The sequence below is a fragment of the Paractinoplanes tereljensis genome (assembly GCF_016862435.1).
Lineage (GTDB): Bacteria > Actinomycetota > Actinomycetes > Mycobacteriales > Micromonosporaceae > Actinoplanes > Actinoplanes tereljensis.
Genome location: NZ_BOMY01000051.1, coordinates 1 through 112,232 on the forward strand (window position 1 = coordinate 1; position 112,232 = coordinate 112,232).

108 protein-coding genes and 1 pseudogene are annotated in these 112,232 nt (G+C 70.0%); 55 read left to right on the plus strand and 54 right to left on the minus strand.

The window, feature by feature from the left end:
- Positions 1-368 precede the first annotated feature (368 nt).
- Positions 369-1,127, plus strand: a complete 759-nt coding sequence (ppgK, locus tag Ate02nite_RS39930) for a polyphosphate--glucose phosphotransferase (protein WP_203813128.1) — start codon at positions 369-371, stop codon at positions 1,125-1,127.
- A 1-nt stretch (position 1,128) separates the two neighbouring features.
- Positions 1,129-1,593 carry a PPOX class F420-dependent oxidoreductase gene (locus Ate02nite_RS39935; protein ID WP_203813129.1) on the plus strand — a complete coding sequence of 155 codons (465 nt, stop codon included), beginning with the start codon at positions 1,129-1,131 and terminating at the stop codon, positions 1,591-1,593.
- A 54-nt stretch (positions 1,594-1,647) separates the two neighbouring features.
- Here Ate02nite_RS39935 and Ate02nite_RS39940 read toward each other — a convergent pair whose 3' ends face one another.
- Positions 1,648-2,226 carry a hypothetical protein gene (locus tag Ate02nite_RS39940; protein ID WP_203813130.1) on the minus strand — a complete coding sequence of 193 codons (579 nt, stop codon included), beginning with the start codon at positions 2,224-2,226 and terminating at the stop codon, positions 1,648-1,650.
- Between the two features lie 440 nt (positions 2,227-2,666).
- Between Ate02nite_RS39940 and Ate02nite_RS39945 the strand changes: the two genes are divergently transcribed.
- The 4 genes from Ate02nite_RS39945 to glgB are packed head-to-tail and all read left to right on the plus strand — an operon-like array spanning position 2,667 to position 9,925.
- Complete coding sequence (locus Ate02nite_RS39945; protein WP_203813131.1) at positions 2,667-4,631, plus strand: alpha-1,4-glucan--maltose-1-phosphate maltosyltransferase; 1,965 nt, start codon at positions 2,667-2,669, stop codon at positions 4,629-4,631.
- Between the two features lie 34 nt (positions 4,632-4,665).
- Positions 4,666-6,435 carry a maltose alpha-D-glucosyltransferase gene (gene treS / locus Ate02nite_RS39950; protein WP_203813132.1) on the plus strand — a complete coding sequence of 590 codons (1,770 nt, stop codon included), beginning with the start codon at positions 4,666-4,668 and terminating at the stop codon, positions 6,433-6,435.
- Positions 6,432-7,760 (plus strand): maltokinase N-terminal cap-like domain-containing protein, encoded by a 1,329-nt coding sequence (locus Ate02nite_RS39955; RefSeq protein ID WP_203813133.1) that lies wholly within the window; start codon positions 6,432-6,434, stop codon positions 7,758-7,760. Before treS ends, Ate02nite_RS39955 begins: the two co-directional genes overlap by 4 nt.
- A 59-nt stretch (positions 7,761-7,819) precedes the next feature.
- Positions 7,820-9,925 (plus strand): 1,4-alpha-glucan branching protein GlgB, encoded by a 2,106-nt coding sequence (glgB, locus tag Ate02nite_RS39960; RefSeq protein ID WP_203813352.1) that lies wholly within the window; start codon positions 7,820-7,822, stop codon positions 9,923-9,925.
- Here the strand turns inward: glgB and Ate02nite_RS39965 are convergent.
- On the minus strand, positions 9,922-10,902 hold the full coding sequence (locus tag Ate02nite_RS39965; RefSeq protein WP_239148060.1) for a zinc-dependent alcohol dehydrogenase family protein: 981 nt from the start codon (positions 10,900-10,902) through the stop codon (positions 9,922-9,924). The genes glgB and Ate02nite_RS39965 overlap by 4 nt on opposite strands.
- Positions 10,903-10,952: 50 nt before the next feature.
- Between Ate02nite_RS39965 and Ate02nite_RS39970 the strand changes: the two genes are divergently transcribed.
- Positions 10,953-11,315, plus strand: coding sequence for a winged helix-turn-helix transcriptional regulator (locus Ate02nite_RS39970; protein ID WP_203813134.1), 363 nt, complete (start codon positions 10,953-10,955; stop codon positions 11,313-11,315).
- Here Ate02nite_RS39970 and Ate02nite_RS39975 read toward each other — a convergent pair.
- From Ate02nite_RS39975 to Ate02nite_RS39995, 5 genes are read right to left on the minus strand one after another with little or no spacing between them, the layout of a single operon-like run.
- Positions 11,298-12,005, minus strand: coding sequence for a hypothetical protein (locus Ate02nite_RS39975; protein WP_203813135.1), 708 nt, complete (start codon positions 12,003-12,005; stop codon positions 11,298-11,300). The genes Ate02nite_RS39970 and Ate02nite_RS39975 overlap by 18 nt on opposite strands.
- Positions 12,005-12,556: an RNA polymerase sigma factor gene (locus Ate02nite_RS39980; protein WP_438871323.1), complete on the minus strand. Its 552-nt coding sequence runs from the start codon at positions 12,554-12,556 to the stop codon at positions 12,005-12,007. The genes Ate02nite_RS39975 and Ate02nite_RS39980 overlap by 1 nt, the downstream gene beginning before the upstream one ends.
- A 37-nt stretch (positions 12,557-12,593) precedes the next feature.
- Positions 12,594-13,340, minus strand: coding sequence for a hypothetical protein (locus Ate02nite_RS39985; protein ID WP_203813136.1), 747 nt, complete (start codon positions 13,338-13,340; stop codon positions 12,594-12,596).
- A 27-nt stretch (positions 13,341-13,367) separates the two neighbouring features.
- On the minus strand, positions 13,368-13,907 hold the full coding sequence (locus tag Ate02nite_RS39990; RefSeq protein ID WP_203813137.1) for a GNAT family N-acetyltransferase: 540 nt from the start codon (positions 13,905-13,907) through the stop codon (positions 13,368-13,370).
- A gap of 13 nt (positions 13,908-13,920) precedes the next feature.
- On the minus strand, positions 13,921-14,649 hold the full coding sequence (locus Ate02nite_RS39995; protein ID WP_203813138.1) for a nucleotidyltransferase domain-containing protein: 729 nt from the start codon (positions 14,647-14,649) through the stop codon (positions 13,921-13,923).
- A 102-nt stretch (positions 14,650-14,751) separates the two neighbouring features.
- Between Ate02nite_RS39995 and Ate02nite_RS40000 the strand changes: the two genes are divergently transcribed.
- Complete coding sequence (locus Ate02nite_RS40000) at positions 14,752-16,512, plus strand: serine/threonine-protein kinase (RefSeq protein WP_203813139.1); 1,761 nt, start codon at positions 14,752-14,754, stop codon at positions 16,510-16,512.
- Between the two features lie 15 nt (positions 16,513-16,527).
- On the opposite strand, the gene Ate02nite_RS40005 is transcribed toward Ate02nite_RS40000, so the two are convergent.
- The gene (locus tag Ate02nite_RS40005; RefSeq protein ID WP_203813140.1) at positions 16,528-19,008 is read right to left on the minus strand and encodes a Tex family protein; all 2,481 of its coding nucleotides are present in this window, start codon (positions 19,006-19,008) and stop codon (positions 16,528-16,530) included.
- Positions 19,005-20,006 (minus strand): helix-turn-helix domain-containing protein, encoded by a 1,002-nt coding sequence (locus Ate02nite_RS40010; protein ID WP_203813141.1) that lies wholly within the window; start codon positions 20,004-20,006, stop codon positions 19,005-19,007. Before Ate02nite_RS40010 ends, Ate02nite_RS40005 begins: the two co-directional genes overlap by 4 nt.
- 95 nt (positions 20,007-20,101) lie before the next feature.
- Between Ate02nite_RS40010 and Ate02nite_RS40015 the strand changes: the two genes are divergently transcribed.
- Positions 20,102-20,821, plus strand: coding sequence for a PP2C family protein-serine/threonine phosphatase (locus tag Ate02nite_RS40015; RefSeq protein ID WP_203813142.1), 720 nt, complete (start codon positions 20,102-20,104; stop codon positions 20,819-20,821).
- Here the strand turns inward: Ate02nite_RS40015 and Ate02nite_RS40020 are convergent.
- The 5 genes from Ate02nite_RS40020 to Ate02nite_RS49760 all read right to left on the minus strand — a co-directional run bounded on the left by Ate02nite_RS40020 (position 20,808) and on the right by Ate02nite_RS49760 (position 23,677).
- Positions 20,808-21,404, minus strand: coding sequence for a class I SAM-dependent methyltransferase (locus Ate02nite_RS40020; protein WP_203813143.1), 597 nt, complete (start codon positions 21,402-21,404; stop codon positions 20,808-20,810). The genes Ate02nite_RS40015 and Ate02nite_RS40020 overlap by 14 nt on opposite strands.
- A gap of 9 nt (positions 21,405-21,413) precedes the next feature.
- Positions 21,414-21,761, minus strand: a complete 348-nt coding sequence (locus tag Ate02nite_RS40025) for a hypothetical protein (protein WP_203813144.1) — start codon at positions 21,759-21,761, stop codon at positions 21,414-21,416.
- 207 nt (positions 21,762-21,968) lie between these two features.
- Positions 21,969-22,286: a type II toxin-antitoxin system PemK/MazF family toxin gene (locus Ate02nite_RS40035; RefSeq protein ID WP_203813145.1), complete on the minus strand. Its 318-nt coding sequence runs from the start codon at positions 22,284-22,286 to the stop codon at positions 21,969-21,971.
- Positions 22,280-22,504: a hypothetical protein gene (locus Ate02nite_RS40040; protein ID WP_203813146.1), complete on the minus strand. Its 225-nt coding sequence runs from the start codon at positions 22,502-22,504 to the stop codon at positions 22,280-22,282. The genes Ate02nite_RS40035 and Ate02nite_RS40040 overlap by 7 nt, the downstream gene beginning before the upstream one ends.
- A gap of 69 nt (positions 22,505-22,573) precedes the next feature.
- Complete coding sequence (locus Ate02nite_RS49760) at positions 22,574-23,677, minus strand: glycoside hydrolase family 12 protein (protein WP_307873300.1); 1,104 nt, start codon at positions 23,675-23,677, stop codon at positions 22,574-22,576.
- A 152-nt stretch (positions 23,678-23,829) separates the two neighbouring features.
- On the opposite strand from Ate02nite_RS49760, the gene Ate02nite_RS40050 reads away from it, so the two are divergent.
- Together Ate02nite_RS40050 and Ate02nite_RS40055 are read left to right on the plus strand one after the other, a co-directional pair.
- Positions 23,830-24,255, plus strand: coding sequence for a hypothetical protein (locus Ate02nite_RS40050; protein ID WP_203813147.1), 426 nt, complete (start codon positions 23,830-23,832; stop codon positions 24,253-24,255).
- Between the two features lie 97 nt (positions 24,256-24,352).
- Complete coding sequence (locus tag Ate02nite_RS40055) at positions 24,353-24,598, plus strand: PspC domain-containing protein (RefSeq protein WP_203813148.1); 246 nt, start codon at positions 24,353-24,355, stop codon at positions 24,596-24,598.
- Here Ate02nite_RS40055 and Ate02nite_RS40060 read toward each other — a convergent pair.
- From Ate02nite_RS40060 to Ate02nite_RS40075, 4 genes are read right to left on the minus strand one after another with little or no spacing between them, the layout of a single operon-like run.
- Positions 24,573-25,469, minus strand: coding sequence for a cytochrome c biogenesis CcdA family protein (locus tag Ate02nite_RS40060; protein ID WP_203813356.1), 897 nt, complete (start codon positions 25,467-25,469; stop codon positions 24,573-24,575). The genes Ate02nite_RS40055 and Ate02nite_RS40060 overlap by 26 nt on opposite strands.
- 25 nt (positions 25,470-25,494) lie before the next feature.
- Positions 25,495-26,052, minus strand: a complete 558-nt coding sequence (locus Ate02nite_RS40065) for a redoxin domain-containing protein (RefSeq protein ID WP_203813149.1) — start codon at positions 26,050-26,052, stop codon at positions 25,495-25,497.
- Positions 26,049-27,524, minus strand: coding sequence for an NADH-quinone oxidoreductase subunit NuoF family protein (locus tag Ate02nite_RS40070; RefSeq protein ID WP_203813150.1), 1,476 nt, complete (start codon positions 27,522-27,524; stop codon positions 26,049-26,051). The genes Ate02nite_RS40065 and Ate02nite_RS40070 overlap by 4 nt, the downstream gene beginning before the upstream one ends.
- Positions 27,521-29,125: a translation initiation factor III gene (locus Ate02nite_RS40075; RefSeq protein WP_239148062.1), complete on the minus strand. Its 1,605-nt coding sequence runs from the start codon at positions 29,123-29,125 to the stop codon at positions 27,521-27,523. The genes Ate02nite_RS40070 and Ate02nite_RS40075 overlap by 4 nt, the downstream gene beginning before the upstream one ends.
- A 516-nt stretch (positions 29,126-29,641) precedes the next feature.
- Between Ate02nite_RS40075 and Ate02nite_RS40080 the strand changes: the two genes are divergently transcribed.
- The 4 genes from Ate02nite_RS40080 (at position 29,642) to Ate02nite_RS40095 (ending at position 32,355) form a co-directional block, all read left to right on the plus strand.
- Complete coding sequence (locus Ate02nite_RS40080) at positions 29,642-30,451, plus strand: hypothetical protein (protein ID WP_203813152.1); 810 nt, start codon at positions 29,642-29,644, stop codon at positions 30,449-30,451.
- A gap of 74 nt (positions 30,452-30,525) precedes the next feature.
- A complete protein-coding gene (locus tag Ate02nite_RS40085) occupies positions 30,526-31,026 on the plus strand; it encodes a DUF305 domain-containing protein (protein WP_203813153.1) in 501 nt (166 codons plus the stop codon).
- 36 nt (positions 31,027-31,062) lie between these two features.
- Positions 31,063-31,473, plus strand: a complete 411-nt coding sequence (locus Ate02nite_RS40090; protein ID WP_275422994.1) for an ester cyclase — start codon at positions 31,063-31,065, stop codon at positions 31,471-31,473.
- A 72-nt stretch (positions 31,474-31,545) separates the two neighbouring features.
- On the plus strand, positions 31,546-32,355 hold the full coding sequence (locus Ate02nite_RS40095) for a rhamnogalacturonan acetylesterase (protein WP_203813155.1): 810 nt from the start codon (positions 31,546-31,548) through the stop codon (positions 32,353-32,355).
- A 1-nt stretch (position 32,356) separates the two neighbouring features.
- On the opposite strand, the gene Ate02nite_RS40100 is transcribed toward Ate02nite_RS40095, so the two are convergent.
- On the minus strand, positions 32,357-33,184 hold the full coding sequence (locus Ate02nite_RS40100; protein WP_203813156.1) for an alpha/beta hydrolase: 828 nt from the start codon (positions 33,182-33,184) through the stop codon (positions 32,357-32,359).
- 26 nt (positions 33,185-33,210) lie between these two features.
- On the opposite strand from Ate02nite_RS40100, the gene Ate02nite_RS40105 reads away from it, so the two are divergent.
- A complete protein-coding gene (locus tag Ate02nite_RS40105) occupies positions 33,211-33,921 on the plus strand; it encodes a TetR/AcrR family transcriptional regulator (protein WP_203813157.1) in 711 nt (236 codons plus the stop codon).
- Here Ate02nite_RS40105 and Ate02nite_RS40110 read toward each other — a convergent pair.
- The 5 genes and pseudogenes from Ate02nite_RS40110 to Ate02nite_RS40135 form a co-directional block, all read right to left on the minus strand.
- Positions 33,912-37,130, minus strand: coding sequence for an NACHT domain-containing protein (locus tag Ate02nite_RS40110; RefSeq protein WP_203813158.1), 3,219 nt, complete (start codon positions 37,128-37,130; stop codon positions 33,912-33,914). The genes Ate02nite_RS40105 and Ate02nite_RS40110 overlap by 10 nt on opposite strands.
- A 96-nt stretch (positions 37,131-37,226) precedes the next feature.
- Positions 37,227-39,497, minus strand: a complete 2,271-nt coding sequence (locus Ate02nite_RS40115) for an FdhF/YdeP family oxidoreductase (RefSeq protein ID WP_239148063.1) — start codon at positions 39,495-39,497, stop codon at positions 37,227-37,229.
- Between the two features lie 8 nt (positions 39,498-39,505).
- Complete coding sequence (locus tag Ate02nite_RS40120) at positions 39,506-40,420, minus strand: sugar ABC transporter substrate-binding protein (protein ID WP_203813159.1); 915 nt, start codon at positions 40,418-40,420, stop codon at positions 39,506-39,508.
- 123 nt (positions 40,421-40,543) lie between these two features.
- Positions 40,544-40,762 (minus strand): annotated as a pseudogene (locus Ate02nite_RS40125) (hypothetical protein); the annotation flags it as partial.
- Positions 40,763-41,038: 276 nt separating this feature from the next.
- Positions 41,039-41,644, minus strand: a complete 606-nt coding sequence (locus Ate02nite_RS40135) for a class I SAM-dependent methyltransferase (RefSeq protein ID WP_203813160.1) — start codon at positions 41,642-41,644, stop codon at positions 41,039-41,041.
- Between the two features lie 68 nt (positions 41,645-41,712).
- On the opposite strand from Ate02nite_RS40135, the gene Ate02nite_RS40140 reads away from it, so the two are divergent.
- Complete coding sequence (locus Ate02nite_RS40140; RefSeq protein WP_203813161.1) at positions 41,713-43,554, plus strand: substrate-binding and GGDEF domain-containing protein; 1,842 nt, start codon at positions 41,713-41,715, stop codon at positions 43,552-43,554.
- Here the strand turns inward: Ate02nite_RS40140 and Ate02nite_RS40145 are convergent.
- The 4 genes from Ate02nite_RS40145 to Ate02nite_RS40160 are packed head-to-tail and all read right to left on the minus strand — an operon-like array spanning position 43,541 to position 48,026.
- The gene (locus Ate02nite_RS40145) at positions 43,541-45,049 is read right to left on the minus strand and encodes an RICIN domain-containing protein (RefSeq protein WP_203813162.1); all 1,509 of its coding nucleotides are present in this window, start codon (positions 45,047-45,049) and stop codon (positions 43,541-43,543) included. The two genes, Ate02nite_RS40140 and Ate02nite_RS40145, sit on opposite strands and share 14 nt — an antisense overlap.
- The gene (locus Ate02nite_RS40150) at positions 45,046-45,654 is read right to left on the minus strand and encodes a prepilin-type N-terminal cleavage/methylation domain-containing protein (protein WP_203813163.1); all 609 of its coding nucleotides are present in this window, start codon (positions 45,652-45,654) and stop codon (positions 45,046-45,048) included. The genes Ate02nite_RS40145 and Ate02nite_RS40150 overlap by 4 nt, the downstream gene beginning before the upstream one ends.
- Positions 45,651-47,318 (minus strand): type II secretion system protein, encoded by a 1,668-nt coding sequence (locus tag Ate02nite_RS40155; RefSeq protein WP_203813164.1) that lies wholly within the window; start codon positions 47,316-47,318, stop codon positions 45,651-45,653. Before Ate02nite_RS40155 ends, Ate02nite_RS40150 begins: the two co-directional genes overlap by 4 nt.
- Positions 47,319-47,375: 57 nt before the next feature.
- Complete coding sequence (locus tag Ate02nite_RS40160; RefSeq protein ID WP_203813165.1) at positions 47,376-48,026, minus strand: NADPH-dependent FMN reductase; 651 nt, start codon at positions 48,024-48,026, stop codon at positions 47,376-47,378.
- A gap of 50 nt (positions 48,027-48,076) precedes the next feature.
- Here Ate02nite_RS40160 and Ate02nite_RS40165 point away from each other — a divergent pair, with 50 nt between their 5' ends.
- From Ate02nite_RS40165 to Ate02nite_RS40175, 3 genes are read left to right on the plus strand one after another with little or no spacing between them, the layout of a single operon-like run.
- Positions 48,077-49,312 carry a GAF domain-containing sensor histidine kinase gene (locus Ate02nite_RS40165; protein WP_239148064.1) on the plus strand — a complete coding sequence of 412 codons (1,236 nt, stop codon included), beginning with the start codon at positions 48,077-48,079 and terminating at the stop codon, positions 49,310-49,312.
- Between the two features lie 25 nt (positions 49,313-49,337).
- Positions 49,338-50,453, plus strand: a complete 1,116-nt coding sequence (locus tag Ate02nite_RS40170; protein WP_203813166.1) for a WD40/YVTN/BNR-like repeat-containing protein — start codon at positions 49,338-49,340, stop codon at positions 50,451-50,453.
- Positions 50,450-50,746: a MoaD/ThiS family protein gene (locus Ate02nite_RS40175; protein ID WP_203813167.1), complete on the plus strand. Its 297-nt coding sequence runs from the start codon at positions 50,450-50,452 to the stop codon at positions 50,744-50,746. Before Ate02nite_RS40170 ends, Ate02nite_RS40175 begins: the two co-directional genes overlap by 4 nt.
- A gap of 11 nt (positions 50,747-50,757) precedes the next feature.
- On the opposite strand, the gene Ate02nite_RS40180 is transcribed toward Ate02nite_RS40175, so the two are convergent.
- Both Ate02nite_RS40180 and Ate02nite_RS40185 read right to left on the minus strand, forming a co-directional pair.
- The gene (locus tag Ate02nite_RS40180; protein WP_203813168.1) at positions 50,758-51,666 is read right to left on the minus strand and encodes an SDR family NAD(P)-dependent oxidoreductase; all 909 of its coding nucleotides are present in this window, start codon (positions 51,664-51,666) and stop codon (positions 50,758-50,760) included.
- Positions 51,663-52,298, minus strand: a complete 636-nt coding sequence (locus Ate02nite_RS40185) for an NAD(P)-dependent oxidoreductase (protein ID WP_203813169.1) — start codon at positions 52,296-52,298, stop codon at positions 51,663-51,665. The genes Ate02nite_RS40180 and Ate02nite_RS40185 overlap by 4 nt, the downstream gene beginning before the upstream one ends.
- A 58-nt stretch (positions 52,299-52,356) precedes the next feature.
- Between Ate02nite_RS40185 and Ate02nite_RS40190 the strand changes: the two genes are divergently transcribed.
- Positions 52,357-52,923, plus strand: a complete 567-nt coding sequence (locus Ate02nite_RS40190; protein ID WP_203813170.1) for a TetR/AcrR family transcriptional regulator — start codon at positions 52,357-52,359, stop codon at positions 52,921-52,923.
- Here the strand turns inward: Ate02nite_RS40190 and Ate02nite_RS40195 are convergent.
- The 7 genes from Ate02nite_RS40195 to Ate02nite_RS40225 all read right to left on the minus strand — a co-directional run bounded on the left by Ate02nite_RS40195 (position 52,920) and on the right by Ate02nite_RS40225 (position 62,443).
- Positions 52,920-54,071 carry a 4-hydroxybenzoate 3-monooxygenase gene (locus Ate02nite_RS40195; RefSeq protein WP_203813359.1) on the minus strand — a complete coding sequence of 384 codons (1,152 nt, stop codon included), beginning with the start codon at positions 54,069-54,071 and terminating at the stop codon, positions 52,920-52,922. The two genes, Ate02nite_RS40190 and Ate02nite_RS40195, sit on opposite strands and share 4 nt — an antisense overlap.
- Before the next feature lie 32 nt (positions 54,072-54,103).
- Positions 54,104-55,663, minus strand: coding sequence for an alkaline phosphatase D family protein (locus Ate02nite_RS40200; RefSeq protein ID WP_203813171.1), 1,560 nt, complete (start codon positions 55,661-55,663; stop codon positions 54,104-54,106).
- 73 nt (positions 55,664-55,736) lie between these two features.
- Positions 55,737-56,327 carry a DedA family protein gene (locus tag Ate02nite_RS40205; protein ID WP_203813172.1) on the minus strand — a complete coding sequence of 197 codons (591 nt, stop codon included), beginning with the start codon at positions 56,325-56,327 and terminating at the stop codon, positions 55,737-55,739.
- Positions 56,328-56,478: 151 nt separating this feature from the next.
- On the minus strand, positions 56,479-57,756 hold the full coding sequence (locus Ate02nite_RS40210; RefSeq protein ID WP_203813173.1) for a pyridoxal phosphate-dependent aminotransferase: 1,278 nt from the start codon (positions 57,754-57,756) through the stop codon (positions 56,479-56,481).
- Positions 57,757-57,883: 127 nt separating this feature from the next.
- Entirely contained in the window at positions 57,884-59,416 is a 1,533-nt protein-coding gene (locus tag Ate02nite_RS40215; protein WP_203813174.1) for a hypothetical protein, read from the minus strand.
- Positions 59,409-60,251, minus strand: a complete 843-nt coding sequence (locus tag Ate02nite_RS40220) for a hypothetical protein (protein ID WP_203813175.1) — start codon at positions 60,249-60,251, stop codon at positions 59,409-59,411. The genes Ate02nite_RS40215 and Ate02nite_RS40220 overlap by 8 nt, the downstream gene beginning before the upstream one ends.
- A 5-nt stretch (positions 60,252-60,256) precedes the next feature.
- Positions 60,257-62,443 (minus strand): glycosyltransferase, encoded by a 2,187-nt coding sequence (locus Ate02nite_RS40225; RefSeq protein WP_203813176.1) that lies wholly within the window; start codon positions 62,441-62,443, stop codon positions 60,257-60,259.
- A 256-nt stretch (positions 62,444-62,699) separates the two neighbouring features.
- Here Ate02nite_RS40225 and Ate02nite_RS40230 point away from each other — a divergent pair, with 256 nt between their 5' ends.
- The 6 genes from Ate02nite_RS40230 to Ate02nite_RS40255 all read left to right on the plus strand — a co-directional run bounded on the left by Ate02nite_RS40230 (position 62,700) and on the right by Ate02nite_RS40255 (position 68,272).
- Positions 62,700-63,911, plus strand: coding sequence for a glutamate-cysteine ligase family protein (locus Ate02nite_RS40230; RefSeq protein ID WP_203813177.1), 1,212 nt, complete (start codon positions 62,700-62,702; stop codon positions 63,909-63,911).
- The gene (egtB, locus tag Ate02nite_RS40235; RefSeq protein ID WP_203813178.1) at positions 63,908-65,206 is read left to right on the plus strand and encodes an ergothioneine biosynthesis protein EgtB; all 1,299 of its coding nucleotides are present in this window, start codon (positions 63,908-63,910) and stop codon (positions 65,204-65,206) included. The genes Ate02nite_RS40230 and egtB overlap by 4 nt, the downstream gene beginning before the upstream one ends.
- The gene (gene egtC, locus Ate02nite_RS40240) at positions 65,206-65,958 is read left to right on the plus strand and encodes an ergothioneine biosynthesis protein EgtC (RefSeq protein ID WP_203813179.1); all 753 of its coding nucleotides are present in this window, start codon (positions 65,206-65,208) and stop codon (positions 65,956-65,958) included. Before egtB ends, egtC begins: the two co-directional genes overlap by 1 nt.
- On the plus strand, positions 65,955-66,920 hold the full coding sequence (egtD, locus tag Ate02nite_RS40245; RefSeq protein ID WP_203813180.1) for an L-histidine N(alpha)-methyltransferase: 966 nt from the start codon (positions 65,955-65,957) through the stop codon (positions 66,918-66,920). Before egtC ends, egtD begins: the two co-directional genes overlap by 4 nt.
- 78 nt (positions 66,921-66,998) lie before the next feature.
- The gene (gene sigK / locus Ate02nite_RS40250; RefSeq protein WP_203813181.1) at positions 66,999-67,577 is read left to right on the plus strand and encodes an ECF RNA polymerase sigma factor SigK; all 579 of its coding nucleotides are present in this window, start codon (positions 66,999-67,001) and stop codon (positions 67,575-67,577) included.
- Entirely contained in the window at positions 67,574-68,272 is a 699-nt protein-coding gene (locus tag Ate02nite_RS40255; protein ID WP_203813182.1) for an anti-sigma factor, read from the plus strand. Before sigK ends, Ate02nite_RS40255 begins: the two co-directional genes overlap by 4 nt.
- Here the strand turns inward: Ate02nite_RS40255 and Ate02nite_RS40260 are convergent.
- Positions 68,269-69,729, minus strand: a complete 1,461-nt coding sequence (locus Ate02nite_RS40260) for a GGDEF domain-containing protein (protein ID WP_203813183.1) — start codon at positions 69,727-69,729, stop codon at positions 68,269-68,271. The genes Ate02nite_RS40255 and Ate02nite_RS40260 overlap by 4 nt on opposite strands.
- An 83-nt stretch (positions 69,730-69,812) precedes the next feature.
- Complete coding sequence (locus tag Ate02nite_RS40265; protein ID WP_203813184.1) at positions 69,813-70,946, minus strand: GGDEF domain-containing protein; 1,134 nt, start codon at positions 70,944-70,946, stop codon at positions 69,813-69,815.
- A 114-nt stretch (positions 70,947-71,060) separates the two neighbouring features.
- Here Ate02nite_RS40265 and Ate02nite_RS40270 point away from each other — a divergent pair, with 114 nt between their 5' ends.
- On the plus strand, positions 71,061-71,756 hold the full coding sequence (locus Ate02nite_RS40270) for an SDR family NAD(P)-dependent oxidoreductase (protein WP_203813185.1): 696 nt from the start codon (positions 71,061-71,063) through the stop codon (positions 71,754-71,756).
- A gap of 2 nt (positions 71,757-71,758) precedes the next feature.
- Here Ate02nite_RS40270 and Ate02nite_RS40275 read toward each other — a convergent pair whose 3' ends face one another.
- The 6 genes from Ate02nite_RS40275 to Ate02nite_RS40300 all read right to left on the minus strand — a co-directional run bounded on the left by Ate02nite_RS40275 (position 71,759) and on the right by Ate02nite_RS40300 (position 78,148).
- Complete coding sequence (locus tag Ate02nite_RS40275; RefSeq protein WP_203813186.1) at positions 71,759-72,037, minus strand: hypothetical protein; 279 nt, start codon at positions 72,035-72,037, stop codon at positions 71,759-71,761.
- A complete protein-coding gene (locus tag Ate02nite_RS40280) occupies positions 72,034-73,104 on the minus strand; it encodes a RelA/SpoT-related domain-containing protein (RefSeq protein WP_203813187.1) in 1,071 nt (356 codons plus the stop codon). Before Ate02nite_RS40280 ends, Ate02nite_RS40275 begins: the two co-directional genes overlap by 4 nt.
- A 136-nt stretch (positions 73,105-73,240) precedes the next feature.
- Entirely contained in the window at positions 73,241-74,257 is a 1,017-nt protein-coding gene (locus Ate02nite_RS40285; protein ID WP_203813188.1) for an aldo/keto reductase, read from the minus strand.
- A gap of 2 nt (positions 74,258-74,259) precedes the next feature.
- Positions 74,260-75,585 (minus strand): LLM class flavin-dependent oxidoreductase, encoded by a 1,326-nt coding sequence (locus Ate02nite_RS40290; protein ID WP_203813189.1) that lies wholly within the window; start codon positions 75,583-75,585, stop codon positions 74,260-74,262.
- 37 nt (positions 75,586-75,622) lie between these two features.
- Positions 75,623-77,206, minus strand: a complete 1,584-nt coding sequence (locus tag Ate02nite_RS40295; RefSeq protein ID WP_203813190.1) for an ABC-F family ATP-binding cassette domain-containing protein — start codon at positions 77,204-77,206, stop codon at positions 75,623-75,625.
- Positions 77,207-77,359: 153 nt separating this feature from the next.
- Positions 77,360-78,148: an IclR family transcriptional regulator gene (locus Ate02nite_RS40300; protein WP_203813191.1), complete on the minus strand. Its 789-nt coding sequence runs from the start codon at positions 78,146-78,148 to the stop codon at positions 77,360-77,362.
- A 127-nt stretch (positions 78,149-78,275) separates the two neighbouring features.
- Here Ate02nite_RS40300 and Ate02nite_RS40305 point away from each other — a divergent pair, with 127 nt between their 5' ends.
- From Ate02nite_RS40305 to Ate02nite_RS40355, 11 genes are all read left to right on the plus strand, one after another.
- Positions 78,276-79,025: an SDR family NAD(P)-dependent oxidoreductase gene (locus tag Ate02nite_RS40305; RefSeq protein ID WP_203813192.1), complete on the plus strand. Its 750-nt coding sequence runs from the start codon at positions 78,276-78,278 to the stop codon at positions 79,023-79,025.
- 10 nt (positions 79,026-79,035) lie between these two features.
- Positions 79,036-79,830, plus strand: coding sequence for an SDR family NAD(P)-dependent oxidoreductase (locus tag Ate02nite_RS40310; RefSeq protein WP_203813193.1), 795 nt, complete (start codon positions 79,036-79,038; stop codon positions 79,828-79,830).
- Positions 79,830-80,846: a GlcG/HbpS family heme-binding protein gene (locus Ate02nite_RS40315; protein WP_203813194.1), complete on the plus strand. Its 1,017-nt coding sequence runs from the start codon at positions 79,830-79,832 to the stop codon at positions 80,844-80,846. Before Ate02nite_RS40310 ends, Ate02nite_RS40315 begins: the two co-directional genes overlap by 1 nt.
- A gap of 67 nt (positions 80,847-80,913) precedes the next feature.
- Positions 80,914-81,834, plus strand: a complete 921-nt coding sequence (locus Ate02nite_RS40320) for a ketopantoate reductase family protein (protein WP_203813195.1) — start codon at positions 80,914-80,916, stop codon at positions 81,832-81,834.
- 171 nt (positions 81,835-82,005) lie between these two features.
- Positions 82,006-82,998 (plus strand): sugar ABC transporter substrate-binding protein, encoded by a 993-nt coding sequence (locus Ate02nite_RS40325; protein WP_203813196.1) that lies wholly within the window; start codon positions 82,006-82,008, stop codon positions 82,996-82,998.
- A 10-nt stretch (positions 82,999-83,008) separates the two neighbouring features.
- A complete protein-coding gene (locus tag Ate02nite_RS40330) occupies positions 83,009-84,052 on the plus strand; it encodes an ABC transporter permease (protein WP_203813197.1) in 1,044 nt (347 codons plus the stop codon).
- A 5-nt stretch (positions 84,053-84,057) separates the two neighbouring features.
- On the plus strand, positions 84,058-84,849 hold the full coding sequence (locus Ate02nite_RS40335) for an ATP-binding cassette domain-containing protein (RefSeq protein ID WP_203813198.1): 792 nt from the start codon (positions 84,058-84,060) through the stop codon (positions 84,847-84,849).
- 61 nt (positions 84,850-84,910) lie between these two features.
- Entirely contained in the window at positions 84,911-86,272 is a 1,362-nt protein-coding gene (locus tag Ate02nite_RS40340; RefSeq protein ID WP_203813199.1) for an FAD-binding oxidoreductase, read from the plus strand.
- On the plus strand, positions 86,265-86,684 hold the full coding sequence (locus tag Ate02nite_RS40345; protein ID WP_203813200.1) for a VOC family protein: 420 nt from the start codon (positions 86,265-86,267) through the stop codon (positions 86,682-86,684). Before Ate02nite_RS40340 ends, Ate02nite_RS40345 begins: the two co-directional genes overlap by 8 nt.
- Positions 86,681-87,556 carry a flavodoxin family protein gene (locus Ate02nite_RS40350; RefSeq protein WP_203813201.1) on the plus strand — a complete coding sequence of 292 codons (876 nt, stop codon included), beginning with the start codon at positions 86,681-86,683 and terminating at the stop codon, positions 87,554-87,556. Before Ate02nite_RS40345 ends, Ate02nite_RS40350 begins: the two co-directional genes overlap by 4 nt.
- A gap of 75 nt (positions 87,557-87,631) precedes the next feature.
- Entirely contained in the window at positions 87,632-88,597 is a 966-nt protein-coding gene (locus tag Ate02nite_RS40355) for an alpha/beta fold hydrolase (RefSeq protein WP_203813202.1), read from the plus strand.
- Positions 88,598-88,760: 163 nt separating this feature from the next.
- On the opposite strand, the gene Ate02nite_RS40360 is transcribed toward Ate02nite_RS40355, so the two are convergent.
- The gene (locus tag Ate02nite_RS40360; protein WP_203813203.1) at positions 88,761-89,411 is read right to left on the minus strand and encodes a TetR/AcrR family transcriptional regulator; all 651 of its coding nucleotides are present in this window, start codon (positions 89,409-89,411) and stop codon (positions 88,761-88,763) included.
- A gap of 49 nt (positions 89,412-89,460) precedes the next feature.
- Between Ate02nite_RS40360 and Ate02nite_RS40365 the strand changes: the two genes are divergently transcribed.
- Positions 89,461-90,339 (plus strand): alpha/beta fold hydrolase, encoded by an 879-nt coding sequence (locus Ate02nite_RS40365; protein WP_203813204.1) that lies wholly within the window; start codon positions 89,461-89,463, stop codon positions 90,337-90,339.
- A 12-nt stretch (positions 90,340-90,351) separates the two neighbouring features.
- Here Ate02nite_RS40365 and Ate02nite_RS40370 read toward each other — a convergent pair whose 3' ends face one another.
- Positions 90,352-91,107, minus strand: a complete 756-nt coding sequence (locus tag Ate02nite_RS40370) for an ATP-binding cassette domain-containing protein (protein WP_239148065.1) — start codon at positions 91,105-91,107, stop codon at positions 90,352-90,354.
- 20 nt (positions 91,108-91,127) lie between these two features.
- Between Ate02nite_RS40370 and Ate02nite_RS40375 the strand changes: the two genes are divergently transcribed.
- On the plus strand, positions 91,128-91,292 hold the full coding sequence (locus Ate02nite_RS40375; RefSeq protein ID WP_203813206.1) for a hypothetical protein: 165 nt from the start codon (positions 91,128-91,130) through the stop codon (positions 91,290-91,292).
- A gap of 255 nt (positions 91,293-91,547) precedes the next feature.
- Positions 91,548-94,061 carry an HAD-IC family P-type ATPase gene (locus Ate02nite_RS40380; RefSeq protein ID WP_203813207.1) on the plus strand — a complete coding sequence of 838 codons (2,514 nt, stop codon included), beginning with the start codon at positions 91,548-91,550 and terminating at the stop codon, positions 94,059-94,061.
- A 402-nt stretch (positions 94,062-94,463) separates the two neighbouring features.
- Here the strand turns inward: Ate02nite_RS40380 and Ate02nite_RS40385 are convergent, their stop codons facing one another.
- Together Ate02nite_RS40385 and Ate02nite_RS40390 are read right to left on the minus strand one after the other, a co-directional pair.
- Positions 94,464-95,621 (minus strand): right-handed parallel beta-helix repeat-containing protein, encoded by a 1,158-nt coding sequence (locus Ate02nite_RS40385; protein ID WP_239148066.1) that lies wholly within the window; start codon positions 95,619-95,621, stop codon positions 94,464-94,466.
- Positions 95,622-95,682: 61 nt separating this feature from the next.
- The gene (locus Ate02nite_RS40390) at positions 95,683-96,582 is read right to left on the minus strand and encodes an NAD(P)/FAD-dependent oxidoreductase (protein WP_203813208.1); all 900 of its coding nucleotides are present in this window, start codon (positions 96,580-96,582) and stop codon (positions 95,683-95,685) included.
- A gap of 343 nt (positions 96,583-96,925) precedes the next feature.
- On the opposite strand from Ate02nite_RS40390, the gene Ate02nite_RS40395 reads away from it, so the two are divergent.
- From Ate02nite_RS40395 to Ate02nite_RS40415, 5 genes are read left to right on the plus strand one after another with little or no spacing between them, the layout of a single operon-like run.
- A complete protein-coding gene (locus Ate02nite_RS40395) occupies positions 96,926-99,151 on the plus strand; it encodes a sensor histidine kinase (RefSeq protein WP_203813209.1) in 2,226 nt (741 codons plus the stop codon).
- 35 nt (positions 99,152-99,186) lie between these two features.
- Positions 99,187-99,612: a roadblock/LC7 domain-containing protein gene (locus Ate02nite_RS40400; protein WP_203813210.1), complete on the plus strand. Its 426-nt coding sequence runs from the start codon at positions 99,187-99,189 to the stop codon at positions 99,610-99,612.
- Positions 99,609-99,983: a DUF742 domain-containing protein gene (locus tag Ate02nite_RS40405; RefSeq protein ID WP_203813211.1), complete on the plus strand. Its 375-nt coding sequence runs from the start codon at positions 99,609-99,611 to the stop codon at positions 99,981-99,983. The genes Ate02nite_RS40400 and Ate02nite_RS40405 overlap by 4 nt, the downstream gene beginning before the upstream one ends.
- Positions 99,967-100,539, plus strand: coding sequence for a GTP-binding protein (locus Ate02nite_RS40410; protein WP_203813212.1), 573 nt, complete (start codon positions 99,967-99,969; stop codon positions 100,537-100,539). Before Ate02nite_RS40405 ends, Ate02nite_RS40410 begins: the two co-directional genes overlap by 17 nt.
- A 47-nt stretch (positions 100,540-100,586) precedes the next feature.
- Positions 100,587-101,399 carry a zinc finger Ran-binding domain-containing protein gene (locus Ate02nite_RS40415; RefSeq protein WP_203813213.1) on the plus strand — a complete coding sequence of 271 codons (813 nt, stop codon included), beginning with the start codon at positions 100,587-100,589 and terminating at the stop codon, positions 101,397-101,399.
- Positions 101,400-102,394: 995 nt separating this feature from the next.
- On the opposite strand, the gene Ate02nite_RS40420 is transcribed toward Ate02nite_RS40415, so the two are convergent.
- Positions 102,395-102,850: a YdeI/OmpD-associated family protein gene (locus tag Ate02nite_RS40420; protein ID WP_203813214.1), complete on the minus strand. Its 456-nt coding sequence runs from the start codon at positions 102,848-102,850 to the stop codon at positions 102,395-102,397.
- Positions 102,851-102,994: 144 nt separating this feature from the next.
- Between Ate02nite_RS40420 and Ate02nite_RS40425 the strand changes: the two genes are divergently transcribed.
- The 3 genes from Ate02nite_RS40425 to Ate02nite_RS49240 all read left to right on the plus strand — a co-directional run bounded on the left by Ate02nite_RS40425 (position 102,995) and on the right by Ate02nite_RS49240 (position 105,584).
- Complete coding sequence (locus tag Ate02nite_RS40425) at positions 102,995-103,558, plus strand: DUF4190 domain-containing protein (RefSeq protein ID WP_203813215.1); 564 nt, start codon at positions 102,995-102,997, stop codon at positions 103,556-103,558.
- Between the two features lie 101 nt (positions 103,559-103,659).
- Entirely contained in the window at positions 103,660-104,319 is a 660-nt protein-coding gene (locus Ate02nite_RS40430; RefSeq protein ID WP_203813216.1) for a hypothetical protein, read from the plus strand.
- Positions 104,320-104,417: 98 nt separating this feature from the next.
- On the plus strand, positions 104,418-105,584 hold the full coding sequence (locus tag Ate02nite_RS49240; RefSeq protein ID WP_239148067.1) for a proprotein convertase P-domain-containing protein: 1,167 nt from the start codon (positions 104,418-104,420) through the stop codon (positions 105,582-105,584).
- Between the two features lie 53 nt (positions 105,585-105,637).
- Here Ate02nite_RS49240 and Ate02nite_RS40440 read toward each other — a convergent pair whose 3' ends face one another.
- Both Ate02nite_RS40440 and Ate02nite_RS40445 read right to left on the minus strand, forming a co-directional pair.
- Positions 105,638-106,585: an NmrA/HSCARG family protein gene (locus Ate02nite_RS40440; RefSeq protein WP_203813217.1), complete on the minus strand. Its 948-nt coding sequence runs from the start codon at positions 106,583-106,585 to the stop codon at positions 105,638-105,640.
- 83 nt (positions 106,586-106,668) lie between these two features.
- The gene (locus Ate02nite_RS40445) at positions 106,669-107,070 is read right to left on the minus strand and encodes a diguanylate cyclase (RefSeq protein WP_203813218.1); all 402 of its coding nucleotides are present in this window, start codon (positions 107,068-107,070) and stop codon (positions 106,669-106,671) included.
- Between the two features lie 239 nt (positions 107,071-107,309).
- Between Ate02nite_RS40445 and Ate02nite_RS49245 the strand changes: the two genes are divergently transcribed.
- The 4 genes from Ate02nite_RS49245 to Ate02nite_RS40460 all read left to right on the plus strand — a co-directional run bounded on the left by Ate02nite_RS49245 (position 107,310) and on the right by Ate02nite_RS40460 (position 109,632).
- Positions 107,310-107,687 carry a pyruvate formate lyase family protein gene (locus Ate02nite_RS49245; RefSeq protein WP_239148068.1) on the plus strand — a complete coding sequence of 126 codons (378 nt, stop codon included), beginning with the start codon at positions 107,310-107,312 and terminating at the stop codon, positions 107,685-107,687.
- Positions 107,627-107,782, plus strand: a complete 156-nt coding sequence (locus Ate02nite_RS40450) for a glycine radical domain-containing protein (RefSeq protein ID WP_354262821.1) — start codon at positions 107,627-107,629, stop codon at positions 107,780-107,782. Before Ate02nite_RS49245 ends, Ate02nite_RS40450 begins: the two co-directional genes overlap by 61 nt.
- 105 nt (positions 107,783-107,887) lie before the next feature.
- Entirely contained in the window at positions 107,888-108,841 is a 954-nt protein-coding gene (locus tag Ate02nite_RS40455) for a hypothetical protein (protein ID WP_203813219.1), read from the plus strand.
- A gap of 56 nt (positions 108,842-108,897) precedes the next feature.
- Positions 108,898-109,632 carry a dienelactone hydrolase family protein gene (locus tag Ate02nite_RS40460; protein ID WP_203813220.1) on the plus strand — a complete coding sequence of 245 codons (735 nt, stop codon included), beginning with the start codon at positions 108,898-108,900 and terminating at the stop codon, positions 109,630-109,632.
- Here Ate02nite_RS40460 and Ate02nite_RS40465 read toward each other — a convergent pair whose 3' ends face one another.
- On the minus strand, positions 109,633-109,992 hold the full coding sequence (locus tag Ate02nite_RS40465; RefSeq protein ID WP_203813221.1) for an SRPBCC family protein: 360 nt from the start codon (positions 109,990-109,992) through the stop codon (positions 109,633-109,635).
- A 39-nt stretch (positions 109,993-110,031) separates the two neighbouring features.
- On the opposite strand from Ate02nite_RS40465, the gene Ate02nite_RS40470 reads away from it, so the two are divergent.
- Positions 110,032-111,297 carry a sensor domain-containing phosphodiesterase gene (locus tag Ate02nite_RS40470; RefSeq protein WP_203813222.1) on the plus strand — a complete coding sequence of 422 codons (1,266 nt, stop codon included), beginning with the start codon at positions 110,032-110,034 and terminating at the stop codon, positions 111,295-111,297.
- A 69-nt stretch (positions 111,298-111,366) separates the two neighbouring features.
- Here Ate02nite_RS40470 and Ate02nite_RS40475 read toward each other — a convergent pair whose 3' ends face one another.
- Complete coding sequence (locus Ate02nite_RS40475; protein WP_203813223.1) at positions 111,367-112,134, minus strand: hypothetical protein; 768 nt, start codon at positions 112,132-112,134, stop codon at positions 111,367-111,369.
- Positions 112,135-112,232: the final 98 nt, after the last annotated feature.

A 112,232-nucleotide genomic window follows, 5' to 3' on the forward strand; every position in this document is an offset into this window, starting at 1 on the left:
AGCCAGGCCTCGATCGCGGCGTCCCGCATCGCGGGGCGGGACGGGTGGTCGGCGGGCGTGGCCGCCATCGCGTTGAGCAACTCGGCGGCGCTGTCCGACACTGAGCTCTGGTGGGTCCTCGGTCCGGCCATGGTCTGGATCATTTGGGTGGTCCTCCATCAAACGGGCAGAGAGCCGTGCCCGCACGCGGCGACCGTTCAGTGACTCCACGCTAGCCGGAAAGACTACGTGACACTAGCCGAAAGTATGAGTCACTCACGCCGAATGACCGAGGCAGGCGTGGCAAGAGGGACATCCGCGAGGATTCAATGTCGGTCCCCCGTGGTAAACAGCGGGAAACATCTTCGAAGAAGCGGACGGGAACACAGATGGCCACTCTCGGCATCGACATCGGCGGCTCCGGCGTGAAGGGGGCGCCGGTCGACACCATCGGCGGCGACCTGCTCGCCGAGCGGTTCCGCGTGCCCACGCCGCAACCCAGCGACGTGACCAGTGTCGTCGAGGCGGTGGCCGAGGTGGCCGCCCAGTTCGACGACTTCGACCGGGTCGGCATCACCTTCCCCGGCGTGGTGGTCGACGGCGTCACCCGCACGGCGGCCAACGTCGACAAGTCGTGGCTCGACGCGCCCGCGGCCCAGCTGTTCAGCGACCGGCTCGGCAAGCCGGTCACCGTGCTCAACGACGCCGACGCGGCCGGCGCGGCCGAGGTGGCGTTCGGGGCCGGCCGCGACCAGCGCGGCCTGATCATGATGCTCACCTTCGGCACCGGCATCGGCAGCGCGCTGTTCCTCGACGGCGTCCTGATCCCGAACACCGAGTTCGGCCACCTCGAGCTGGACGGCAAGGACGCCGAGGCGCGCGCCTCCGACCGGGCCCGCGAGGCCGAGGACATGAGCTGGGAGAAGTGGGCCGGCCGGGTGGAGGACTACCTCAAGCACGTCGAGATGCTGCTCTCGCCGCGGCTGTTCATCATCGGCGGCGGGGTCAGCAAGAAGTCCGACAAGTTCTTCCCGCTGATCAACATCCGCACCCCGATGGTCCCGGCCACCCTGCTCAACAACGCCGGCATCATCGGCGCGGCGGTCGCGGCCGAGCAGGCGTCGACCGGCTCCCCGGTGCAGGTCTGACGTGCCCCGGACCATCGCTACCAACACCACCGTCGACCGCGACGGTCTGCTGGAGTTCATCCGGCCGCGGCACCACGCGATCCTGATGACCACCCGCCGCGACGGGCGCCCGCAGGCGTCGCCCAACACGTGCGGCGTCGACACCGAGGGCCGGATCGTCATCTCCACCTACCCCGAGCGGGCCAAGGCGATGAACGTCCGGCGCAACCCGCAGGTGTCGGTGCTGTTGCTCGGCGACGACTTCGGCGGGGCCTGGGTGCAGGTCGACGGGACGGCCGAGGTGATCGACCTGCCCGACTCGGTCGAGCCCCTTGTCGATTACTTCCGCTGCATCTCGGGCGAGCACCCGAACTGGGACGAGTACCGTCAGGCGATGCGTGACCAGGGCAAATCCCTGATCCGCATCACCATCGACCGGTGGGGCCCGATAGCGACCGGCGGGTTCCCGGCAAGATTGGCCAACTAAGAGAACAAGGCCGGCGCCCTGAACCAGGGCGCCGGCCTTCTTTCTTGGGGGGTCTCAGACCGCGTGCTCGACCTGCTCGACACCGAGCAGGTAGTGCAGCGTGTCGCGGTGCATCGAGGCGACCGGCTCGAGCAGGTCGGGGTGGCGCAGCAGCACGGCCGCGTCCCGGTCCCGGTCGTCCGGGTCGAGCAGGCGGCGGAACTCGTTCGGCAGGCCGCCGGCCCGGCGCGGGAGCGGGCGGGGCCGCTCGTCGCGGCTGGGCGGGATGGCGGCGGCGACCGCGTCGACACCCCGGCGGGCCAGCATCGGGTTGGCCAGCAGGCAGGCGGCCCAGCTGACGACGACCTCGTCGACCCAGGTACGCCAGCCCTCCTCCTCGGCCTCCTCGTCGTCGGGCTCGCTGCCGACCCGCCAGTCCAGGACGGCGGAGCCGCCCGGGCCGGCGATCGCGACCAGGGCCGCGTCCATCTCGGTCGGGTAGCGCAGCCACGCGGCGACCGTGACGGCCTGGCGCGCCTGCAACTCGGAGAGCGTGTGGGTGATGGTGTCGGGGGTGCCCGCGGGGTAAGCGCGCGACAGCCAATGGGTGCTGGCGGCGATCACCGGCGAGAGCTCGACAGACGGTCCGGCCACGAGGTGCTCCTGGAGGTGTCAGGCGCGGCTCCGGTCGAACCGCGTCAGGGATTACCTCGGCGGCCGGGGTGGTGAGCTTGAGCAGGGTGACCGTGATGGGACCGCTCGGCAACCGACGCGCTCCCCTCCCGTTACTACTGGGCCGGGTGTTGCGCTTGTGGACAGCTCACGGCGTACCCGGAAAGGTTTTGCGAACTTGAATTTGCCGGCCGGAAACGTCCCGATGATCAAAACCGGGTAAGCAAGGAGAGAGGGCGAACTGTCGAAATTCACCCGAGGCGCACGGGCACTCCTGAACGAGCCGGGCTGAGCGCACTCCGGTAGGTTTAACCCATCGGCTTGCCGCTTGTTTGTGGTGCCTCCCCTGCGGAGAAGTATGCCCTGACGGCGGTACTCATTTCGCCGCGTCCACGCCCGCCCCGCTGACTACGGTGGAGATCATGACCGGTCGTTTTCCTATCGAAGACGTAACGCCGTCCGTGTCCTGCGGGCGATACCCCGCCAAGGCCGTCGTTGGTGAATTCGTGCCGGTCTCCGCGGTGTCCTATCGCGAAGGACACCACGCCCTCGGTGTAAACGTGGTATGGCGCGGGCCCGACGGCGAATCCGAACCGTTCACCCGCATGCGTCCCGGCGAACCCGGCCTCGACCAGTGGCACGGCCTCATTCGACCGGACAAGGTCGGCCGGTGGACGTTCACCGTGGAGGCGTTCGAGGATCCCTACCGGACCTGGCGCGACGCCGTGGTGAAGAAGATCGGCGCCGGCCAGGGCCTGGAAGACCTGGCCAACGACCTGGCCGAGGGCGCCGACGTGCTCGACCTGGCCACCAAGATCGTGCCGCACGAGGACGAGGAGCGGGTGCGCACCGCTGCCGCGGTGCTGCGCGACGAGCAGCAGTCGCTGTTCGCCCGGGTCTCCCCCGCGCTCGACCTGGAAGATCTGCTCTGGGACAACCCGGTGCGCCTGCAGGTCACCACCACCCGGTCCTACGCGGTCTGGGTCGACCGGCAGCGCGCGCTCTATTCCTCCTGGTACGAATTCTTCCCCCGCTCCGAGGGCGCCGAGATCGGCCCGGACGCGACCCCGATCAAGCACGGCACCTTCCGCACCGCCGCCGAGCGCATCCCGGCGGTCGCGGCCATGGGCTTCGACGTGCTCTACCTTCCGCCGATCCACCCGATCGGCAAGATCAACCGCAAGGGCCGCAACAACACCCTGGTGGCCCGCCCGGTCGACGTCGGTTCGCCGTGGGCGATCGGCTCGGACGAGGGCGGTCACGACGCCATCCACCCGCAGCTGGGCACCCTGGAAGACTTCCGCGCGTTCCTCGCCACCGCCGCCGAGAACGGCCTCGAGGTGGCGATGGACCTGGCGTTGCAGGTCGCACCCGACCACCCGTGGGTCAAGTCGCACCCGCAGTTCTTCACCACCAAGGCCGACGGCACCATCGCGTACGCCGAGAACCCGCCCAAGAAGTACCAGGACATCTACCCGCTGAACTGGGACAACGACTACCGTGGCCTGCGCGACGAGGTGTACCGCGTGGTCCGGCACTGGATCGACAACGGCGTCAAGATCTTCCGCGTCGACAACCCGCACACCAAGGCGCTGAACTTCTGGCAGTGGCTGATCGCCAAGATCAAGGAAACCGATCCGGACGTGCTGTTCCTGGCCGAGGCGTTCACCCGGCCGGCCATGATGAACGGCCTCGGCAAGATCGGCTTCACCCAGTCGTACACGTACTTCACCTGGCGCACCACGGCCTGGGAGATGCGCGAATACATGGGTCAGCTGATCTCGACGCTGGACTGGATGCGGCCCAACTTCTGGCCCAACACCCCCGACATCCTGCACGAGACGCTGCAGCACGGCGGCCCGCCGATGTTCAAGATTCGCACCGTGCTGGCGAGCATGCTCTCGCCGTCCTGGGGCATGTACTCGGGGCTGGAGCTCTTCGAGCACGTGGCCCGGCCGGGTGCCGAAGAATATGTGGACAACGAGAAATTCGAGCTCAAGCCGCGGGACTGGGCGGCCGCCGAGCGCACCGGCCGGTCCCTGGCGCCGTACATCACCCGGCTCAACAAGGTCCGGGCCGAGAACCCCGCGCTGCACTGGTTGCGCAACCTGCGCTTCCACGAAGTTGATAACGGTTCACTCCTGGTCTTCTCCAAGCGTGACCTGGAGACCGGTAACACCGTTCTGGTTGTCGTCTCCTTCGACGCCAGCAACGTGCAGTGGGGCAACGTCACGCTCAACATGCCCGAACTCGGCATGGACTGGCACGAGCGGTTCTCGGTGACCGACCAGATCACCGGGGCGACCTACGAGTGGGGCCAGCACAACGCCGTCCGGATCGACCCCTACGTCGAGCCGGCGCACGTCTTTGTCGTGAAGCGGAACTGATTCAAGTACCTGCGGGTGGGTAGGTGGGAAAGCAATGGACCTGACTGAAGATCTCGATCCGGCGTACGACCCGGCGGAGGGAAGCCACGTCGAGGACGGTGTGGTCGAACATCCCACCGCTGAGGACTTCGGCCACGCCCGGTCACTGCCCGCCGACACGACCTGGTTCCAGCGAGCGGTGTTCTACGAGGTCCTGGTCCGGGCCTTCTACGACTCCAGCTCGGACGGCTCCGGCGACCTGCGCGGCCTGATCGAGCGGCTCGACTACCTGCAGTGGCTCGGCGTCGACTGCCTCTGGCTGCCGCCGTTCTACCAGTCGCCGCTGCGCGACGGCGGGTACGACATCAGCGACTTCTACCGGGTGCTGCCGGAGTTCGGCACGGTGGAGGACTTCGTGGCGCTGCTCGACGCGGCCCACAAGCGTGGCATCCGGGTGATCACTGACCTGGTCATGAACCACACCTCCGACCAGCACGCCTGGTTCCAGGAGTCCCGGCGCGACCCGGACGGGCCGTACGGCGACTTCTACGTCTGGAGCGACACCTCCGACAAATACCAGGACGCCCGGGTCATCTTCGTGGACACCGAGGAGTCGAACTGGACGTTCGACCCGGTCCGCCGCCAGTTCTTCTGGCACCGGTTCTTCTCCCACCAGCCCGACCTGAACTACGACAACCCGGCCGTGCAGGAGGCGATGCTCGACGTCCTGCGCTTCTGGCTGGACATCGGCATCGACGGTTTCCGGCTGGACGCGGTCCCGTACCTGTACGAGCGGGAGGGCACCAACGGCGAGAACCTCCCCGAGACGCACGCGTTCCTCAAGCACTGCCGCAAGGTGATCGACGACGAGTTCCCGGGCCGGGTGCTGCTCGCCGAGGCTAATCAGTGGCCGGCCGATGTGGTGGAGTACTTCGGCGACTCGGCGACCGGCGGCGACGAATGCCACATGGCGTTCCACTTCCCGCTGATGCCGCGCATCTTCATGGCGGTCCGTCGCGAGTCCCGTTTCCCGATCTCGGAGATCATGGCGCAGACGCCGGCCATTCCGAACAACTGCCAGTGGGGCATCTTCCTGCGGAACCACGACGAGCTGACGCTCGAGATGGTGACCGACGAGGAACGCGACTACATGTACTCGGAGTACGCCAAGGACCCGCGGATGAAAGCGAACGTCGGCATCCGCCGGCGTCTCGCCCCGCTGCTGGAGAACGACCGCAATCAGATCGAGCTGTTCACCGCGATGCTGCTGTCGCTGCCCGGTTCGCCGGTGCTCTACTACGGCGACGAGATCGGCATGGGCGACAACATCTGGCTCGGCGACCGCGACGGCGTGCGCACCCCGATGCAGTGGACGCCGGACCGCAACGCCGGCTTCTCCACCGCCAACCCGGGCCGGCTCTACCTGCCGGCCAACCAGGACCCGGTGTACGGCTACCAGGCGGTGAATGTCGAGGCGCAGCGGGACAGTTCCACGTCGCTGCTCAACTGGACCCGTACGATGCTGGCGGTGCGACGCCGCCACGACGCGTTCGCCGTCGGCACGTTCCGTGAACTCGGCGGGTCCAACCCGTCGGTGCTCGCCTACCTGCGCGAGAACGGCGACGACGTGGTGTTGTGCGTGAACAACCTGTCGCGCTTCCCGCAACCGATCGAGCTCAACCTGCAGCACTGGAACGGCTACACGCCGGTGGAGTTGACCGGCCACGTGAACTTCCCGCGCGTGGGTCAGCTGCCCTATCTGCTGACGCTTCCCGGGCACGGCTTCTACTGGTTCCAGCTGTGCAGGTCCGAGGAGAAGCAATGACGCTGCCCTTCGCCGAGTGGCTCCCGCAACAGCGCTGGTACGCGGGTAAGGCCCGCACCCTGGCGTCCGTCAAGGAGGCGTCGTCGACGAAGCTCGGCGACAACCTCGACCTGGTGCTCGTCGACGTCGAGTACACCGACGGCAGCGCCGAGCGCTACCAGGTGATCGTGGCCTGGGACAACCACCCGATCGCCGAGTACAGCAGCGTGGCCACCATCGGCACGCTCGAGGGCCGTACCGGCTACGACGCCCTCTACGACCCGGGCGCGGCCCGTTACCTGCTCGGCCTGGTGGCCGGCGGCAGCGCGGTCGGCGACGTGGTCTTCGAGCCGGAACCGGGCGCCGAGTTCCCCACCGAGGAATCCTGGCCGCGGGTCTTCGACGCCGAGCAGAGCAACACCAGCGTGATCTTCGGCGAGGACGCGATCCTCAAGGTCTTCCGCCGGGTGTCCACCGGGATCAACCCCGACGTCGAGCTCAACCAGGTGCTCGGCCGGCGCGGCAACCCGCACGTGGCCCGGCTGCTCGGCTCGTTCGAGACCACCGAGGGCGGCAAGCCGTGCCCGCTCGGCATGGTGACCGCGTTCGCCGGCAACTCGGCCGAGGGCTGGGCGATGGCCACCGCCAGCGCGCGTGACCTGTTCGCCGACGCCGAGATGGGCGCCGACGAGGTGGGCGGCGACTTCCAGGGCGAGTCCTACCGGCTCGGCGAGGCGGTCGCGTCGGTACACGCCGACCTGGCCGCCGAGCTCGGTTCCGGCCCGGCGTCGTTCCCGCTCGACGCGGTGCTCGGCCGGCTGCGCCAGGCCGCCAACTCGGTCACCGAGATCCAGCAGTACGTCCCGACCATCGAGGCGCAGTTCCGGGCCCTCGACGGCGAGCCGGTCACGGTCCAGCGGGTGCACGGCGACCTGCACCTCGGCCAGGTGCTGCGCACCCCCGAGGCGTGGCTGCTGATCGACTTCGAGGGCGAGCCCGGGGTGCCGCTCGACGAGCGGCGGCTGCCCGACTCGCCGCTGCGCGACATCGCCGGCGTGCTGCGCAGCTATGAGTACGCTGCCTATCAGCTGCTTGTCGACTCGGACGACGAGGAGCACCTGGCCGCGCGGGCGCGCGAGTGGGTGGACCGCAACCGGGCCGCCTTCTGCGACGGGTACGCACACGCCTCCGGCCTCGACCCACGAACCCAGGGTGCGCTGCTCGCGGCGTACGAGTTGGACAAGGCGGTCTACGAGGCCGCGTACGAAGCACGGCACCGGCCCGGATGGCTGCGGATCCCCCTGCGGTCCATCGCCCGGCTGGTCGGCCCGAACAACCCCAGCTAGAAGGAGCCATTCTCGTGATCGGCCACCCCGCCTCCTCGCTCGCCGCCGACCAGCGCGCCATGAACAGCGTGGTGGCCGGCGATACCCACGACCCGCACGCCATCCTCGGCGCGCACCCGACCGGCGAGAACACGGTGATCCGCACCCTGCGCAAGGGCGCCGAGAAGGTTTCGGTCGTCTACGGTGGCGAGCGCGCCGACATGGTGAAGGTGCACGACAACGGCATCTTCGCGGTCGAGCTGCCCGGCACGGTCCTGGACTACCGCCTCGACGTGGACGGCACCGAGTTCGACGACCCGTACCGTCATCTGCCCACCCTGGGCGAGCTCGACCTGCACCTGATCGGCGAGGGCCGGCACGAGAAGCTGTGGCGGGTGCTGGGCGCCCAGCCGCGCGGCAACGGCGTCGGTTTCGCGGTGTGGGCGCCGGCCGCCCGCGGTGTCCAGGTGGTCGGGGACTTCTCCGGCTGGGGCCCGTACGACGGCTGGCCGATGCGGTCGCTCGGCAGCAGCGGCGTCTGGGAGGTCTTCGTCCCGGAGGCGCGGCCCGGCTCCAAGTACAAGTACAAGATCCTCGGCCGGGACGGCGTCTGGCGCGAGCACGCCGACCCGCTGGCCCAGCACACCGAGGTGCCGCCGGCCACCGCGTCGGTGGTCTTCGAGTCCACCTACGAGTGGGCCGACACCGACTGGATGCGCGAGCGCGCCACCAAGCAGTGGCACCAGGAGCCGACCAGCGCGTACGAGGTGCACCTGGGCTCGTGGCGGCCCGGTCTGTCCTACACCGAGCTGGCGTCGCAGCTGGTGGATTACGTGGTCGAGATGGGCTTCACCCACGTCGAGCTGATGCCGGTGATGGAGCACCCGTTCGGCGGCTCCTGGGGTTACCAGGTCACCGGCTACTTCGCCCCCACCTCGCGGTTCGGCAGCCCCGACGAGTTCCGCTACCTGGTCGACAAGCTGCACCAGGCCGGCATCGGCGTCATCCTCGACTGGGTGCCCGCCCACTTCCCCAAGGACGAGTGGGCCCTGGCCCGCTTCGACGGCACCCCGCTCTACGAGCACGGCGACTGGCGTCGCGGCGAGCACCCCGACTGGGGTACGTACGTGTTCGACTTCGGCCGCAAGGAGGTCCGCAACTTCCTGGTGGCCAACGCGGTGTACTGGTGCGAGGAGTTCCACGCCGACGGCCTGCGGGTCGACGCGGTGGCCTCGATGCTCTACCTGGACTACTCGCGCAAGGACGGCGAGTGGACCCCGAATCAATATGGCGGCCGGGAAAACCTCGACGCGATCAGCTTCCTGCAGGAGATGAACGCGACCGTCTACAAGAACAACCCCGGCGTGGTCACCATCGCCGAGGAGTCCACCGCGTGGCCGGGCGTCACCCGCCCCACCCACCTGGGCGGCCTGGGCTTCGGCTTCAAATGGAACATGGGCTGGATGAACGACACCCTCTCCTACATGGAGAAGGAGCCGATCTACCGGCAGTGGCACCACCACCAGATGACCTTCGCCACGGTGTACGCCTGGAGCGAGAACTACATCCTGCCGATCAGCCACGACGAGGTCGTGCACGGCAAGGGTTCGCTGGCCGGCAAGATGCCCGGCGACCAGTGGCAGAAACTGGCCAGCACCCGCGCCCTGCTCGGCTTCATGTGGGCCTTCACCGGCAAGCAGTTGCTGTTCATGGGCAGCGAGATGGGCGACATGCGGGAGTGGTCCGAGGAGCGCGGCCTCGACTGGGGCCTGCTCGAGGACCCGGCCTTCGGTGGCGTGAAGGGCCTGGTCAAGGACCTGAACCGGGTCTACAAGGAGACCCCGGCGATCTGGACCCAGGACACCAGCCCGTCCGGCTTCCGCTGGATCACCAGCGAGGACTCGCAGCACAACACATTCTCGTTCGTCCGCTTCGCCCCCAACGGCGACGCCCTGGCCTGCGTGGTCAACTTCGCCGCGGTCCCGCACGAGGGTTACCGCATCGGCCTTCCCCGGCCGGGCCGCTGGGAAGAGGTCGTCAACACCGACAGCGAGCTGTACGGCGGGTCGGGCGTCGGCAACCTCGGCGAGGTGACGGCCGAGGAGCTGCCGTGGCACGGCTTCAACGCCTCGGTCTCGCTGCGGGTGCCGCCGCTGGGGGCGGTCTGGCTGCGGTTCACCGCCTAGACGGTCACCACGATCTTGCCCGTCGGGGTGCCTTTCTCCAGGTAGTGGTGCGCCTCCACGATGTCGTCCAGGGTGAACACCCGGTCGACCGTGGGGCGCAGCACACCGGAACGGACGCCGGCGGCCAGGAAGGCGGCGACCCGCCGGACGATCACCGGGTCGACCATGTCGGCGAAGCCCATGAAGCGGCGGATGGTCAGCGACGGGTTGGCCGGGAACGACGCGGGCCGCGGGTCCAGCCAGCCCACCGCGATCAACTGGCCGCCGAGCTTGGCGGCCAGCGACAGGTCGGCCAGGCCCGGACCCATCACGGCGTCCAGGATCAGGTCGGCGCCCGCCCCACCGGTGAGCCGCCGGGTGGCCTCGGCCACGTCCTCGCGGTCGGTGGCGATCACCGCGGCCGCGCCGGCGTCGAGCAGGCTCTGCACCTTCGCGCTCGACCGGGTGACCGCGATCGGCACCGCGCCGATCTGGTTGGCGATCTGGATCGCGGCCCGGCCCACCCCGCCCGACGCGGCGGTGATCAGCACGTGGTCGCCGGGTCGCATCCCGGCCTTCTCGACCAGCGCGCCGTACGCGGTGAAGTAGGCGACCCACAGCGCCGCCGCCTCGGGCACGTCCAGCCCGGCCGGGCGGGGCACGACCCGGCTGGCGAGCACCGTGGTGTACTCGGCGTACGCGCCCCGGGTCTCGAAGTCGGGGATGGCGGCGAGCAGGACCGGATCGCCGACCGCCAGCCCGGTGACCCCGGACCCGACCGCGTCGATCACCCCGGTCCCCTCGACACCCAGCCGGGCGTGCGGCAGTTGCACCGGCCGCGGCGACTGGCCGGCCCGGATCATCTGGTCGAGCGGGTTCACGGCGAACGCCTCGATCCGCACCCGGACCTCGTCCGGGGCCGGCTCGACCACCGCCTCCTCGACGAGGTGCAGGACGTCCGGACCACCGATCTCATCGAACACAACAATTCGTGGCATGCGAAAAACGCTACGGAGCCGATTGGCACCCGCTGGTAACTTTTGATCCCGTGCAGAACACTCGCGGGGTCTTCCTGGCCGACTGCCCCACTCGTCTGGCGGTCGAGATCATCGCCGAGAAATGGGCGGTGATCGTGCTGTTCGCGCTCAGCCTCGAACCGCAGCGGCCCGGCGACCTGGCCGAACTGATCGGCGGCATCTCCCGCAAGGTCCTCACCCAGACGCTGCGCCGGCTTCAGACGTACGGCCTGGTCGAACGACACGCGTACGCCGAGGCCCCGCCGCGCGTCGAATACAGCCTGACCCCGCTCGGTGGCACCCTGGTCGAACCGATCAAGGTGCTCACCGCCTGGGCCCGCGACCACGGCGAGGCCATCGTCGACTTCCAGGAGAACTCAGCCCCCGGAGGGTGATGACGAGACCGACAGCGTCGGGGCGCCGGAGACCCCGCCGAAGGTCTTGCCGGTGGTGCTGAGGAACTCGAAGGCGAACCCGGCCTGGCCGTTCGCGGCGGCGTCGCCCACCGCGAAGAGCCGCAGGTAGCCGTACTTCGGCTGGCGGATGGTCAGTTCCAGCGGCTCCGGGTTCTGCGCCGCGCAGGTCGCGGTGCCCTGGCCCAGCACCGTGTTGCCGGTCTCGCCCTGCTTGACGACGACCTGCACGGTGCCGGGGCCGACGCAGAAGAAGCGGAACGCGTACTTGTCGGCCGCCATGTCGTTCACGTGGTTCTCGTAGTCCGGGGCGACCACGCCCTGGGTCGCCCTGATCGAGGTGGGCGTCTTGTCGCGGTCCGCGAGCAGGCCGCCGGCCGCCGTGGCCCGGTCGTACTCCGGCCCGGTCGGGTCCGGCATCACCGGGAAGTCGGAGCTGGACGGTCCGTCACTGGGGGCGTCGCCGACGGCGTAGTCGCCGCCGGTGCCCGGGTACAGGCCGAAGCCGGCGCCGATCAGGATCGCGGCCACGGTGACCCCGGCGCCGGCCGAGACGGCGACACCGCGCCGGCGGCGTACCACGGCCCGGGCCTGGGGCGCGCCGGGCGGGACGATTTCGCCGAGCGTACGGGTGCGGAGGTCTTTGAAGAGGTTTTCGAGTTCGTCGGTCATCACGGGGTCTCCTCCGGCGCGGTCGTTTCGGCGAGGTCGAGCCGGGCGGCCAGCGCCTGCCGGGCACGGGACAACCAGGACTTCACGGTCCCCACCGGGACGCCCTCCCGCTCGGCGATCTCGGCGACAGTCAGGTCGGCCAGGTAACGCAGCACCATCGCGCGACGGTGGTTGTCGGGGAGCGTGGCCAGTGCCGCGACCAGCGCGACCCGCTCCGGTTGGGGCCCGTCGACCTGCGGTTCGATCGGGCGCTGGCGGCGCAGGAAGGTGCGCACGGTGCGTTTGCGGCGCCAGCCGCTGACCGCCAGGTTCCAGGCGACCCGGCGGACCCAGGCGACCGGGTCATCGAAGCGGGACATGGTGCGCCATCTCGCGTACGCCCGGCAGAACGCCTCCTGGACGACGTCCTGGGCCTCCTGCCGGTCGCCGAAGTAGGCATAGAGCTGCACGGTGAGGTCGCCGTAGTGCGCGGCGTAGATCTCGTCGAAAGACGCGGTCTCGTTCGGCACGGCGGGCAGCGCCTCCGGTCTCGTTCCGGCGAATGCTGTCACGGCGACTACACGCCCGGACCGGTCCGGGCGTTGCACCTCAGCGGGTAACTAAAAGCAGGAGACCGAAGCCGGCCGCCGCGACCAGCACGCCGACCACGATGAAGATCGGCATGGTCACCGTCATCAGCCGCTGGTCGGACTCCTTGGCGGCGATCATGTCGGCCCACCGTTCCGGGGTGACGAACGCCCGCCGCATCGGGCGCACCGAACCGTTCGCGGCCCGGCCCATGACGAACACCTCGCGGCCGCGCGGCAGGCGCACCTCCTGCAGCTGCAGGACATCGCCGTTACTGGTGCTCCGCGCGATCTTCGGCGTCGCCCAGGCCGGCGGGGTCTCGCCGCGCTTCTTCCGCCAGCTCTCGGTGCTCGACTCGGTCACGGTCGACGCGTGATAGGTCAGCGCCTGCCCGCGGCCGTCCACCAGCAGCCGGGGATCGAGGGTGACCCGGCCGGTCGCGTCCGCGAGCGCCGGCCAGGCCGGCGCCTTCCCGCCGTCCAGGTACACATCGGAGCGGTTCTCGCCGTCGTCGCGGACGATGGTCATCTCGTACCAGGTACAGTCCTCGCCGCTCAGCGGACCGATCTGCGGGCCCGCCGGCCCGTACTCGGTGACCGCCTCGGCCGACACCCGGCCCCGGGCGGGCCACGAGCCGAGCGGGGCCGGCACGGTGCGGCGCAGAAGCCGCGACATGCGCAGGTCACCGATGCTGATCAGAGCGAAGATCCCGGTGACCAGCACCATGCAGACACCGAGGAGAAGAAGGAGCGCGGCAACCACGGCCATGCGCTCAAGATAGCCACCCGCGTCTATCTAGTCGTCACTCAGCCAGTCCGCGCCGAGCAGCCCGTAGATGAGGTCGTCGGTCCACTCACCCTTGATGAACGTCTGCTGTCGAAGGTGCCCCTCGCGGGTGAAGCCGAGGCGTTCCAGCAGGCCGGCCGACGCGGCGTTCCGGGCGTCGCACTCGCCGGTCACCTTGTGCAGGCCCTGCAGGCGAAAAAGCCGATCAAGGACGGCCCGGACGGCCTCGGTCGCATAACCCATCTTCTGGTACGGCGTAGCCAGCGTGAACCCGATCTCGGCCTGCAGCCGGTTGTCGTGCAGCCGCACCCCGACGTCGCCGATCAGCCGGCGGTCCTCGAGCCGCTCGATCGCCCACTGGAACCAGCCCGGGATGTCCGGCGAGGACTCCATGAAGTTGACCACTGCGGTCTCGGCCTTGAGCAGCGGAAACGGCGCATCCCAGGATTGATACCGAGCCACCTCGGGGTCCGACCGGTACTCGGCGAGGACCGGCGCGTCGGCCGGCCGGAAGCGCCGCAGCAGCAGCCGCTCGGTGTTGATGAGCATTCGCCGACAATACTCAGAGCAACCGCCCGAGGTGCTCGCGCATCAGCCGGCGGACCAGCGCGGCGCGTTCCCGCACCCGCTCCTCGGACAGTTCGACGCGGTCCCCGGCCCGGCGCCGCCGGATCTCGTCGACCAGCGGCGCCGGCACTCCGAGCTCGGGCAGCCGGTCGATCGCCTCCCGCTTGGTGATCAGCCGGCCGGTGGCGATCGTCTCGGCGGCCCGCGACACGGTGGTGAGCCCGAGGTCGACGTGCAGATCGGTGCGCCACACCGTGGTCTTCCGGACCGCCCCGGCCCAGTAGCCGCTCAGCTCACCCCGGGCCGCGTCGGCGAGCTGGGCCGCGCTGACCGGCGGGACCAGCTCGCCCGGCGGCGGCCCGTAGACGGTGACCCCGAACTGGTGCAGCTCGCCGCGGGCGATCCCGCTGAGCGGCCGGCGGAACATCTGCTCGTGCGCCCAGTTCACATGCGACAGCGAGATATCCGATATGTCGCCTATCGGGACGTACGCACAGTGCAGCTTGGCCGGGCCGATGACCCGATGCAGCGCGCGCAGTTTCGCTCGTCGATATCTGGTCAGCGGGGCGGCGATCACCGCGACCAGGTCAAGGTCGCTGATCCCGGGCCGATAGTCGCCCGATCCGATCGACCCACCGGCATAAAACCCGACAACCCCGGCAATCGATGTGATCGCTGACGCGAAGCCCGGGACGACCGGCACTACCGAGAGGCGATCGTCCATACCTCCAGCATGACGGTTCGGTGCCAACTGGATGGCTGCTCTACGAGCGGCAACAACCGCCCGATAGAGTGACGTCGCCAAGTTCGGGGGGACGGAACCATCATGTCTGGGGAGCGTACGGAGCCTTTGCGCCCGCACGATCCGCGTGCCCTGGGCGACTACGAGATCGTCGGCCGCCTCGGCGAGGGCGGCATGGGCACGGTCTATCTGGCCCGCACGCCCGGCGGGGTTCTGGTCGCGGTCAAGGTGGTACGCGCCGATCTCGCGCCCGACGACGAGTTCCGCCGCCGCTTCCGCAGCGAGGTGGCCCGGGCCCGGCAGGTGCCGCCGTTCTGCACCGCCGAGGTGCTCGACGCCGACCCCGACCACGAGAGCCCCTACCTGGTGGTGGAGTACGTAGACGGCCCCACCCTCGCGCACGTCGTCGAGGAACGCGGCCCGCTCACCGCCGCCAACCTGCACAGTGTCGCGATCGGAGTGGCGACCGCACTGACCGCCATTCACGGCGCCGGGGTCATCCACCGCGACCTGAAACCGCGCAACGTGCTGCTCGCCCCGGGCTCGCCCAAGGTGATCGACTTCGGGATCGCCCGGCACGTCGAGGCGACAAGCGGCCACACCGACACGTCGGTGATGGTCGGCACGGTGGCCTACATGGCGCCGGAGCGCTTCGGCTCCGCCGACACCCCGCTCACCCCGGCCGCCGACGTCTTCGCCTGGGGCGGCGTGGTGGCGTACGCGGGAACCGGCCGCACCCCGTTCGCCGCCGATTCGCCGCCCGCGACGGCGGCCCGCATCCTCACCCAGCCGCCCGATCTGTCCGGCCTGGCCGGGCCGTTGCGCGAGCTGATCGGGCACGCCCTGGAGAAAGACCCGGCCAACCGGCCCAGCGCCCGCGAGCTGCTCGACCTGCTGGTCTCCGGCCCCTCCCGGCCCGCCGCCACGGCGGCGGCCCTCGCCGATCAACCCGATTTGCGGGCGGCGGCCGCGGAGGCGCAGGCGGTTACGGGGGTACGCGTTGAGGGCGGCGTGACCGACCTGGCCGGCCTCGTCGGCTACGAGGAAAACTCGATCGTCACCGTGCCGATCTCGCCGGTGCCCGGTCCCCCACCCGGCCCGCCGCCGCCCGAACCCCGCCGTCGCTGGTTCCTGCCGGTCGCGGTGGCCGCGCTGATCCTGGCCGTGGTGGCCGGCGCGATGATGCTGGTGCTCGGCTCGCCGGCCGGCGAGCGGGCGAGCGCCTCGGAGAGCCCGGCCGACGGCCCGTCGTCGGCCCCGGCCGTCACCGCCAACGCCGATGTCCTGATGATCGACGACTCCCTGACCGGGCCGCGCCTGTGGGAGGCCAAGTCACTGCCGGCCGAGAAGGCGTCCTGCTCCTTCGACGGCACCGCGATGGTGGCCCACCGGGACACCAAGGGCGTCTACCGCTGCTCCGGGCCGGACGACGGGGTGCCCGACAACTTCCGGGTCGAGGTCGGGGTGCGGCTGCTGACCGAGGACAGCTGCGCCGGGCTGTGGTTCCGGTTCGCGCCCTGGCACGGCTATCTGCTGCGGGTCTGCGAGAAGAACATCTACCTGGGCACGCACAAGGATCAGGCGGTCGCGACGATCCGCACGTTCCCGCTCGACGCGCCGATCGAGATCGGGGCCGCACCGACCACCATCGAGGTCCGGGCGGTCGGCAACCAGGCCACGGTCCTGCGTGACGGCATCGAGGTCGGCACGGTGCCGCTGACCGACGCCGAGATCACCGGCGGCCGGGTGCTGCTCGGCGTCTACACCGAGCGCGGCGCGGCCGAGAACGGGCCGTACGACGTGGCCTTCAGCAACGTGAAGGTGTGGGGACTCAGCGGCAACTGAGCCCCCGGTCCACCTTTATTCCTTGATCAGGCCGGCCCGCCGCAGCGCGGCCGCCATCTCGTCGTTGACGACCGGCGCACTACCGCCCTGACGCTGCCCGCCACCGCCGCCGCCTTGGCGCTGACCGCCCCGCTGGCCACCGCCCTGACCGCCCCGCTGGCCACCGCCTTGACCGCCGCGCTGGCCACCGCCCTGACCGCCTTGGCGCGGGCCGCCGCCTTGACGCTGACCGCCGCCGCCCTGGCCGCCCTGACCGCCCTGGCGGGGCTTGCCGCCTTCGCGGGGCTGCGCGCCCGGCGCGGCGCCGTCCTCGCGCGGCCGCCGCTGGGCCGGCTCGTCGGTCAGCCGCATGGTCAGCGAGATCCGCTTCCGGGCCTCATCCACCTCGACCACCCGAACTTTCACGACATCGCCGGATTTGACGACGTCGCGCGGGTCCTTCACGAACGTATTGGACAGTGCCGACACGTGCACCAGGCCGTCCTGGTGGACGCCGACGTCGACGAACGCCCCGAACGCCGCCACGTTGGTGACCACGCCCTCCAGGATCATCCCGGGCTTGAGGTGCGCGATCTTCTCGACGCCCTCGGCGAAGGTGGCCGTGGTGAACCCCGGTCGCGGGTCGCGCCCGGGCTTCTCCAGCTCCTTGAGGATGTCGGTGATGGTCGGCAGGCCGACCGCGTCGGTGACGTAGTCGGTGGGCCGCAGCGCCCGCAGCAGCGGGCTGTTGCCGATCACCGTCTTGATGTCGGCGCTGGTGGCGGCCAGGATCGTGCGCACCACCGGGTAGGACTCCGGGTGCACGCTGGACGAGTCGAGCGGGTTGTCACCGTCCGGGATGCGCAGGAAGCCGGCGCACTGCTCGAACGCCTTGGGCCCGAGCCGGGCGACCTTCTTGATGTCGTCGCGAGTGCGGAACGGCCCGTTCGAGTCGCGGTGCAGCACGATGTTCTCGGCCAGGCCGGCGCCGATCCCGGAGACCCGGGTGAGCAGCGGCGCCGACGCGGTGTTCACGTCCACCCCGACCGCGTTCACACAGTCCTCGACCACCGCGTCGAGCGACTTGGACAGCTTGGACTCGGCCAGGTCGTGCTGGTACTGCCCGACGCCGATCGAGCGCGGGTCGATCTTCACCAGCTCGGCCAGCGGGTCCTGCAGCCGGCGGGCGATGGAGACCGCGCCGCGCAGCGACACGTCCATGCCGGGCAGTTCCTGCGACGCGTACGCCGAGGCGGAGTAGACCGAGGCGCCGGCCTCGGAGACCATCACCTTGGTCAGGTTGGCCTCGGGGTGCTTCTTGATCAGCTCGCCGGCCAGCTTGTCGGTCTCCCGGGACGCGGTGCCGTTGCCGATCGCGATCAGGTCGACGTGGTGCTTCGAGGCGAGCGCGGCGAGCCGGTGGATCGACTCGTCCCACTTGTTCTGCGGCACGTGCGGGTAGATCGTGTCGGTGGCTACCACCTTGCCGGTCCCGTCGACCACGGCCACCTTCACGCCAGTGCGGAAACCTGGGTCGAGGCCCATCGTCGCGCGGGTGCCGGCCGGCGCGGCCAGCAGCAGGTCGCGCAGGTTGGCCGCGAAGACCCGGACCGCCTCGTCCTCGGCCGCCTGCCACAGCCGCACCCGCAGGTCGGCGCCGAGGTGGATGAGCACCCGGGTGCGCCAGGCCCAGCGGACCGTGTCGACAAGCCACTTGTCGCCGGCCCGGCCGGCGTCGGAGATGCCGTTGCGGCCGGCGATGCGGGCCTCGAAGTAGCCCTCGTCCTCCTCCGGGTGCGGTTCCATGGTGAGGTCGAGGACGTCCTCCTTCTCGCCGCGGAACATGGCCAGGATGCGGTGCGAGGGCAGTTTCGCGTACGGCTCGGCGAAGTCGAAGTAGTCGGCGAACTTGGCGCCGTCGGTCTGCTTGCCGTCCCGCACCTTGGCCACCAGCCGGCCCCGGGTCCACATCTGTTCGCGCAGGTCACCGATGAGGTCGGCGTCCTCGGCGAACTTCTCGATGAGAATCGCCCGGGCGCCGTCCAAAGCCGCCGCCTCATCGGCCACGCCCTTGTCAGCGTCCACGAAAGGCGTAGCGGAAGAGCGCGGGTCGAGCGAGGGATCGCCTAGGAGAGCAAGAGCGAGCGGCTCCAGACCGGCCTCGCGGGCGATCTGGGCCCGGGTGCGGCGCTTCGGTTTGAAGGGCAGATAGATGTCCTCGAGCCGCGCCTTGGAGTCGGCGGCGAGGATGCTCTGCTCGAGCTCGTCGGTCATCTTGCCCTGGGCGCGGATCGACTCCAGCACCGCGGCCCGCCGGTCCTCCAGCTCCCGCAGGTAGCCGAGCCGTTCCTCGAGGGTGCGCAGCTGCGTGTCGTCGAGGGTGCCGGTCACCTCCTTGCGATAGCGGGCGATGAACGGCACGGTCGCGCCACCGTCGAGCAACTCGACGGCCGCGGTGACCTGACCTTCCCGGACCCCGAGCTCGGAGGCAATGCGCTGATGGATCGCTGTCGTCACGCCGACGATTGTGACCGAGCAGTGGTGTCGTTGTCGCGCCACCCCAGGTGATGATCACCCGAGCGGCGACCGGAGAGGGCCCACAGGGCCGCCTCGGTGCGGGACGACGCACCCGTCTTACGCAGCAGATTCGACACGTGGACGGTCACCGTGCGGACCGAGATTCCGAGAACTCGCGCTATCTGCTTGTTCGGCATTCCCTCGCCGAGCAGACCGAGAACCTCGCGCTCCCGGGCGGTCAGCTCGGGCCGCCGGGAGATCTCGCAGACGGCCGCGCCCTCCACCGCGATCAGCTCGCTGAGCCGGTAGGGGTTGCCGTCGGTGCGCCGCCAAACCGCTTCGGCCAGCTCCGGCGCGCCCGCTTCCGACCCGTACACATGCTGTAGAACCTCGCCGACCTCGGCCGGAAGCAGGCCGCCAAGATGGCGGCGCACGGCGCCGGGGTGTCCGTTGAGCCGCGCGAGAGTGCGCGTGGTGAGTTCCGGCGACAGCGCCGCCTCCGGCGGCTGGCTGGTCACCAGCAGCAGGACCGGAAGGTCCGTCGAGCCGAGCTCGGCGATCAGATTGAGCGAGGCCGGATCAAGAGTATGAAGATCTTCCACCACGAGTACGGCGTGAGCGTTGCCGACCAGCCCACGAACCGCCGCCACCGCGATCCGCAGCAGGGCGTCCGGAGTGTACCGCTCCCGGGGGACATCCGGATCCTGTTTCAGCCAGGCCAACGCGTCCGGCGGCACGTCGAGCCCGCGCGTGTCGCGCCCGGCCAGAACCGCGGCCAGCCAGTCGTAGGGGGCCGGCGAATGCACCCGGGCCGTCCCGGCGAGCACGTTTGTCGTCGCCGGGTCCTGCAGAAACGCCGTCACCAGCGCCGTTTTCCCTGTTCCGGCGGCCCCGGTGACGACCGCGGTGACCGGCCGCCGGCCGTTGCGCACGCGGGACCAGGCTCCGCGCAGCTCGTCCAGCGCGCTCGCCCGCCCCACCATCGGCACCGCCATCATCACTCCACCCTACGGAGGCCGGTCACGGGGTAGGCTCGGGCACTACGTAGGACGTACTAGAGACTTCTCCTAAGGCGTTTGGCAGTCTTGTTGACATGACGTTTGTTGTCCGGGCGGTCGCCGCCACCGATCAGGGCCTTGTCCGGTCCAACAACGAGGACGCGGTGTTCGTCGGCAACCGCCTTCTCGTGGTCGCGGACGGCATGGGCGGGCTTCCCGCCGGGGAGCTGGCCAGTGACATCCTGGTGCGGGCCCTCGGTGTGGTCGACGAGTTGCCCGACACCGGCGAGCCACTGCAGGACCTGATCGCGGCCCTGCAGACCGCCAACGAGCGCATCGAGGCGGCCGTGGCCGACGACGATGCCCGCGACGGCATGGGCACGACGGTGACCGCGCTGCTGCTGTCCGGTGACCGGATCGCCGCGCTCAACGTCGGCGATTCCCGGTGCTACCGGGTGCGCGACGGCGAGCTGACCCAGATCACCAAGGACGACACGTACGTTCAGGCGCTCGTCGACCAGGGGGTGCTGACCCCCGACGACGCCCGCCGGCACCCGCAGCGCGCCCTGGTGACCCAGGCGGTGCAGGGCGGCCCGTTCCGCCCGGCCGGCCGGATGCTGCCGGTGCAGCTCGGCGACCGCTTCCTGCTGTGCAGCGACGGCCTGTCCGACTACGTGGAAGACGCCGTGATCTGCCAGACCCTGCTGGCCAACCCCGACCGCAAGACGGCCGCGGCCGAGCTGGTGCACCGCACCCTGGAAAACGGCGCCCCCGACAACGTGACGGTGATCGTCGCCGACATCAACGAGTCCTGACGCTCCCCAGCGTTCGGCTTGTCCGAAGCAGGAAGGCCCGGTGCCGGATCACCTGGCCGTCCACGTCGGCGAACGCCTCGGTCTCCTCGATCGCCGTGCCGGTCCAGTCCGGCGCGGCGAACCCGTCGCGCAGCAGTTCCTCGCTGACGCCCCAGCTGCCACCGCCCGCCGCCTCGAAGACCGCCAGCACAAAGACGGTCGCGCCCGGAGCGGCGAGGCCGGGCAGCAGCGCGAGATAGTCGTCCACCCCGCTGTCGTACCGGGCCAGCCAGTGCAGCAGCCCCGAGTCGAAGATCGAGTCGAACGGCCCGTTCGTCAGCCGCAGCCGGGCTGCGTCCTGCACCTCGAAATGCACGTCCAGCCCGGCCGCTTTGGCGCGGGCCTGCTCGATCGCCGTGGCCGAGATGTCCACGCCGGTCACCCGGTGCCCGAGCCGGGCCAGCGCGATCGCGAGATCACCGCTGCCACAGCCGATGTCGAGCACCTTCGGCCCGCGCGCCTCCCCCAGCACCGCCGCGATGGCCGGCTGCGGCCCGCCGATCTCCCACGGCGGTTTCCCCCGGTAGAGCTCCTCGTAGTCCACTGCGCCCCCTCAGCCGGTCCGGCAGGCCGCGGTAAGGGCGTCGCCGGCCGACTTCCACTCGGCGTTGCTGTCGTTGGCGCTCGCGCCCATCTCGGCGGCCCGCTTGCGGATCAGGTCGTTCTCCGACTTGCTGGAATTGGCGGTCACCTTGTCGGCGAGGGCCAGGCGCGCGGTCTTGGCCTTGGCCTTCGGATAGCCGGCCGCGAAGTCGACGCAGGCCTGGTGAGCGGGCGTGTCGATGCCCTCCCGCTGGTCGCCGTCGTTGCCACCACCGGCCCGGCTCATCATGATCGCGACAACGGCCACACCCGCGACAGCGATGACGGTGATCTGGCGCCTGCTCAGCTTGAGCTTCACACCCGCAGGTTAACGTGCCGCCCCAGCCGGGGTGCGTTCACTCACGCTCCCCCATCCCACCGGGCGAGCAGCGCCGGCGGGGCGACGGCGCGGAAGGCGTCGGTGCACAGTTCGGCGATCTCGGTCCAATCCGGATCGCGGTCGAGACGCACGCCGAGCCAGCCGCGGTGGCCCACGTAGGGCGGCCGGAAGAAGCGGCCCGGTCGGTCACACCAGGTCCATGAACTCGCGTAGGGCGTCCTCGACCGCGCGCATCGTGCCGGGGGCCAGGTAGCCGTGGTTCTCGGTCAGGGAGCCTCGGTCGAGGATCTGGACCAGAGCGGGAATGCTCACCGAGGCGCCGCCGAACGGGTCGTCGCTGCACAGGTGCACGCCGAGCGGGTTGCTCTGCGGCAGGCCGCGGACCAGGATCAGGGCCCAGACGGCGACGCCGGGCTCCGCGTTGTACTCGTCGTTGCTGATCACCAGGACGTGGTGGCGGTCGTCGCCACGCACCCAGGTCCAGACCTGGCCGCGCTTCACCACCGGACACCGCGCAGCGCCACGTTGTTGCTCTCGGCCACCAGGGCGGGCTCGGCGCGCAGGAACTCGGCGTACGCCCGGGCGGCCGCCCGCTGCCGGGCCCGGCGCGCCTCGGGCAGCATGCGGCGCACCGCCTCGGTGACCGCCGCGGACGCGTTTCCGCTGCTCTGTAGGTATCCCGCAACGTCGTCGGGGACGCTGATGCTGAGCTTGACGGTCATACTTTCATCCTACCGGCCGAGCCGTGGGCGATCGGTCGCCGCCGGCCCGGCCGGGTCAACGGACGCGCGTCAGGCGTACGTGAGCGAGAAGCTGTTGCAGACGAAGTTGGACTGGCCGGCGGTGCCGGACAGCTCGAAGCCGAACTGGATGTCGCCGACCGTCACGTCGCCCCACCAGCCGTTGGTGCGCAGCCAGTTGAGCACCGACAGGACGTCGATCGACGCCGCGCTGGTGTTGCCGGCCGTGCGGATGAACGAGTAGACCGCGTTGGCGCCGTTGGAGCCGCGGTAGACGTTCCAGGTGTGGCCGCCGGCCGAGACGTTGGTGGCGGTCGGCACGGCCCCGTTGGAGTCGTACGACTCGGCGATCGGGCCCACGTTGCCGTACTTGTTGGCCCAGATCATGACCTCGTACGCGTTGCTGTTGGCCCAGATGTCGTAGGCGGTCTCGTGGTCGCCGTCGGACGGCACCGAGACGTTGAACGAGCTGGCCACCGAGCTGAGCGAGCTGAGCGTCCGGTTCAGGGTCTTGCCGGTGTGCGGGTACGCCTTCACGCCGCTGGTCCGCGGGTGGTTGGCCACCACGCCCCAGTTGGTGCCGGTGCGCGCCCAGATCGTCTGCGGCCCGGCCCCGGACCCCCAGACGTCGTTGTTCAGCGTGTACCCGTTGTTGGTCCACGAGTCCCACTGTCCGGTGGCGACCCAGGCCGCGTCGGCGGGTACTCCGCTGCTGGGCGCCGAGGTGGTGGGGGCCGCGGTGGTGGGTGTGGTGGTGACCCCGCCGGTGCACGTCGTGCCGTTCAGGGCGAACGACGCGGGTGCCGGATTCGTACCGTTCCACGATCCGTTGAAACCGAACGACTGGGTGCCGTTGGTGGCGATCGAACCGTTGTATCCGACATTCTTCGCGGTCACCGAGGAACCGCTTTGGGTCAGCGTCGTGTTCCACGCCTGAGTGACCGTCTGCCCGGCCCCGAACGACCAGACCAGGGTCCACGAACTGACCGCGTCCCCGAGGTTCTTGATCGTCACGTTGGCCCCGAACCCACTGGGCCATTGGCTGCTCACGGTGTAGGTGACGGTGCAGCCGGCGGCGGCGGAGGCCGGTAGCGCGACGACCACGGAGATCCCCGTGGCGGCCGCCAGGCACAGCCCGAGACAGCGACTTCGCATGAGTGCGTCTCCACTTCTCCCACGAGTAGTCGAAATCGGCCGTCGAAGCGCTTCGACAATGGCTTCGACAATTTCACCGACGTCAATGGATGATTGCCGGAATGCTAAATCGCGCCCCCATCACCGGGCAAGTGCGGCGTACCTTCGATCCCATGAGCAACAGGTGGTGGTCCATCGAGGTGCGCGATGGCGTGCTCTCGGCATTGCGGTGGAAGGACGGCTACGGCGAGGCCCTGCTCGAGGCCGCGCTGACCAACGGCGCCAAGCGCTGGGAGTGGACGATCATGCCCGGTGGGGTCGTCCTCGAGGTCGCCTTCCGCGAAACTGACGAGTGGGAGCGGTTCCGTGCCCTCCCGGTGGTGCAGGCCGCGCTCGACGCGACCCCCGACCCGGTCAACGGGCTCTACGTCTACCCCGGCCGCGGTGGCAGCGCCGCCTCGCCGTCGAAGCGGCCCAAGCCACGCCCGGCCGGTGCCGGCGCCGCGGCCATCCCGCTCCCGGTCGAGGAGATCGCGGCCGCCCGCCTGGCCGAGGCGGAGCCCCGAGCCGAGCAGCCCCTGAGAGAGTTCGCCGCTTAGATCAGGGATGGGTCAGGGCCCTTCCCCGATGCCCCCAACAGCGGGAAGCGCGATTCTTGAGTGGCCCGCAAGAACCGCTCAAGGAAGCGAGAGACCCATGAACTCGGTACACGACTCGATGACTCGCCAGGGCCTGGTCCGGCCGACCGAGGGGCGCATCATCGGCGGTGTCGTCGCCGGTCTGGCCAAGCGTTTCGGCCTCGACCCGTGGCTGGCCCGGCTCCTGTTCGTCGTCGTCCTGCTGGCCATCCCCGGCAGCCAGATCCTGATCTACCCGATCCTGTGGATCCTGATGCCGGCCGAGAAGCCCGCCTACGTCACCGCGTACCCGCCCGCCGTCTGAGCCCCGGTTCGGCACGCAGCGGTGATGTGGGCCCGGCTGCCGCCGGACCGGTCCGTACCCCACTCGGACCGTCCGGCGGCAGCGCCCGGGCCCGCCGGCGCACCACGACGAGCAACAGCAAAATCACCAGAACAACGGCGAGGGGTACGGCTCCGAGCACCGAGATCCAACCGGCCAGCCACTGCTGGATCCGGGACGCGGCGGCCACGATCGGATCGTGGCCGGCCAGTCGGAGATTCCGGGCGAGCCGCAGTTCGTACCAGCCGTAATAGGCCACGTAAAGACCGCTGACCACGAGGATCGCCCCGCCGATCCGGGGCACCAGGCCGAGCAGCCGCCGGGTCCGGGTGATCAGCGAGGAGCGCAGCAACGCCACCGCCACCGCGGTCACCCCGACGACCAGACCCATCCCGGCGGCGTAGGCGAGAAACAGCCCGACGCCGGACAGCAGGGTCGAGGCACGCAGGCTCGAGGCCACCAGGGCCAGGAACGGGCCGACCGCGCAGCCCAGCGAGGCGATCGCGTACGCCATCCCGAAGACCACCATCGACCACGTCGATCCGGTGAGGGCCGGCGCCCGTACGCCCCAGGTCGGCAGCGAACGCCCCAGCGTGAGCCAGACGCCCAGCCCGGCCAGCACCAGGCCGAGGACGACGGTCAGCCACGGCAGGCGCGGTTGCAGCTCCCCGGCCAGGGGTGTCAGGACCAGGCCGAACGTGCCGAAGACCAGGACGTACCCCAGGGTCAGCGCGAGGGTGCAACGCAGCGCTCGCCAAACGGCATTGCCCGGCGAGGCCGGGCCTTGGACCAACAGGACCGAGAGGTACGCGGGGAGCAGCGCGAAGCCGCACGGGTTGACCGCGCCCAGCATGCCGGCGGCGAGCGCGAGCCACACCTCAGGCCACCAGCGTCTTCACCTCGGCGGTGAGTTGCAGGTCGTCGAGGTAACCGACCTTGGTCACCTTGCCGGTGCGGTCGAGGAAGACGTACCAGCTCTGCTGGGTGATCTTGAAGCGCTTCCAGATCGCGCCGGCCTGGTCGTCCAGGTGCGGCATGCTGTCCAGCTCGAAGTCCGAGACGAACGCGTGCATGTCCTTGTTGCTGCCCAGCCCGGCGACGCCGAGGATGCCGAGCCGGCCCTGGTACTCCTCGGCCAGGTCGGCGATGCTCTGCGCCTCACTCGCGCAGGTCGCGCACCACGGCGCCCAGAACCAGAGGATGGCCGGCTTCCCGGCCAGCGCCGCCGCGTTGTAGGCCGTCCCGTCCAGCGTCTGCCCGCTGAACTTCAGCGAGGCCGGCACCACGTCCGGGATCACCGGGGCCGGGCTCGCCGGGCCCTCGTCCGAGGGTGGCAGGGACGCGGCCGTGATCGGCGCGGACTGCGGTGCCGCCTCGACGGGCACCGAGCACCCAGTTAGTGCGGCGACCAGGACCAGCGCTAGAAAACGTCTCAATGGGAAGCCTTCGCGTCGTCGAGCCGCAGGGCGAGCGCCGGGCAGACGTTTACCGCCTTGCGGGCGCCGCTCTCCAGCCAGGGCGGCAGCGGCGTCTGGGGGAACGCCGGGAAGCCGTTCGAGTCGAGCCGGATGATCTCGGGGGCGACCGCCGAGCAGAGGCCGTGCCCGTCGCAGCGCGACCAGTCCAGGGCCAGCTTCCGCGCCCCGGTCTCGGCCGTGTACGGCAGCGGCAGGATGCCCTTGACCGACTTGCCGCAGCCCTCGCCGTTGGTGTGCGACTCCACGTCCTTGGCGAACACCTCGAGCGCGGACAGCGCGAACCGGGAGGTGCCGTCGGGGTGGCTGCACGCGCCGCGGCCCTTGACCACGCCGGCCGCCTGCCGCACGTTGTCCACCGCGTTGCCGCCGAGCGAGACCAGGGTGACCGCGCGGGCCAGGTCGGGCAGGCCGAGCCGGCACGGGCCGCACTGGCCGGCCGACTCGCCGGCCAGGTACTGCACGACCTGGGAGACCTCGCCGAGCGGGCAGGTCTTCGAGCCGATCGGGATCAGCATGCCGGCGCCGAGCGTGCCGCCGACCTTGGCGAAACCCTTGCGGGAGATCGTCACGGTGGCCGCCGCCTCGGCGGTGATCCACTTGCCGTGGTAACCACCGACCAGCAGGCCCGGGCCGATGTCGGCACCGCACATGTTCAGCACGTCCATCAGCGGGGTGCCGCTGGGCGCCTCGACCACGGCCGGACTGCTGGACGCGCCGCCCACGGTCAGCATGACCGTGCCCGGCTCCTCCGGGATGCCGACCGCGTTGTACTCCCACGGTCCGAGCCGGGCGGCGATCGCCAGCTGGGAGAACGTCTCCGCGTTGGACAGCAGGGTGGGCAGGCCCATCACGCCGTTGTCGCTGGAGCGCACCTTGCGGCCGGGCGGGATGTGCGCCTCGCCGTTGATGCCGCGGACCAGCGCGCCGCCCTCACCGGAGATGAACCGGTGCGGGACGGTGACGATCCGGGTCGGGCACGGCATCCGCCGCTCGGCCAGCGCCGCGGTGATCGAGCTCTGGCCGATGCCGTCGTCGGCGATGCCGATGACGATCTCCTCGGCGTCCAGCGCCGCCGCGGCCAGCGCCGCGCCGTCCAGGATCAGGTGCGGGGCGCGGGTGAGGATCGCCTTGTCCTTCCAGGACGGCGGCTCACCTTCGGTGCCGTTGACCACGATCACCGGCGGCAGGTCCTGCCGCCGGCACGAGTCGAGCACGGCCCGGACCTTGCGGGCGAACGGGAAACCCGCTCCCCCGCGTCCGCGCAGCTCGATCCGGTCGGCCAGGCCGATCAGCTCACCCGAGGACAGCGCGGCGAACCCGCCGTGCACCTCCTGGTGGGCGACCAGATCGAGGCGGCCGTACTCGTCGAAGCCGGCGGTCAATCGCGGAACGCCGATCGAAGTGACCGGCGGAACCTGGGCGGTGCTCAATTCGCTTCCCCTCGCAGCTGCGACCAGTACTGGTCGTCAGCGACGTCGTCGCTCAACCGGCCGCGGCCGTTGCGGCGAGCCCCCCGGCCCGCCCGGTCGGTACCGGATTCCTGCTCAGCCCGGCGGGCCCGGCGCGACGCCATGTCGACAAGCGTCGGCGTCTCGTCCGGGTCGGCCATGTCTACGAAGCCACTACGGCTGTGTCGTCCCGAGTCGGCGCGGTCAAGGTCTGCGCCCCGGTCGCGCCGGTCCCGGGGCGCGTCCTCGGTCTCCGGGCCGAAGTCGCTGTACCGCGGTTCGTACCTGCTCCGGCGGGCCGGCGGTTCCTCGTCGTAGCGGGAGCGCTGCCGGGGCATCTGCGGCTCGTCGAACTCCGCGTCGGCCCGGCGGCGGCCACGCGGGGCCTCGTCGTACTCCGGCTGCTCGGCGGGGCGGCGCCGGGGGCGTGGGTCGAAGTCGTCGTCGGCGGCGTAGCGACGGCCACGCGACGGCTCATCGGCCTCGATCCGGCGCATCCCGGTGGAGGTGTCGTCCATCTCGACCCGACGCATCCGGGTCGAGGTGTCGTCCATCTCGACGCGGCGCATGCGGGTGGAGGTGTCGTCCATCTCCGGGCGGCGCATCCGGGTCGAGGTGTCCTCGAGATCGGGGCGGCGCATCCGGGTCGACGTGTCCTCCAGTTCCGGGCGGCGCATCCGGGTCGACGTTTCCTCGCCGGGGTAGCGGCGACCGCCACGCGGGCCGGGCTCGTCGTACTCGATCTCGTCCTCGACCATCGGGCGGCGCTGCCGGGGCGCCGGGGCGACCAGGTCCTCGTCGGCGAAGCGACGGCCCCGCTCGGCGTCCTGCGGGGCGAGCTCCTGCACCGGCGGTGCGGTGTTGCGCGGCGCGGCCGGCTGGAACGCGTCGACCACGGCGACCGGGCCGAGCCGCTCGGGCTCGGGGGCCGGGGGGCCACCACGGCGCGGGGCCTTCATGGCCGGCGAGGCGGTGGGCACCATCTGGCCGACGCTGTTGGAGGCGCCGAGACCGGCCGGCGAGGCGAAGTCCTTGCGGCGGTTGAGGCTGACCGAGAGGCGTACGGCCAGGCCGATCAGCACCATCAGCACGCAGACGACGTAGCTGACGATGACCCACGGCTTGGCGGCGCGACCGGCGCCGAGGCCGTGCAGCAGGGCGAGCGGCCACATCAGGTACGAGATCGAGTGCAGCGCGCGCCACATCCAGGGCTTACCCCGGCCGATGAACCGGGCCCGGGCGATGCCCGTCCAGATGACCAGGACCAGGAGGTACGCGGTGATCTGACCGAGGCCGATGTAGAGCGCCTTGTTGCTCTGGGCGATGAACGGAATGAAGATGTCGATCACCCGGATGTGGCTCTCGGCGGTCTTCGTCCAGAGGTGGAAGAACAGCGAGACGACCGCGATCACACCGGTCGTGCGGTGGATGGACTGCAGGAAGACCCGCTGCCGGATGGACAGCACCAATCGGTCCGTGGAGACGAGCCCGACCATGATGGTGATCGAGATCGAGACCAGGACTAGCACGCCCATGTAAAACTCGAGGTACATGAAGACATAGACGTAGACGACTCGACCCATCGAGGTCATCATCGCGAGGGCCCAGATGGCGGCGAGAACGCTCGCACCTAGGACGAAGACGGAGCCTTTACCGACCGACCTCGTTCCGGTAGCTCCGACATCGACGGCCACACGATTGGCGGATCGCTGGTTGTTTCCTGTCCGGGCCATTTACTCCTCGTTCTCCGCAGCGGTTACACGTCCCGATGGGCGGTGGGACGCAGGCACCCGTGGGGGATGCCCCGTGCTTCACTCCTGCCGGGCAGCGACCGATCCCCCGGTCATTGCCCTCCCCCATCTACGTGTGCGGCGACGGTTCGGATGAACGGGCGACCCCGAATTTGTCAGCAAGTTTCCAGAGCTCCCGGCCGAACCCCTGCTGAGCTGCACCGATACCGACCGGTAACCCCCGGCTAAGCGAAAAATAAGGCGCGCCGGAGAGTGACGCCGCGCACCGGGTGAACCTTTCGCCGCCCCGCCACGAACCACCTGGTGTGCGGACGGTTCCACCAGCCGTGCTCTAAGGAGATGATGATCATGCGACACCTGGCGGCACGGGTACTCACCGCGCTGGCTCTGGTCGCCGCGCCATTGGCCTGGGCGTCGCCGGCGTCGGCGGACGTGCAGGGTTTCGCGGTGAACATCGGCGAGAACCCGGCCACGTTCACCATCGGCAAGCAGGCACGAACACTGACCGCGGTCGCGACGACCGAACGGCAGCAGCGACGTTGCATCAAGGTCCGGTGGGCCCTCACGGTGCGTACGGACGGCGTGAGCCTCGACCAGATCCGGGTCAACCGGGTCGAGGACGGCCAGACGTTCCGGGTCCGGACCCAGGTCGACGACGACGCGGCCAGCATCGTGGACGCCCAGCTCGACCCGGGTGAGCTGTGCCGGGACCAGACGGTCACCGGCCGCTGGGACATCGCGTTCACCGGCCCCGACGACGGCGAGGTGACCCTGGAGGCACGAGCCCTGGACGTCACCGGCCGGCAGCTGTCCTCGACGTCGACCACCAGCCGGGTGGTCACCGCGGTGGCCGCGAAGCCGAGCGCCAGCCCGTCCCCCTCCCCGAGCGAGACCGCCACCGAGGAGGAGACCGAGCCGGTGGCCGACACCGACACCACGCCACCCGGCGACCCGACGTCGGCGGCGGCCCTGAACCCGGCCTCCGGCACCCCGAGCGTGCTGGGTCCCGGCCTGATCATCGGCGCGGTCCTGGTCTTCCTGGGGGTGGCGCTGCTGCTGCGGATCCGCACCCGGAACCGCAAGGAGGACCCGGCCTGGCAGGCCCAGACCCAGGCCCTTCCGACCGGCTTCTACTCGATGCCCCGCCGCCGCAAGTAACGCCTTTTGATGAAGCCCGGCCATTTCAGTAAATAGTCTTTACTGATGATGGCCGGGCCCACTACGTTCGGCCCATGCGTCGCGCATCGATCGTCCTCGTTGCGGCCCTGATCGCGGCCGGCTGCGGCTCCACCCCTGCGCCCACCCCGGCCTCCCCGGCGGCGACCGCCGAGGTTCTCGGCCCCGGCCCGCGACACAACGCCGCCGACGTGGCGTTCGTCAGCGCCCTGATCCCCCACCACCGCGCGGGCATCGCCCTGGCCGGCTCGGTCGCGACCAACCCCGACGCCCGCACCCTGGCCGAGGCCATCATCGTCACCCAGCAGGACGAGGTGGTCCGGATGACGGATTGGCTGCGCGTCTGGGGTGCGAACCCGCCGGCCTCCACCCCGCCCGGCTCCGCGCCGGCCGCCCCGGTCCGCGCCCTGATCGCGCATCAGGAGGAGGCGGTGCGGCTGGCCCAGCAGGAGCAGGCGAACGGCGCCAACCCGACCGCCCTGGCGTACGCCGAGCAGATCGTCGAGTCCCGCACCGCCCAGATCGAGCAGCTGCGACAACTCCACGCACTCGCGTAGTTGCGCCCCGCGTCCGTTAGGAATAGAACATCATGCATGCGTTCGGGTGATATCGCGCGGGCATGGTTTGAGATGTGCCGAATGGGCGATGTGATGCTTTTCGAAAATCTGGCAACTGACGACTTCATCTGCCACGGCCCCGGCGGGATGGGCGACCGGGACACGTTTCTGGACTGGCTGCGGTGGTACCCGAGGGCCTTCTCCGAGCAGCGCCCCTCGCTCGAGGACGTGATCGACGGCGGCGACCGGGTGGTGGCGCGCTACACCGTGCGGTCCACCTACCGCGGCGGCTACCTCGACCTGCCGGGCCGGGACCAGGAGGTCGAGGAGACCGGCATCATCATCTTCCGGCTCGACGACGGCAAGGTGGCCGAGACCTGGTTCGAGGGCAACGACCTGGAGGTGGCCCAGCAGCTCGGCGGCCGGGTGCACGCCCCCGAGCGCTGAACTTTCTCAGGAAAGCGCTTGCCTGCATCGATGCGCGTTGATTGAATGACGGGCATGTCGCTGGATCGAAGGATGCTTCTGCGGGCCGCCGCCGCTGGTGCGGTCGCCTCGGCGTACGGGATGAGCCCGGCCCAAGCCCACGGCCGCCGCCGCACCGTTTTCGTGGCCGGCGATTCGACCGCCGCCACCTATGCCACCGCCGACGTGCCCCGGGCGGGCTGGGGCCAGGCGCTGCCCGCGTTCCTCCGGCCGGAGGTCGCCGTGCAGAACGGCGCGCTCTCCGGGGCCAGCTCGAAGAGCTTCGCCGACCTCGGCCGGCTCGATCTCATCCTCGACGCGATCAAGCCCGGTGACACGCTGCTGGTGTCGTTCGGGCACAACGACGAGAAGGTCGAGGACCCGGCCCGCTACACCGAGCCGTGGACGACCTTCCAGGACTACCTGCGGCTCTACCTGGACGGCGCGCGGGCCAACCGGGCCCACCCGGTGCTGGTCACGCCGGTCGAGCGGCGGCGGTTCCGGGCCGACGGGACGCCCTATCTCTCGCACGGCGAATACCCCGACTCGATGCGCGCCCTCGCCGAGGCCACCGGCACCCCGCTGATCGACCTGACCGCGCTGTCGTTCGCGCTGTGGAGCACGCTCGGCCCGGAGGCGACCAAGGACTACTTCCTCTGGCTCGACCCGGGCGAGCAGCCGAACTACCCGGCCGGCGTCGCCGACAACACCCACTTCCAGGCGCATGGCGCGATCGAGGTGGCCCGCCTGGTGGCCGACGCCGCCGGCTGCGACATCCCGGGCGTCGACCCACGAGCCCTGCACAACCCGTCGATCCCGGACAGCGTGCTGACCTGGCCGGCCACCCGCCCGGCCGAAAGCTGACCTACCCGGCCGGAAGCCAGCGGGTCAGCAGCGGCAGGACCACGGCCGCCTGCATCGCGGCGATGTGGTCGGCGCCGGGGACGACCTCGATCTGCCAGCCCTGGGCGGTCAGCCGGTCGCGGTTCGCGATCAAAGGGCCGACCATGTCGACGACCACGTCGCCCCATTTCGGCCCGTACACAATGGTGTCCTTCTCGCCGGCGAAAGCCAGCTTCGGCATCGGCGGCAGGCCGATGGCGAGATCGTCGAAATCCCGCAGGGACTCGTAGAGCGAGAGGTACTGCCGGGTCTGGTCCGGGGTCAGCGTCATCTCGGCGCTGTCCCAATCGCCCGGCGCCGGGGTCGCCGGGTTGGCCGGCGGGTTCAGCGACATCTGGTAGGTCGCCCGGGTGACCTCGAGCATCGGGGCGTAGGGACCGCCGACCGGCGGGAAGCCGCCCATCGCCAGCCCGGTCAGGCGGTCGGTGCGGACGGCCAGTTGCAGGCCGGCCAGGGCCAGCCAGGAATAGCCGTAATAGGCGAAACGGCCGGCCGAGCCGGCATCGGCGATCGCCAGGAGATCCGCGGCCAGGTTTACCGCATTGAGCGTACGGGGTTTGGGGTGCGCCGCCAGGTGCCCCTCGTAGTCGGCGGCGATCACCCGGAAACCGGCCGCGACCAGGCCGGTCACCAGATGGTGGCCGAGGTTGGGGTCGGCACCCCAGGCCCGGATCTGCTCGGCCTCGAGGCCCTCGATCACCCGGGTGCTGACCGGCAGCAGCACCGCGGGGCCGTCGCCGAGCACGGTTACCTCGATCGGCGCGTCGTCATGCAGTAGTGCAGTAGGCATACAAAACACTATACGGTGTAAGGACTATGCCTGAGCAACACGTACGCCGGCTGTGGCGCCATCGCGGCACCACCCTGCCGACCCCGCGCCGCGGCCCGCGCCAGCAGCTGAACCTCGACGAGATCCTCGACGTCGCCGTCGACCTGGCCGACCGGGAGGGCCTCGCCGCCGTCTCCACCCGGGTGATCGCGGCCCGGTTCGGCAAGACCGCGATGGCGCTCTACCCCTACGTCGGCACGAAGGAGCAGCTCCTGGCCCTGATGCAGGACCACGCGAGCGCCCTCCCGTCGTGGGACGACCCGGCGACCGGCCTGGCCGACGACCTTCTCGGCTGGGCGCTCACCCTCTTCGAGCTGCACCTGGCCCATCCGTGGCTGGCCGAGCGGTCCTGGGCGCAGGCCGGTCAGGGCCCCAACGAGCAGGACTGGATGGAACGCCTGCTCGGCATCCTCGACCGCTGGGCGGTCCCCGCCGAAAGACAAACCCCAACCATCACCATGCTGTACGCGACGGTCCGCTCCTGTGCCGAAACCGCCGCCGCCTATACCCGGATGGACCGCGACGGCACCGCCGCGTGGCGGGAACGCACCGAGGCGACCGGCCGGCTGATCCCCGACCTGGCCGAGCGCTACCCCCGCTCGACGAGCCTCGCCCCGATCACCCCGCAGTGGCGGGACGCGCCCCGGGCCGGCCTGATCGCCGCGGTCCAGCTGCTGGCGACCGCCGTTCACGCCTGATAGCGAAGGATGGCGGCCAAGTCCGGGTAGCTGGCGTAGACCTCACCGGCTAGAATTTCGCGGTCGTCGGGGTTGAGGTTGTCGCGGACGCCGGTCAGGACGATCTCCAGGTTGCCGGAATCGGCGAGCATATCCACGACGTCTCGGATCAGTCCGGAGTGTGTTGCCGTCGAGACCAAGGCGGCGAGAACGTCGACAAGCGCCTGACGGCGGGTCTCGCCCACCTTTTTCAGCTGGGGCAGCAGCAGGCACCGCATCGCGTCGACCAGTAAGGGCGCCGTTGCGGCGGGGCTGGCGGCCAGCTGGGCGACGATCGCCACCACATCTTCGGGGCGCAGCCTGGTGGCGTCGTTGCGTACCGATCGGAGCAGGATGGCCGCTACGGCTCGGGCCTCGGTGCCGTGAACGCTTCCCGCCACGGCGCGGGCGGCTCGGCGGTAGACCACCGCCAGGGTATCGCCGTCATCGCCGAGGCCGGAGGCCATCCACACCGCTACCAGGCTGTGGGCGACCGACTCCGTTTCGCCCGAGTCGTGGACCACGTAGTAGCGGCTCGCGTCGGGCAAACGGAATATCAAGGGCTCGAGGGCGTGCAGGAGGGTGTCGTCGCTCAGGCTGTTGCTCAGGTGCATCGAGGTCAGGGCCGGACCCCAGGAGAAGTTCGCGGGGTAGCCCTGCGCGCCTCCCCGCTCCGCCGGGCGCGAACGGTTGGACCAGGCCGGGTCGAGCGGGTGGAGGTCGGGGTCGGCGGTGGAGTGCAACACCAGGTCCCGGCGGCCGTCGTGCACATCCCGGCGGACGGATATCTCCTCCAGCGCCTCTAGGTAGATGCCGCCGGGCATCGCCGCCCGCCACTGCAATGCGGTGCCGCGCAGCCACTCGGCCGGGTCCTTCGCCTCGGTGAAGAGGTCGGTCGCGCGCAGTTCGCCGCCGCAGGCCAGGGTCAGCAGGACCAGGTTGAAGGAGTAGGTGGCCATCCAGTAGTCGATGCGCTTGTCGATCGGGCGGTAGCGGCCGGCCGGGTACTGGGGGCGGGTAACCGCCTGGCGGGCCCGGCGGACCAGGAAGTCGCGGATCTCGGCGCGGGCGGGGATGTCCAGGAGGGACCGGACGAACTGCAGCACCGTGTTGCGGGCGGTCAGAGCGGTGTAGCCGAGGAGATCCTGGAGCAGGTCGGCCTCCTGCGGCGGGCCGAATCGGAGGGCCAGGGTGGCGGCGTTCTCCCGGGCTGTCGTGTCCTGGAGCGCCTGCACGACCAGGCGAGCCACCAGGTATTCGCCGAAGGTGGCGTGCAGGAACTCGTACGTCTGGAGGTCCTTGTCGTCCTGCCTGGCCTGGGCCCGCTGGATGAAGAAGAACCGGCCGACCATCTCCTGGGCGGCCGTGAGCGGCGCGCGGAAGCCCTCGTGGTCGGCGGTCCGGGACGGGGTCAGGCCCAGGCCGGCCAGGTCGTCGTCGAGTTCGCGTTCGGTGATCCAGAGGCGGTTGCGGTGGAACATCGCGAACGCCACCACCGACAGGCGCAGCAGCTCGGCCTCGACCAGGGCCGGCATCGCGGACTCCGGGCGGCCGGCGTGTACCCGGCGCACCTCGCGGTCGGCGAACTCACCCAGCAGTCGTTCGTAGAGGTGGGCGGTGTCGAAGTCGTCGGTGAGCGGGTTGCCGCCGGCGTGGTAGAGCGCGAGCATCAGCAGCAGCAGTGGCTGGCCGGCCAGTTCCGGGAGGCGGGCCAGGACCCCGGAACGCAGCGGCTCGATCGACGGGTTGACCTGGTTCCAGACTCGCAGCCACTGTTCGATCTGGCTGTCGCTGAACGGTTCCAGCCGGACCACCGGGCTGCCCGCCGGGATGCGGGCGCGGTCGGCCACCGCTACCCGGCTGGTCACGATCACCGCGACCGGGCGGTTCTGGGCCAGTTCGCGCGCCTGGAACTGGGCTACCCGCTGCAGGTAGTCGGACTGATGCAGGCCGGTGGCCTGGAGCAACTCGTCGAAGCCGTCGAGCAGGACCACGGCGAGGGCGTCCTCGGCCATCTCGGCCCAGGCCACCGTCTCGCCGATGGCCGATCGGATGGCCAGCTCGATCTGGTCCTGGATCTCCGCCTCGGCCGGGACCTCGCGCAGCGGGACGCGGGCCACCAGGTAGTCGGTCGCGGGGAGGCGGGCGGCCAGGATGTGGGTGAGCGAGGACTTCCCGGCGCCCGGCTGGCCGAGCAGGAGCAGCGGGGTCTCGGTGGCACCTGCCGTGGTCAGGTAGGTAGCAAGGAAGCTGTAGAGGTCGTCGCGCACCTCAGTGTTCCACCAGGTCTCGTCGGCCGGTCGGTCGTTCGACTCGGCCACTCGCATCTGGAAGAGCGGGTCCACATAGGCGTCGACCAGGTCCGGCAGCACCACTCCACCGGCGTCGCCGCCGAGGACCGGGCGGCTCAGCTTGGCGCGATAGGCGCGGGCCAGGGCGGCGCGGTGGCGGCTCGGATCGCGGCCGGCCGAGGCGCGGACCAGGAGGTCTTCGAGTCTTCGCAGGCTCTGGCCGGTGGCCCGGACTTCCAGGCGGCCGGACCAGATCGCGAACTCGGGAATCTCCCCGGCCAGCCGCCGGTGCAGCTCGTCGTAGCGTTCCACCGCATCGCCCGGGAGCGAATCGAGGATCAGATCGGTAAATATGGAATGCGCGGTCTCGTGGGCTCGATCCCACACGGCGAGCCCACTGACATAAAAGCCGAGGCTGGTGCTGCAACTCCGGAACCACACCCGGAGATCGCTCAGCAACATCTCGTGGGAACGGGCCGGTGACGGCAGCGGGATCGGGCTGTCGAGTAGATCTCGGAGCAGCTCGCCGCTGGCACGTCCACCGGCCAGGATGATCTGGTCGTCGCGAGTGAACTCGGCCGATTCAAGGCCGGCGGCTCGGAAGCAGTCGTCCAAGGACTCAAATAACGCGGTTACCGCGAGGACTCCCGATGCGGCAAGGAGTCGTTCGGTGCGGTTGTAGCGGCCCAACCCGCGTACGATATCGGTGATCTTGAGGGTGACCAGGGAACCCAGCCTGACCATTTCCGCCTTGGCGTCGAAGAAGCTCAAGGCAGCGTCGCTGCCGCCGAGCGTCGCGGCGCTCAGCGCGCCGCCCAGCAGGTTGTCCACCGCCTTGGTCAGCGGGCCGGAACCGCCAAGGATCTTGACGGCGTCGAGGTAGGACAGTCCCTTCGGCATCGCCCCATGATGGCGGACCTATGCCACGGCGGCGACGGCCGCGACGCCGCTCCACCAGATCCACCCACGTTCCCACCGCACGTAGGTGGATCGACGTTACGTGGCCTCGACTGAGGGCTTCAGTCGGACAATTACCCACTTCGATGTCGGAGTGCCACTCTCGGCCGCCTGCGAATCGAGCGGCACGAGCGGGTTGGTCTCCGGGTAGTAGGCGGCGACACACCCCTTGGGGGTCGGGTAGGCGACCAGCCGGAACCGGTCGGCGCGGCGCTCGACGCCGTCCGCCCACTCGGAGATCAGGTCGACGTGGTCGCCGTCGGCGTACCCGTGCTCGGCGAGGTCTTCGGCGCTGATGAACAGCACCCGGCGGCCGGACTTGATGCCGCGGTAACGGTCGTCGAGGCCGTAGATGGTGGTGTTGAACTGGTCGTGGCTGCGCACGGTCTGCAGCACGAGCCGGCCCGGCGGCACCTCGAGCACCTCGAGCGGACTGACCGTGAAGACCGCCCGGCCTTCCGGGGTAGGGAACGTGCGGGAGTCACGGGGCGGGTGCGGCATGGTGAAGCCGCCGCCGGCCCGGATCTTCTCGGCGTAACCGGCGGCGCCCGGGACGACCCGGCCGATCCGTTCCCGGATGGTGTCGTAATCGGCGGCGAACCCGGCCCACGGGATGTCGTGCCGGTCGCCGAGGGTGGCGGCGGCTATCCGGCTGACGATCTCGACCTCGGAGCGCAGCAGCGGACCGGCCGGGGCGGACCGGCCGCGGGAGGCGTGCACGGCCGACATCGAGTCTTCGACGGTGACCCGCTGGTCGAGGCCGCCGGTGCGGTCGGTCTCGGTGCGACCCAGGGTGGGCAGGATGAGCGCGGTGCCGCCGGCGTCGATGTGGCTGCGGTTGAGCTTGGTGGAGATCTGCACGGTGAGCTCGGCGCCGCGCATGGCCGCCGCGGTGACCTCGGTGTCGGACATCGCCGCCACGAAGTTGCCGCCGAGCCCGATGAAGACCCTGGCCCGGCGGTCGCGCAGGGCGCGGACCGCGTCGGCGGCGTCGAACCCGTGCTCGCGGGGCGGCTCGAACCCGAACTCGGTGGCCAGCGCGTCGAGGAACACCGGCAGTGGCTTCTCCCAGATGCCCATGGTGCGGTCGCCCTGGACGTTGGAGTGGCCGCGGACCGGGCACAGGCCGGCGCCGGGCTTACCGATCATGCCCTGGAGCAGGGCGACGTTGACGAACTCCTTGATCGTGGCGACCGCGTTGTGGTGCTGGGTGATGCCCATCGCCCAGCAGTGCACGACCCGTTTCGAGGAGGCCAGCATGGCGGCCGCCGCCTCGATCTCCTCCCATGGCAGGCCGGTGGCGCGCAGCACCGCGTCCCGGTCGACCTGCTTGACGTGGTCGGCCCAGGCCTCGAAGCCGACCGTGTAGCCGTCGATGAAGTCACGGTCCTCGGCACCCGCTAACAGCAGCAGTTGACCTAGAGCCTGCCAGAGCGCGAGGTCGCCGTTGGAGCGGATCTGCAGCAGCCGGTCGGCCAGGCCGGTGCCGCGCCCGACCAGGCCGCGCGGCTTCTGCGGGTTGTCGAAGCGCAGCAGGCCGGCCTCGGGCAGCGGGTTGATCGCCAGGATGCGGGCGCCGTTCTTCTTGGCGATCTCCAGGGCGGTCAGCATCCGCGGGTGGTTGGTGCCCGGGTTCTGCCCGGAGATCACGATCAGGTCGGCCTCGTACAGATCCTGCAGGCTGATCGAGCCCTTGCCGACGCCGATCGTGCGGGCCAGGCCCACCGAGGTGGACTCGTGGCACATGTTGGAGCAGTCCGGCATGTTGTTGGTGCCGTAGGCGCGGGCGAACAGCTGATAGAGGAACGCGGCCTCGTTGCTGGTGCGCCCGGAGGTGTAGAAGATCGCCTCGTCCGGGGAAGCCAGTCCTCGCAACGAAGAGCCGATCAACTCAAAAGCAGAAGCCCAGGAGATCGGCTCGTAGTGGGTGCCACCCTCGCGGCGGACCATCGGGTGGACCAGGCGACCCTGCTTCTCCAGCCAGTAATCGGTCTGGCCGGCCAGCTCCTCGAGGGAGTGCTCGGCGAAGAACGCCGGGCCGACCACATCGCGCACACCCTCCCAGGAGACCGCCTTCGCGCCGTTCTCGCAGAACTCGGCGGTGTGGCGATGGCCCTGCGGGTCGGGCCAGGCGCAGCTCATGCAGTCGAAGCCGTCGACCTGGTTGAGGCTCAGCAGGTTGCGGGCGGTCTTCACCACGCCCATCTGCTTGATCGCGGTAGCCATGCTGATCCGCACCGCTTGGAGCCCGGCGGCATGGTCGGCGGGCGGGCCGACGCGCAGCTTCGCCTCTTCCGGGTCGATGGGCACGGGGCCTCCTAGTCGATCAGGCAGTAACTCGGTGCCTGAGCGAGGTCGATCTTGGTGATCAGGTCGATCGCAACATAGTCGATCTTGTCGATCGGCTCGGAGTTGAGCAGGCTGATGGTGTTTTCCACGGCCTGCTGGCCGAGCCGCGAAGCGGGGTTGGACACCGTCGCGGCGAATCGGCCGTCTTCAATGCCGGCGAGCCCGGTGTCGGTTCCGTTCACAGTCACAATCTTTACCCCTTTTCCGGCACTCCGGAAAGCCTCGCTGGCGCCGACCGCCATGTCCTCGTTGGCCACGAAGGCGTACCCGAGGTCGGGGTGTTCCTTGATCATCGCGGCCGCGACCGCCTTGGCCTTGGCCCGGTTGAACATGCCCGGCTTGCTCGCCACCACCTTGATGTTCTTCGGCAGGTTGTCGGTGAAGCCCTTGACCAGCAGGTCGGAGGCCGCGCCGGGGGCGCCCGCGATGACCGCGGCGGTGCCCGGCGCGCCGACCGCGTCGTTGCTGACCCAGCTCGCGTCCAGCAGGCCGACCTGGTTGAGGTCGACCGCGACGGCCCCCAGAATCGAGCCGGTGTCGGCCGGCGCCACCGAGGTCAGAAAAATCGGGATCTTCGCCGCCCCGGCCTTGGCGATGTCCGCTTTGAGGGCATCGGTGCTGACGGTCTGCACGATCACCGCGTCCACGTTCTGGGCGATCAGGTTCTCGATGTTCGACAGCTCGGCCTTCGGGTCCTGCTTCGAGTTGGCGGTGATCACCCGCACGCCGCGCCGGGTGGCCTCACCCTCGACCGCCTTCTGCAGGCAGGTGTGGAACTCGGTGCTGGCCCCGTTGACGAAGCCCAGCGCGTAGGTGCTCTTGGCGGACGCGGCCCGGTCCGCACCGCAGCCGGCGCACAGGGTTATCGCCAGGGCAGCCGCCATGGCCCGAGCAGCACGTCTCGACACTGAAGGACCCCCTCGTGATCACAGCGCGCAAGAACGTAACAACCCGGTGACATCCGCCAAACCTCGCTGCGTGCAGCCTTAGCTTGCAGATTTCGCACGTCAGGCTCCGGTCGTCGAGCCGGGCCGGACGATCATCAGGACCACGACGATCGCCCGGAGCAGGTTGAAGAGGCCGGCGAGCATGCCGAGCCGGGCCGGGTTCGCCGTCTCCGCCCAGAGCGCCGACCGCTGCGCGGGAAGAACGAAGAAGCCCAGGACGGCGGCGGCGAGGGCGGTCAGCACGATCGAGACGATCAGCCAGGCGTCGCCCATCACCCCCTCGAACCGGCGGTGGTGCACGGACCAGGACGTACCGCCGGAAGTGGTGGTTGCCTTGCGGACGGCCGCTCGAACGTGACGGCGGGCAGGCCCCGTTCATCGTGCCCGAGCAGCCGCCGGTGCCGCGCGGCTCGACCATGGAACCGCTGCTGCGCTGGCTCGACGACAACGCCGGGCGGGAACTCACCCTCGACGAGATCGCGGCGCGGTCGGTTTCGGGTCACCGACCGCGTTCCGGGACCGCTTCAAACGGATCGTGGGGACCAGCCCGCACCGCTACCGTTCGTCGTTCGCCCGGAAGACATCTAGCACGAACCATTCGTCTTCGTGACTGATGATTTGTCCAATTTTTTCGGACAGCTTGGCATTGACGTGGAAGCCGTCGTAATTTCCGGGATTCTCCCGGTCGCGGAAGTGCACCGACACCAGATCGCCACCCGGTTCGAGCCGCGCCAGCAGGCCGTCGACAAGCGCCTCGAAATCCGCGGCCGACAGGTAGTAGAAAAGGTCACCCACGACGATCAGGTCGAACGTGCCGGACGGCAGCTCGGCCGGCACGTTGGCCAGCTCGACCCGGACGTTCGGCAGGTCGCGCACGTTCTCGGTGGCCGTCTGCACCGCCTCCGGCACGTGGTCCACCGCGAGCACCTCGTCGCAGCGTTCGGCCAGCAACCGGGTCAGCAGGCCCACCGACGCGCCCGGCTCATAGCACCGCCGGTAGCGCGGCTTCGGCAGACTGGCCACCGTCACCGCGTATTTGCGCTGGTCATGCCACTTGGTGGCGAGGTCCCACGGGTCGTCCTTGGCCTCGTACAGCCCGGTGAAATAGTCGAGCGAGACCGTCGACTCCGGCGGCTGCGCGTCTCCCTGTGCTCTGGTCACGGTCTGACATTCTGCCCGACGGCTGGGATGTGACCCACGACACCGGTGTTTCGGGAGATCATGGCGGAGTGAGCGGCCGCCGTACCTTCGGGATCCTCTCGCCCTTTGTCGGGGGCGACTACTACGGGGCGATCATCGAGGGCATCAACGCGGCGGCGGCCGGCGGCGGCGATCGGATCATGGCGATCCAGACTCTCGACCCCGGCGCGCACAGCGCCGACCGGGCCGGCCTGCCCGACTTCCACCGGCCGATCTCCTGGAACCAGCTGGCCGGGCTGGTCGTGCTGCCCGGCGCGGTGGACACGGCGTACGCCGCCGAGGCGCACCGGTCCGGCCTGCCGGTCGTGTTCGTCGCCCAGGACGCCACCGGCAGCGGCTGTTCGGCGGTGCTGGCCGACAACCGCAGCGGCGTCCGGGAAGCGGTCGCGCACCTGGTCGAACACGGTCATGAGCGGATCGCGTTCGCCGGTTACCTGGCCCACTTCGACGTGCGGGAACGCTACGAGGGCTACCGGGAGGCGCTGCTCGCGCACGGGATCACCCCGCAGCCGTCGCTGCTCATCGATTCCGGCGACAACCACGAGAGCGGCGGCGAGACGGTCGCCGACGACCTGATCAAGGCCGGGATGCCGGCCACCGCGATCGTGCTCGGCACCGACCGTAACGCGATCGGCCTGATCGAGCGGATGCACTCGGCCGGTTACGACCTGCCGACCGAGCTGGCCGTGGTCGGGTTCGACGACATCTCCGACGCCGCCTACCTGCGGCCCAGCCTCTCCACCGTGCAGCAGCCGCTCGACCAGGTCGGCACGGTGGTCTACCAGCTCCTGAACGACCTGACCGAGAACGCCGGCGAACGGCTGGTCCGGCACGTGCCGACGACGTTCGTGCGGCGGGACTCGTGCGGTTGCAGCGGGCACGGCCTGCCTATCTCCGAGCCGCAGTCCCGCGGCCTGTTCGCCCAGGTGCAATACCTGCAGAGCACCCTCAACATTCAATACGAACTGGGCATCGAGCTGCTCGGCACGCACGGCAGCGACCCGCGCGCCCTGGCCTGGCTGGGCCTGACCCCGGCGCTGGCCGGCTGTCTCGGCCTGTGGACCGAGGGCGACTCGCTCGAGGTGGTCGGCGAGTTCCGGGCCGGCTGCGAGACCGGGCAGGTGGTCGAGGCGGCCGACTTCCCGCCGCCCGAGCTGTTCGGGACGACCGACGGGCCGGCCGGCGACGTGGTGTTCCTGGTGCCGGTGCGCAGCCGCAACGCCGACTGGGGGGTGCTGGCCGCGGTCGGCCGGATCCAGTCCACCACCCCGCCCGGCCGCGAGATGATGAACCACTCGGGGGCGCTGCTGGCCGCCGCCCTCGACTACGAGGTGACCATGGCCGAGCTGCGCGACAAGGAAGAAAGCCTGCGCAACGCGGCCCTGCACGACCACCTCACCGCGCTGCCCAACCGGGTGCTGCTCGAGGACCGGATGGACCAGGCCGGCAAGCGGGCCGCCCGGCAGCCCGACTACCGGTTCGCGATCCTGCTGCTCGACCTGGACGGCTTCAAGGCGGTCAACGACACGCTCGGGCACGCGGCCGGCGACCAGCTGCTGATCGAGGTGGCCCGCCGGCTCACCGGGCTGCTGCGCAAGTCCGACACGGTGGCCCGGCTGGGCGGCGACGAGTTCGTGGTCCTGCTCGACGGGCTGGTCACGCCGGACGGGCACAAGGCGGTCTGCGACAACATCCACGCCGCGATCCGGGCGCCGTTCTTCATCGACGGCGAGCGGGTCGAGGTGGGCTGCAGCATCGGCGTGGCGCTCTCCGGCGGCGCCGGCGGGGCCGACCCCGATCACCTGCTGCGCGAGGCGGACGCCGCGATGTACCGGGCCAAGTCGGCGGCTCGGCGGCCTACTTCTCGGTGAGGTTGACCAGCGGGGTCGGCTGGTCGATGTTGGCCGGCGCGTTCCACTTCTGGATGTCCGCCGTACTGCAGGTGGCGACCTTGACCTTGCTGGTTCCGTCGCTGTGGAAGTCGGCGGCGACACCGCTGCCCTGCTCGGTGGGCTGCAGGCAGTAACCCTTGTAGTCCATGATCCGGTAGCTGGTGCCGTAGTCACCGGTGTCGTGGTAGACGGTCCAGGTCAGCGTCTGCTGGGCCTGGGTGGCGGTGTCCTTGCAGGCCACCACCGTCACCCAGGACGTCGAGGTGACGATGCCCGGCGATTTCAGGCAGTAATCGTTCAGGATGGTGCTGTTGTTGGCGTTGCTGTTGGCGTTGAAGTTGTTGACGATGATCGGACCGGACTTGGAGACCGCCGGCAGCACCGGCGTCGGATGGACCCACTGCTGGTTGAAGTCCACCAGGGCGCCCGGGTCCTGCTTGCAGAACCAGGCGATCATGTACAGCGCGCTCAGGTTCTTGCTCGTCACGTCCAGGCAGCGGCTGAACTGCTTGTAGTTGACCAGCTGGTTGGTGGAGTCTCCGGCCATGCCGGCGCCGACGCCAGGAGCGGAGTACCACACGTTCTTCGTGGTGCTGGCGCTGCAGCCGGCCAGCAGCACGGTGTGGTCGGTGGACGAGCCCGGGGTCTTGAGGTTCATGCAGTAACTGCCGTCGGACTTACTGGCCGACGTGGTGGCGTGGTAGACGCTGCTGCCGTCCAGTGCCCACTGGTAGGTCGTGGTCCGGACGGTCGGGCAGGCCTGGAAGACGATGGGCGTGGTGCCGCTGACCCGTACCGAGTTCGCGAACAGGCACATGCCCGAGGTTGCCGCGGACGTCTCCGAGTTGATCAGCTTCAGATAGAGGTCCGGCGTGTACCCGAACTGCTGCTGGCCACTGCCGTTGCAGGTCTGGACGAGAACGGCGGTGCCGGCCGCCGGGCTGGCCGCCGAGCCACCGTCGAGGCACTGGTTGCCCAGGGTGCTGCTGGCGATCTTGATGGGACCGCCCGGGATGTTGGTGTTGCTGGTGGAGAAGACGTACGTGGCGGTCAGCCTCCGGGTCACCGTCCCGTTGGTCCCGTTCGAGGTGACCGTCGCGCTGACCGGCACCTCGTTGACGGTGCAGGCCCCGGTCGTGACGCTCTCGTCCTGGAACTTGTACACCACGCTGATCGTGTAGGTGGACGTGATGGTGCCGCCGGTCGCGCCGACCGTCCCGGTCATCGAGCACGGCGGGATGTTCTCCAGGTAGCCGTTCTGCAGGGCGTCGGCCGCGGCGCGGACGCGGGCCATCATCACGTCCAGCCCGGCCATGGCCGCGTCGAGGGCGGCCGCCCGCTGGTCGTAGTTGACGGTGTTCTTGATCTGGCGGACCACGATCGGGACCAGCGTCGCCGAGAGCGCCAGCACCACCGTGACGACCAGCATGGCCAGCGGCATCGAGCCCTCGTCGCGGCGAAGTGTGAGCCTCATGAGGTCGGCCTCCCGGAGCTGCAGTCGCTGAGCGCCGACGTGTTGCGGTTGGTGTTCTGCGCCGAGAACAGCACGTCCAGGGGCAGCGTGGTCTTGCCGACCTTGCCGGTGAACCGGAGCCGCACCTGACTGTGCTCGGGTTGGTAGGCGATGCCCACGCCACTGACCCCGGGGCCGGCCGAATACGGCTGGTCGCCGGGCTGGTAGACGGTGAACGGCGCGGTCGTACCGGTCTGGGCCAGATCGGTGGCGATGGTCGTCGCCGCCCCCGGCGTCGAGGTGGCCGTGCTGACCCAGGTGGCCCGGGTCAGCACGCCGTTCTTGAAGACGAGCTGCTGGCAATTGTTGCCGGGCATGCCGTACTCGAGATACCAGGCGCTGTTCACCTGCCCGGGCGTGGCGACCCAGTTGGCGTAGCGCAGTTCCTTGTCCAGCCGGCGAAAGCTGTTGCCGATCTGATCCCGCGCGTTGGCGAGGTTGTCGGTCCGGTTGACATCGGAGTAGACCTCGGTGATGGCTCCGGTGACGATCACCATGATCACCGCCATCACCGACATCGAGACAATGAGTTCGATAAGCGAGAAGCCCTCGTCGTCGTCGGTCATGTGATCTTCCAGACGAAGGTGAGAATGCTGGTGCTCGGCGGCGCGAGGGCCGAGGCGGTAGCGGTGACGACGTAGGTTCCGGCCGTCGTCGGAGTCCCGGAGATGACCTTGGTCAGGGCGTTGAGACTCAGGCCCGGTGGGAGCCCGGAGACGGTGAGCGTGGGCGAAAGGCCCAGCAGCGTGCCGTTCGTGGCCAGGGTCAGCGACGCGGCGGTGCCCTTGGCCGTGGTCTGGTCGGGCGCGGTCAGCGGAGGCGCGGTGAACACCAGCGAGCTGCTGGTGTTGATGATGACCACGATCTGCTTGCTCGCGGTACCGCCGGTGCCGTCGGTGACGGTGATCGTGGGCAGGAACCGGCCCGACGCGGACGACTTACCGGAGACCGCGCCGGTGTTCTTGTTGACGTTCACGCTGGGCGGCAGGCCGGTGCCGGTGTAGGTGTAGTTGCCGTCGCCACCGCCGCCCACTGCGGTGAGCCCGAGGCTCGTCGCCAGATCGATCGTCTGGTCGGACAAGCCACTGAGGGTCAGCGCGGGATACACCGCGTGCGTGTAGGTCGCCTTGCCGCTCTTGAGGTTGGAGTCGGTGACGGTGACCGTGACGGTGTAGGTCCCGTTGGTGGTCGGGCTGCCGCTGATGGCACCGGTCGTGGAGTCGAAGGTCAGGCCGGGTGGAAGGCCGGCCACGTCCCACGCGGTGTACGGCGTGACCCCGCCGGTGGCGGTCAGCGCCAGGCTGTACGTGTCACCGATCCGGCTGATCACGGTGGTGGCCGGCACGGTCGGCGTCGGCGGCTTCACCACGGTCAGCGTGACCGGGCCGGTGGCGTTGCGGTTCGCGTGGTCGGTGACCGTCGCGGTGGTCGACGTGACCCCGACCGTGGTCGGGACCCCGGTGATGATGCCGGCGGAGGCCATCGACAGGCCGGCCGGGAGCGCGGCGATCGTCCAGGTGTTCGGGAGCTGCCCGCCTCGGGCCTTCAGCTGGTAGGAGACGGTGTCACCGACGTAGAAGGTCGGCGTGTTCTCCATGACCACCGGCGCCGGGCGGTTGAAGTCGAAGGACGGCTCGGACGCGCGGGACACCAGCGTGGTCGCGACGTAGGCGCAGGATGCCCCGGTGCAGGTGGCGTCCGGCCAGGTCAGAAGCACCACGACCCGGAAGAATTGCAGGATGTCGGTGGTATCGGCCGGGGCCGCCGCACCCTTGGGATAGACGCACTCGGTGGAGCTGGCGGTCAGGTAGACCTCGCAGAGGCCGACGTAGATGTTCAGGGTGTAGGTGGTGCCCTCGACCGTGACCTGCTGGGGCGACGTGGAGATCGGCGCATCCACCCCGACCGTCGAGGTGGAGTCGGTGATCATCGGATCGCCGGCCACCTGCATCGTCTTCAGGTACGGCTGGACCACGGCCGAGGCGGCGGTGAACTGCGCCTGGGTGGCGTTGGCGCTGCGGCCGCTCAGCAGCGAGCTGCCCTTCAGACCGCGCACCTGCTCCATCGCGGTGTCGGCGAGCTGGATCGCGGCCTGCTTGGAACGCTGCTTGTTGACGTTGGTGAGGCTCCGGACGAAGAACGGCGCGCTGGCGAGCATGGTGATGCTCAGAATGGCCAGTGCCACGACCATTTCGACGAGGGTGAACCCCTCGTCCCGTTCCCTGCCCACGCGTTCTCCCGGCGTTGTCGACCGCTGTGGTTCACATCGGCCGGGAAAGGCCGGTTTTTAGGCGTCTGGCCGCCAGATCTCCGCCCGCCAGGACCGGAACGGGGCGGAGGCGTCGTTGCGCTGCACCACCGGGAACATGCTGGAGACACCCTGCCAGGACGGCTGGGCCTTGGGCTTGGGCGCGGCCAGCGCCCGGGCGAGGACGTCGAGCATGTCCAGCAGCGCCCGGTGCAGCTGCGGGTCGGTGAGCGTGCCGTCGACCTCGTCGAGCGCGGCCGCGTTCAGCGGGATCCGCATGCAGGCCGGGTGCAGCATCTTCGCGTTCGCGTGCGCGAGCACCGTCTCCAGCAGCTCGCGCGCCCCGTCGTCCGAACCGGGCGTGGACACCGACAGCCAGGCGACCGGCTTGTAGCTCAGGTCGCCCCCGTCCACCAGCCAGTCCAGCAGATTTTTCAGGCTGCCCGGGATGGATCCGGCGAATTCCGGGGTAGAGAACACGACGGCGTCAGCGGCGGCGACCTGCAGGCGCAGGAACTGCACCGGGTCGGGCGGGCTGTACTCCCCCGGCACGAACGCCGGCAGGTCACGTAGGCCGTCGTAGAGCGACGCACTGATCTCCGCCGGAGCGAACCGGGCCGCCGTGCGCAGCGCCGCGGTATGCAGCGAGTCGGCCCGGGTGTTCCCCGAGATCAACAGGATCCGCGTCATAGCAGGGGACCTTACGTGCTGAAGGTGAACCTCTCAGGTAGCGACTTGCGGTGCCGACCTACGACTACATCACCGACGAACAGGACACCACGTTGAGCTCAACGGCAGAGCACTCCCGATTGGCGGCGCTGTACACGTATGGCCTGCTGGACGCGGTACGCCCCGTCGTGCTGGACGACCTGACCCGGCTCGCCGCACGGATCTTCGACACGCCCATGTCGACCGTGACGCTTGTCGACCGCAACCGTCAGTGGTTCGCCGGCAACACCGGCATGGACGGCAACCAGGCGCCCCGGTCCATCTCGTTCTGCGCCTGGATGGTCGACGACCCGCGCCCGCTGATCGTCCCGGACGCCCATGTCGACTCCCGGTTCCAGGAGTTCTCGAACGTCACCGGTGCGCCGTACCTCCGGTTCTACGCCGGGGTACCGCTGGTCAACCCGGACGGCTACATCCTGGGCAGCGTCTGTGTCCTCGACCGCGAGCCGCGCGACATCGGCGAGCGCCAGCTGACCCTGCTCGGCGACCTGGCCGCCCAGGCCACCGGCCACCTGGAGGCGATACGCGAGCAGAACCGGCTGAGCGTCCTGGACGCCGAACTCGCTCGCCTGATGCGCCGCGAACAGGACCTGGTCGCGACGGTCTCGCACGAGCTGCGCACGCCGGTCACCACCATGCAGGGCTACCTGGAGATGCTGGCCGAGGACGAGGACCTGGCCCCGTACCGGCGGATGCTCGAACCGATCCGGCGCAACGGCGACCGGCTGGTCCGGATGGTCGACCACCTGCTGGCCGGGGCCCGGCCGGACGACGCGCCGGCCAAGGCCGACGGTCTGGTCGATCTCGCCGCCGCCGCCCGCAGCGCGGTTGACACCTGCGAACCCCTGGCGGCCGAGCGAGGCGTGAAGGTCACTCTTTCGGGCGAAGAATCCCCGGCGTACGTCGTGGGCGAAGCCGCCGCCCTGAGCCAGGCACTCGAACACGTCGTACGCAACGCGGTGGCCTTTTCTCCCGGCGGCAACGAGGTAAGCGTGCTGGTGGCCGGGGCCAAGATCGAGGTGCACGACCAGGGCGCCGGCATCCCCGCCGAGGAGCTCCCGTACGTGTTCGAACGCTTCTACCGCGGCCGGCACGCCCAGGAGCAAGCCGTCCCCGGCATGGGCCTCGGCCTGGCCATCGCCTGGCGCATCGTCAACGCGCACGGCGGCCGGCTGGCCCTCGACTCGGCCGGCACCGGACGCGGCACCAAGGCCAAGATTTGCCTCCCGGCCGCCACCCCGGACTAGTGTGACCTAGGGCACTATGGGGGCCATGACTGACGTCCGGCTCCTGGTAGGCACACGCAAGGGCGCGTTCACGCTGACCGCCGACGGCACCCGCAAAGACTGGAAAGTGAGCGGCCCGCACTTCGGCGGGTGGGAGATCTACCACGTGGCCGGCTCGCCGGCCGACCCCGACCGACTATGGGCATCACAGTCGTCCGGCTGGTTCGGGCAGGTGATCCAGCGCTCCGACGACGGCGGCCGCTCGTGGAACCCGGTGGGCAACGACTTCGCGTACACGGGCGAGGTCGGCGACCACCTCTGGTACGACGGAACCCCCCGCCCGTGGGAGTTCAAGCGGATCTGGCACCTCGAGCCGTCCCGCACCGACCCCGACACGGTGTACGCGGGAGCCGAGGACGCGGCCCTTTACCGCTCCACCGACGGCGGCGGCAGCTGGACCGAGCTGACCGCGCTGCGCAACCACCCGACCGGCCCCGCCTGGCAACCCGGCGCCGGCGGCATGTGCCTGCACACCATCATTCTCGACCCGGTGGACCCCGACCGGATCTTCGTGGCCATCTCGGCAGCCGGCGCGTTCCGCACCGACGACGGCGGCCAGACCTGGGAACCGATCAACCGCGGCCTGCGCTCCGGCGGCATCCCCGACGAGGACGCCGAGGTCGGCCACTGTGTGCACAACCTGGCCATGCACCCCGCCAACCCGGACGTCCTCTTCATGCAGAAACATTGGGACGTCATGCGTACGGACGACGCCGGCGACCGCTGGCACGAAATCAGCGGCGACCTGCCGACGGATTTCGGCTTCCCGATCGGCGTGCACGCCCACGAGCCGGAAACGGTCTACGTAATCCCGATCACCAGCGATTCCGAGCACTACGTGCCCGACGCCAAGCTGCGCGTCTACCGCAGCCGAACCGGAGGCGGCGAGTGGGAGCCGCTGACCAACGGCCTCCCCCAGGAGAACTGCTACGTAAATGTCCTGCGCGACGCGATGGCGGTGGACACCCTGGACGACTGCGGCATCTACTTCGGCACGACGGGAGGCCAGGTCTACGGCTCCCCCGACGGCGGCGACAGCTGGCAGCCCATCGTCCGAGACCTGCCCACGGTCCTCTCGGTGGAAGTCCAGGTCCTGCCGTGATCCGAGTGATCCTCCCACCCCACCTGCGAAACCTGGCGAAGGTGACCGGCGAGGTCCAGCTGGAGGTCCCCGCCCCGATAACCCAGCGGTCCGTCCTGGACGCGGTAGAGCAGCAGTTCCCCATGCTGATAGGCACCATGCGCGACCGAACCACGGCAAAGCGCCGCCCTTTGGTCCGCTTCTTCGCCTGCGAGGAGGACCTCTCCAACGACCCACCCGACACCGAGCTCCCCGACCGGGTCGCCGCCGGCGAGGAGCCGTTCCTGGTGGTAGGCGCGATGGCCGGCGGATAGAGCCCGTGTGCTCAGTGGGCGAAGTGGAGCCGGCTTAGTGCCAGGAGTCTCTGCTGGGTGCCCTCGTGATGGGACACCGGCGGTGTGGTCTTCTCCACGTCGCGGTTGAAGTATCGGCCGGTCACTCCGGCCAGGCCGGGATCGGTGGCGATCCGCAGCGCGGTCTCGGCACCCTGGGCCGGAGTGAGGAGGCTGCGGCGGATCACCGCGCGGAACGGGCGCAGCGGTGCCGGTACGAGGTCGTCGACGATGCTGGTGGCGACGATGCCGGGATGCAGAGCGTTCACGGTCACTCCGTCCGCGGCCAGGCCGCGCGCGAGGGCATAGCCGGCGGTGACGGTCATCAGCTTCGCTCGTGCGTACGCCTCGAACGGCACGAACCCGGCGGCGGAATTCACCTCGGCCAGGTCGTCGACGCCGGTCAGGTCGAGGGTCGCCGGGCGGGGCCGGCCGGCCAGTTTGACCTGGCGGGTGTCGTTGAGGGTGTCGCTGGCGACGTTCACCACCCGCGCCCGGCCGCGCCGTAGCGGGCCGTCCAGCCGGGTCATCAGGCCGTAGGCGGCGAGGTAGTCGAGGGCGATGTGCATCTCGACGCCGTCGGCCGAGACGTGGTGTTCGGGGAAATGCGCGCCGGCGTTGTTGATCAGAAGGTGGATCTGGTCGTGCCGGTCCACGATGTTCTGCGCGGCGGTCCGGACGTCCTCGCGCCGGGACAGATCCCCGGTGATGACCTCGAGCCGGTTCACCGCCTGCGGACCGACGCGGGCGCGCAGAGCGTCCGCGCGGGCCGGGTCGCGGGCGATGGTGATCACGTGCGCGCCGGCCCGGGCGAGGCCGGCGGCGATGATCTGACCCATGCCGCCGGTCGCGCCGGTGACGACCGCGACCTTGTCGGTCAGGTCGGGGATCGCGTTCTTCATCGGGTGATCCGCGGGTAGGCGTGTTCGTACCGCGGGGTCTCGGCCTCGTCGATCAGGAAAGCGGCGAGATCGGCGCGGCCGATCGAGCTCCAGAGCCGCATCGGCAGGTCGGTGCCGGCCGTGTACTTCCCGGTCGGGTCGCGGTCCGACAGCTTCGGTGGCCGCACGATCGTCCAGTTCAGCCCGGAACCGGTGATCAGCGGTTCCATCGCCTCCTTGTCGCGCATCCTCTCGGCCACGTTCGCCCACACCGCCCGGGAGTAGAGCGACCTGTCGTGTGTCTCCAGTACGCCGTGCGCGCTGACGGCGATCAGGCGGGTCACCGCGGTTGCTCCCATCGCTGTCACCACCGATCGGATGCCGTCCGCGCAGACCGTCGTCGGTCCGCCGGCGGCTCCGCCCAGCGCGCTGATCACGACGTCGGCGCCCGGCAGGACGCGGGTGAGGGCCGCGGTGTCCGTGACGTCGGGCCAGATCATTTCGGTCAGACCGTCGCGCCGTGCGAACGATCCCGGCCGGCGGACGAGTGCCACCGCCTCATGTCCGCGTTCGAGGGCGGTGGACACCACGTGCCGTCCGGTGGCGCCGGACGCTCCGAGAACAACAATCGTCTGCGATACAGGATGTCTCATAGACAGAAGAATGGACTACACCTCGACTATGAGTCAACCCGTCTCATAAGATGAGTTGGTGCCCACCGAGACGGATCCACGCTTCCTCCGCAGCCGGGAGGCGATCCTGCACGCCGCCCGTGAACTCCTGCTGGAGAAAGGCCCGGCAGCAGTGACGCACGTGCAGGTGGCGGAGCGTGCCGCGGTCGGGCGCGCGACGGTCTATCGGCACTGGCCGCGAGCCGAGGTTCTCCTCGGCGAGGCGATGGCCACCGTCCCGATGCCGTTCCTGGCCGAACCCACCGTCCCCACCCGGGACTGGCTACGACGAGAGCTGACGGCGATCGCCCGGCAGCTGGATCTCGACGACGTGCGCGCCGTGTCCACGACCCTGGCCGGCACCGCCCTCTGGGACGAGAACATGGACGCCCGGCGCGCTCAGTTCGCCGGCATTCTCCGCGGACGCCTCGCGGCCGCTCTCGACGACGCCCAGGCGCGCGGCGAGATCACCCTGGCGATTCCCAGCGAGAACGCCGCCGCCATGGCCATCGGCCCGATGTACTACCGCAGCACGATCGAGCGCACCCCCATCGATGCCGTCCTCATCGAAGCCACCATCGCGGCGCTGGGCACCTGGTCCGCCTAAAGCAGGGCGGTGCCGGCCATCATGTCGGCGAACCAGGCGGCGGCCTTCGGGTTGGCCCAGAGGCGGTCGAAGCGGGCCTTGGCCAGGCGGCGGCGGAACGGGTCGGACTGGGCTCCGGCGTCGTGGACCATCTCGGTGAACCAGCGGCTGAACTCCTGGTAGTCCCACGTTCGGCGCAGGCAGGTGTCCGAATAGGAGCGCAGCGGCCCGTCGTCGGCGTCGCGCAGGGCGGCCGTCAGGGCCGTGGCCAGGACGTCGGCGTCGGCCAGGGCCAGGTTCATGCCCTTGGCGCCCATCGGGGTGATGATGTGGGCGGCGTCGCCGGCCAGGAAGAGATTGGCGTAGGCCATGGGCTCGGCCACGAAGCTGCGCATCTCGACGATTTCCTTGTCGGTGATCGCGCCGCCGGGTAGGTCTGGATCGCCCAGCCGTAGCCGCAGCTGTTCCCAGGTGTAGTCGTCGGGCCACTCGCGGGGGTCCTCGGCGCCGGGGCGGTATTCCAGGTAGAAGCGGCTCGAGTGCGGGCCCCGGGCGAACTGCGCGGCGAAGCCGTGCTCGCTGATCGCCATCAGGGCGTGCCGGGGCGGCGGCGCCTCGGCCAGCACTGTGTACCAGCCGATGCCGTGGTCGAAGCTGTAGGTGGTGAGTTCGGCGGCCGGGATGCTGCCGCGGCTCACCCCGTGAAAACCATCGCAACCAGCAACGTACGACGCGGTCAGCTCGCCGCCCGCGTAGGTGACCCGCGGCGTCGTCGTCAGATCGTGCAGCGCCACGTCTTTCGCCGCGAAACGCAGATCGCCGCCGCCCTCGAGAAACGTGGTCAGCAGGCGGCGGACCAGCAGCTGCTGCGGGACGATCACGCCGGCCCGGCCGCCGGCATGCGACGGGCCGTCGAAGAAGTGTGGCTCGCCCTCGTAGCGCAGTTCCAGGAACTTCTCGCGGTAGGCGCCGGCGATCACCGCGTCGGCCAGGCCGGCCTTCGCGAAGATCTCGCTGCCGTAGTGGTCGAGCACGCCGGCTCGCTGCCGGTCCTCCACATGGGAACGATCGCGCGACTCCAGCACGACACAGCTGATGCCGTTGCGCTGCAACAGGTTGGCAAGGGTGAGACCGGCGGGGCCGGCCCCGATGATCGCGACGTCCGTCATCTCGGGCACGGCCCCAACCTATCCACTCTGGACTACGCGGTCACCAGCCGAGAGGTTCCCGCTTCGACGGCGTACGAGGCGGAAGTGGTCACCGGCGTCTCGCGGACGTCGATGGTCGCCACCGTACGGACGTCGGTGTGCCACGCCGAGCGGGTGACCGTGCTGCGCAGGTAGCCGCGGCGGGATCCGTCGAAGTAGCGGACGTGCGGGTTCAGGGTCGGGTTGAGCGCCTTGAGCGGGGCGTCGAACGCGAGCGGGAAGTCCGAGCTGACCGAGGTGGCGGTGAACTCGACCGCGACCGGCTTCGCCGCCAGATCGTCGAAGTTCGTGTACAGCTCGCTGAACCAGGTCGAGTGGATGTCGCCGGCCAGCACCACCGGGTTGGCGACCCGGGCCGCCGCGAGGTGGCTGAGCAGCCGGGCCCGCTGCGGCGCGTAACCGTCCCACTGGTCCAGGTTGGCGATGATCGGCGGCACCCCGCCGGTCGGGTTGGGGAACTTGATCCGGCTCATCATCACCTGCTGGGCGATGACGTTCCAGCGGGCCGGCGAGTGGTCGAGCCCGGCCAGCAGCCAGCGCTCCTGATCCGCACCGGTCAGCGTGCCGGCCGTGTTGGCATCGCCGGTGGCCGCGAGGCCGAAGTCGCCGGGGAACCCACCGGGCTGGTCGGTGCGGTACTGCCGGGTGTCGAGCACGTTGAGCCGCAGCAGCCGGCCGAAGTCGAAGCGCCGGAAGATGCGCAGGTCGGAGCTGCCCGGCCGCAGGTCGGCCCGGATCGGCATGTGCTCGTAGTAGGCCTGGTAGGCGGCCGCGCGCTGCTTGGCGAACTGCTGTTTGGTAAAGAGCCGCGAGCCGGTGTCGTCGATCTCGTCGATCAGCGACGCGTAGTTGTTCTCGGTCTCGTGGTCGTCCCAGGTGACGATCCACGGGAACGCGGCGTGCGCGGCCTGCAGCGCCGGGTCGCCCTTGTACTGCGCGTGCCGGGCCCGGTAGTCGTCGAGGGTGACGAGCTGGTCGAGGCCGGGGGTCTGCGGGGTGGTGTGGTTGCGGTCGGCGAACCGGCTGCTCGGGTCGTACTCGTAGATGTAGTCACCGAGGTGCAGCACCACGTCGACGTCCTCGGCCGCGAGTCCCCAGTAGGCCGGCCAGTAGCCGTTCTGGAAGTCCTGGCAGTTGACGGTGGCGAAGCGCAGCCGGCTCGTTTCTTTAGAAGCAGTGCGAGTACGGCCGGTCGGGCTGAGCCGGCCCAGCGCGCGGAAGCGGTAGAAGTACTCCCGCCCCGGTTCGAGGCCACGCACGTCCACATGCACCGAGTGCGCCAGTTCCGGGCGGGCAGAAACCTGGCCGGACCGCACCACGCGGCGGAACCGCTCGTCGTGGGCGACCTGCCACTCGACGTCGATGCGCCGATCAGGCAGCCCGCCATCTTTCAACAGGCGGGTCCAGAGGATCACGCCGCCGGGCAGCGGGTCACCGCTGGCGACGCCGAGCGGGAACAGGTCGGCCGGCGCGGCGTACGCGGCGGTGGCCGGAAGGGTGGCGGCACCGGCGGCTACGGCGGCGCCGGCAAGAAGTTGACGTCTGGTGGGCATGGGTGGACCCTCCCGGCCGGTCGTGGCATGGGCTCGTCCTACCGGCGAAGCAGACATGACGCATACATGGCCGTCAAGGTGCGGGAACCCGGCTTGCCGTACTTTGCACCAGGACCGCCAGTCCGGTGACGGCCAGCGCCATCCCGCTGGCCAGCAGGAAACCGAGGATCGGATGCTCGGCGAACAGCGCTCCGCCGAGGTAGCCGATCAACGCCGCCTGGATCGACCAGAGCAGCACCCCGGCCGCCGTGTACCAGTGGAAACGCGCGCTCGGATAGCCGACCAGGCCGGCCGCGAGCGCGGTGGTGGACCGCCCACCCGGCACGTACCGGGCGAACATCACGACGACACCGCCGCGGCTGCTCAGCAACCGTTGCACCCAGCCGTGCACGGCCTGGGCCCGCCGGTGGGTTAACCGCTCGGAAATGGAGGTGCTGCGCCGGCCGATCCGGAACGAGATCGCGTCGCCGCAGTACGCCCCGGCCGCGGCCGCCGTCACCAGCAGCGCCAGGTGTGGCCGGCCGGTGCTCGCGGCGGCCACCCCGCAGGCGACCACGGTGGACTCGCTCGGCATGAACGGCAGCAGCGCGTCCATTCCGGCCACGACGAAGACCACGGCCAGGACCCACGGGCTGGCGGCGACGGCATCGACGTAGTGCGGCATGCCGTCACGATGCGGGATCAAGCAAACACCCGTATGTACGGCGATCGAACAGCCGACACCATCGGGCCGGAAGATATGTCAGGATGTACCAGAGGTACGACGGAGGGCACCCCCGCCAGGGTGCCCTCCGTCTTCACGTCGAGCGTGAAACTCAGCCGTTGGCGGCCCGCCGGGCGGTGTACTCCGTACGCCGGCTCGGGTATTGAATGAGGTTGTCGGGCACGTCGTCCATGTTGTTGTTGCCCCAGCCGCCACCACCGACACCGCCGCGGCGCATGTCGATCGGCCCATCGTCGTACTGCGAGCCGCGCATGAACTGGCGCCCGTAATCCATCATCCCGTCGATCAGCCGGTCGACGTCGCGCGGCGGCCGCACCACCATCCGCATGAACTGGCTGGTCATCCCGAGCTTGTTGCCGCATTCCCGGGTGTAGACGCCGTGGTTGGCGACGAGGAAGTCGCGCAGCGCCACCCCGGACCACTCGGTCGGCAGCTTGACCAGGAAGAAGTTGCCCTGCGACGGGAACACCGTCAGCCCGGGCACCCGAGCCAGCTCGCCGGCCATCTGACGGCGGTCCCGGGAAAGCAGGCGCAGGCTGTCCTCGTACTCCTCCTCATGGTCTTGAATCATGAAGACGACCTTCTCGGCCAGCGAGTTGAGGTTCCACTTCGGCAGCGCCTTGGCGATCTTCCCGGCGATAGCCGGGTTGGCCAGCATGTAGCCGAAGCGGATGCCGTGCAGCCCGAAGTTCTTGCCGAGGCTCTTGAGCACCACCGTGTTCGGGCGGATCACCGCGTCGGGGCCGACCGACGGGTACTGCTCGGCGTCGGAGAAGTCGATGAACGACTCGTCCACCACCACCAGGTCGAGGTCGCCCAGCATGTCCATGAACCGGATGACGTCGCGCCGGGGGATGTAGTTGCCGTCCGGGTTGTTGACGTTGCAGATCACCGCGACCCGGGAGTTGCGCTCGCGGATGAACCGGACGTAGTCGTCCAGGTTGAGCCGGAAGCCCTCGCGCTCCTGCAGCGGGAACATGTCGACCCGCTTGCCGGTCTCCAGCGGCTGGTCGGTCCACCGGCCGAAGGTCGGGATCGGTACCGCGATGCTCTCCTTGATCAGCAGGTGGTCGATCCAGGTGATCAGCTCGGTGGAGCCGTTCGCCATCGCGACCGTCTGCGGGTGCAGGCCCAGCACGCTGGAGAGCTTCTTGGTGATCCCCATCGAGTCCGACGGGTAGTACTTCAGGATGTTCTTCAGATCCCGGGACAGCTCGTCGAACATCTCCGGGGTCGGGAAGTACGGGTTGCACGGGATGCAGAAGTCGACGATATCGGCGCCCTCGCCGGCACTTCGAGCGAGATCGAAATAAGACGCACTGTGCGCTCCCTTGTTCAGGATCGACGTGTCGATTCCGTTCCCTGCCATCGCGGGGCTTCTCCCTCCACCGGCTGCGTTGCCAACCGTCGATACGGGCGGCGGGAGAGTTTCGTTCAGGTTTCCGGCACCCACTTTCGGCAATGCCGGAAACCCCAGGTCAGCGTTATGACAAGCGTCAGCTCTTTCTTAGCCGACGCTTAACCGCGCCGGCGAACTTCCGCGGGTCACGGATCTTGGCAACCTTGCGGGTGATCTCGTGCAGCCGCATCGCCGGCGAGCGGCGCAGGCCCCGCAGGTCGTCGCGGACGGTACGGATCTGCTGCTCACGGGTGCGCAGGCTCTGGTCCCGGAACCGCAGCGTGCGTTCCAGACCGAAGACCTTGCCGGCCAACTCTTTCGCGCGGACCCGCGCGGTCTCCGCGTCGGCCAGGAGGGTACGCAGGTCAGGCTCGGCCACCGCAGGCTCGGCAACCAGGTCGGCGATCTCCCGTCCCCGCGCCAGCACCTCAAAAGTAGCGTCCACACCGGACATCCCGAGCCAGGTGGCGACCAGATCGTCGGATTCGGTCATCCACGGCGGCCACGGGTGCCGGCGATGGGCACGCACGAGCCGGTCGCGCAGCCGGTGGTAGGCAGCGGCGAGCAGCTCCGGGGTTTCGTCAGCGAGATCAACGACGGAAAACCCGCGGACGAAGTCATCGCCGTCCGGGAACAGGTCGTCGAGCAGGATGACGCCGTCCGGGTTGGCCCAGGCCCCGAGACGGGCCGCGAAGGCCCGGAAACCGGGCACGTCCTCGGCCGCCGCGAGCCGGAAGAGCAGGGTCTCGACCGACTCGGTGTCGGGCACCCGGTTGCCGTTCACCATCCATTGGTCAACATCAAAATCAACAAGCAGCCCATCCGCGTACGCCGTGTGCGCGGCGCCTTCCGCACCGCGTACCGCGAGCCAGCCGGGCGCGACCGCCGCGAGCAGCCCGGCCCGGGCGGCCGCGTCGGCACCGTCGGACACCGGCGCGAGCAGCGGAGTGTGAGTGGCCGCAGCGGCGAGACCGTTGACCGCCAGGCGAGCACCGGGCCGGCCGGGCCGGGTGGCCGCGGCGGCGTCCACGTCGAGCAGGGTGTGGACCTCCCCGGCCGCGATGTAGGAGGCGTAGAGCCGGTCCGCCCCGAGCGCGTCCCGGACCTGCGAAGGCGAGGTGGGCCGATCGGGGTCGTCGTGCAGCGGCCGCCACTCGTCATCGCCGTGCCGCTCGTCGACCGGCCGCCGGTCGTAGAGCCCGGTCAGCGCGAACTCGTTCTCCACCCCGACCACCAGGAGGGCATCCGGAGCGGCCAGGCCGGTCAGCAGGGCGGCCCGCTGCGGCCAGTTCAGAGCCGGCGAGTCGGCGCCGAGCACCCGGTCGAGCCCGTCGGCCGCGATCACCACGTCGAATTCACCGCTCAGCCCATCGAGCGCCCCGGTGATAACGGTGACGTTCTCCGGTGCCCGCAACTCCTGGGCGTCGGTGACCGAGCGGAACAGGACCGACACCGCCGCGCACCGGGCCGCTACCAGCTCGATCACCTCGGTGCTGTGCGGGCCTGCGATCAGCGCGTTCGAAGCCGTCGGAAGCAGGTCGTCGAGGAGGGCGAGCAGGGCCGGGCCGCCGGTCGGGTGGGTGTCCGTCCACGGCTGCAGCTCGCCGCGGACGATCTGGACGTCAGTCACGCTGGTTCCAATCGAAGAGCATGCGCATCTCGGCCGGCGGCATCAGGAACCGCTTGCCGAGTTCGTCGTCGGTGATGGCCCGGGCGGCGGCCAGGTCGATGTCCTTGCCCAGCAGCTCCGGCCAAAGGCGGGAAATGCGGGTCTGCCCGCCGAAGAGCGGGTTGTCGCCCTCGAGCTCCATCGCGTCGCCGTAGACGGCCGGCTCACAGCCGGCCGCGACGCCGTAGAAGATGGCCGTGGCGAGCCGGTTGCTGGCCACCCGCTTGAACCCGCGGAACGCCTTGAGCTGCTTGTAGAGGAACTGCCGGTCGGTGCCCTCGTAGTTCCAGCCACGGGTGCCGAAGCAGATCACCTCGAAGCCGGCGTCCTCGTAGACCCGCCGCACCTCGGGCCGGTCGAACTCGGTGTAGTAGAGGCTGATGGTGACCGGCTCGGTCTCGGTCTCCTTGATCTCGTCGATCAGCCGCTGGTGATCGCCGTGGATCTTCGCGCCGATGCCGGGCGCGTCCCACCCGTGGAACAGGAACCACAGCGTGCCCTTCCGCTCTTGCAAAGGCACCCGGCCCAGGTCGGGTTCGAGGTCCATCAGGTAGAGCATCGGGGCGCCGATGACCGAGTAGTCGCGCCGGCCGAGCGAGTGGCCGCGCCGGCGGGGCGCGTCGCTCCACACGAACCGCCAGGCGCCGTCGAAGAACTCGTGCACCGGGTTCCAGCCGCAGCCCACGTTCCAGCCGTGCTGCAGGTAACCGGGCAGGCGCGGCGGGAAGTCGTCGGGCAGGCCGCAGTAGCGGGCCAGGATGTGCTGCTGGCCGTAGTACCAGTTGTGGTGATGCATGCGGGTCAGTCCGTTTCCAGGTGCAGGATGCTGGAACGCGAGCGCAGCGCGAACGCGCCGGCCCGCGGCGGGAGCGCGGGCAGCATGAACGAGTCGGTCTGCACCGCGTACGAGACGGCGAACAGGGTCCAGTTCTCGCCGCCGGCCAAGTCGGCGAGGTCGGTCTCGGCCGACCAGCGGGTGTCGTCGACGGTCAGCCGGGACGGGCCGTCGACGCCGTCGTCCGAGTTGGGCAGGAACCGCCGCCAGGTGATCTGGTCGTAGTCGACGCCGGCCCAGCGCGGGCCGGACACGGTGATCCGGCCGCCGTCCACCTCGACCCGGTCGGCGGTCACCCGGACCGGCCCTTCGGCCAGATTCAAATACTGCGCCGGCGACCTGGTCAGGCTGATCACCCGGTCACCCCGGGGCGGCAACACCCCATGCCGTACGCCGGTGGCCAGCAACAGGATCTGGTCGTCACCGTCGTGCAGGCGGGGCACCAGAACCGTACGGTCGAGGAAGGGATCGTCGGGGTTGACCACGTCGATCAGGTCGTCCAGGGCGATCTCGGCCACGAAGTCGTCCATCCCCTGACCGCGCTGCCGTTGCAGCGGCACCTGCACGTCCCCGGCCGAGCGGGCCAGCCGCAGCGTGGGCGCGGTCATCCGGGTCGGGATGCGGCCGGTCAGCACCAGGCGGTCGCCGTCGACCTCGGCCCCGGTCACCTCGGGCACGTCCGAGCGCACCTGCAGGGTGAGCCGGCCGTCCGGGGTGCGGACCGGCTGGATCCAGCGGCCGGCGGTCCGGTCGCCGAGGGCGTACTGCAGGTCGCCGGGCCCGAGATGGCCGCGCCGGCGCACCAGGCCGCTGCGCAGTTCCACCGAGATCCAGGCCGACGATGCCCAGCCGGGCAGCCGGGCCAGCATCGACCGCGGCACCCGGGTCTCGAAGCCGTCCGGGGTGACGGTGACCTTCAGGCGCTGCGACCGGCGGCCGCAGACCAGCGACATCCGCAGGCTCATGCCCGGGTCGTCGAGGTGCACGATCTCGGCGGTGCCGCGCAGCACCAGCGCGTCGGCGGTCCACTCCATCTCGGTGGTCATCACCCGGGCCTCGAGCTCGGCCCGCGGCAGCCGGTAGAGGTCGGCCGACAGGCGGGAGTCGCGCAGGCCCGGGTACTGACTCTCGTACCGCCAGGGCCGGGCCGGGTGGCGGCGGGCCGGCACCTGCGGGTGGCCCTCGGCCCGGAACTGGGCCAAGCGCCGCAGCAGGTCGGCGTCGCCGGCCTCCAGGGCCTCGTATTCCAGGCGCTGGAACGTCTGCGTCGCGGCGACGATCCGCGGGTCGAGCCGGGAGCTGAGCCGGCGGCCTAGCTCGACAAGCGGTTCCAGCTCCTCGTCGGTCGCGGCCGCGAACGCCTGCACGACGGTGACCAGGTCGATCTCGGTGAGGTGCTTGTGCACCAGGTCGCGGGCCTCGGGGGCCCGGCCGACCAGGTCGAGGACCATCTCGGCCGAGGTCACCCGGTCGGCGAGGTTGCCGTACTGAAGTTTGTGCTGGGTGATCGACTCGCCGGACTCGCGCTCGCGCCAGTAGTAGATCGGCACGGCGAGGCAGTCGACCGCGACCGCGTCCAGGTATGCGCGCAGCGAGACCGGGTAATCCTCGTACCACATCGCCGGGAACTCATATTTGTACTGATCCCAGAAGGTCCGGCGGTAGACCTTGTTCCAGACCATCCGGTCCAGCGCGAGACGGGGATGCTCGTACACGTCGGTAGCCGGTCGGTTGATCGCGAAGGGCAGCCGGTGCGACCAGGACTGACGTACGCCCGAGGTGTTGTTGAATCGGCGGGCGTTGCCCGCCGCGATCTGCGAGGCGGTATCGTCGAGCGAGCGGATCATGATCTCGTACGCGTGCCGCGGCACCAGATCATCGCCGTCCGCGAACGCCAGGTAATCGCCCTGCGCCTGCGCGATTCCGGCGTTGCGGGCCGGCCCAGGGCCCTGGTTCTCCTGAGTGATCAGCCGGAAGCGCGGGTCGCGGCCGCAGAAGTCCCGGGCCGCGTCACCACTGCCGTCCTTCGACCCGTCGTCGACCAGGATCGCCTCGAAATCTCCGAAGGTCTGCCGAGCCAGCGAATCCAGACATGCCTCGATATAGCGCTCGACGTTGGAAAAGGGCACAACAATGCTGAGGCGGGGGGTCATGACACCGTGTTCCTGAGCGTGGCGGGACCCGGCGAGAGTGCCCGGAACGGGCGTCGCTGACCTGTCGCGCCGGTGTCGAGGAGGTGAATCCAGCTCCAAGAGTGATTGACGTCACTACGCGGACAAAGCCCCAGGAAGGTCCCCTTAAGTACCCGGGCCTGACCTTTCCCGTTCCAAAGTTTGTCGTACCCCCGCCGTAGTGTCGTGCACCGAAGTAGTCAAATGCCTACGTTTCGTGACGACGGGAGTTCGTCTGATGACGACACTCGACCAGGACGCAGCGGCGGCCACCAGCCGCCGGCTGCGCACCCAGGAGGAAGTGGAGGCGCACATCCGCGCCATCTGCTTCAAGACCGGCCCACCACAGTCTGTCGGCGCCGAACTCGAATGGACCCTGCACCACGCGGCCGCCCCACAGGCACCGCTCGACCTGGCCACCGTCCTTCAGGCCCTCGGCCGGCACGCACCCTCCTCCCCCCACCCCGACCCCCTCCCCTCCGGCGGCGCGATCACCCTCGAACCGGGCGGGCAGGTGGAGATCTCCTCGGCCCCGGCCGCCTCGCTGAGCGAGCTGCACACCGCCGTCACCGCCGACCTCGGCCACCTCACCGGCCTGCTCGACGACGCCGGCCTGGCCCTCGGCCGGCACGGCATCGACCCGTACCGTTCACCCCGCCGGCTGTTGAACACTCCGCGCTACAACGCCATGGAGCAGGCCTTCGACAGCCGCGGCCGGCACGGTCGCACCATGATGGGCAGCACCGCCGGGCTGCAGGTCTGCCTCGACGCCGGCCCTCTGAACGAGCTGCCGACGCGATGGCGGGCCGTGCAGGCCCTCGGCCCGCCGATGGTCGCCCTCTTCGCCAACTCCAGCCGCTTCGCCGGCCGGGACACCGGCCTGGCCTCGGCCCGGATGGCGGCATGGTGGGAGATGGACCCGCGCCTCACTCATCCGCCGGTCGGCCCGCCCGACGACCCGGCGGCCGGCTGGGTGCGATACGCGCTGGCCGCCCCGCTGACCTGCGTGCGGCGCGCCGGCGACAGCTGGGACCCACCGCCCGGCGCCACCCTGACCGACTGGCTGAACGGCGCACTTCCCGTCCCGCCGACCGTCGCCGACGTGGAATACCACCTGAGCCTGCTGTTCCCGCCGGTGCGCCCGCGGGGTTACCTCGAGGTGCGATACCTCGACAGCCAGGCCGGCGGCGAGTGGATCGCACCGGTCGCGATCATCGCGACGCTGCTCGGCGACCGGGAAACCACCGAGGCCGCCCTCGAGCTGGCCGAGCCGGTGGCCGAGCGCTGGCGCCAGGCGTACCGCTCGGGTCTGGCCGATCGCGCGCTCAAGCGCGCCGCCGCGGCCCTCACCGACCTGGCCGGCCGCCGTCTCGACCGCACCGGCCTGCCCGCCGCCGTCCGCACCTACGTCCTGGACACCGTCCACCGTCGACTCGAGGAGCACCGATGACCCACGAGACCGACCGCCTGCGCGACCTGGTCGCCACCGAGCTGGGCCGGGCCCGCGACCGCACCACCCGGCTGACCGAGGCCGTCGACGACGGCGACCTGGTCCGGCAGCACTCACCGCTGATGTCCCCGCTGGTCTGGGACCTCGCCCACGTCGGCAACCAGGAAGAGCTCTGGCTGGTGCGGGACGTCGGCGGCCGCGAGCCGGTGCGCCGCGACATCGACGAGCTGTACGACGCGTTCAAGCACTCCCGCCGTGACCGCACCCAGCTGCCGCTGCTCGATCCCCGCGAGGCCCGCAAATACACCGCGACCGTGCGCGACAAGGTGCTCGACGTGCTCGACCGCGCGCCGTTGGAGGGCACTCCGCTGGTCGAGCGGGCGTTCGCGTTCGGCATGATCGTGCAGCACGAGCAGCAGCACGACGAGACCATGCTGGCCACCCACCAGCTGCGGGTCGGTGCTCCCGTGCTGTCAGCGCCGCCGCCCCCTGTCTCGGCCGGCAAGATCACCGGTGAGGTGCTGGTGCCGGCCGGCGAGTTCACCATGGGCACCAGCACCGAGGCCTGGGCCCTCGACAACGAGCGGCCCGCCCACCGGGTCGTGCTGCCGGCCTTCCACATCGATCGGGCGCCGGTGACCAACGGTGAATACGCCGCGTTCATCGACGCCGGCGGTTACGACGATCCGCGTTGGTGGACTTCGGCCGGGTGGGATCACCGTCAGGCCGCCTCTCTTGTCGCGCCGATGCACTGGACTTCCGATCCGTCCGGCTGGCTCTACACGCGTTTCGGCCGCACGAGTCCGATAAATCCGGACGAGCCGGTCGTGCACGTCTGCTGGTACGAGGCGGCCGCCTACGCGGCCTGGGCCGGGAAGCGGCTGCCCACCGAGGCCGAGTGGGAGAAGGCCGCCCGCTGGGACCCGGCCACCGGCCGCTCGCTGCGCTACCCGTGGGGTGACGACACACCGACCGCCGCGCACGCCAACCTGGGGCAGAGCCATCTCGGGCCGGCCGAGGTCGGCGCCTACCCGGCCGGGGTCTCGCCGCTCGGCGTGCACCAGCTGATCGGCGACGCCTGGGAGTGGACGTCCAGCGACTTCCACGGTTACCCCGGCTTCGCCCCGTTCCCCTACCGGGAGTACTCGGAGGTCTTCTTCGGACCCGACTACAAGGTGCTGCGGGGCGGCTCGTTCGGCACCGACCGGTCGGCGGTCCGGGGCACGTTCCGCAACTGGGACTACCCGATCCGGCGGCAGATCTTCAGCGGCTTCCGCTGCGCGCGAGACGCCTGATGTGCCGCCACCTGGCCTATCTCGGCGCACCCGCACCGCTGGCCCGCTGGCTGATCGACCCGCCGCACTCCCTGGTCCACCAGTCCTGGGCGCCGCGTGACATGCGCGGCGGCGGCACGATCAACGCCGACGGTTTCGGCGTCGGGTGGCACGTGCCCGGTGGCGGCACGGTCCGGTACCGCCGGCCCACCCCGATCTGGAGTGACACCACGCTGCCCGCCCTCGCCGCCTCGGTCTCGTCCGGGGCGGTGCTGGCGGCGGTGCGCAGCGCCACCGCCGGGATGCCGGTGACCGAGACCGCGGCCGCGCCGTTCAGCGAGGGCCCGTGGCTCTTCAGCCACAACGGTGTCGTCACCGGCTGGCCCGGCTCGGTGGCCGAGCTGGCCGCCGCCCTGCCCACGGAAGACCTGCTCACCCTGGAAGCACCGACCGACGCGGCCCTGCTGTGGGCACTGGTCCGCGACCGCCTCCGCGCCGGGCTGTCACCGGCAGCGGCGGTGTCCGCAGTGGTGTCCGACGTGGCGGCGGCCGCCCCCGGCTCCCGGCTCAACCTGCTGCTCACCGACGGCGACACCATCGTGGCCACCGCCGTCGGCCACGCCCTGTCCGTCCGCTCCGGCGCCGGTTTCGTGCTGGTCGCCTCCGAGCCGCTCGACGTCCATCCCGCCTGGCAGCCGGTACCCGACCAGACGCTCCTAATCGCAACCGCCACCGCCGCCGGCGTCACCATCACTGAGCTGGGAGACCGATGACTCTGGAAGTCCACCTCGACGAGCAAGACCTGGCCCGCACCCTGCGAGCCGACGTTCGCGCCGGCCTGACCGCCACCCCGAAATGGCTCCCTCCGAAGTGGTTCTACGACGCCCGCGGCAGCGAGCTCTTCGAGCAGATCACCGAACTGCCCGAGTACTACCCGACCCGCTCCGAACGGGAGATCCTCACCGACCGGGCCGGCGAGATAGCCCGGCTGACCCGGGCCCGCACCCTCCTGGAGCTGGGCTCCGGCTACTCGACCAAGACAAGGTTGCTGCTGGACGCCCTGACCGCCGAGGGCACCCTGCGAACCTTCGTCCCGATGGACGTCTCCCCCAGCGCGCTGACCGCAGCCGCGGCCCGCATCGAAGCCGACTACCCCGGCCTGCGCGTGCACAACATCGTCGGCGACCTGACCCGCCACCTGAAACACCTGCCCGGCGGCGGCAACCGCTTGGTCGCCTTCCTGGGCGGCACGATCGGCAACCTGATCCCCGAGGAGCGGTCGGCCTTCCTGGGCGACCTGCGCGCCGTCCTGGAACCGGGCGAACACCTGCTGCTGGGCACCGACCTGGTGAAGAGCCCCAGCGTGGTGGTCCCCGCCTACGACGACGCCGAGGGCGTGACCGCCGACTTCAACCGCAACGTCCTGCGAGTCCTGAACACCAGCCTCGGCGCCAACTTCGACGAGGACGGCTTCGCCCACGTGGCCCTCTGGGACCCCGACCAGGAGTGGGTCGAGATGCGCCTGCGCGCCCGCTGGCCCATGAAGGTAACCATCCCCGGGGTGGACCTGGTGGTCGACTTCGAGGCCGGCGAGGAGATCCGCACCGAGGTCTCGGCGAAATTCCGCCGCGAGGGAATCGGGCACGAGCTGGCCGAGGCCGGCTTCGCCCTCGACCACTGGTGGACCGACCGGGCCGGCCTGTTCGGCGTCTCCCTGGCCCGCGCCGTCGGCTGAGCCGCATTTGTCGCGGTCCGCGCCCATCCGCCGTCGCCCCAGCCGCGAATGGGGAGTAACGACGACGGAAGGGCGCGCATGGCCGACCCCGCGATCAGCCGGCTGCACACCAGCGACACCCCGAACGACCTGCTCAAAGCCGTCGCCCGCGGCGACGAGAAAGCCTTCGGCAAGCTGTACGACCTGATCGCGCCCCGGGTCCACGGGCTGATCCGCCGGGTGCTGCGCGATCCGGCGCAGGCCGAGGAGGTCACCCAGGAGGTCCTGGTCGAGGTGTGGCGCACCGCCGCCCGCTTCGACCCGGCCCGGGGCTCGGCCACCGCGTGGATCTGCACGATCGCGCACCGGCGGGCCGTCGACCGGGTCCGCGCCGAGCAGGCCGCCGCCGATCGCCTCGAGTTCGTCGGCCGGGCCGCCGTCGACACCCCCTACGACGAGGTCGCCGACGAGGTGTCCGGCCGGCTGGAACGCCAGCAGGTACGCCGCTGCCTGCACGACCTGACCGAGCTGCAGCGCCAGGCGGTCACCCTCGCCTACTACCAGGGCCACACCTATCCCCAGGTGGCGGCGCTGCTGGGCGCTCCCCTGCCGACCGTCAAGACCCGCATGCGAGATGGCCTGATCCGGCTGCGCGACTGCATGGCGCTGGCGTCATGAGCGCCGACGTGCACGCGCTGCTCGGCGCCTACGTCCTGGACGCGGTCGACGACCTGGAACGCGCCGCGTTCGACCGGCACCTGCGGGAGTGCCCGGCCTGCCAGGCCGACGTCGACGAACTTCGGGAAGCGTCGGCCCGGCTGGCCGGGGACGCCTGGTCGGTGCCGCCGCCCGCGCTGCGCGACAACGTCATGAAGGCGATCGCCGGGGCCCGCCAGGTGTCGCCGGCGACGGCCGGGAAACGCCGGCCTCCGGCCCGGCTGCGCCTGGTTTCGGCCGCGGCCGCCGTCGTGGTCGCCGCGGGCGGGGCGGTCTATGCCGTTCAGGAGATGCGCGTACGGGCGGAGCACACCCGCGTGACATCGCTGGAGACCCTGCTCGCCGCGCCCGACCTGACGGTGCACGACGAGCCGGTCACCGGCGGCGGCACGGTGACGGTCGCCGTGTCGAAGCTGCGCGACGCCGCCGTGATCACCCTGAACGCCGACACCGCACCGGCCGACGGCCACGTCTACCAGCTGTGGACGATCCGCGCCGCGACCCCGGTACCGGAGGGCACCCTGACGGCCGGCGAGAAGGCCACCGTCCGGATCGTCAACGGCATCGGCAACGCCTCCGACGTGGGTGTCTCCATAGAACCGCCCGGCGGCTCGGCCACCCCGACCATGCCCTTGGCGGCCGCCGTGCATCTTTAGACGGCCACCTCGGCGTACACCGCATATCCGGTCTTGCGGTCCTGCTTGGCCTGGTACATCGCCATGTCGGCGCGGTGCAGCAGCGCGTCCACGTCGGTCTCACCCCGCTCGGCGAGGGCGATCCCGAAGCTGGCCTGCGGCTGCACCGCGATGTCGCCGATCGCCACCGGCTCCTGCATGGCGGCGATGACGCGCTTCACGACCGCCACCGCGTTGCCGGCCGAGGCCATGTTGTGCAGCACCATCGCGAACTCGTCCCCACCCAGCCGGCCCACCACGTCGGTGCCGAACACGTTGGCCCGCAGGATCCGCCCGAAGGCCACCAGCAGCTGGTCCCCGGCCTCGTGCCCCATCGTGTCGTTGACCTGCTTGAACCCGTTCATGTCGATCAGCACGACGGCGACCGAATTGCCGCCGCGGGCCCGGGCCACCGCCATCCGCAGCCGCGAGTACAGCTGCCGGCGGTTGACCAGCCCGGTCAGCGTGTCGGTGGTGGCCAGCTCGTGGTTCTCGCGCAGCGCCACGACCTGCCTGGCGACGACCACCGCGGTCATCACGACGGCGCCGAGAACCAGCCCGACCGTGCGCAGCGGATAGTCCCGCACCGCGAAAACCAGCAGGGCATAACCAAGACCCATCGCGATGTACGGCAACCGCGCCGCCGTCTTCGCGGTCGGGTCCTCGATCCGCAGGTCGTGGTTCGCGGCCTCGCGCACCTGCTCGTAGGCGGCCATGGCCAGCAGGAACGGCCCGGCGATCCAGCAGGCGTACTGCCAGTTGTCGGAGGGCGTGACGTTGTCGAGCTGGGTCTGCACGTACCCGAAGTAGGCGTCGCCGACGACGAGCGCCAGCATGGCGAGGGTGATCAGGATGGCCGGCCGGCGCACCGAGGCCGCGGCCCCGCGCATCAGCACCACGGTCGCCCCGAAGATCATCACGAGGTCGAACGCCGGGTAGGCCATGGCGGCCGCGAGAGCGTTGCCGGAGATGTGCTCGGCCCGGTCCAGGTTGTCGCCGGCCTCGAAGTACCACAGCAGCATCCCGCTGCCGATCATCACGAGCGCGGTGTCCAGCCACATCTTGTGCCGGGTACGCCGGCCGCGGGTGCGCAACGGCAGCGTGAGCAGCCCCGCCAGCAGCACCGGCGCGAACAGCAGGCGCAGCGTGTCACCCGGGGTCGGGAAGGCGTTGCCCGGGAAGATGCCGCGCACCACGCCGGAGAGCATCAGAATGACGAACGAGATCGCGATGATCCCCCAGGCCCGCCGGCTGCGCTGGTCGAGGCCACGGTGCCGCCAGGCCCGGACGGCCATCACGATGCTGACGATCCCGTACAGGCCGTCGAAGACGTTGATCTGCCAGGGCGCCGCCGGGGGTGGCGCGTTGAGACCGGCCGCCATGCTCCCAAGGCAGAGCGCGAAGCTCCCATAGAGCAGGAAGGCACCCCAACGCCACATCCGAGCCGTCCCTTCCGCAGACGGTGTCTCCGCCCGACCAGCCTCATCGGTCGTACGTCACACCGCCTGAGGACATGATCACGTCAGACCTTTTCCACGGCGTACCCCGTGGTCCTCTTCTGTTTTGCCTGGTACATCGCCAGGTCGGCGCGGTGCAGCAGAGCGTCCGCGTCGTCCTCGCCGGCCAGCGCGAGCGCGATGCCGAAGCTCGCCTGCGGCTGCACCGCGACCTCGCCGATGAGCACCGGCTCCCGCATGGCGGCCATGATCCGGTTGACCACGGCGACCGCCTGGTCCACCGAGTCGATGTCGTGCAGCACGATCGCGAACTCGTCCCCGCCGAGCCGGCCCACCACGTCGGTGCCGAACACGCTGGCCCGCAGGATCCGCCCGAAAGCCACCAGCAGCTGGTCCCCCGCCTCGTGCCCCATCGTGTCGTTGACCTGCTTGAACTCGTTCATGTCGATAAGCACGGCGGCGACGTTGCCACGCCCGCGGGCCCGCGCCACGGCCAGCCGCAACCGTTCGTACAGCTGCCGGCGGTTGACCAGCCCGGTCAGCGTGTCCGTCGTCGCCAGCTCGTGGTTCTCCCGCAGCGCGATGATCTGCCGGGCCACCACCACCCCGGTCATCGCCACCGCCCCGAGCACCAGCCCGACCGGGCGCAGCGGGTAGTCCCGCACGGCCACCAGCATCAGCGCGTAGCCCACGCCCATCGCCGCGTACGGCAGCCGGGCGGCGGCCCGCGCGGTCGGGTCCTCGATCCGCAGGCGGTGCCCACCGGCCTCGCGCACCTGGGCGAAGGCGGCCATGGCCAGCAGGAAGTGCCCGGTGATCCAGCACGCGTACTGCCACCGGTCCGGCGGCACGTCCCCGAAATGACTCTGCCGGTAGCCCAGGTACGCATCCCCCGCCACCAGCATCACCATGGCGACGGTGATCAGGATGGCCGGCCGCCGCACCGAACCGGCCGCCCCTCGAAGCAGCAGCGAGATCGCGATGACGCCCCAGGCCCGCCGGCTGCGCCGGTCCAGCCCCGGATGCCGCCAGGCCCGGACGGCCATGCCGATCCCGATCAGCTCGAAGACCGGCATGGCTACGAGCAGCTGCCACGGCGGCACCGCCCCGTCCGTCGGCGGCCCGGCCAGCAGGGTGCCGACGACTACGGCCAGACTGCCGTACATCAGGAAGGCGCCCCACCGCCAGAACTGGGTCATAGCCCTACCGATCGGTCATCCCCGGCGCGGGCTCAGCCCTTCATAACCGCCGTCGATGGCGCCCATCAGCATTTCGTTCTCCCGGTTTGCTGTTGCTCACCGCACAGTGAGTTCATGCGGCGAATCGTGGTTACCGGGGCGGCGTCGGGGATCGGGGCCGCGGTTTCCGACGCCCTGCGGGCATCGGGAGATGAGGTGGTCGCGCTGGATCTTTCCACCGGTTTCGATGTACGGGCGGAGCAGGCGTGGACCTCCCTGGCGGCATCTCTCTCCGGTTCCCCGCTGCACGGCCTGGTCAACTGCGCGGGCGCGACGTGGCGGGCCCGCCTGGGCTCGGTGACCCCGGCCGACTTCTCGCAGGTCCAGGCAGTGAACGTGCTCGGCCCGTTGCTGGGCATCCAAGCGCTGTCGCCGCTGATGCCGTCCGGGTCGTCGATCGTGAACGTGGGCTCGCTGGCCGCCCTCCAGGGCCATTACCCAATCGCCTACACCGCCAGCAAATGGTCCCTGCGGGGGCTGACCCACGCCGCATGCCTGGCCCTAGGCCCCCAGGGAATCCGGGTCAACGTCGTGCACCCGGGCTTCATCGACACCCCGATGACCGCGTCGGCGGCCCCCGCGTTCCGAGCAGCCAGCATCGCCTCGGCTCCGCTCGGCCGGGCCGGCACTCCTGCCGAGGTGGCGGCCGTCATCACGTTCCTGTTGAGCGATGCCGCCGCCTACGTCACCGGCGCCGAGATCCCGGTCGACGGCGGGTCAAGCTCGCACGGCGGCGCCAAGTCAATCTCAGACGCGCTCACCGCAGGCTGAACTCAGAGCGCAGCGCGAACGCGCGAGGCCGCTTCGAACTCACGAAGTGCGCTGAGCGCATCAACCGCCAGCTCCTTGGTGCGCCGGAAGTAGCGCCCATGCGTTCGCCACAGGATCTCTTCCGAGGAAGCGCCGAGGACCACGATCTCGATGTCGCTGTTGTCCGCGAACTCATCCTCTGCGTCGAATCGCGCTGTCAGAGCGTCATCAGACACCGCAAACTCGTCGAACCGGACAATGGAGCCCGAACGGCGATCGAACACCACGAGGTAATGTTTCACCGGATTCCTCCCCGCTCCACGTAGTCGGCCAATCTCTGCAACCTCAGCCGGAGGGTATCCTGCCGACGTTGCAGCCGCGACCTCAGTTCGTCTGTCACGTCGTCAACGAACGGGTCGCAAGTACGTATCTTCACCCGTACGAAGTCTGCATCGGGTGGCTCGACATCCGGCACCGTCCGGCGGATCATGCGGCCGGCAAGTCTCCTGGCATGCCGCAGGCTGCGACCGCCTTTCAGAAGCCGGGAACCCCCATGCCGCATGATTGGGGTGATGAGCCGCTTGAACAACATCCGGAAGCGCGGGTAAATGATTCTCGCATCCGCATCCAGGTCAGCAACTTCACGCTGAAGGATTTCCGCGATCCAGTCCTCCAGGCTCTTCGGCCGATTCGCCTGATACGAAATCAACTCGCGTTCGGATGCCTCAAGCTGCGCGATCTCATCGGAGACCTCGCGCAGATCGCCAATCACTCGACGGCGGGACACCGGGCTTCCGTCACGACGAGCAACGCCCTCCGCAGGAAGGTGGCCGTCGTCCGGGTCGCCACCGTATCGGATGCCACGGCCCCACCGGTCGGCGAGACGCTCAACGATCTGCGCCCAGTAGTTCTGCAGCTCAGTACGCACCTGAATCTCGACCGGCACACCCTCCGGGAAGACGATGACGTGAACGGCGCGGTAGCCGCGGCTCGGCCGGACACGCCGGTCGACAATCCGGGAAGACCGGCTCGTCCAACTCTCGAAGTGGGACACGATCCGCGCAACCACGGCATCCTGGTCGACCCAGCCGCCGTCGACGATCGTGCGCGCACCCGCCATGTCCTGGACTCGGGCCAACTCCATGCCCTTTTCGCGACGCAATTTCTCAATGAGTACCGAACGCGTCTTCACCCGCGCGGCAGCCACAAGATCAATTGCGACGAGCTGTTCCTCGACGGCATCCAAGATCGCTTGATAGGCACGCAGGACCTCTTTTAGCTGGGCGAGGTCCTCTTTCGCCGGAGGGTCACCAGCCGCGATCCGATCACCCAGCTTACTGAGCTGTTTCTTCGAGATTGGCAAAGGCACCGGGAGACCGTACTCGGCCAAATCGATCAACGTTGAACGAGGCCGAGACGCAAAATGGCGGCTGGCGATCTTGTGGAGTTCCTGTCATGAGCTGACCGGAACTCCACAAGCCTTGGCCATCTGGCTGCTGGGCCGGTCAGCGGCGGCGGGTGGCCTTGTCGGTTAGGGACGGGGGTAGGTGGCCTACGTCGGAAGGGTTCAGGTTTGTGCCTGGGGGGACGATCTCGTCGATGCGGTCGAGGATGTCGGGGGTCAAGGTCACCTTGTCTGCCTCCAGCTGGGACTCCAGGTGCTCGACCGTGCGGGGGCCGATGATTGCCGACGTGATCGCGGGGTGGTTCAGGACGAAGGCCAGGGCCAAGTGGATCAGTGACAAGCCCGCCTCGTCGGCCAAGGCCTGCAGCTTCTCTACCGCTGCCAGCTTTGCGGCGTTTGCCGGGTTTGTTGGGTCGTAGCGGGTGGGCAGGCGGGCCGCACGTGGGGAGATCGGCTCGGTCAGCGCGCGGCTGTAGCGGCCTGACAAGTAGCCGCCGGCCAGCGGGCTCCATGGGATCACTGCCAGGTTGTAGCGCTGGGCTACCGGGAGCACCTCGCGTTCGATGCCTCGGACCAGGATCGAATAGGGCGGCTGTTCGCTTGCTACCCGCTCGCGGCCTCGCCGTTCGGCTGTCCACTGGCCCTCTACGATCTCGGAAGGGTCGAAGGTGGACGTGCCCAGGTAGCGGATCTTGCCCTGGTGTACCAGGTCGCTCAGGGCGCCCAGGGTGTCGTCGAAGTCGGTGCTGGGGTCGGGGCGGTGGACCTGGTAGAGGTCGATCCAGTCGGTGTTCAGGCGGCGCAGGCTGTTCTCTACCTCGGTGATGATCCAGCGCCTCGAGTTGCCCCTGGTGTTCAGGCCGGTGCCGATCTGGCCGTGGAACTTCGTGGCCAGGAAGACGTCGTCTCGGCGGCCCTGCAACGCCTTTCCTACCACCTGTTCGCTCTCGCCCTGGGTGTAGACGTCGGCGGTGTCGATGATGTTGATGCCCTCGTCCAGCGCGCGGTGGATTACCCGTACGCCCTCCGCCTCGTTTTCCTGGCTGAAGTTCATCGCGCCCAGCGTCAGGCTGCTCACCTGGACGCCGGTGCGACCGAACGGGCGGTATTCGACCATTTTCAAGCTCCTTCGAGTACTGCGGCGGGACGAGCCAGTCCATAGTGCTCGCGCAGCGTCGATCCGGTGTACCCGGTGCGGAACAGGCCGCGCTGCTGCAGGATCGGCACCACCTGGTCGACGAATCGCTCCAGGCCGGACGGCAGCACCGGGGCCATGATGTTGAAGCCGTCGGCCGCGCCGTTCTCGAACCAGTGCTGGATGGCGTCGGCTACCTGCTCCGGCGTACCGGCGAAGGTGCGGTGGCCGCGGCCGCCGCCGAGGCGGCCGATCAGCTGGCGCACCGTCAGGTTTTCCCGGCGGGCCAGGTCGACGATCAGCGTGTAGCGGCTCTTCGCGCCCTCGATCTCGGCCTCGGGCGGCAGGTCGGCCGGCAGCGGGCGGTCCAGGTGCAGGTCGGCGGGAGACAGGTGGAGGGTGTCGGCCAGCTGTTTCAGTGCGTACTCCGGTTTTATCAGCCGGTCCAGCTCCTCCTCCAGGTCTTTCGCCTCTTTCTCGGTGGCGCCGATGGCGGGAACGATGCCGGGCAGGATCTTGATGGCTTCCGGGTCGCGGCCCTCGGTCAGGGCGCGGCGTTTCAGGTCGGCGTAGAACTCCTGGGCCTCGGCCAGGGTCTGCTGGGCGGTGAAGACCGCGTCCGCGTGACGGGCCGCCAGCTCCTTGCCGTCGGCCGACGAGCCGGCCTGCACCAGCAGCGGATGGCCCTGCGGCGAGCGGGGCACGTCCAGCGCGCCGGCGACCTGGAAGAAACGGCCGGAGTGGCCGGGCGGGTGCAGTTTCGCGTCGTCGCCCCAGACGCCGGCTTCCTTGTCCCCTACCGGCGCGTCGTCCTCCCAGCTGTCCCAGAGCTTGCGGGTCACGTCGATGAACTCGGCCGCCCGCTCGTAGCGGTCGCGATGCGACGGCAGCGACGCGAGGTTGAAGTTCCGGGCCGCGTCCAGCTGGGCGGTGGTCACCACGTTCCAGCCGGCCCGGCCGCCGCTGATGTGGTCGATCGAGGCGAACCGGCGGGCGATGTTGTACGGCTCGTTGTAGGTGGTCGACGCGGTGGCGATCAGCCCGATCCGGGACGTGGCGGTGGCCAGCGCAGCCAGCAGCACGGTCGGCTCGAGGCCGCCGGCGGGGCGGCGCCCGACGCTGTTCCACAGCACGGGACTGTCGGCCAGGAACAGCGAGTCGAGTTTGCCCCGCTCGGCGATCTGCGCCAGCTCGATGTAGTGCCGCACGTCCACATGCGCGAACGGATCGCTCTCCGGCAGCCGCCAGGCGGCCTCGTGATGGCCCACGGTCATCAGGAACGCGTTGAGATGCAGCTGCCGGAAAGCCATGGCCGTTAATCTATATCGCCTACGGGGTTTATAGGTTTTACGATCTGTTGTCCATGGTCAGCCTTCGGTCGATGCCGATCTCGGCCAGGAACCGCTCGTCGTGGCTGACCACCACGAACGCTCCCCGGTAGGCGCCCAGCGCGCTCTCCAGCTGGCCCACGCTGACCAGGTCGAGGTTGTTCGTCGGCTCGTCGAGCAGCAGCAACTGCGGGGCCGGCTCGGCGCACAGCACGCAGGCCAGCGTCGCCCGCAGCCGCTCGCCGCCGGACAGCACCCGTACCGGAAGATGGGCCTGATCGCCCCGGAACAGGAACCGGGCCAGCCGGTTCATCCGCTCCCGGTCCGGCAGCGTCGGCGCGGAACGCGCCAGGTTCTCGGCCACGCTCAGGTCGTCGTCGAGCAGGTCCAGGCGCTGCGAGAGATAGGCGATCCGGCCGCCGGTGCGCCGGATCTGCCCGGCATCGGGGGTCAGGTCGCCGCCGATCAGGCGCAGCAGCGTGGTCTTGCCGGAACCGTTGGCGCCGGTCAGCGCGATCCGCTCGGGACCGCGAACAGTCAGGTCGAGGTCGCGGAAGACGTCGCGGACCCGCAGGCCGTCGCCCTCGAACAGGGTGCGGCCGGCCGGGACCGCGGTGTCCGGCAGGTCGATGACGATCCGGTCGTCCTCGCGGGTCTGCCGTTCGGCCTCGTCGAGCCGGGCCTGCGCGCCGGCCATCCGGTTGGCGTGGGTCTGCCCGGCCCGGCCGGCCGACACCTCGGCACTGCGTTTCATGGTGCCGGCGAACAGCTTGGGCAGGCCGGCGTCGGCCAGGTTGCGCTTGGCGGTGGAGGCGCGCCGGGCGGACCGCTCGCGGGCCTGCTGCAGCTCCCGCTTCTCCCGCTTGACCTCGGCCTCGGCCGACCGCACGGTGCGTTCGCGGGCCTCGCGCTCGGTGCGGGTCGCTTCCTCGTACGCCGCGAAGTTGCCGCCGAAGACCGACAGCGCACCGTGTTCCAGCACCGCGATCCGGTCCATCCGGTCGAGCAGTTCCCGGTCATGACTGACGATCAAGAGACAACCAGCAAATTCGTCGAGTACGGCGTGAAGCCGCTGGCGGGCCGCCCGGTCGAGGTTGTTCGTGGGTTCGTCGAGCAGCAGCACCTCGGGCCGGTCGAACAGTTGCGCGGCCAGCCCGAGCGAGACGGTCTGGCCGCCGCTGAGCGTGCCGAGCCGCCGGTCGAGGCCGACCTCGCCGAGGCCGAGCCGGTCGAGCAGGGCGCGGCTGCGCTCCTCGACGTCCCAGTCGGTGCCGATCACCGCGAAGTGCTCCTCGGCGGCGTCGCCGGACTCGATGGCCCGCAGCGCGTGCAGGCGACCTTGCACGCCGAGGATCTCGGCGACGCTCGGTTCGCCGGTCAGCGGCAGGTCCTGCGGGAGGTAACCGACCGTACCGCCGGTGGTGATGATGCCGCCGCCGGTCGGCGGCAGGAGGCCGGCGATCAGCTTGAGCAGCGTGCTCTTGCCGGCGCCGTTGGCGGCGACCAGGCCGGTGCGGCCGGCCGGCACGGTGAAGTTGAGGTCCTGGAACACGGGAGTGTCGTCCGGCCAGGAAAAGGACAGGTGGGAGCCCACGATAGACACGAGAAAGAGACCTCTGGTGCGAGAAGGGACACGACGATGCGCGTGGACAGCCACCGGGGTCACCCGGAGATGTCGTCGTCTCCCGAAAGCACCAGTTCCTCCTCGACCAGGGGCTTCAAAACTAGCACTCTCGCCGTGCGAAGAGCGCTTTAATTACCGGTCGGAGATCAACTGCGAGATCGAAGAACAGGCCTCGAGTACGACGGGACGCAGCTCGCGGACGATCCGCTGGGCCGACCAGTCCCGGGCCTGCACGGCCAGGTTGACGCCGGCCACCACGCGACCGTCCGGGCCGGTGATCGGGCCGGCCACCGAGCGCAGTCCGTACGCCAGCTCCTCGTCCTGCACCGCCCAGCCCTGCTCGCGGATGCGGGCCAGCTCCTCCTGAAGCTCGTCGAGGGAGACCTTGGCGTTGGGGCCGTGCTGGCTGGGGAACGACGCCGCCGTGACCAGTTCCCGGAGAGCGTCCGGAGTCAGATGCGACAGCAGCAGCTTGCCGATCGAGGTGTGCACGGCCGGCAGCGTGGAGCCGACCTGGATGTTCGCGGTGACCAGGTCGGAGTTGCGCAGCCGCACCAGGTAGAGCACCCGGTCGCCGGTGAGCACGGCCAGGTTGACCGTCTCGCCGGTCTGCTCGGCCAGCCGCTGCAGCCGCGGGGTGGCCAGTTCGACCAGGTCGAGGCTGCGCAGCGCGGCGGTGCCGAGGGTCAGCACCCGCACGCCGGGGCGGTAGTCGCCGTTGGGCAGGTGGTCGAGATAGCCCTCGGCGGTCAGCGTCTGCACCACCCGGTAGGCGGTCGGCATCGGCAGCCCAGCTGCCTCGGCCAGGTCGGTGACTCGCCAGGTGGGCCGCTGCTCGGTGAACAGGTTGAGCAGCCGCAGCCCTTTGGCCAGCGCTTCGACCCGATATTCGGGCTTTGCGTCCGTTGCCGGTCGCGCCATCGAACCCCCCTTGTCGCCTGTCGACGGTCAGCCTACGGCCCCGTGTTACGGACCTATTTACAGCCCCGAAACCACGGTCTACGGTAGCGGAAGTCGCTTTCATAATGCGAGAACTGAGGTGACATCCATGGGTGACTGGCTAGCGCTCACCGGGAAAACGGCCCTCGTGATCGGCGCGGGTGGCCTGGGCGGCGCCGGCGCGGTCAGCCTGGCGGCGCAGGGCGCCCGGGTCGTCGTCGCGGACGTCAACGAGCAGAATCTGGAGTCCGTGGCCCGGCTGGGCGACGGGCGGATCGAAACCATCAAGTGCGACCTGCGCGACCCGCAGCGTTGCCGGGACGTGGTCGACGAGGCCACCGCGCTGGTCGGGGTGCCGCAGGTGTTCCTGCACGCGGTCGGCCGCAACATCCGCCGGCCGGTGCTCGACCTGACCGACGCCGACTGGCAGGAGTTGCTCGAGCTCAACCTCTCCACCGCGTACTGGCTGGGCCAGCACGTCGGGCGGTCGATGGTCGGCGCCGGGTACGGCCGGATGGTGTTCGTGTCGAGCGTGTCCGGGCTGCTGGCGCACGCCAAGCACGCGCCGTACGCGGCCACCAAGGGCGGGCTCAACCAGCTGATCCGGGTGATGGCCCGGGAGTGGGCCGAGCACGGGGTCACGGTCAACGCGGTGGCGCCCGGCTACATCGAAACCGACCTCACCAAGGATCACCTCGACAAGGATGGCAATCGCGAGGCCCTGGAGAAGCTGGTGCCGGCCCAGCGCCTCGGGGTGCCGTCGGAGGTCGCCGACGCGGTGACCTTCCTGGCTTCCGACCGGGCCAGCTTCATCACCGGCCAGGTGCTCTACGTAGATGGCGGACGAGTACTCGTATAAAGGACGAAAAATGGCTTTGAATCCCACTCCCATCCCCCGCCGTTTCGAGGGCCGCTCGGTCGTGGTGACCGGGGCCGGCACCGGCTTCGGCGCCGAGATCGCCGTCCGCGCCGCCCAGGAGGGCGCCCGGGTCGTCGGCGTGCACTACCGCTCGTCCAAGGGTGGTGCCGAGCAGACCGCCGAACGGGTCCGCGAGGCCGGCTCCGAGCCGGTGCTGCTGCAGGCCGACATCGCCCTCTGGCCGCAGGTCGCCCAGCTCGCCGACGACGCGTTCACGCAGCTCGGCGGGGTCGACGTGCTGATCAACAACGTCGGTGACGTGGCCCGCGAGCAGATGTCCTGGCGGGACATCACCGAGGAGTCGGTCGACCACGTCCTGGCGGTCGACATCAAGGGCACGATGGCCTGTGTTCACGAATTCGGCGCTCGTATGCTCGACCAGGGACACGGCTCCATCGTCAACATCGGCTCCACGGTCATCGTCCGCGGCAGCGCGCGCGCACCGCAGTATGCAGCGGCGAAATACGGCCTCCTCGGCCTCACCAAGTCCTACGCGCAGGCGTTCGCACCCACGGTCCGGGTCAACGTCTTCGCCCCCGGCTTCATCGAGACCGACGCGACCCTGGGCCGCAAGGACTGGCAGGAAGGTCGCGGAGACCAGCTGCGCAAGCTGACCCCGATGGGCCGCATCCCCGGCCCGGTCGAGCTGGCCGGCACCGCCCTGTTCCTGGCCACCGACGACGCGTTCCACATGACCGGCGGATACATGGTCGCCGACGGCGGGTACAACATGGTCGGCGCCTGATGAGCGGGGTCCACCCCGCCGACGTGCCGTTGGCTCAGGCTCGCGCGCTGGTGCGGCGAGCGGTGGACAAGGCCGAGCAGCTCGGCCTGCGCGGTGCGATCGCCGTGGTCGGCGCGAGCGGCGCGCTGGTCACGGCGTCGCGCCTCGATCACGGCGGGCCGGGCGGCATGGCCCGGGCCCGCTCCAAGGCGTGGATCTCGGCGACCCAGCAGATCCCCAGCTCGGAGCACCTGCAACGGATGACCACGCTGCCGGTCCCGATCTCCACCGGCTTCGTGACGGCGTCACCCGAGGCGCTCTTCCCCGGCGCCGGCGGCTTGCCGATCCGGGACGCGGGCGGCACGGTGATCGGCGGCATCTCCGCCTCCGGCGCCACGGTCAGCCCGTTCCTGCCGGCCGGGGTGGCGCCCGAGGTGGTCAGTGCCGACGGCAAACCCGCGAACCCCGAAGACCTACTTATCGCGTACGCGATGGGCACGCCCTACGTCGGCCAGCACGGCGACGACGAAGCCCGCTGGAAAGCCCGTTTCGGGGATCTCGTCGTCTCCCCCGAGGCCAGCCTCGGCATGAAGCCGGCGAGTCCGGCGGCCGCGCAGGGCGAGCTCGACTGGGCGCTCGCCCTGGTCGACCGGGTGCTGGCCGAGGCGGCCCGGCAGGGCCTGACGATCAGCGTCGCGGTGGTGGACCGCGGCGGCGACCCGATCCAGCAGGACCGGATGGACGGCGCGGTAGCCGGCGGGGTCGAGGTGGCCCTGGCCACCGCGAGTGCCGCCGCCCGCTTCGGCATCCCGAGCGAGCACCTGGCCGCCTGGTATCCCGCCGACCAGCTGGCCGCCCTGCACCCGGCCCCGCTGCTGGCCGCCCCCGGCGGCCTCCCGATCGAGCTGGACGGCCAGGTAGTGGCCGGTCTGGGCATCGGCGGCGCCCAGCCGGCGCGCTGCGCCGCCCTGGCCCGCGACGCCCTGACCCTGGCTCCATCCCTGCCGGTCCCAACCTCCCCGGCCTGGCCGTCATGACCCGCACGCGCATAGGTAAGCAGAGCAAAGCGCGGCGGGCCGCGCCCACTACAGCGCGGGGCGCGACGTGACCCGCGTTGCGGTGCTGGGCTGCGGGGCGATCGGCAGCCTCTACGCCGCCCACCTGAGCCGGGCGCCCGGGATCGAGGTCTGGGCCGTCGATCCCTGGCCGGAGCACATGGCGGCGATCCGTGAAAGCGGGTTGCGGGTCACCGGGCTGGCCGACTTCGTCGCGCCGGTCCACGCGATCACCGACGCGGCCGACCTTCCTCTCTGCGACCTGGGCATCGTCGCGACCAAAGCGCTGCACACCGCAGCGGCCGTCGCGGCGGCGGTGCACTCGCTCAAGGACGCGGGGGTGGTCAGCGTGCAGAACGGGGTCGGCAACGAGGAGATCATCGCCGAGCACGTGCCCCGGGTCATGCGCGGGACCATCGTCACCGCCGGGGCGGTCACCGCGCCGGGAGTGGTCCGCTACGACGCGCCGGGCGACTCCTGGATCGGGCCGTTCGAGCCGAGCCCGGCCCGCCCGGACGAGATAGAACTGCTGGCCGACCTGCTCAATCAGGGCGGGCTTACCACGCACGCGGTCGCCGACGCGCGTGGCCCGCAGTGGACGAAAGTCGTGTTCAACGCGGCCACCAGCCCGCTGTCCGCGCTCACCGGCCTCACCGTGGGCCAGGTCTGCACCGATCCCGGCCTGCGCACCGAGGTGGACCGGCTGATCGACGAGGCGCTGACCGTCTGCGCCACGGCCGGCATCACCCTCACCCGGGACCCGCGCGCCTCGGTCGAGGAGGCCATCCGGGAGGCGTACGCCCATAAGCCCTCGATGCTGCAGGACGTACTCGCCCGCCGGGCCACCGAGATCGGCGTGCTCAACGGCGGCATCGCCGCCGAGGGCCGCCGGACCGGCGTCGCCACCCCCGCCCACGACGCCATGGTTGCCCTGGTGAACGGCCTGGAAAGGTCCTGGCCGGGCGGGTAGCCGACACAAGTTGGAAATGGTCCGGTCAAGCCATGGACATCAGCCGCACCGGTCCCCTATGTTCTCAAGTAATTCAGAAATTGGCTTTCACGATGTGAAAGCGGCGGCTGACAAAGCGCCCGAATATCTCCTTCTTCTTCGTGTCTTCTCTTCCTCAAGAGGAGTTCGTTCATGACTTTTCTCCGCCGGCGCCCGTTCCGCGCCTTGGCCGTCGCCCTTGCCACCACTCCTCTCCTGCTCGCCGCGGCCTGCAGCCACGCGAGTGACACCCCCACCGGCAGCACCGCGTCGGGCAGCACCAAGGCGCTGCCCAAGACGCTGGTGTTCTCGCCGCTCTCACTCGCCCCGCCGGCCCTCAAGGGCCTGTCCGAGGGCGTGAAGGGCCTGGCCTCGTCGCAGGGCTGGGAGGTGATCGTCCAGGACCCCAACTTCGACGCCACCAAGCAGGTGCAGCAGCTCAACGAGGTGATCAGCTCGGGCCGGGCGGGCGCCGCCTGGATCCTCGCGGTGGCACCCAAGTCGCTCGGCGACCTGATCAAGACGGCCCAGGCCAAGGGGGTGCCGCTGCTGGTCAACGGCAAGCCCGACGAGTACGGATTCTCCGGTCCCCAGCCCGGCATCACGTTCGACTACATCGACTACACGGCCGGCGGCAAGGCCCTCGGTGAGCAGCTCGGCAAGTGCATCACCGAGAAGAACGGCGGCACCGGCAAGGTCCTCTACGTGGCCAGCCAGGAGGGCACGGCGGGCAAGCAGGAGTTCGACACCGCCGCCGCCGAGGCGTTCAAGGCCGCCGCGCCTAACGCCACCCTCGCGCAGACCATCGTCTCGGTCGACCGGGCCAAGGCGCAGACCGACATCGGCAACGCGCTGCAGGGCAACCCCGACCTGGTCGGCGTGTTCTCGGCCAACGACGAGGGCGCGCTCGGCGCACTGGGCGCGTTCAACGCGGCCGGCAAGAAGCTCACCTGCGTCACCGACTTCGGCGGCAACGACGAGGTTCTCAAGAACGTCACCTCCGGCAAGATCTACGCCTCGGTCGCGCTGCAGTTCAACGACGACACGGCCCAGTCGTTCAACACCCTCGTCAAGATGCAGGCCGACCCCAAGGCCAACGGCGAGGTCCTGATCGTCCCGCAGAAGACCTTCACCCAGGGCAGCTGAGGCAGAGGAAATGACCGTGACCATCGCCGCCCCGCAAGCCGTCAGTGCAGAGAAGGACAAGGACCCGGCGCTCATCCGCTGGCTGATCTTCATCCGGGACCGGGGCATCTTCGTCCTCTGGGCCGTGCTGCTGATCGCGTTCAGCATCTGGGCCAGCCCGTACTTCGCCAGCCTCGACAACGGGATCCTGATCGCCAACGCCGCCGCTCTCACCGCGATCTTCGCGGCCGGCATCGCGGTCGGCATCATCTGCGGCGCCCTGGATCTGTCCATCCCGGGCACCGCGGCCCTGGCCGGCTGCACCTGCGGCTGGCTGATCACCCACGGCACGCCGACCGGCCTGGCGATCCTCGTCGCCCTGGTCCTCGGTGGCTTCGTCGGGCTGATCAACGGGCTGATCTCGCTGCGCGGCTTCAACCCGATCATCGTCACCATCGGCACCCTGTCGGTGATGAGCGGGGCGGCGGCGGGCATCGCCGGTGGCTACACGATCTCCGGCCTGGACTCGCTGGTGTTCATGGGCACCGACCGGTTCGCCGGCCTGCCGGCCCCGGTGTGGATCACCGCCGCGCTGTTCGCGCTGCTCACGGTCTTCCTCACCCGCACTCGGGACGGCATCCGGCTGATGGCGGTCGGCGGCAATCCCGAGGCGGTCCGCCGCTCCGGGATCCACGCCGACCGCTACAAGGTGCTCGGCTTCGTGATCAGCGGGTTCTGCGCGGCGCTCGGCGGCCTGGTGACCACCGCGCTGGTCACCGAGGCCAACCCGGCCGCCAACGTCAGCATCATCTTCAACGCGCTCACCGCGGTCGCGCTCGCCGGTGTCTCGCTCGCCGGCGGGCGGGGCTCGCTGCCCCGGGTGCTGGTCGGCGCGCTGATCCTGGGCACCATCTCGAACGCGCTGACCATCAAGGGCGTCTCGCCGTACTGGGCGACCGCCACCACCGGCCTGCTGCTGCTCGGCTCGCTGGCCCTGGAGAAGTGGGTGTCCACCTCGGTCTCCCGCCGGCTCGTGCAGAGCGCGAGCGCGTCCGTCCACACCGGAACGAGGTGATCCCGATGGCCGACAACGCCTTGGAACTGCGCAACATCGACATGCACTACGGGTACGTCCGGGCGCTCGACGGCATCGACATCGCGGTGCGCCAGGGCGAGGTGCTCGGCCTGCTCGGCGACAACGGCGCCGGCAAGTCGACGCTGCTCAAGGTGATGTCCGGGGCGCACCAGCCGACCAGCGGCGAGATCCGGGTGCACGGCGCGGAGAAGACGTTCGGCTCGCCGGCCGACGCCACCCACTCCGGCATCCAGATGGTCTACCAGGATCTCGCGCTGGTCGACGCGCAGGACATCGCCACCAACCTCAACCTGGGCCGGGAGATCCTGCGCCGCGGCCCGCTGGGCTGGCTCGGGTTCGTCGACCACAAGGCCCAGCGCCGCCGGTCCACCGCCGAGCTGGAGAAACTCGGCGTCCGCACGGCGGCGGTGACCCGGCCGGTGGAGATGCTCTCCGGCGGCCAGCGTCAGGTCGTCGCGCTGGCCCGGGGTGCGACCCGGGTGAACGGCGAGCAGAGCGGCATCCTGCTGCTCGACGAGCCGACCGCGGCGCTCGGCTACGAGCAGACCCAGCAGGTGCAGTCGCTGATCCGGCGGCTCGCCGACCAGGGGGTGGCCTGCGTGCTGGTCACCCACAACCTGCCCCTCGCGATGTCGGTCTGCGACCGGATCGCGGTGCTCAACCGGGGCCGCAAGGTCGCCGACATCCCGGTCGCCGAGACCGAGAACGACCATCTGGTCGGCTGGATCACCGGCGCCCGCGCGTCGATGTTCGCGACCGCGTCGGAGGCGTCATGACCGAGCGAAGCGAGCGTCATGATCGCGCTCTTCGTCTTTCGGGATTTTCGGAGGAGGCCGCATGAGGCTGTTCCTGCGCGGCTTCGCGGGTTACGAGGAGGCCCGGGTCGGCCGGGTCTTCAACCAGCGCCGCCCCGACCGCTACCCCGCCGCCGTCCTGCTGGCCGAGTCCGCTGACGACGTCGCCGAGGGCGTGCGGATGGCCGGCGAGCGCGGCTGGGCGGTCAGCGTCCGGTCCGGCGGGCACTCCTGGGCGGCCTGGAGCGTCCGCGACAACGCCCTGCTCATCGACCTCGAAGGGCTCAACTCCCTCGCGTACGACGAGGAGACCGGCATTGCCGTCGCCGGCCCCGCCGTGCGGGGTGGCCGCGAGCTCGCGCCGTTTCTGACCGAGCGCGGCCGGGCGTTCCCCGGCGGGCACTGCCCGACCGTCGGCATCGGCGGCTTCCTGCTGCAGGGCGGCCAGGGCTGGAACAGCCGCTCCAAGGGCTGGGCCTGCGAGAGCGTGGTCGCCGTCGACGTGGTGACCGCGGACGGTTCCGCACTGCACTGCGACGCCCAGCAGAACAGCGACCTCTACTGGGCCGCCCGCGGCGCCGGACCGGGTTACCCGGCCATCGTCACCGCGTTCCACCTGCAGACCTACCCGGCCTACCCGCACCTGTGGCACGACACCTGGACGTTCGCCCTCGACGACGGCGAAGCCCTGCTGTCCTGGATGCATGAGCTGCTGCCGAAGCTGGACCGCCGGGTCGAACCGGTGATCGCCGCGACCCGGCTGCCGAACATCCCCCTCGACGAGAGCGTCGAGCATCCCGGCGGCACGGTCCTGCTGCTGCACACCACGGTCATGGTGTCGAACCCGGAAGAAGCCGAGGACCTGCTGCGGGTCTTCGACAGCTGCCCGGTGCCGAAACTGGGCCACGTGCGCGGCGAGACCAGCCTGGCCGAGGAGAGCGCGGCCCAGGACGAGCAGAGCCCCGAGGGCCACCGGTACGCGGTCGACTGCACCTGGACCGACGCGCCCGCCGACCGGCTCGCCCCGCCGCTGCTGCGGCTGTGGCGCGAGTTGGACACCACCCACTCGTTCTCGATCTGGTACGGCTGGGCGCCGCACCGGCCGCTGCCGGACATGGCGTTCTCGGTCGAGGGCAACGTCTACATCGCCACCTACGTGGTCTACCAGGACGCCGCCGACGACGAGAAGTACCGCACCTGGGTGCACGAGCGGACCGCGGCGATCGCGGCCGACGGCGGGGCCGGCGTCTACCTCGGTGACACCGACTTCACCGGGCGGCAGGACCGGTTCCTCTCCGACGCCAACTACCGGCGGCTCGAGGAGATCCGGGCCACCCGGGACCCGGACGGCCGGTTCGTGTCGTACCTCGCGGCCGACCCGGCCCGGCTGAACGTCCATGGCTGAAGCCCGGCTCGACCACGTCGGGCTGTCCGTGCACGACCTGGACGCGGCGGCCGAGTGGTACTGCGCCGCGTTCGGTTACCGGCGCGAGCTGGCGCTGCGGGTCGACCCGATCGACCTGGACATCATCATGCTGCTGCACCCCACCCACGGCGACCGCCTCGAGCTGTTGCACCGGCCGGGCTCGGTGACCGGCCCGCGGCCCGCCAATCCGGCCGAGGCGGCGCTGTCCGAGGCGTACGGGCACATCGCCTTTGATGTCGTTGATCTTGATCTTGCCTATGACCGGGTCGTCGGGCTCGGCGCGCGGTCGGTGATGGCGCCGCAGCCGTCGCCGGAAGCGGGCGTGCGGATGGCGTTCGTGGCCGACCCCGAGGGCAACCTCGTCGAACTGATGCAGAGGAGGCACCCGTGAGCCGAGTCCTCGGCCTGTCGGCCGGCAACGCCGGCGGCAGTGCGGAAATCGTGCTGTGCGCCGCGCTCGGCGCGATCGGCGACGCCGAGATCGAACTGGTCCGGCTCGCCGACCTCGATCTGACCGACAATGATCACCTGGACTGGCTGTGGGAGAAGCTTGTCGACGCGGACGCGCTGATCGTCAGCACCCCGATCATGTCGCGGACCGTCTCGGCGAGCCTGAAGCTGCTCGTCGACCGTCTGCTCGGCCCCAACGCCGACGCCGCGATCATCGAGCAGCTGGTCGCGCTGCGGCGTTCCGGCATCGAGCCGGCCGTGCCGTTCCGGGTCGACGAGCGGGTGCTGCGGCCGCGGGTGGCCGGCTTCCTGGCGGTCGGCGGCTCGCTGACCCCGCAGTGGAAGACCCTCGCGTTGCCGCTGCTGCACACGGTCACGTTCTCGATGCACATCGCCGTGGCCGACCAGGTGGTGTTCGGCGGGGCCGGCACCCCCCAGTCGATCCTGCTCGACGACGAGGCGCTGGACCGGGCCGCGCGACTGGGCGCGAACGTGGCCGGCCAGCTCGGCAAGGCGTTCGACGACGTCGACTACCTGGGCGAGCCCGGCCTGTGCCCGCTGTGCCACCTCAACGTCATCGAGCTGCACGGCACCGACGCGGCCTGCGCCACCTGCGGTGCCCGCGGCACCCTGCGCCCCGACGGCTCGGTCGAGTGGACCGACCTGACCACCTCGGTGCTGACCATGGCGGAGAAGCGCGCACACGGCGCGGAGATCCAGGAGACGGCCGCCCGGCACCGGCTGCTCGCCGCCGACCTCGCCGAGCGCCGGGCCAAGGTTCCGGCCTTCACACCGGTCACCCGAGGTTCTTGACAGTTCACATTCGACACTTGTTAATTGGAAACACCGTTTCGGAGAGTGTTACGGCTGACCCTTGGAGGTCGTTCCGTGTCCCTGTCCCTCCGGCGTTTCCTCGCCGCCGCCATCCTGTCCGCCGCCGCCCTCGTTGCCACCCCCACCGCGGCCCACGCCGCGGCCGTCGAGGTCGACGGCGACATCTCGGTCCCCTGCTGGATCTACAACTACACGCAGGACGCCGACTGGTATTTCCCCGCCACCGGCACCCCCAAGGCGCTGGTCTACCTGCAGCACGGCTTCTCCCGCTCCGGCGCCAACGTGGCCGATCTGGCCCGGAAATATTCGGCCGCCGGCTTCCTGGTCTTCGTGCCCACCCTGCCGTCGATCGATCTCTACGGCTGCACGGTCAACAACACCGGCAACAACACGGTGTTCCTGAACAGCGTCGCGGCCTGGATCGGCCAGTCCGGCACCTCGACGGGTGCCCTGGCCAAGAGCTACGCCGCGGCCGCGTCCAAGGCCGCCCGCAGCGGCAGCACACTGCCCACCAGCCTGGTGCTGGCCGGCCACTCGGCCGGCGGCGAGGCCGTCACCTACATCGCGAATGTGCTGCGCACGACCTACCCCACGGTCTTCGCCAACCTCAAATACCTGCAGCTACTGGACCCGGTGAAGTCCCCGGCCGGCACCAACATGGCCGTCGGCCTGACCGGCCTCAAGACCACCACCTTGCCGATCCGAGCGATTTCGTCGCCGCCGTACCTGGCCAACAGCAGCGCAAGCGGCACGGTCGAACTGACAAACACCATAGAAAGCAACTTCCTGGGCGTACGCCTGACAAGCGGTTCCCACTGCGACGCCGAGGGCACCAGCACCAACGTCCTGTGCACGCTCACCGCCGGCACCTCGGATCCCGCCAACGTGGCGGTGCTGCAGACTCTCGCCGTCAACTGGACGACCGACGCGGTAGCCGGCACGACCACCGCCACCTATTACCCCGGCGGCGCCTACTACCAGGGCCTGCTGACCGCCGGCACCATCGAGACCCTCAGCTAGGGCCGGTTTCCCAGAAGCCGGCCCTCACCCACAAGGGGGCCGGCTTCTGACAACGCGCACAGCAAAACCCTCGGGTGGGTGTCCGGTTGCGCGAGCGTCGCGGCACGTGCCGGTGTTGCACGGTGGTCGCGCGGTGGCGGCGGTCGGGGGGAATTGCGGTTGTTCACGGCGTCGCCCGTACCGGCAAAGGGTCTTGATTCTCGCGACCCTGATCCTGATCCCGGAAGAGCCGGCCGAGTTGATCGTTGAGGATGCGAAGCGCCGCGGCGCCGTTTCGCTGGCCGCCCAGCACGCTCGAGCCCAGGCCGTTGGTCAGGGCGAGCAACGCGGCGGCAGTCAGCGCCGGGTCGACGTCTTCGGCCACCTCGCCTGCCTCTTGAGCTGCGGCGATGTGTTTGGCAAGCAGCGATTCCAGTTTGTCGGGGTAAGCGGCGCCGTGCCGCTCGGCCATCTCCGGCTCGCTGAACACCAGGGTGTAGAAGCCGGTGTAGGCCCGGGTCAGCCGCACGCTCTCCTCGTCGGTGGGCACGACGGCCGTGAGCGTGCCGTAGACGACGGTGCGTGAGGTGACCGGGCCGAGCGCCCGGATGCTTGCGGACACGCGTGCGGTGAGCTGCTCGGCGAGGTAGGCGAGTGCGGCCAGCAGCAGTTGTTCCTTGGTGTGGAAGTAGTACTGCACGAGCCGGAGCGAGACGCCGGCCTCGGCGGCCACCTCCCGCATGGTCGCGGACTGCAGGCCGCGCGTGCTCGCGATCCGCAGCAGGGCTTCGCCGATCTGCCGCCGTCGCTGCTCATGGTCCACCCGTTTCGGCACCGCTTGATGATACGCTCGTATCACTATAAGGCGTTGGACGGAGGCCACGATGCCAGTCGGCGAGTTTCGGAATGCCCAGGCCCGTGCTCGTTTTTTCACCGTCTACGACGACGCGGTCGCCCGGCTCTGGCCGTCCGCGTCGGTCGACTCCGATGTGGTCACGAGCTTCGGCACGACTCGCGTCCACCGGCTCGGTGCAGGCGACGAGACTCCGTTCGTGCTGCTGCCGGGCTCGGGCGGGCCGTCGCTGATGTGGCACGCCTACGTCGCCCGGCTTGCCGCAGCTCGCCCGGTGATCGCGATCGATCCCGTCGGTGAGCCCGGCCCGTCTGTCCAGACCCGCGCCATCGACAGCGGCGACGAATGGTCCGCATGGCTGGACGAGGTTCTCGCCGGGCTGGGCGTCGACCGTGCCCACCTGGTCGGAACCTCGTACGGCGGATGGGTCGCCCTGCGTCACGCCCTGCGATCACCACATGCCGTCGCGAGTCTCGCGCTGCTCGACCCGGGCGGCTTCGGGAAAGTCAGCCGGAAGTTCCTGATCTGGATAATCGCGTGTGGGCTGGCCGGGTTCGCGCCCCGGGCGATCCGGCATGCACTGGCCCGGCCACTGCGCAACGTGGCGCTGCGCGACGACGACGCCATGCCGCTGGTCAAGGCCACCTTCGGCTTCCGTCGCCGGCACATCATGCCGACCCCGCTCACCGACGACGAGCTCGAACGGATCACGGCGCCCACGCTGGTGCTGGTCGGCGGCCACAGCCAGCTGTACGACGCACGCGAGGTCACGGCCCGGATCAGCACCCGGATGCCGCACGCCGTCGCCGAGATCATCCCCGAAGCCAGCCATGACCTGGCCCTCTGGCGCCCCGACGAACTCGCCGCACGGATCGTCACCTTCGCCGCCGACAGCCCGGCCCGCGCCTGACATCGGGTGCGGTCAGGAGGACGCCCGGGCCGTGCGCGCGGCGCGGGCGCTCCAGCGGCCGTCGCGGAAGTCCACGTTGATCGGGTGCTGGAACGCGGCGGTGACGTTCTCACTGGTCAGCACATTGTGGACCGGGCCGGCTGCTACCACTCGGCCGTCGGCTATCAGCAGGGCGTGGGTCGTACCCTCCGGGAGCTCTTCCAAATGGTGGGTTACCAGCACCGACGCCAGGTCGGGGTGGGTGCGGTGCATCAGGTCTACGGTGTCCAGCAGCTGCTCGCGGGCTGCCACGTCGAGGCCGGTGGTCGGCTCGTCCAGCAGCAGCAAACGCGGATCGGCTACCAGGGCTCGGGCGATCAGGGCCCGGCCGCGCTCGCCCTGGGACAGGGTCGGCCAGCGGTCCTCGGTGCGGGCCGAGAGGCCGAGCAGGTCGATCAGTTCCCGGGCCCGGGTTAGCTGGGCGGCGGACGGCTCCCAGCGGGACGGGGTCTCGACCGTGCCGTCATCCAGTCCGCCGTGCTGACTGCCGGCGCGGCTGCCGTCTGCATCGGCCCGGGCGGGGTGGGCCGCTGGCAGGCCCTGGAGAACCGCACCTTCCTGGAGCAGTGCGTGAACCGCGGCGTACCGGTGATCCCGGTGTTGCTGCCCGGCGTCGACCGCGTACCGGAGGACCTGCCCTTCCTGCAGAACCTGCACCACGTCCTCTTCGCCACCCACATGACCGAAAAGGCCGCGCTGGATCAGCTGGTCTGGGGCATAACCGGCCACCGTTGACGACAATGGTCGCCATGGCAACCTGCAACCTGTGCCCGCCGGACCGCCGCGACGTCCCGGACGACCGAATGGCCGAGCACCTGCGCACCGCACACCCCGAGGTCGACAAGGACGGCACCCACCGCTCGGACGACAGCACGATCATCCCGGACGCCGCGGACGCGTCGCGGCCGCGGTGACCCGCGTCAGTGCGGGTGACGCCGCGGGCCGCCGAGGTTACCGTGCGGGTCTCGGGCGGGCCGGCGTCGCCGAGCGGGAGGGCAGCCGGGCCGGCCAGCAGTGCCGCCGCGACCAGCTGATTAATCATGGTCGATATCGAACCGGGGCCGGTCGACGACGGGCTGACGCCGCCGCCGACAGCACATGACAACGGCGAAACCACCGAAAAGCGGCTCAACCGGGAGGTAGCGTTACTTCGGGCGAGGGGGTGGCCGATGGAGCAGCAGCTGCTGACCGACGTCGGCACCGGGCTGACCAGCGCCCAGGCCGAGTACCGGCGCCGGCACGGCGACGCCAACACCGCGGTCAAGGGCGGTTCGCGCAGTTACGCCGAGATTCTGCGGACCAACGTCTTCTCGTTCTTCAACATCATTCTGTTTGTGATCGGCGCGGCGCTGCTGGCCATGGGCCGGTACAGCGACGCGCTGATCAGCGTCGGGCTCGGCCTGATCAACGCGGTGATCAGCGCGGCCCAGGAGATCCGGGCCAAGCGCAAGCTGGACCGGTTGCAGCTGCTCGAACGCACCCAGGTCGTGGTGGTGCGCGACGGGCAGGAGTCCACGATCAACCCGGACCAGGTGGTCCGCGGCGACGTGCTGAGAATCAAGCCCGGCGACCAGATCGTGGTGGACGGCCCGGTGCTCGGCGAGACCCGGATCGAGGCCGACGAGTCACTGCTGACCGGCGAGTCCGACCCGGTGGTGAAGCAGCCCGGCGACGACCTGCGCTCGGGCAGCCTGTGCGTGGCCGGCACCGGCCACCAGCTGGCCCGCGACGTCGGCGCGCACAGCTACGCCGGCCGGCTGACCGCCGAGGCCCGCCGGGCCAGCACCGACAAGACGCCACTGCAGAAACGCATCGAGTTCCTGGTACGGCTGGTGATGGCACTGACCGCGCTGATGAGCGGCGCGATCCTGGGACAGGCCGCGATCGAGGGGTTCACCCTACTGCGGGTGGTGCAGACCACCGCCGTACTCTCCGGCCTGGTCCCCTATGGTTTGTTCTTCCTGATCGCCGTCGCCTACACGGCCGGCGCGGCCACCATCGCCCGCTCGGGCGCGCTGGTGCAGCAGGTCAACGCGGTCGAGTCGGTCAGCAACGTCGACGTGGTGTGTACCGACAAGACCGGCACGCTGACCACCGGCCAGCTCACGGTGGAGGAGATCCAGCCGCTGGGCGCGCACGACCGCGACGAGGTGGAGCTGCTGCTGGGTTCGCTCGCGCACAGCGCGGCCACCCCCAATCTGACGTCGCAGGCCCTGGCGGCCGCCCTGCCGGGCGCCGCCTGGCAGGTCCGCGACGAGATTCCCTTCGCGTCCTCCTTGCGCTGGTCCGGGCTGACCACCGAGGAGGGTACGTGGATCCTGGGCGCCCCCGACGCACTGGCCGCGAGCTTGTCCACGCCGCTGCCGACCGACGCGGTGGTGAAGCACGCCGAGCGCGGTCTACGCGTACTGCTGCTGGCCAGGCCGACCCACGACGGAGCCCCGCTGCGCGACGCGGCCGGACGCCCCACCCTGCCGGCGCTGGAGGCGGTCGGCATGGTGGCCCTGGCCGACGAGTTGCGCCCCGAGGTGAGCGAGACGATCGCCCGTTTCCGCCAGGACGGCGTGGACCTGAAGGTCCTGTCCGGCGACGACCCCCGCACGGTAGCGGCGATCGCGGCCCGGGCCGGCCTGGACGCCGGCGAGCCGGTGCCCGGCGCATCCCTGGACGACCTGGACGACGCCGCCCTGGACCGACTGGTAAGCCGAACCACGGTCTTCGGCCGGGTAGCCCCCGAACACAAGGAGCGGATCGTCCGCTCACTGCGCCGCCAGCACCACTACGTGGCCATGATCGGCGACGGCGTGAACGACGCCCGAGCCCTGAAGGGCGCCCAGGTAGGCGTGGCGATGCGCAGCGGCAGCGCGGTAACCCGAGACGTGGCCGACATAGTCCTGACCGACGACTCGTTCGCAGCGTTGCCACCGGCCCAGCGCGAGGGCCGCCGCATCATCAACGGCATCGGCCTGTCCCTGCACGTCTTCCTGGCCCGGGTAGCCACCCAGGGCCTGGTGATCCTCACGGTCACGATGCTCGGGCTGGGCTTCCCCTACTCCCCCACCCAGGTAGGCCTGACGCTGTTCACGGTGGGCGTGCCCACCTTCTTCCTGACCATGTGGGCCAAGCCGATGCCCCCCGACGCCAAAATGTTCTCCGGCCTGGCCGGCTTCGTGATCCCCGCCGCGGTGATCACCGCAAGCTTCGGCACGGCCCTGTACGCCACCCTGTACGAGGCGGTGACAATCGGCTTCGGCTCCGGCCGCACCCCAGCCGAGATCGTCAGAGAGTTCGAGCGCTACACCGGCCTGGCCTACAACGACAGCGACTTCACCGCGGCGGCCGCCACGATCGCCGCCCAGACAGGTTTGTCGAGCTTCTTCTGCCTGGCCAGCTTCCTGCTGATCCTGTTCCTGGCCCCACCGAACCGCCTGTTCGCAGCCTGGACCGAGCCGACGGACGACAAGCGCCCCGCCTACTTGGTAGCAGGCTTGATGGCAGCCTTCGGCGCAGTCCTGTTCGTGCCCACCCTGTACACCTACTTCGGCCTGACCGGCCCGTCGAAGCCGATGTTCGCCCTGGTAGTGCCACTGCTGGTGCTGTGGTTCGCAGTGCTGAGCCTGGCCTACCGCCTACGCCTGCTGGACCGAGTGCTGGGCCTGGACAACCTACGGTCAGACAACTAGTCCCACATACCGGCGCGCTGTCCCACAAATTGGCCAGCAGGCGTTCACAAAGCGCCCAAAACCGAGCTTTTCACCGCCCGCGCCAGAGAAATCGCCAGATCTTGAAGAGTTGCCGACCCCCGTTCCACGCAACTCAACAAGATCTCCAAACCGCCCCGAAGCACGCCCGCCTTTGGCTTGGCGATCCCCTCCCGGCGCCACGCCCGCCCAATCGCACCGGTGGTCGGTGTGCAAGCGGGGTTTGCTTGCGCGCCGGCCGCCGGTGTGATCGCTTCAAGTGCCGCCGCGAGGAGATCCCCAAGCCCCGCCCTAAAGCCCAGCCACCCGCAAAGGCCGAGCAAACCCGGAGGGATCTCCGAGCGCCCGGCCGGGGTCCGGGGCAGCGCCCCGAAAGCGGTAACCCTAAATCTTCGCTCCTACAGCAGCCCCATTAGCAGGCACAAGGAAGGACGAAGACGGAATAGACCCATCAGCATTCCGAGCCCCCGTGATCACCCCAGGATCGGTACTGACCAACGTCCAAGTACCGCCGATGTTCCAGGAATTACCGGAAGCCGTAGACGACCCCAAAGCCACCGCCGTCTTATTCCCAGAAGCCAAATTAGCAGTCAACTTAGAAGTAGACCCACCATCAACGTCAAACCCGGTCTTAGCATTCTGATAAGCAGTACTACGCGAGATCAAAATAGCCCCGGTATTCCCATTGTCGGTGAACCCGTGCGCCGCGTTGGAGAAGGACATGCTGTTGCTGACCACATGACCAGCAGCCGGCCCGGTCCCACTACTGCCGCCAAGCTTGAACCCGTTCCCATCCCCAGAGAAGTTCGGGATAGACCACCGGTTATACCCATTCCCATAAGAGATGCTCCCCTGGATGGTAACCGGAGAGGTGAAGGCCCAAGCATCAAACCCATCATCGATGTTGTTCCACAGCCGAGCCCCCCGCACGACATTCCCGGAACCACCGCCCTCCTTGATGCCGAGCCCATCCGCACTCTCCCCGTTCTTACGAGGATCCCGGTTGTTGTAGCTGTCGAGATTGAGGATGAGGTTCCCCGCCGAGGCCCCCTGCAACTGAAACCCGGTCTCATAGTTGTCGTGCGTGACCAGCCGCTCAAACGTGTTGTTGTTGCAGGCGTTGCAGTACACCCCATACGGCCCGTGCACGATCTCCAGCCCGACAACCCGCCAGTAAGACGCCTCCATGTGGAGAGCCCCCCGCTGCGCCGCCGGAATGGTCGACCCGACCGCCCCCGGCGTGTAGGCCAGATCCTCAGCGTCGATAACGGGCCGCTCCGACTGATAGGCGGTGAGCGTGATCGGCGCCCCCGAGGTCCCGCTCTTGGCGAGAGTCACCGTCGACGAGAGCTTGTAGGTCCCACCCCGCAGCGCGATCGTGTCCCCCGCCGCGACCACCCCGACAGCCTTCTGGATGGTGGCGAAGGGCGCGGCAAGCGTGCCCGCGTTGCCGTCACTGCCGCCCGGCGCGACGTAGTAGGTAGAGACCGCAGCAACCGGCGCCGGCAGCGCGAGCATGGCCAGAACGAGCAGAACCTTCACCGAGAACCCCCTCCAGGAATGCGCTTTCCTCAGGGGAAACTACGTCGTCCATCGGCGACCGTCAATGCAGGGGGGCAATCAGGTCAAAGTTGATCTGCGCACCGGCAAAGGCCCCCGCGGCAGCAGCCGACCCCACCTGAGCGGACAGATCGGTGACGTTCCCAGCCGCCCAGACCCCAGGCACCTCGGTACGCCCAGACGCATCAACCGGAATGTGCTCACCCATCCCCGAGGCATGCGGCACCACCTTGAGCCCAAGCCCATCGAGGAACCCGGCCCGCGCCACCATCCGGCTGGCGACCGCGACCACCCGGCGCGGCACCACCCGCCCGGAGACCAGCCGAATCCCCGAGATCGCATCATCGGTCACCTCAACTGCCGCCACCGGCCCGTCCACCACGGTGATGCCCCGGGAGGCGAAATCCGACGGAGGCGCCGGCTGCTCGTGCCGGAAGAAGATCAGATCGTCGGTGAGCTGCCGGAAGAGCAGAGCATGGTGAACCGAAGCAGGCCCGGTGGCGAGAACCCCGATCGGCTGGTCCCGAACCTCCCACCCGTGGCAGTACGGGCAGTGCACAACATCCCGCCCCCACCGCTCCCGCAGCCCCGGCACCTCGGGCAGCTCATCAACCAGCCCAGAGGTCATGAGCAGCCGCAAAGCCCGCACCGACGACCCGTCCTCGAGCGAGACCACGAACCCGTCCCCGTCCCGCCGCGCACCCACCACCGACCCGGAGACGATCGAGCCCCCATACCCCCGCACCTCCGCCCGCCCCCGGTCCAACAGCTCGAGCGGCGGCATCCCTTCACGACCCAGCAGCCCATGCACACCGGAAGCCGGCGCGTTACGCGGCGATCCCGCGTCCACCACCAGCACCGAGCGCCGGGACCGGGCCAGCATCAGCGCCCCACTGAGCCCAGCCGCACCACCACCAACGACCACTACCTCGTATGCGTTCATGCGATCCACGGTGCGCGGCGACGCCGAAGAACGACAAGGAAACTTGCCGATTCAGCAAAGCCGCTGAAACTGCGAAGCAACGGCGGAAATGGGACGCCAAGAGTCGGAAATGAGTCCGAGTTCGATGATCTCCGCGCTGGTCGGTGCCGGTTGCACACAGGTAAATTTCTGCAACGGAAGTATTGACCTTGACCAACGGCAACTTAGATCCTGTTGCGGTCGGTCAGCGGAGAGTGACCCTTTCCCGATCGCACGGACACACGCCTGACTCCCGCCACCAGGTGAACAGCAGAAAAGGCTATGTGCACGCTCACACAGCCACGCTGACAGAGGAGCTGATCGCGTGCCCGTCCATGACGCCGCGCCGTCCCGTCGCTCGGGCGGCACGATCCGCGGCCGCATCGCCCGGATCCTGGCGCTACCGGTGGCCGCGGTCCTGGTGCTGCTCGGGATCATCGCGGTCGGCGAGGTCAACCGGTACACCACCGCCGTGCAGACCGCCCGCGCCGTCACCCTCGACCTCGCCGTGCTCGAGCTGGTCCAGAACCTCCAGGACGAGCGCGGTCTCTCGGCCGGCCTGCTCGGCGGCATCACCGCGTTCCGCGCCGAGCTCGCCCCGGCCCGCCAGCGCGTCGACAAGCAGCGCGCCGACGTCGAGTCACTGACCGAGCGCGGCGGCGACGCGGAGGACCGGGTCGCCGCCGTGCTCACCCTGCTCGACGGCCTGGCGGGAGTGCGGGCCGCCACCGACACCGGAGCCGGCGCGCGGGCGGCCACGTCCGGCTTCTACACCGGCCTGATCGCCCAGCTGATCAACGTGGACTACGGCCTCAGCACCGTCGACGACACCGACCTGCGCCGCAGCTACGCCACGCTCAGCATGTTCAGCGTGGCGAAGGAGTCGGCCGCGCAGGAACGCATGCTGCTCAACGGCGTCTTCACGGCCGGCGCCTTCAAACCCGGCGAATTCGTCCAGTTCGTTTCGACGAGGTCCTCGCGCGACACCGCGCTGCTGGCCTTCAACCAGTACGGCAACCCGGCCGCCCTGGACGCGAAGAACCAGGTACTGAACACCGATGCCGGCCGCCAGGTAGCCGCGATGGAGCAGGCCGCGCTGGCCGTCACCGACGGGCGCCCGCTGAGCATCGACGCCACGTCGTGGTGGTCGGCGTCCGGCACCGTTCTCGACGCCCTGCAGAACGCCGGGCGGGCCATCGGCGCCTCGGCCCAGAACCGCGCCGAGGACCTCAAGCAAAAGGCCAGCATGCGGCTCAGCCTGCTGGCCGTGGTCGCCCTGCTGCTGCTGGCCGGCGCCGCCTACCTGGCGTTCGTCGCGTCCCGCGCGCTGGCCCGCCCGCTGGCCGCGCTGGCCGCCGAGGCACACCGGATCGCCGCCGACCAGCTCCCCCAGGCCGTGCACCGGGCCTCCTCGGGCACCGTCGACGACCCACCCGCACCGGTTCGGGTGGATCCCGGCGCCAGCAACGAGGTGCGGCAGGTGGCCGACGCGTTCGAGCGGGTGCAGGCCACCGCGTACGCCCTGGCCACCGAGCAGGCGCGGCTGCGCCGGGCCACCGCCGAATCGCTGGCCAACCTCGGCCGCCGCAATCAGAATCTGCTGCGCCGCCAGCTCGGGTTCATCACCAAGCTGGAGCGCGAGGAGTCCAACCCGGCCGGCCTGGCCAACCTGTTCGAGCTCGACCACCTGGCCACCCGCATGCGCCGCAACGCGGAAAGCCTGCTGGTGCTGGTCGGTGCGGCCAGCCCGCGGCAGTGGTCGGAGCCGCTGCCGATCACCGACGTGATCCGGGCCGCGATCAGCGAGGTCGAGGAATATCGCCGGGTCACCCTGCGCCGGGTCGACGACGCGCTGGTCTCGGGTTCCACGGTGGCCGGGGTGGCGCACATGCTGGCCGAGCTGATCGAGAACGGACTGGCCTTCTCCCCGCCCGACGTGGACGTCGAGATCCACGGCCGGGTGATCGGCGACGGCTACCTCATCGCGGTCAGCGACCAGGGCATCGGCATGCCGCCCGGCGAGATGGAGACCGCCAACCAGCGGCTGCGCGGCGAGGGCGACTTCATCACCGCGCCGGCCCGGTTCCTCGGCCACTTCGTGGTGGGCCGGCTGGCCGCCGAGACCGGCATCGGCGTGCAGCTCGCGCCGTCGCCGGTGACCGGGGTGACGGCCCGGCTGTCGCTGCCGGCGTCGATCCTGGTGGAACGCAAGACGGTCGCCGCCGCGGCGCCGACCCGCCGGCTGGCGGCCGCCCCCCGCGAGGACGTTCCGCTGCGCTCCAACACCATCGAGTACGTCGTGGTGGACGCCAAACCCGCGCGCCGGGCCGAGCCGGCGCCTGCGTCCGGGCCGGAACCCGACCGTACGCCCAATGGCCTGCGCCGCCGCACCCCGCGCGCCCGCCGCGAACCGGCCCCGGCCGCGGTAGCCGTGGCCGAACCACCGCCCGCTGCGGTGGAGGACACGCCGGAGGCGGTCCGGGCGCGGCTCAACGCGTTCCGCGACGGCGTGCTGCGAGCCGCCAGTTCCGAGAACGCGGGACGGCCGTGACCGGCCCGATGACAGGAAGAGCAGGAAGAGAAGGCATGAACGTCGACGCGTCGGCCGACCGGCACCAGTTCAACTGGCTGCTCGGCAACTTCGTTCACCAGACCGACGGCGTACGCGATGCCGTGGCCGTTTCGTCCGACGGTCTGCTGATCGCGGGTTCCGACGGGCTGAACCGGGCCGAGGCCGACCAGCTGGCCGCCATCGTGTCCAGTCTGGCCAGCCTGGCCCGCAGCGCGTCCCGCCGGTACGACTTCGACGGCCTGAAACTCATCATGATCGAGATGCGCCGGGGCTTCCTGCTGGTCTCGCAGATCTCCGGTGGGAGCGTTCTCGGGGTGGTGGCCGGCAGCGACTGCGATCTGGGCCTGGTCGGCTACGAGATCTCCATGCTGGCCGAGCGGTTCGGCGACCTGCTCACCCCGGCGCTGATCGCCGAATCCCGGCAGCACCTGCCGCGATGACCGATGAGCCGCGTGCCGGTCACCGGCCGCCGCCGTCGACGTACGACGAGGACCCGGTGGTGCGCCCGTTCATGCTCACCGGCGGGCGCACCCAGACGGTGCACGACGGGCTGCGCATCGAGACCCAGCTGCGGGCCGCCCCGGCCGCGCTGTCCGCGCCACTGCGGTTCGAGGCCCGGCGGATCGTCGAGCTGTGCCAGCAGCCGAGGTCGCTGGCCGACCTGTCGGCGGCCCTGCGGGCCCCGCTCGGCGTGGTCCGGGTGATCGCCGGTGACCTGATCACCGAGGGTTACCTGCGGATCGAACAGCAGCCGGCCGAACTCTCCATCAGTCTGATCGAAAGGATCCGGGATCGTGTCCGCGCGCTCTGACGTGGTGGCACCACCGATTGCCGTCAAGATTGTGATCAGCGGCGGTTTCGGGGTGGGCAAGACGACGTTCGTCGGGGCCATCTCCGAGATCGAGCCACTGGTCACCGAGGCGGAGCTGACCGAGGCCTCGATCGGGGTGGACGACACCTCGGCCGTGTCCGGCAAGACCACCACCACGGTGGCCCTCGACTTCGGCCGCATCACCCTCGACGACGCCCTGCTGCTCTACCTGTTCGGCACCCCCGGCCAGGACCGGTTCTCGTTCCTCTGGGACGACCTGGTCGACGGCGCCCTGGGCGCGATCGTGCTGATCGACACCCGCCGGGTGGAGGACTCGTTCCCGTCGATCGACTACTTCGAGGAGAACCGGATCCCGTTCATCGTCGGGGTGAACCGGTTCGACGGCGGCATGCGCTTCGACCTGCGCGAGATCCGCGACGCCCTCGGCGTCTCGGACGCGGTGCCGATTGTGGAGTGCGACGCCCGCGACCGCGTGTCGGTGAAGGACGTTCTGGTGGCGCTCACCGAGGAGGTACTGACCAGGCGGTTGGGGTAGGGCGTATGGGGGAACCGGCAGTGGCATTCCATCGATAGCCTGGCCACATGCGTTGCCCTCTGTGCGGCCTCGACAACAATCCGTCGGTGGGCGTCTGCGCCCGCTGCGGCGCGCCGCTCAACGGCACCCCACCCCCGCCCACCAACACCACCCAGTTCGCGCCGGGGTCGGCGTCGCCCGGCCCGATCGCGCCGCCGCCGACCCCGCAGTTCGCGCCGCCGCTGCCACCCGCGCCCAGGAGCGGCCCCAGCACCGGCGTCCTGCTCAGCCTGCTGGGCCTGGGCATGGTCGCGCTCCTCAGCCTGGCCCTGGTGGTGGTCATCGTCGCGCGCGGCCGCCCCGACAAGCCGGTGGCGGCGGCCCAGCCCACAGTCGCGCCGCCCGCCACCACCGCCGCCGCGGCGAAAGGATCGGCCCGCGACCAGGCCGCGGCGATCGACGCGCTGCTCGACCGCAGCGCCGCCAGCCGCGCCAAACTCAACAGCGCGATCGAACGGGTACAACGCTGCAAGGACGTGCCGGCCGCCCTGACCGACATGCGCACGGTCGGCGACGAACGCACCAAACAGATCGCCGACACCGAGGCCACCGACGTGTCCGCCCTGGACAACGGCGAGGCGGTCCGCTCCACCCTGCGGGCCGCCCTGGGCTTCGCCCTGGCCGCCGACGCCCATTTCGTCTCCTGGGCCGAGCCGGCCGCCACCGGCGACTGCAAGGACACCACCGCCCGAAACGCAGCCTGGCAGCGCGGACAGGCCTCCTCAAAACAGGCCCAGGGAGCAAAGAAACAGTTCATCGCGGTCTGGAACCCGATAGCCGGCCCGCTCGGCCTGGCCGAAAGATCAACCGACAAGATCTAGGCCCTTTTCCGTACGCGCCGGCCCACTCCCGTGGCACTCGGTCCCGGCAGCTGCCAACTCACCCTCCGCGCGCCCGCTGCGGGCGGGCCCGACCCCAAGCCCGGCGGCCCCCAGCCGGGCGGCCCCAACCCGACGGCCCCCAACCCGGCGGCCCAACCCGGCGGCCCCCGGCCGGGCAGCCCCAACCGGGCAGCCCAACCGGGCGGCCCAACCCGGCGGCCCAACCCGGCGGCCCCCGGCCGGGCAGCCCCAACCGGGCAGCCCAACCGGGCGGCCCAACAGGGCGGCCCAACCCGGCGGCCCCAACCGGCGGCCCTAGCCAGCAGGCCACCGATCATCGGCGAGCTGCGGTCTGGGTCTGACGTCGCGGTAATCGGATGTGCCGGGGCCGGTGGCCGGACGCGCGTCCCGCATCGCGGACCCACGATCTCGCCTTGCGGGCGACGCTCCCACATTCTGGCCGGAGCACCCCGACATACCGTTTATATCCGGCAGCGACGGGTCGGCCCGCGGCGAACTTGTCGATTTGACTACCCGTCTGCTGCTCTACCTTTCCAAGATCTGTGACTTGCCGGCGCGGAAGTCGGCGCGCCAAGCCGCACAACCTTCTGCACACCGGCCTGGAGTGTTTCGCACGCATTTAGGTAGTTCATTGGCGATTGCTGGCACGGTGATCGGATGTGCCGAGGCCGGCGGGCGGACGGGCGGGCCTTTCCCGTCGCGGGCCCGCGAGCCCGCCTCGTGGCCGACGCCAACACCAGTCCACCGACATACCGCATATTTCCGGCACCAACGGGCCTGTGACGCGCCGGCCGAGCCTCGTCCTGACCGCGGTAACAAACGTGCCGGGCGGGGTTGGGGTTGGGGGTCTGGATGCGCGAGAGGCGCTGCACGCGCCGGTGTTGTGCGGTGGTCGCGGGGTGGCGGCGGTCGGGTGTGGTTGCGGTTGTGGGCGGCGATGGCCGTACCGGCGAAGGGCTTTGATCTTGAAGCTTTTAGCGGTGTTCGCCGGAATTCAGCATCTCCAGGGTCTTGGCTACTCGCTGGGTGCGGGTGGCCTCGCGCTTCGCTTCGGTGATCCAGCGGACGAACTCCTTGCGGTGGGAGTAGGCCATCGCCTCGAAGGTGGTGCGGGCCTTGTCGTCGGTGGCCAGGGCGGCGGCCAAGTCGTCGGGGACCTCCACCGCGCGGAAGCCGTCCTCGGCGGCGATGTTCACCTCGTAGGCCGCGCCGATGGTCACGCCGGCCTGTTCGCGGGCCGCTCGGGCCAGGCCGATCATGTTCTCGCCGCCCATCCGGGCCAAGCGCAGCGGCAGGGTCACGCCATTGACGGTGACCCGCACGGGGAAGGCCTTGCGGCCGCCGCCCACCGCGGCGACCTGCTCGTCGGAGAGAACGAACGCGCCGGCCGGGCCGCGCGGTTCCAGCGTCAGGGTCAGTGTCTCGCTCATGGGCTCACGGTAGCGGTTCGGCTACGAGTTGATCATGAAGAGAGCCATCGAAATAACGATTGAGATACGGGGCAGCTTTTCGGCGGTCGAACAAGTACCGTCCCGGGTCGCTGAACCTGAAAAAAACCTGATTGGATCCTTATAGTGTCCCTCGACTCGCAGCTCCCCCCGCCTCCTCCTCCCGGCCAGGAGAACTACGCGGCGCCGGCCCCGCAGCAGCAGGGCACGAGCGGCCTGGCCATCGCCGGTCTGATCTTCGCGTTCGTCTTCGCCCCGATCGGCTTCATCCTCAGCCTGATCGGCGTCTTCAAGACCGGTGAGGGCAAGGCCAAGGGCCGCGGCCTGGCGGTTACCGGCCTCATCCTGTCCTCGCTGTTCGTCATCGGTGGCGTGGTCGGCATCATCATCGCCGTCACCGCGGTCTCCAACTCGACGGTCCTCGACCCGGGTTGCACCGCCGCCAAGGACACCATCATCAAGAGCGGCAGCGCGGCCGACGAGGCGTCGCTGCAGGCGACCGTCGACGGCCTCAACGCCGCCGCGGCCAAGGCCAAGCACGACGACGTCAAGGCGGCGACCCAGACGCTGGCCAACGACTACAAGGCGCTGCTCGACGCCGTGAAGACCGGCAACATGCCGGCCGGGCTCGAGGACAAGATCGGCACGGACGGCGCGGCGTTCGACACGCTCTGCACCATCGGTAGCTGACGTAGGACAGTGGACGGGCGGCACTCCGGTGCCGCCCGTTTTCTTTACACCGATCACTCAGATGTCGAGATGATCACGGATCATCGATACTCTCACTCCTCGTGGCTACCGAAGATCGCGCCCGATGGACGCTTGTGCTGGCCGTGGCCGTCAGCGTCCTGCTGCTGACCGGCACCGTGCTGTTCCTGCTCCGCGAGACGCGGTCGGTATCTACCACGCCGTCGGCGGCACTGCCGGGGCCCTGGCAGCCGCCCTCCGTGACGGCGACAGCGGCGGCGACCGTTGGCAGTGCGTCACCTCCGGCAGCGACCAGCACGAAACCGACGACCAGCCCCACTCCGACGACCCGGCCGACTTCCAAGCCCACGACCCCGCCGACGACGACGGCCCCGACGGGCGGGCCCAACCTGAGCCTCGACGCCTTCGCCGACGCGGACGGTTCCAGCAAGGCCGACGGCACCAGCTTCAACGACGTACGCGACGGCAAGCTGGACACCTTTTGGTCGCCGATCGGAACCACCGGGCGGGTCTCGGTCAAGTGGACCACGCCGGTGACCCTGTCCCGGGTGGTGATCCGGCAGGCGGCCGGCCCGATCCGGTCCTGGCGGCTGCGGAACCACGACAACGACGAGGTGCTGGCCACCGGCACGGCAGCCGGGACGATCACGTTCTCGCCGGTCGCCCTGCAGAAGATCGACTTCGAGATCCTCCTCGCGAGCGGCACTCCCCGGGTCACCGAGTTCCAGACGTTCGCCGAATGACGAGGGCATAAGCATCCGGCTATGAACCAATTGGAATGACATATTTCAATACCTGACGGCTGAGAATCGGCGAAACCCCCAGGCGTCAGGAGCCAGCGATGAGCCGTACCCTCCGGGTCTCTGCCCCTCTCGAACCGCCCGCACCGCTCGAAGCCCGCCCACGACGGTGGAAAATCGCGGTCGCCGTGGCGACCGCCCTGCTCGGCGGCGGCATCGCCGTCGTCGCGACGGCCGGGCCGGCCCAGGCCGCCACCGTCTCGCAGCCGCTGCGCACGATGGTCGCCAACCTGCCGGTCGCCACCGAGGTGCGCACCGGCTACGACCGGGACCTGTTCAACCTATGGATCGACGCCGACGGCGACGGCTGCAACACCCGCTACGAGGTGCTGATCGCCGAGGCCACCACCGCGCCGACGGTCGGCTCGGGGTGCAGCCTCACCGGCGGGAAGTGGCTCTCCTACTACGACGGCGCGACCTGGACCGACCCGTCGGATCTCGACATCGACCACATGGTGCCGCTGGCCGAGGCCTGGGACTCGGGGGCGCGGAACTGGACGGCGGCGCAGCGCGAGGCGTACGCGAACGACCTCGGTGACGCCCGCCCGCTGGTCGCGGTCACCGACAACGTCAACCAGTCCAAGAGCGACTCCGACCCGGCCGAGTGGATGCCGTCGCTGTCCAGCGTCTACTGCCGCTACATCACCGAATGGACGGCGACGAAAACCCGGTGGGGGCTCAGCGTCGACAGCGCCGAGAAGAGCTCTTTGACCTCGTACGCGGCGGCCTGCACCAACAGCACGGTGACCGTCACGACCGTGCTGGGCGGCGGCTCGACCGCAACCGCGACCACGACCGCCACCGCCACTGCTACGGCCACCGCCACTGCTACGGCCACCGCCACGTCGACGGCGGGCAGTTGCACGGCCACCAACGGCACCGACGTCACCATCCCCGACGCCGGCAGCGCGGTGACCAGCTCGATCACCATCTCCGGCTGCTCGCACTCGGCGGCCTCGAGCACCTCGTCGATCTACGTATACGTCGTCCACCCGTATCGCGGCGACGTCTCGGTCTGGCTCTACGCCCCGGACGGCACCTACTACATCCTCAAGTCGACGAGCACCTCGGACAGCACCGCGAACGTCAACACCACCTACACCGCGAACCTGTCGAGCGAGACGTCGAACGGCACCTGGACGCTCAGCGTGAAGGACGGCTACTCCGGCGACACCGGTTACCTCAACACCTGGACGCTCACGGTCTGACGCAAAAGCGCCGGCCGCCCTCCTTCGCGGAGGGCGGCCGGCGTTCAGCATCGTCAGGCGGTCGGGATGGTGTGGCCGTTCACCGCGAGCCACTGCTCGAAGGTCTGCAGCTCCGGGTTGAGCCGCCGGACCAGGCCGAGGTCGCGGACACCGGTGAAGTAGTCGTCGAACTCGGTGTAGTACTGCAGCATGTTGCCGGCCTCATCGGCGCCCGGGAAACCGAGCGCCCGGTAGGCGTCGTGGCTGAGTGGCCGGTAGACCACCGGCTCGCCGACGGCCCGGCCAAGGCCGGCCGCGATCTGCTCGCCGGTCAGGTGCTCCCCGGCGATGTGCACGGTCCGGCCGACAAATTCGCTGCCGGCTTTGAAGATGCCGTACGCCGTGCGGCCGATGTCGTCCACGGCGATTCCGGCCAGCCGGCTCTCCCCCATCGGCAGGGCCAGGGTGAGTACGCCGTTCGCGTCCCGGGTCGCGCCCCAGCCGGTGGCCAGGTTCTCCCAGTAGAACGTGGTGCGCAGGAACGTGGTGGGCACGCCCGCCGCGGTGAACAGGCTGTCCGCCTCGGCCTTCGCGTCGAAGTGCGGAACCTTGTACTTCTCCTGCAGCGTGGGCATCCGGTCGTCGTGGGCCGGGATGTGGTCGCGGGTGTCCTCGAGGGTCGACCAGACGACGTGCTTCAGGCCGGCCTGGCGGGCGGCGGCGGCCAGGTTGGTGGCCTCCTCCAGCTCCTTGTCGGCGGACATGTGCGCCCAGAAGTTGGTGACCAGGAACGCGCCGTAGGCACCGGCGAACGCCCGGGTCAGGCTCTGCTCGTCGTAGTTGTCGGCCTGCACCACCTCGGCGCCGAGCTTGACCAGCTCCTGCGCCCGGGGCGAGGTGGTATCCCGGGTCAGCGCACGCACCGCGTAACCGCCGTCGGGGTCGGCCAGGATCGCCTTGACCAGACCGCCACCCTGAGCTCCGGTAGCGCCGACGACCGCGATGACCTTCTTCTCGTTCATGACTTTCTGCTCCCTCTTTCCGGTTGTGATCGCTCCAACCTGGATCGAGGTCAATCTATTTCAGATTTGAAGAGACGTGCGTCTCAGGCCGCCTCGGACAGCTCGTGCCGGTCGAAGGACTCGCGCCAGATCGCCCAACTGGTCTGCGGGGCGTAGCGGCGGGCCTCGTGCATGGCCACCGTCGCGCGGCGGGTCAGTTCCTCGCGTTCCGTTCCGGCGGCCACCCCGATGCTGGCCGTCATGCCGGTGAGCCGGCCGGCCACCACCAGCGGGCCCACCTCGGCGGCCAGGGCGCCGGCTACGTCGTACGCCTGGGAAGCCGAACGCAGGTCCGGGAGAAGGACCGTCACGTCGCTGCCGCCGAACCGGACCGGCAGGTCCGGGAGGCCGGGCACGCGGCCGCGCACCGCCTCGGCGAAGGCCGCCCGGACCAGGTCCTGGTCGCCGTCGCCGGTCACGTCGATAACGAGCACCGCGCTGAACATGCCCACCTTCCGGGGTTGAGGAGCCCGTCATTTCGGTCGGCGCGGGGGCTGCATTAGGGGACCAATGGCCCTGGTCCGCAGGACGCGTGACTCGCGAGGCTGAGGAGCAAGGAGGCGACGACATGGGCTCATCGCGGGACGCCTGGCGCGGGTTCCGGGGCGACAGCTGGCGCGAGACGAGCTGATCGTCGGTTTGCAGACCTCCGCGCCGCGCGATCATGCCGGCCGGCGGGTTGCGGATGGTGCAGTCGGGCCTGGCGGCCTATGGCTACAGCCTCGACTCCACCGTGCGGACGATCTTCAGTCAGTACCGGAAGACCCACAACGACGGAGTCTTCGACGCGTACCCGGCCGACGTGCTCGCCGCCCGGCGCTCGCACCTGATCACCGGGCTGCCCGACGCCTACGGGCGCCGACTACCGCCGGGTCGCGCCTACCTGGCCGCGACCAAGGAGCAGAACGGCGCGGCCATGTTGCTGGGCCGCACCTCCACCTTCCCCTGGCCGGCATCCTCGACGGCTACACCGACGGCGGCGGCTTCCACCTCAACGTCAACGTGCTCGACCGGGCCACCCTGGAAGACGCGATGGCCCACCCGGAGCGGTACCCGCAGCTGACCGTCCGGGTCTCCGGCTACGCCGTCAACTTCGTGAAGCTGACCACCGAACAGCAGGCCGACGTCATCTCCCGCACCTTTCACGGCGCATTGTGATATTCGGCCTTCCGGTGACCGCCCCGTATCCGTAGCCTGCACGCCGTGGATCTTGCAGCACCGTCGCGACGGCCGACCCAGGTGACCGTTGCCTACGCTTTCCAAGTGGGCGTCGCCGCGGCGCTGCTCCTGTCGGTCCTCGCGGCCATCACCGGGGCGATCCACTACCTCAGCCTGATCAACGAGGCCGCCCGAGCGGTCGCCGACGCCGACCCGGACGACGTCAACGGTGAGCGCGCCTCCAGCGTGATCGGCGCGCTGGTGTCCGCGATCCCCACGCTGGCCGTCGCGGTGTGGCTCGGCTTCACGGCCCGCGGCCTGCACCGCGGCCACAACGTGTCGCGGATCCTGTCCGCGCTCGGGCTGGCCGCGCCGGTGCTGCTCGGCCTGCTCTCCTGCTGCGTCGGGGGTGCGTTCGCGGGCATCCTCGGCCTGACGCTGGCCGGCGGCGGCGAGTTCGACTCCGGCACCGACGACTACAGCGAGTTCGACTACGGCTCCGACTACGACTCGGCGTTCTACGACAAGCTGGACAGCCTTGACACCGGCGCGTTCTCCACCGTCGTCGGGGTTATCGGCAACGGCCTCTCCCTGCTCGCGCTGGGGCTCGCGGCCGCGGCCCTCATCCTGCTGTTCACCGGCCCGGCGAACCGCTTCTTCCGGCCGCAGGTGCCCGGCTTCCCGCCGCCCTTCGGGTACCCGCCGCCTTACGGCTACCCCCAGCCGTACGCGTATGGTCCGCCGATGTTCGCGGCGTCGCCGCCGTTCCCTCAAGCGCCACCATTCCCCCAGCCGCCGGCGTTCTACGGTCCGCCGGTGTTCCCCCAGCCCTCGCCCTACTCCGGGCCAGCGGCATTCCCCCAGCCTTCACCCTTCTACGGGCCGCCTCCGGCTTTGCCCGGATCCTGGGCCTACTCCGAGCCTCCGGTCTTCCCGGCAGCGCCGGATCCGGCAGCATCGGCGTCCTCGGACGAGCTGTCCAGTTCTGCGGCGCCGCCGGGTTCCCCTGCGCCGCCGGATTCCCCTACGCCGCCGGCGGGCGATCCGCCGACGGCTTGACGACACGCGGTCTGGGCGGGCCGGAGGTGCGGGGCTGCGTCGGTAGGGTGCTCGATGTGAAGCTGATCGAGGACATCGTCTCCGTGCCGGCGCCGGACTGCGAGATTCGGACCGCGGTGATCCGGCCGGTCGGCGACGGCGCGTGGCCGGGGCTGCTGCTCTACACCGACATCTTTCAGCTGACCGAGTCGTCGCTGCGGTCGGCGCGGCGGCTCGCCTCCGAGGGCTTCGTCGTCGTGGTGCCGGAGATCTACCCGCGCGGGCCGCTCGCCGGGGTGGCGCTCGAGTTCGACGACGCCGGCAAGCAGGCCGGGCTCGACGGCGCCGCCTCCACCACCGTCGCGCAGTTCGACTCCGACCGGGTCGCCGTCCTCGACTACATGCAGGGCCGGGCCGATATCACCACGCTGTTCGCGACCGGGTTCTGCATCGGCGGGCACCTCGCGTTCCGGGCCGCGTTCGACGAGCGGGTCACCGCCACCGTCTGCTTCTACCCGACCGGCCTGCAGAACGGCGCGGTGGGCGCCGACGCCGACGCGGGTTCGCTGGCCCGGGCCGCCGAGATCAACGGCCGGCTGATGATCGTGTTCGGGTCGCAGGATCCGCACGTGCCGGCCGACGCCCGCCTGCAGGTGATCTCCGCCCTCTACGCGGCCGGCCTCGACGACGTCGAGCTGCACCTCTACCAGGGCGGCGAGCACGCCTTCATGCGCGACGTCGGCGCCCGGCACGACCCGGCGCTGAGCGACCTGGCGTACGCGTCGGCCGCCTCGTTCCTGCGCGGCCGGTAGCTACTGGTCCATGCTGTTGCGGTAGCTCGCGTTGATCAGCTCGTTGAGGCGTTTACGCAGGTGACCCACGAGCGAGTCGTCCGGCATCGGCTCGTCCACCAGCAGCGTCCAGGCCAGCCGGGTGCCGAAGCCGCCGTCGCTCGTCAGGTCGAACCGGACCTGGGCGTCCGGGCGGCGCGGCCACAGCGAACTCCAGACCACCAGGTGCGGCTTCGCCGCCTCGAGCACCACCGGGCGCTGCTCGTCGGCGAGCAGCGTCAGCCAGGGCCGGGCCGGGTCCCGATCGGGCTCGGTGAGCGCCTCGAAGACGACGTGCGGAGGTGCCGGTTGGGTGCGCTTGCGATGCCCGGCCACGATCACAACGCTCAGACTAGTGAGCGGGCCGCCGATAGTTCTCAGGTGCTTGACATCCACGAGGTGATCGACCAGCGCGCCGTGACCACCGTCTTCCAGCCCCTGGTGGACCTGGCCGGCGGTGGCCTGCTCGGCTTCGAGGCGCTGACCCGAGGTCCGGCCGACACGCCCCTGCACACACCGGACGCCCTGTTCGCCGCCGCCCGCGCGGTGGGCCGGGAGACCGAGCTCGACTGGGTGTGCCGGGCGGTGGCGTTCCGCACGATCCTCGCGGCCGACCCCGACCCGGTGCTGACCTGGTTCGTCAACATGGAACCCGCGGCCTCCCGGGTGCCCTGCCCGGCCGACCTGGCAGGCGCGATCGAGGAGGCCCGGCAGCGGCTGCGGGTCGTCACGGAGGTCACCGAGCGCTCCATCGCGCACGACCCGGCCGGGCTGCTGGCCGCGACCACCAGCGTGCGGGCGGCCGGCTGGGGTGTCGCCCTCGACGACGTCGGCGCCGATCCCGGATCGCTCGCGCTGATGCCGTTCATCCACCCGGACGTCGTCAAGCTGGACATGCAGCTCCTGCGCGAGCCGGACGAACCGCACACCGCCCGGGTGGTGGCGGCGGTGAGTGCCTACGCGGAGGCCAGCGGCGCGGTGATCCTCGCCGAGGGCATCGAGACGGCCCGGCACGCCGAGCTGGCCCGCACCATGGGCGCGACCGTCGGGCAGGGCTGGCACCACGGCCGGCCCGGGCCGCTTCCCGCGCAGGTCCGGGCCGGCTCCCGGCTGCCGTTCATCAAGCCGCCAGGCCTCAGCATCGGTACGCCGTTCGACATCATCGGCGGGCGGCGGCCGGTCACCCGTACGACCAAAGGCCGGTTGATGTCGATGAGCCGTCACCTGGAGGCCCTGGCCGGGGACGGCAGCGAGCCGCCCGTTCTGCTCGCCTGTTTTCAGGAGGAGCGGCATTTCACGGCGGCCACGGCCGTGCGGTTCACCCGGATCGCCGCGAACAGCCCGCTGGTCGCCGCGCTCGGCACCGGCCTGGGCGACGAGCCCGCGCCGGGCGTGCACGGCACCGCTTTCGGGCCGGCCGACCCGCTGCGCGGCGAGTGGAACGTGATCGTGGTGGGCCCGCACCGGGCGGCCGCGCTGGTCGCCCGCGACGTCGGCGACACCGGCCCCGACCGGGAGCGGCGGTTCGACTTCGCCCTGACCCACGACCGCTCGCTGGTCCTGGAGGCCGCCCGGGCCCTGCTGCCCTGGCTCGCCCCGGCCGCTTCCGGCGGCCTGGTCAGCGCTGCTCCGTCAACCTTCGGGTGATCGCGGCGGGCCGGAATTCCTTGGCCGCTCGCCGGCTTTCTTCGAAGCTCCAGCGACCTGCAGGCACCCTCAGCGCGGCCGGATGTCCGGACCGTCGCCGCTGCCGTGCGCGGCCGGTGGCCGCGGCGGCTCGGGGAGAGTCCGGATCCGGGCCCGGAGCAGCACGGCCAGCCAGGGATAGCTCGACCCGATGTCGTCATGGTCCAGGGCTTCGACCTCGGCGGACAGGGCGGGGCCCCGGTCGTGCACGGCGCGGGCGTTCAGGGCCCGTTCGACCTGCCGGCGGAACTCGCCCGGATCCAGTTCCTCGGCGATGAGCGTCACCCCGGTATCGCGGGCCTCATCCGTGATGATTTCGGGAGCGTCGTCCAGCACGCTGCCCGGAACCAGCGTGATCAACACCGCCGCGTCGCAGTCATCGTGATCGACGTCAACGATGAAGCCGTGCGTGCGCCCGGCCCGTTCGAAGCCTCCCAGCAGCATCGACACCTCGCCGACCGGGTCGTGGTAGCGCCGGCAGAACCCCATCGTCACCGGCGCGGACAGCTCGTCGACCCACCCGGGAACGGCGACGCCGGTTTCGCGCAGGCGCCGGGCGGCTTCCCCCGCCCCGGCGCCATCGGCCACGGCATCGATGGCGAACAGCACCGCGACCGACTCCGCAGTGGACGACCGCACCAACGCCGGGACGATGCTGCCGGACAGCCCCTCGGCGAATTCTTCGCCGAACAGCGCACCGGCCGCCATCAGGTTCGCCCCGTACAGCTCGGCCTCCAGCGGATCCTCGGCCACGAGAAGTTCGCCGGCCTCGGCGGTCAGATCATCCAGAAAGACCACCGGATCAAACGCCGGCCCCGCACCCAAGCACTCCGGGCAGTCACAAGGCGCGGAAGCCGCCCCCACCGCCCGAACGACCCGCCCATCCCCCGGACGGG

What these genes read in the sequence shown, in the direction of transcription:
- ppgK (WP_203813128.1), top strand. Translation starts at nt 369, where the DNA reads ATGGCCACTCTCGGCATCGACATCGGCGGCTCCGGCGTGAAGGGGGCG.
- Ate02nite_RS39945 (WP_203813131.1), top strand. Translation starts at nt 2,667, where the DNA reads ATGACCGGTCGTTTTCCTATCGAAGACGTAACGCCGTCCGTGTCCTGC.
- treS (WP_203813132.1), top strand. Translation starts at nt 4,666, where the DNA reads ATGGACCTGACTGAAGATCTCGATCCGGCGTACGACCCGGCGGAGGGA.
- Ate02nite_RS39955 (WP_203813133.1), top strand. Translation starts at nt 6,432, where the DNA reads ATGACGCTGCCCTTCGCCGAGTGGCTCCCGCAACAGCGCTGGTACGCG.
- glgB (WP_203813352.1), top strand. Translation starts at nt 7,820, where the DNA reads ATGAACAGCGTGGTGGCCGGCGATACCCACGACCCGCACGCCATCCTC.
- Ate02nite_RS39965 (WP_239148060.1), bottom strand. Translation starts at nt 10,902, where the DNA reads ATGCCACGAATTGTTGTGTTCGATGAGATCGGTGGTCCGGACGTCCTG.
- Ate02nite_RS39975 (WP_203813135.1), bottom strand. Translation starts at nt 12,005, where the DNA reads ATGACCGACGAACTCGAAAACCTCTTCAAAGACCTCCGCACCCGTACG.
- Ate02nite_RS39985 (WP_203813136.1), bottom strand. Translation starts at nt 13,340, where the DNA reads ATGGCCGTGGTTGCCGCGCTCCTTCTTCTCCTCGGTGTCTGCATGGTG.
- Ate02nite_RS39990 (WP_203813137.1), bottom strand. Translation starts at nt 13,907, where the DNA reads ATGCTCATCAACACCGAGCGGCTGCTGCTGCGGCGCTTCCGGCCGGCC.
- Ate02nite_RS39995 (WP_203813138.1), bottom strand. Translation starts at nt 14,649, where the DNA reads ATGGACGATCGCCTCTCGGTAGTGCCGGTCGTCCCGGGCTTCGCGTCA.
- Ate02nite_RS40000 (WP_203813139.1), top strand. Translation starts at nt 14,752, where the DNA reads ATGTCTGGGGAGCGTACGGAGCCTTTGCGCCCGCACGATCCGCGTGCC.
- Ate02nite_RS40010 (WP_203813141.1), bottom strand. Translation starts at nt 20,006, where the DNA reads ATGATGGCGGTGCCGATGGTGGGGCGGGCGAGCGCGCTGGACGAGCTG.
- Ate02nite_RS40015 (WP_203813142.1), top strand. Translation starts at nt 20,102, where the DNA reads ATGACGTTTGTTGTCCGGGCGGTCGCCGCCACCGATCAGGGCCTTGTC.
- Ate02nite_RS40040 (WP_203813146.1), bottom strand. Translation starts at nt 22,504, where the DNA reads ATGACCGTCAAGCTCAGCATCAGCGTCCCCGACGACGTTGCGGGATAC.
- Ate02nite_RS49760 (WP_307873300.1), bottom strand. Translation starts at nt 23,677, where the DNA reads ATGCGAAGTCGCTGTCTCGGGCTGTGCCTGGCGGCCGCCACGGGGATC.
- Ate02nite_RS40050 (WP_203813147.1), top strand. Translation starts at nt 23,830, where the DNA reads ATGAGCAACAGGTGGTGGTCCATCGAGGTGCGCGATGGCGTGCTCTCG.
- Ate02nite_RS40055 (WP_203813148.1), top strand. Translation starts at nt 24,353, where the DNA reads ATGAACTCGGTACACGACTCGATGACTCGCCAGGGCCTGGTCCGGCCG.
- Ate02nite_RS40060 (WP_203813356.1), bottom strand. Translation starts at nt 25,469, where the DNA reads ATGCTGGGCGCGGTCAACCCGTGCGGCTTCGCGCTGCTCCCCGCGTAC.
- Ate02nite_RS40075 (WP_239148062.1), bottom strand. Translation starts at nt 29,125, where the DNA reads ATGGGTCGAGTCGTCTACGTCTATGTCTTCATGTACCTCGAGTTTTAC.
- Ate02nite_RS40080 (WP_203813152.1), top strand. Translation starts at nt 29,642, where the DNA reads ATGCGACACCTGGCGGCACGGGTACTCACCGCGCTGGCTCTGGTCGCC.
- Ate02nite_RS40085 (WP_203813153.1), top strand. Translation starts at nt 30,526, where the DNA reads ATGCGTCGCGCATCGATCGTCCTCGTTGCGGCCCTGATCGCGGCCGGC.
- Ate02nite_RS40090 (WP_275422994.1), top strand. Translation starts at nt 31,063, where the DNA reads ATGCGTTCGGGTGATATCGCGCGGGCATGGTTTGAGATGTGCCGAATG.
- Ate02nite_RS40095 (WP_203813155.1), top strand. Translation starts at nt 31,546, where the DNA reads ATGCTTCTGCGGGCCGCCGCCGCTGGTGCGGTCGCCTCGGCGTACGGG.
- Ate02nite_RS40100 (WP_203813156.1), bottom strand. Translation starts at nt 33,184, where the DNA reads ATGCCTACTGCACTACTGCATGACGACGCGCCGATCGAGGTAACCGTG.
- Ate02nite_RS40105 (WP_203813157.1), top strand. Translation starts at nt 33,211, where the DNA reads ATGCCTGAGCAACACGTACGCCGGCTGTGGCGCCATCGCGGCACCACC.
- Ate02nite_RS40110 (WP_203813158.1), bottom strand. Translation starts at nt 37,130, where the DNA reads ATGCCGAAGGGACTGTCCTACCTCGACGCCGTCAAGATCCTTGGCGGT.
- Ate02nite_RS40120 (WP_203813159.1), bottom strand. Translation starts at nt 40,420, where the DNA reads ATGGCGGCTGCCCTGGCGATAACCCTGTGCGCCGGCTGCGGTGCGGAC.
- Ate02nite_RS40145 (WP_203813162.1), bottom strand. Translation starts at nt 45,049, where the DNA reads ATGAGGCTCACACTTCGCCGCGACGAGGGCTCGATGCCGCTGGCCATG.
- Ate02nite_RS40150 (WP_203813163.1), bottom strand. Translation starts at nt 45,654, where the DNA reads ATGACCGACGACGACGAGGGCTTCTCGCTTATCGAACTCATTGTCTCG.
- Ate02nite_RS40160 (WP_203813165.1), bottom strand. Translation starts at nt 48,026, where the DNA reads ATGACGCGGATCCTGTTGATCTCGGGGAACACCCGGGCCGACTCGCTG.
- Ate02nite_RS40170 (WP_203813166.1), top strand. Translation starts at nt 49,338, where the DNA reads ATGACTGACGTCCGGCTCCTGGTAGGCACACGCAAGGGCGCGTTCACG.
- Ate02nite_RS40180 (WP_203813168.1), bottom strand. Translation starts at nt 51,666, where the DNA reads ATGAAGAACGCGATCCCCGACCTGACCGACAAGGTCGCGGTCGTCACC.
- Ate02nite_RS40185 (WP_203813169.1), bottom strand. Translation starts at nt 52,298, where the DNA reads ATGAGACATCCTGTATCGCAGACGATTGTTGTTCTCGGAGCGTCCGGC.
- Ate02nite_RS40195 (WP_203813359.1), bottom strand. Translation starts at nt 54,071, where the DNA reads ATGACGGACGTCGCGATCATCGGGGCCGGCCCCGCCGGTCTCACCCTT.
- Ate02nite_RS40200 (WP_203813171.1), bottom strand. Translation starts at nt 55,663, where the DNA reads ATGCCCACCAGACGTCAACTTCTTGCCGGCGCCGCCGTAGCCGCCGGT.
- Ate02nite_RS40205 (WP_203813172.1), bottom strand. Translation starts at nt 56,327, where the DNA reads ATGCCGCACTACGTCGATGCCGTCGCCGCCAGCCCGTGGGTCCTGGCC.
- Ate02nite_RS40210 (WP_203813173.1), bottom strand. Translation starts at nt 57,756, where the DNA reads ATGGCAGGGAACGGAATCGACACGTCGATCCTGAACAAGGGAGCGCAC.
- Ate02nite_RS40220 (WP_203813175.1), bottom strand. Translation starts at nt 60,251, where the DNA reads ATGCATCACCACAACTGGTACTACGGCCAGCAGCACATCCTGGCCCGC.
- Ate02nite_RS40225 (WP_203813176.1), bottom strand. Translation starts at nt 62,443, where the DNA reads ATGACCCCCCGCCTCAGCATTGTTGTGCCCTTTTCCAACGTCGAGCGC.
- Ate02nite_RS40230 (WP_203813177.1), top strand. Translation starts at nt 62,700, where the DNA reads ATGACGACACTCGACCAGGACGCAGCGGCGGCCACCAGCCGCCGGCTG.
- egtB (WP_203813178.1), top strand. Translation starts at nt 63,908, where the DNA reads ATGACCCACGAGACCGACCGCCTGCGCGACCTGGTCGCCACCGAGCTG.
- egtC (WP_203813179.1), top strand. Translation starts at nt 65,206, where the DNA reads ATGTGCCGCCACCTGGCCTATCTCGGCGCACCCGCACCGCTGGCCCGC.
- egtD (WP_203813180.1), top strand. Translation starts at nt 65,955, where the DNA reads ATGACTCTGGAAGTCCACCTCGACGAGCAAGACCTGGCCCGCACCCTG.
- sigK (WP_203813181.1), top strand. Translation starts at nt 66,999, where the DNA reads ATGGCCGACCCCGCGATCAGCCGGCTGCACACCAGCGACACCCCGAAC.
- Ate02nite_RS40255 (WP_203813182.1), top strand. Translation starts at nt 67,574, where the DNA reads ATGAGCGCCGACGTGCACGCGCTGCTCGGCGCCTACGTCCTGGACGCG.
- Ate02nite_RS40260 (WP_203813183.1), bottom strand. Translation starts at nt 69,729, where the DNA reads ATGTGGCGTTGGGGTGCCTTCCTGCTCTATGGGAGCTTCGCGCTCTGC.
- Ate02nite_RS40265 (WP_203813184.1), bottom strand. Translation starts at nt 70,946, where the DNA reads ATGACCCAGTTCTGGCGGTGGGGCGCCTTCCTGATGTACGGCAGTCTG.
- Ate02nite_RS40270 (WP_203813185.1), top strand. Translation starts at nt 71,061, where the DNA reads ATGCGGCGAATCGTGGTTACCGGGGCGGCGTCGGGGATCGGGGCCGCG.
- Ate02nite_RS40285 (WP_203813188.1), bottom strand. Translation starts at nt 74,257, where the DNA reads ATGGTCGAATACCGCCCGTTCGGTCGCACCGGCGTCCAGGTGAGCAGC.
- Ate02nite_RS40290 (WP_203813189.1), bottom strand. Translation starts at nt 75,585, where the DNA reads ATGGCTTTCCGGCAGCTGCATCTCAACGCGTTCCTGATGACCGTGGGC.
- Ate02nite_RS40300 (WP_203813191.1), bottom strand. Translation starts at nt 78,148, where the DNA reads ATGGCGCGACCGGCAACGGACGCAAAGCCCGAATATCGGGTCGAAGCG.
- Ate02nite_RS40305 (WP_203813192.1), top strand. Translation starts at nt 78,276, where the DNA reads ATGGGTGACTGGCTAGCGCTCACCGGGAAAACGGCCCTCGTGATCGGC.
- Ate02nite_RS40310 (WP_203813193.1), top strand. Translation starts at nt 79,036, where the DNA reads ATGGCTTTGAATCCCACTCCCATCCCCCGCCGTTTCGAGGGCCGCTCG.
- Ate02nite_RS40315 (WP_203813194.1), top strand. Translation starts at nt 79,830, where the DNA reads ATGAGCGGGGTCCACCCCGCCGACGTGCCGTTGGCTCAGGCTCGCGCG.
- Ate02nite_RS40325 (WP_203813196.1), top strand. Translation starts at nt 82,006, where the DNA reads ATGACTTTTCTCCGCCGGCGCCCGTTCCGCGCCTTGGCCGTCGCCCTT.
- Ate02nite_RS40330 (WP_203813197.1), top strand. Translation starts at nt 83,009, where the DNA reads ATGACCGTGACCATCGCCGCCCCGCAAGCCGTCAGTGCAGAGAAGGAC.
- Ate02nite_RS40335 (WP_203813198.1), top strand. Translation starts at nt 84,058, where the DNA reads ATGGCCGACAACGCCTTGGAACTGCGCAACATCGACATGCACTACGGG.
- Ate02nite_RS40340 (WP_203813199.1), top strand. Translation starts at nt 84,911, where the DNA reads ATGAGGCTGTTCCTGCGCGGCTTCGCGGGTTACGAGGAGGCCCGGGTC.
- Ate02nite_RS40345 (WP_203813200.1), top strand. Translation starts at nt 86,265, where the DNA reads ATGGCTGAAGCCCGGCTCGACCACGTCGGGCTGTCCGTGCACGACCTG.
- Ate02nite_RS40365 (WP_203813204.1), top strand. Translation starts at nt 89,461, where the DNA reads ATGCCAGTCGGCGAGTTTCGGAATGCCCAGGCCCGTGCTCGTTTTTTC.
- Ate02nite_RS40375 (WP_203813206.1), top strand. Translation starts at nt 91,128, where the DNA reads ATGGCAACCTGCAACCTGTGCCCGCCGGACCGCCGCGACGTCCCGGAC.
- Ate02nite_RS40380 (WP_203813207.1), top strand. Translation starts at nt 91,548, where the DNA reads ATGGAGCAGCAGCTGCTGACCGACGTCGGCACCGGGCTGACCAGCGCC.
- Ate02nite_RS40390 (WP_203813208.1), bottom strand. Translation starts at nt 96,582, where the DNA reads ATGAACGCATACGAGGTAGTGGTCGTTGGTGGTGGTGCGGCTGGGCTC.
- Ate02nite_RS40400 (WP_203813210.1), top strand. Translation starts at nt 99,187, where the DNA reads ATGAACGTCGACGCGTCGGCCGACCGGCACCAGTTCAACTGGCTGCTC.
- Ate02nite_RS40405 (WP_203813211.1), top strand. Translation starts at nt 99,609, where the DNA reads ATGACCGATGAGCCGCGTGCCGGTCACCGGCCGCCGCCGTCGACGTAC.
- Ate02nite_RS40415 (WP_203813213.1), top strand. Translation starts at nt 100,587, where the DNA reads ATGCGTTGCCCTCTGTGCGGCCTCGACAACAATCCGTCGGTGGGCGTC.
- Ate02nite_RS40420 (WP_203813214.1), bottom strand. Translation starts at nt 102,850, where the DNA reads ATGAGCGAGACACTGACCCTGACGCTGGAACCGCGCGGCCCGGCCGGC.
- Ate02nite_RS49240 (WP_239148067.1), top strand. Translation starts at nt 104,418, where the DNA reads ATGAGCCGTACCCTCCGGGTCTCTGCCCCTCTCGAACCGCCCGCACCG.
- Ate02nite_RS40440 (WP_203813217.1), bottom strand. Translation starts at nt 106,585, where the DNA reads ATGAACGAGAAGAAGGTCATCGCGGTCGTCGGCGCTACCGGAGCTCAG.
- Ate02nite_RS40445 (WP_203813218.1), bottom strand. Translation starts at nt 107,070, where the DNA reads ATGTTCAGCGCGGTGCTCGTTATCGACGTGACCGGCGACGGCGACCAG.
- Ate02nite_RS49245 (WP_239148068.1), top strand. Translation starts at nt 107,310, where the DNA reads ATGGTGCAGTCGGGCCTGGCGGCCTATGGCTACAGCCTCGACTCCACC.